Genomic DNA, 115343 nt, shown 5'->3' on the forward strand with positions numbered 1-115343 from the left:
CCCATTGCCGCCTCCGTCGTGACGGACGCCTATGAATCACACGACCACCGAAAAGGGAATCCCTCGCGATTCCGCCCATCGTGAAGATGCTCTAGCTTCCGCTGCTGCCGTACCAGCCAAGTTCGCCCGATCGGCTCCAGCCTTTGCGATTGATGCTCCCTTCCGCCAGGTGGAAAGCTTCGCGGTTCAATCCTCGCAGTTCAGCGGGCGCGAAACCAGGCCTTCTGCCGCTACACTTCAAGCTACGTCAGCGCGACTTTAGCTGGCAAAAGCTGTCGAGGCAGCGTGCTTCTAATTGCTCGAACGATGCCCGATCTTCCGATCAGCCCAGCTCAAGAAGGCTGAGATATTTGGCGCATCCGTGTGGCCGCCGCGATGTTGGCGCCAGGCAAGCTCTCCTTCCAGAAGATCGGTTTCCGGTGGCGGTAATATCGCATGCTGATAGTCGCTACCTCGTCCCAAGTCGTGAGCGCCCAATAGCGTCCAAGCGGGACCTGCGGCGATCGCCGCCATATAGCTGCCTTGTTGATCCAGCCACGATGCATCCCCCGCCTCCGGGGCCCCATAGCTGATAAAGGCCAGTCGCGGAGCAACGAGCGCCAAGAGCTGATGCGCATCGACCGGAAGGTCGGCTGCGGTCCGCCGACCGAGCCTGCCCTTCTCGGTACCGTATTTCAGGAAATTTCCAGCCATCCAGTGGTATTCGCCGGCACTTGTCAGGTTTTCGACCTGCTCGCCAAAGTTGCGGCGGTGCGGCTTGACACCGCCTTCTCCCGAAGAGCCGATCAAGACGAGCGCGAAGCGCTCGTCAAAGGCCGCAGCCACCAGGGCCGCCTTGCCCCAGCGCGACACACCCTCCACGCCTACATGGGCAGCATCGATCTCGGGCCGCGTTCCAAGATAATCAAGCAGGCGACTGGCGCCCCAGCCCCATGCGCGCAGCGCTCCCCATTGATCTGGGGTACGCGGTGCACCTTTGTTGACGAGCCCTATGATTCCTTCGCGTAGACCTGCACCATCGTCTGCCTGAATGGTGGAGGTATCGAGCAGCGCCACGCCCCAGCCGTCGGCGACGAGCTTCGTGATTCGATCGTCTTCCGGCGGCGGCGTGACGAAGCCGCCAGGCTTCACAAATTCAAACCCGGGATGCTTCGCGAACACTGCTTCGAACGAGGGATCTTGTGCGACGAGCATCGCCTTCATCGCCTGATCGAACCGTCCCGCTTCAACTGCGTTGGGCTGACTGGGGGAAGGATACCGCGCTGGCGCGAACATGATGAGTAGCGGCACCTGGTGCCTGGCTCCTGCCGGGAGCACGAGGGTCGCTCTTATATCGACGACGATGGAAGGCGCGTTGGAGTCATGAATGTGGCCGACAAGCTGCTGCGCAATGACAGGACGCCCCGCAATGAACTCCCGATCGGCCGCATCTATCCGCCAAATCACGGGCGGCACCTTGTCGGGCACGCGACCATAAATTTCACGTTCGAACAGAGCGAGGAGTTCTGGGCGTCGTTCGCGACGCCACATCTCAGCATCGATCACGGCGCGACCGTCCGCCATCTTCAACAGTTCAGGCCAGATGGGATATGGATTGGCCTTAGCGGGATCATAATTTGCGGCGTTCGGTGCGGCAGGGTCGCCATTCGCGCCGGGCCGCAGTTGCTCGATGCCCAGCTGCTTCATCATGTCCCCGTGGTCCTGCTCAGCAGACCATGGCTGCGCCGCGGCTGTCGAAAGCAGCAGGGCCGCGAGCGCCGTGCCGCCAATCTTCCAGGTCCTCACTCAGCCCTTCTCCCCGATCAACGTACGAACAGGCATGCATCGAGATAAGCGTAGCAGCCGCACAAGCTTCCAGCCCAAGTTCAGCGCTTGGTCGGAGCAAGGTTCTTCTGCATTTCGAACTGAGATCGATCCTTAGACTTCCTGCGTTTGGCGCCAAGTATATTCCACCGGGTTCGCCAGAATGCGTATACCGCCAAGCTCCCGAGCAGGGCCAGAGCGACGCCGGACACGCTCATGGCTAGCTTCCAGAACAGACCTCCGGTCTTGGCAGCGTGGACTGGATAGAGCTTCTCGCGGATCGATGCCGCCCTGCCTCCGCCAGCGGGATCAGCGCGGCCGATGATCGCCAGCGTAGCGGGATCCGCATAGACGAAGGTGCGGCCGTTCGGCGTCCACTCGAACGGCTGCCGCAGCCGGAGGACGATGGGCGACCCGGCCTTGCGCGGCCATTGCAGGCGGCGGAACTCGGCGCCGGGGAAGGTCGCCGCTGCTACCTGGAACAGCGGTGCCAGATCCCGGACAGGCGGCGCCGCTCGTTGCCCCTCCAGCTTCGGCGGGCGCGAACGGGCCTCGGCAATCAGGCTGCCGGCCAAGACCGGAAAGACCATCAGCACGCCCGTCACCAGCGAGACGAGCAGCAAGGGCGCGGCGACCACGCCCAGGTCGCGATGATGGTGGACGATCGCGCCGGACTTCATCGTTGCGGGCCATAGCCGCAGGCGGAAACGGCGCCGCGTCCGCCACCACAGCAAGACTCCCGTCACGACGAAGAACAGCCCGACGAGACCGGCGACGCCGGTGATCGTCTCCCCCGTATCGCCGATCAGCAGGCGATGGTGGAGATCGAACAGCCATAGCTCGGGCCGCTGCCATGATGCCGACCACCGCGCGACCGTCTCCCCGGCCTGGCTGAGATAGGCGCCGCCTCCGTCCCTGAAGATCACCTGATGGATGCCGAGACCGTCGCCCGCAAAGGTGATGCGGTCGATCGGGCGTGCCGCGTTCGACAGCTGGCCGACGACCCTGGCCAGCGCGGCCGGATCGGCACGCACCGGATCCCCCGCATGCGCCACGAAGGTGAGTTCGTCCCGCCACACGAGCAGCGTACCGGTCAGCCCCAGCACGGCGAGCAACAGGCCGCCGATCGCGCCGATCCAGCGATGCAGCAGGGCGAGGACGTGCATCAGAACCCGGCCTGCCAGCTCAGCGTGAAGTTGCGGCCGCGCCCCGTGTAGAAGCGGGCATTGTCGGTCGGCCCCTGCGTGTCGCTGTAATAAGTGACATAGTCGGTGTTGCCGAGGTTCTGGACGCTCAACATCATGCGGCCGATCGGCAAGTCGTAGGCGACATAGGCGTCGAACAGTCGGTAGCCGACGAAATCATTGGCGATCGGCTGCCCCTGGAATCGGCGTGACAGATAATAGCGGCCCTGCACGCGCGCGCTGAAGCGTCCGCGGGCATAGTCGATGCTGAGGTTGAGCCGGTCGGGCGAGATGTTGGCGCCGTCGAGATCGGCGTCCATCCTGCCGTCGCCATTTGTATCCGTGCGCCCGCTGACATGGGCAAAGCCGGTACCGAGCTTAAGCCCCGGCAATGGGGTGCGGACGTCCAGGTTCACTTCCAGCCCCTCGATGTCGATCGGCTGACGCATCACGTTGAACATGCCGTCGCTGGCGCGCACCAGCACCTGGCCCAGGTCGCTCGACGACCAGTAATAGGTGGCACTCGCCTCCAGCGGACCTTGGGTAACCTCTACGCCGATTTCGCGGTTGTTCGACACCACCGGCGTCAGGTCGAGGAAGTCGGCGATGCGGATGTTGGGCTGGGTGATGCCGCGCAGGACGCGCCCGATATCGGCGATCGTATAGCCTTCCGCATAGCTGCCATAGGCGCGGATGCCCTTGATCGGCTCCACCACCACGCCGCCGTTCCACAAGGCCCGTTCGAACGAGGGCTTGCCGCCGATCACCGCCCGCGCATTCGCACTGGCCAGCGTCGTGTAATCGGGAATGTCGAGCTGGACATTCTCGTAGCGCACGCCCCCGGCGAGGCGCACCACGCCGTCGAACAGCTTGAGATTGGCCTGCCCGAACGGCGCCAGGCTGCGGAAATCGGTCTGCGGCACCCAGGCGCGGCCGGTCTGGACGAGATCCTGCTTGGTGCGATCGATCAGCGCGTCGAACCCCGCGGTCAGCGTCAGCGCCTCGAAGCTCGGCACGGCGCGTTCGTAGCTGATCTTGCCGCCGATCTTGCGCGACACGTTGCGCGACTGGTCGAACAGCGTGCCCAACGGGGCGAGCCGCGCGTCCTGGAACGTCGCCAGGATGCCGCCGGCAAAGGTATCGCTGGTACGGTTGTAGAAGCCCTGCAGCGTGAACGCCCCGCCCGCCAGATCGTCGTCGGTGAGCGACGCGGACACCATTTCGGCCAGCCCGCTCGAGGGCTGCCCGGGCGTCTGCCCGCGCCGGCTGGTGGCGGGGATGCCCAGCGCCCGGTTGCCGTCGACGGGCAGATAATGGTTGTTGCCTTCCAGCCGGAACCGGTTGGCGATCACTTCGATGCGCGCGGTGTCGGACAGATCGAAGCCTGCCCGGCCGAAGAAGGAAAGGCTGTCGGTATCCTGGATCTCGCTCTGGTTGCCGTCGAGCCCGATGCGGCGGCCGCGCCCGTCGAGGAACACGCCGCGCCGCTCGAAGGCAGCGCCGGCGGTGGCATCGAACCGGCCGCTGCGGACGCTGACCAAGCCGGCGACCTTGCCGCCGAGCGAGTCACCGGAGAAGTCGTCACCGCTATTCCCCTGCAGCAGGGTCCGCCCGCTCCAGCCATCGTGCTTGGGCGCGCCGACGGTGACCTGGTTGACCACCCCGCCCGTCGCCCCGATGCCCTGCAGGGCGTTGGAGCCGTAGATCACTTCGACCCGATCGATGAAGAAGGGATCGATGGTATAGCCGTCGCGCGCGCCGTCGCGGATCGGCGTGGTCTGCGGAATGCCGTTGATCGCGTAGAGCGGCGATCGGCCGCGCAGCGTCTCGCCGAAGCCGGTGATCTTTTCGCGCGTCGGCGAGAAGGAAGGGAGTAGCGCCGACACCGCATCGACGGTGGAACCGGACACTGCAACCTGCCGCGACAGCGTATCGCGGTCGATCACGTCGACCGTCAGCGGCAGCGCGCTGGCCGGCAAGTTGGTCCGCGCCGCCGTCACAACGATGTTTTCCCGCGCGGTTTCGAGCGCATCCTCCCCGGCGCGAGTGTCTTGCGCCTTGGCACTTCCCGTCCAGATGGCAGCTACGGCGATCATGCCGATGGCAAACTTCATCGTCTTCCCCTTTCGGGAGGCGATAGAAGACAATTTTGCATCCTGCAACAGCCTCGCATTAGCAAATCCGGAAAGCGGAGGCTTGGGCTGTGCCCCCGCAGCTGTGTTCGGGCGTCGGCACGTTAGCGCAGAGGCGTTTGTCCGATCGTCATCTATCCGCTCGACGCACTGCCTTCGTCGTTCGGGCGCTGCCGTGTAGAACCTCGCCCATAGCTCCGCTCCGCGCTGCATGCTGGTCAATCGTACCACCACACTGCGGGATCAAACGCCGAGCCTGTGCATAGAAGCACCTACGTACAGAACAGCAGATCCTGGTCGGCCCGCCACCACATGTTAGCGGTCACAAGTTAACCGGTTACATTCTCGCCTTGATATCTTAATTTGTTTTTCTCATACGTTGAAAAACCAAAATAATCTCCGCCAGCGAGCGGCACGGTTTTCAATGGGAGAGGAACGCGTCATGTCCACGTCGCTCAAACTTTGCCTACTGCTGGGCAGCATCTTGGGGGGCGCCCCTGCGCTCGCGCAGACGGGATCAGCCCCTGATCTCGCGCCTTCAACACAAGACCAGACGCCCCCAGCGGCGGCGGTGGGGCAGGATACCGCCGTCTCTCCGAATGGCACCGCGGTGCAAGATGAGATTGTCGTCACCGGCATTCGCGCCAGCCTGAGCTCCTCGGCACAGGTGAAGCGCGAGGCAAATCAGATCGTCGACTCCATCAGTGCGGTGGATGTCGGCAAGTTTCCCGACGCGAATATCGCCGAATCGCTCCAGCGAATCACCGGTGTCGCCATCGACCGATCGGGCGGCGAAGGCCAGTTCATCACCGTCCGCGGCCTCGGTCCCGAGTTCAACACCGTGCTGGTCAATGGTCGCGTCATGGCGACCGACAATGCCGGTCGCGAGTTCTCGTTCGACGTACTCTCGTCGAACATGATCCAGCGCACCGATGTCTTCAAGTCGAGCGTACCTGAGCTGCAGGAAGGCGGAATCGGCGCCACGGTCAACATCGTGACGGCCCGCCCGCTCAAGGGCCCCGGCGGCTTCCAGGCGGCGGCGCAGATCGGCGGCATCTATGATCGTTCGCGCAAGAGCGTGTCGCCCGATCTCGCGGCCACCGTCTCCTATGCCAACCCGGACAAGACCTTCGGCGTGCTGCTTGCGGGGTCGTACACCAAGCGCAAGAGCCAGACGGACACGATCGCGATCGACGGCTGGATCAATGGCCGACCGAACATCGTGCAGTCGATCGGCGGCGTGCCGACGCTGATCACCGGCACCGACCCGCGCTATCCGGTCACCGGCAACGCCAACCTGCCGCAGAGCCTCTATTATCAGCGCGCGCAGGAGGAACGCGAGCGAATCAACGTGTCGGGCGCGATCCAGCTGAAGCCGAGCGACAATCTCGAGATCACCGTCGACGGCATCTATTCGCGCTTCAACATCTCCGGCGTAACGCGCCGCCTCGACAACTTCATGGCGGCCCCGTACTTTCAGCCGACGTTCGACGGTACCAATACCGCCACCAGCCTGACCATGCTCGGGCGCGACTTCATCGCCCAAAACCCGCAGTTCCTGGCGGCCAACCCTGATCTGACCAACAACGGCGTCAACGCCAAGGTCGATCACGTCTACAACACCACCAACCGCAAGTCGGACAGCTACCAGGTGGGCGCCAACCTCAAGTGGAACCCGGCGGAGAACATCGAACTGCGCTTCGACGCCTCCACCACCGGTGCCAACCGGCGTTCGCCCAACGCCTATCTCGTCTATGGCGCTCTGCTGCCGTACAATTACCAGTTCAAGCTGGACGGCGGCAACGGCATCCCGTCGATCTCCTACGACAACAATATCATCAACAACGCCGACCTGATGCGGCTGCATTACATGGGCATCGACGCCAACCGCTCGCGCGATCGTGGCTCCGAATATCATTTCGACACGAAGTGGGACGTCGACGGATCGATCCTGCGCAACGTCATGGTCGGCCTGTCCTACACCGAACGGCGCAAGATCAACCGGTCGTTCAACAACAGCGATACCAGCTGCACCTATTGCGGCTATCAGGTGCCGATCGCGCAGGGGCTGCTGAAACCCTATCAATGGGGCGACCTGCTCGGCGGCGGCCAGAACATCCCGCCCTCGATGTTTGAGGTCGATCCCCAGGCCTTCCTCGCCTATCTGAACAATCCGGCGACGCTCAACATTCCTTCGAACGGGCGCACGTCGCAGCAGCAGGCGGCGTTCGCGGCACAGGTGCAGGCGCTGGACGGCGGCCCCTTCGGCGTCCGCGAGCAGCTGCGCGGCACCGTCAACGTGCGCGAGCGGCTCACCGCGGGCTATATCAGCATGCAGTTCGGCAACGATCGGTGGACCGGCAATGCCGGTGTCCGCGTGATCCGCACCCGGGTGCTGTCCTCGGGCTTCGACACGCCGGTGACGAGCATCAACAACACGCCCGGCGACGACACGCTGCAATATACCTATGGTCCCGCAACGGCGATCGCGGTGCGCAGCAGCTACGTCAACGCCCTCCCCTCCGCCAACATCAAGTACAGCCTGACCGACAAGCTGATCGCCCGCGCCGCCTTCTCGCAGACGATCACGCGGCCGACGCTGACCGATCTGGGCGTCAACAACGACTATGGCGGCCGCATTGCAGTGCCGCTGTCGTCGGGCGGCAATCCCAGCCTGCTGCCGTTCCGCTCGACCAACTACGACGTCTCGCTCGAATGGTATCTGTCGCGCGTCAGCTACATCAGTGTGGGCGGCTTCTATAAGGACTTGTCCGACTTCCTCGAGCTGCAGACGCTGCCCGTCGAGCGCTTCGGCAGGATCTATCAGGACACCCGCACCCGCAACGGCCAGACCGGGACGATCAAGGGCATCGAGGTCGGCGCGCAATATTCGCTTGACGCGCTGGGCGGCTTCGTCGGCGGGTTCGGCGTGACGGGCAACTACACCTATGTCGCCAGCAGCGCCAAGCGCGACCAGACGCTGAGCGACTTCTCCTGCGGCTATAACGGCTTGTCGCCGCACTCCGCGAACGGCAGCGTGTTCTACGAGAAATACGGAATTTCGGCCCGCGTATCGTACAACTGGCGCTCGGACTATCTGCGCAACTGCCGCGACAGCCAATCCCGGCCGCGCAATCGCTCGGCGTACGGCCAGCTCGACTTCAACCTGTCGTACGATCTCACGCCCAACTTCCAGGTCTATCTCCAAGGCGTGAACGTGACGAACGAGTACATCGACGAATGGTCGGCCATCGAGGAGCGGTATCTGCTCCAGCAGGAGACCGGCGCACGCTACAATTTCGGCGTGCGGATAAAGCTCTGAGGCGGCGGCGGCGGCGCCCCACGGCGCCGCCGCCCAGCACCGCCTACCGGCAAGCAGCGTTGCCGGTCTTCAACGCTGCTTGACCTCTAGCGCGCACCATCCAATCAGCAAAGCATGACGACCAGCCTTTCCCTCGCCGATGCACGCCGGATTGCGCTGGCGGCGCAGGGCTTCGGCGCGCGGCACCCCGCACGGGTAGGCACGGCGCAGTTGCGACGGACGGTAGACCGCCTCGGCCTGTTCCAGATCGACAGCGTCAACGTGCTGACTCGCGCCCACTATCTGCCCGCCTTCTCTAGGCTCGGCATTTACGATCGCGCGGCGCTCGAGCGCGATGCCTGGGGTCCCAAGTCGGCCCGGCGCCTCTTTGAATATTGGGCCCATGAAGCCTCGCTGCTTCCGATGAGCCTGCACCCGCTGCTGCGCTGGCGAATGGCGAAAGCCGAGCGCGGCGAAACCGGGTATGGCGCACTCCGACGCTTCGCAACCGAGCGGCGCGCCGAAGCTGATGCGGTGCTCGCGCGGATCGTTGCGGACGGTCCGCTCGCCGCCGCGGACTTCGAGAACGGCTCGAGCCGGAGCGGCTGGTGGGAGTGGAGCCACACCAAGCACGCGCTGGAATATCTCTTCTGGGCGGGACGGATCACGACCGCGACGCGGCGCGGCAGCTTCGCACGGCTGTACGATCTGACCGAACGGGTCATCCCCGCAGATGTCCTCGCGCTGCCCACCCCCAGCGAAACGGACGCGCAGCGCATGCTCATCGAGCGAAGCGCGCGCGCACTCGGCGTCGCCACGGCCGCCGACCTCCGCGATTATTTCCGGTTGAAACCCGCCGAAAGCGATCCGGCGATAGCAAGCTTGGTCGAAGAGGGAGTCCTTGCACCGGTGAAGGTCGAGGGCTGGAGCCAAAAGGCCTGGCTGCACCGCGACACCGTGCACGCACGCAGAATCCGCGGTGCGGCGCTGCTCGCGCCTTTCGACCCGCTCGTTTGGGAGCGTGGTCGCACCGAGCGGCTGTTCGGCTTCCGATATCGTATCGAGATCTATGTACCGCAGCCGCTTCGCACCCATGGCTATTACGTGCTGCCATTCCTGCTCGACGAGGCGCTGGTCGCCCGCGTGGACCTCAAAGCCGATCGCCAGGCTGGCGTGCTGCGGGCACACAAGGTCACGCTCGAGCAGAACGCGCCGAGCGATACCCGCGAACGCCTGATCATCGAACTGGAGCGGATGGCGAAGTGGCTCGGCCTCGAAGGCGTCGATGTGGGGCAAATCGTCATGTCCGCCTAGGCCGCTGCGCATGCCACGGCTGAGGGACCGGAGCGGCACGAAGCTTTGCGTTGCACGCATGTGGCAAGAAACCGTGGCCTTGATCCGGCCGCCTCCTGATCAGGCGAAGCCTTTCGTCGCAACGCCTCTCGGCTTCACCACGCTCAGCCGCAACGCCTTGTTTGAAAAGGTTTTCGCAAGCCCGCGAAGGCCTGCTTTGCCACCCCCAAGCAAAAGCTCATTTTCCTAGCGCACAGCTGGGAATTACGACCCTCCGCGACACATAAGGAGGATCGGATGGGGCGCATGCACGGTTGGGTTGTCGCGGGTCTGATGGCGGGGGTGGCGCAGCCGGCGCTCGCCCAGGCACAGGACGCCGAGACTCCCGCAAAGGATGGCGCGGGGGACATCGTCGTCACCGCCCGCTTCCGCAACGAGAATCTGCAGGACGTGCCGATCGCCGTCTCGGTGGTGAACGGCGATGTTGCGGCCTCGCGCAACCTCAACACGCTACAGGACTTGTCGACCGTCATCCCGACGGTGGATTTCCGCACCGGCCAGTCGAACAAAGACCGTACCGTGTTCATCCGCGGCGTCGGCACGATCACCACGTCGCCGGGCGTGGAGAGTTCGGTCTCGACGGTGATCGACGGCGTAGTGCTGGTGCGCCCGGGCCAGGCGACGCTCGACCTGCTCGATCTCGATCATCTCGAGGTGCTGCGCGGGCCGCAGGGCACGCTGTTCGGCAAGAACGCCTCGGCCGGCGTGATCAACCTCGTCACCAAGGGCCCGACCAGGACGCAGACCGCATCGCTGGAAGGCGGCTATTACGAGGGCGGCGAGGGGCGCATCAAGGGCACCGTCTCGGGCCCGATCACCAGCAACATCGGCTATACGCTGAGCGGGCTCTACGCCGCCTATCGCGGCAACGTCTACAATGTCGGCACGCGCGACTGGGTGAACGGCTATGACCGCTGGGGCGTGCGCGGCAAGATCGTCGCCAAGCCCAATGACGACGTCACCATCACCTTCGCCGGCGACTATTTCTACAATCGCGACGATACCCCGCAGGGCGTCTATGTCAGCTCCAGCCGCGTCGCCTACCCGATAGGCGTGGTGATGCCGAACGCGACCCTGGCCGGCTTGCTGACGCAGGAAGGCATCACGCCATCGGCCAACAACACCCGGATCAACACCAATTTCGACGCCGACGTGCGCGACCGCAACTATGGCGGCTCGATCACGCTCGATTGGCGGCTGGGCGGCGGCTACACGCTGACCTCGATTACTGCCTATCGCGAGTGGAAGAACCACCAGACGCCGGATTGGGACGCGCGCGCGATCCTCGCCACCGGTTTCCCGCAGGGCCGCGACGACGGCACCGTCGACTTCGACCAGTTCTCGCAGGAGATCCGCCTCGCCTCGCCGCAGGGCGGGCTGGTCGACTATGTCGTCGGCGCCTATCTGCTCTCGGCCGATACCGACGAGCGCTACCAGCGCAGCGTCACCCAGCTGATCGCCGGGGCGCCGGTGACCAACAACGGCGTGGCGAACTACGGCATCCGCGCGCAGAACCACGCATTGTTCGGCGAGGCCAACCTCCATGCCACCGACAAACTGACTTTCATCGCGGGCGGGCGACTGATCCACGATTCGCTCAGCTATTTCCACCAGCGCGTGTCGGATACCGCGACCGGCGTGTCGGGCATCCGCCCCAGCTTCGCCAGCAGCGGCAAGACCGACCGGGTGGACTACAGCGCCCGCGCCGGCGTGCAGTACAAGCTGGCGCCCAACGCCAACACCTATTTCACCTTCTCGCGCGGCTACAAGGGCCCGGCCTACAACGTCTTTTTCAACATGCAGGCGTTCGACACCCAGCCGCTCGCGCCCGAGACCTCAACCAGCTACGAAGTCGGCCTCAAGGGCAGCCTGTTCGACGGGCGGGTGAGCGGCGGGATCGCTGCCTATCTCACCGATTATGACGGCTTCCAGGCCAATTACACCGACACCTATCTCGGCGCGATCGTCACCCGGCTGATCAACGCGGGTCGGGTACGGACCAAGGGCGTCGAGGCCGACCTCAACGCCCGGCCGACCGACCGGCTGACGCTAAACTTCGCGGCGGCGCGCACCGATGCGCGCATCCGCCACTTCAACTGCCCGGCGGCGACCAGTTGCACCTCGATCGACGGCGGCGCCCTCCCCTTTGCCCCCGACTGGAAGCTGAGCGGCGGCGCGGCGTGGAAGCTGCCGATCACCGACGGCCTCGCGGTCGAGCTTCAGACCGACGCGAGCTACAAGAGCAAGACGCAGTACGCGATCACCCAGAACCCGGACACGATCCAGCCCGCCTATGGCCTCTGGAACGCCAGCATCGCGCTGATCGGCGGCGATCGCTGGGAGCTGCGCGCGCTGGTGAAGAACATCCTCGACCAGCACTACTCCAACTATCTCGTCTATGGCACCACCGCGGGTGTCGTCCGTTACGTGCCCCGGGACAATGATCGCTATGTCGGCCTGAATGCGCGCATCCGCTACTGACACCACCGCCGGGGCGCAGGGTCGCTGGGCGATCCTCGCGCTCGTGTTCGGCGCGGTGATGCTCAACTATGTCGACCGGCAGATCCTCGCCCTGCTCAAGCCGATGCTGCAGGGCGAGTTCCACTGGTCCGACCGCGACTATGCGCACATGGCCTCGGCCTTCCAGTTCGCGGCGGCGCTGGCCTTTCTCGGCACCGGCTGGTTTCTCGACCGAGTGGGGCTGCGGCGCGGCTTCGCGTTGGGCGTGGCGGTGTGGAGCCTTGCCGGCATGGCGCATGCCTTCGCCACCACCGTCACCCAGTTCGTCGCCGCGCGCGCCGTGCTGGGCGCGGCGGAGTCAATCGGCACGCCAGCAGCGGTGAAGTCCGCCGCCACCTTCTTCCCGCCCGCCGAGCGTTCCCGCGCGCTCGGCATCGGCAACACCGCGCCCAATGTCGGCGCAATCCTCACCCCGCTGCTGATCCCGGCCTTGGCGCTGTGGGTCGGCTGGAAGGGCAGCTTCCTGCTCGCGGGCGGCCTGGGCCTCGCCTGGGTGGCCGTCTGGCTGCGCTATGTGCCCGCTGCGGCCAGCGTGCGGGGGCCGCGCTTGGAGGTGCCATGGCTCCACTTGCTGCGCGACCGGCGAACGCTTGCGATCGCCGTCGCCAAGGTACTGAGCGATCAGGTCTGGTGGTTCCTGCTGTTCTGGACGCCCGACCTGTTCCACCGCCAGTTCGGGCTGGAACAGGGCGCGCTCGGCCTGCCGGTGGCGCTGGCCTATTCGCTCGCCGCATTAGGCGCGATCAGCGGCGGCTGGGTGCCGGGCTGGCTGCTCGCCCGCGGCTGGGCACCGGAGCGGGTGCGGCACGCCACGCTGCTCGGCTATGCGCTGCTCGTGCTGCCGATCCCGCTGGTGCTGGTGGCGAGCAATCCCTGGGTCGCCGCCCTCCTCCTCGGCCTGGCGCTGTTCGCGCACCAGGGCTTCTCGACCAACGTGTTCGGGCTGGCGACCGACATCATCCCCGCCGACCGCGTCGGATCGGTGATCGGCATCGGCGCCTTTGCCGGCAACCTCGCCGGCATGGCCATTCTCGAGCTGGCCGGCTGGTCGCTCGACAATGGCCATGGCTATGCGCCGATGTTCTGGATCGCCGCCTTCTCCTATCTCGCCGGCGCGCTGCTGGTGCGCTGGATCCTGCCGCGCACCGCCTATGCGGACGCGGGCTGATCCAGCAGCTCGGCCATGTCGACCACCCGATACTCGCGAAGGCTGATCTCCGCCGCCATGCCGATGGCGACGGCCTTCAGTCCGTCCTCTGCGGTGACCTCCACCCGTCCTTCTCCCCGCACCGCACGGGCGAAGGCCTGATGCTGGTAGAAAGTCGATCCATGGTGCGATCCCGCCGCCAGCGCCGCCGCGTCGACGTCGATGTGGCGCTTCTCGGGTGCCTTGGGATTGCCGAAGCCGGTGCGCGGCGAGCGGGTGAGCACGCTGCCCGGGATGCTTACGTCGAGCCGGGCGACATCGCCGGTCGCGACGATCTCCTCCTGCTCCTCCGCCCCGTCGGCAAACATGCACAGGTCGAGCAGCGCGCGGGTGCCGTCGGCGAAATCGACGGTGGTGAAGCTGTTGTCGACGATATCCGGGGTGGCGCCGTCATAGCGCTCGCCCAGATGATTCACGTCCTGCGCGCCCGAGCAATAGACGCGCACCGGCTCGCTGCGAACGATGAAGCGCATCAGGTCAAAGAAATGGCAGCATTTCTCCACCATCGTGCCGCCGGTGTTGCGCGCGAAGCGGTTCCAGTCGCCCACCTTGACCAGGAAGGGGAAACGGTGCTCGCGCATCGCCAGCATGCGCAGCCGACCGATCTCGCCGCCATGGACGCCCGCGATCAGCGCGGCGACCGGGGGCATGTAGCGATATTCCATTGCCGTCCAGAACACCGCCGAGTGGCGCGCGGCGCGCTCGGCGATCCAGCGGGCATCCTCAATCGTCGTCGCCAGCGGCTTTTCGCACAGGATGTGCAGCCCGGCATCGAACAGCGGCTCGACGGTGCCGCGATGGGTGAAGTTCGGGCTCGCGACGACCACCGCGTCGAGCCCGTCATGCTGGGCCAGCGCCTCGGCATCGCGATAGGCGGTCACGCCCTGCGCCTTGCCGCCCAGCGCCTCGCGCGCCCAGCCGAGCGAGGTCTCGACCGGATCAGCGATCGCCACCAGCTCCGCGCCGTCCGTGATCGCAAGATTGCGGATATGCTCCACGCCCATCATCCCGCACCCGACCAGACCGTACCGAATTCGCGACGCCATTCTCTTCTCCAGAGGCTTTGAACGATGACCACCCATCCCCAGACCGACGCATCCGGCAAGCAAGAACAACTTCCCCCCTGCGAAGTGAGCTGGTTTTCCGCCCTGTGCGACGACGACTATGAGTTTCTTGGCCAGCCCGACCCGCGCCTGCTCTCCAGCTGGGAGCATTGCCGCGACATCGTGCTGGCGGCGGAAAGCGCCGGGTTCGACAATATCCTGCTGCCCTCGGGCTACGCGCTGGGCATCGACACCACCGCCTTCGCCGCCGCGATCGCGACATTGGTCCGCCGCATCCGGCTGCTGATGGCGGTACGCGTCGGCGAGAGCTGGCCGCCCCAGCTCGCCCGTCAGATCGCGACGATCGACCGGATCCTCGGCGGTCGTCTGGCGGTCAACATCATCTCCTCGGACCTGCCGGGCGAGACGCTCGCCTCGGCGCCGCGCTACCGCCGTACGATCGAGGCGATGCACATCCTGAAGACGCTGCTGAACGGGGAAGCGCTCGATCACCAGGGCGAGTTCTGGCAGCTCAAGGTCGAGCCGCCGCGGATCACCACCGTCTCTGGCCGCGCGCCGCAGCTCTATTTCGGCGGCCTCTCGGAGGATGCGCGCGAGGCGGCGGCGGAAGGCGCCGACGTCTATTTGATGTGGCCCGACCGGATGGATGCCGTCGCCGCCACGCTCGACGACCTCCGCGCCCGCGCCGCCAAACGTGGCCGCACCCTGCGCTTCGGCTACCGCGTCCATGTCGTGGTGCGCGAGACCGAGGCCGAGGCCCGCACCGCCGCCGACCGACTGCTGTCGCACCTGGACGCCGCCCAGGGAGAAGCGATCCGCGCCCGCTCGCTCGACGCCCAGTCGGCGGGCGTCCGCCGCCAGGCCGAACTGCGCGAGGCTTCGGCTGGCGACGGCTATGTGGAAGACAATTTGTGGACCGGCATCGGTCGCGCCCGCTCGGGCTGCGGCGCCGCGATCGTCGGCGATCCGGACCAGGTGCTCGCCAAGCTCAACGCCTATCGCGCCTTGGGGATCGAGGCCTTCATCCTCTCCGGCTACCCCCATGCCGCCGAGGCAGACCTGTTCGCGCGGCATGTGCTGCCGAGGCTGGAGCATGCGCAGCTTGCATGAGCGCGGCCAAGTTGCCGATCACACCCCCGGCAATCCGCCGCGTTGTCCAAATAGTCCGGGGACGCGCCTCGTTCACCCACCAGCTTTTGCTGAGCTTGCCGGCCATCAGGCGCGGCGAGGACCCGACGTTCGCAGACGGAACGTCGCTCGCCTGCGCATCATCGATCCTGGCTCGATGTCGAGGTGCTCAACCGTCGGCGGGATCGAACCCATATTCCCAGCGGTATGGAACGCCGGTTACCCCCAGCGCCGCACGCACCAATGCCGGAAATGCACGCTCGATCCGGACGTCGTTTCCCAGGATCAGCACGCATCGACGGCCGCGCTCGAGGCAACCAGGGCCCTGGAGTCCGGAGAAGGCTATAACGCCCAGCGCAGCCTTGGCGCGCGTCCGTTCGGCAGGTGGCGCATTCCCCTGGTTCGCAGCGCGTATCGGCCGATGGCGGAACATCAGGGCCGGTAACGCGATCAACGGTTTGTATCGGGAGTGTTGAAATGCGGGCGATCGCCATAGCTATGTTGGGGCTCGCCGGCGTCGGGCAAGCCGCCGGTCAAGTTGAAGCCGTCGACGATCCCGCCGGCGAAGTGAACCCGTTCATCGGCACCACCAACGGCGGCAACGTCTTCCCCGGCGTCTCGATGCCCTTCGGCATGGTCGCGTTCAGCCCCGAGGAACTGCCGCTGCCGGGCCGGCGCTCCGCCGTGGCCGCGCCCGGCGGCTATGAATGGCGTGCGAACAGCGTTCGCGGCTTCAGCCTGACGCACGTCTCGGGGACAGGCTGCGCAGGGGCGAGCGGCGACATCCCGATCATGCCAATCACGACGCCGGTGACCATGTCGCCCGCGTCGGCGGCGGCCGGGACTGGCTATGCGAGCAACCTGGACCATTCCAAGGAAAGCGCGAGTCCGGGCCGCTACGGCGTTGCCTTGGGCAATGGCGTGAAGGTCGAGCTTGGCGCTACCGACCGTACTGCAATAGGGCGGTTCGCCTTTCCCGCGGGACAGCAGGCGAACCTGTTGTTTCGCACGTCGGACAGCGAAGTCGGCAGCACCGCCTCGACCATCACCATTGATCCCGCGACGCGCACCGTTACCGGCTCGGTCACCAGCGGCAATTTTTGCGGCTACCTCGCCGCTGACCGGCGCGAGAGCTATTATACGCTGCACTTTGTCGCCGTATTCGATCAACCGTTCGAAATTGGCGGAACATGGCGCGACGAAACCGTGTCACCCGGCGCGGCGCAGGGTTCGGGCGGAACCAGCTATGGCAGCGATGGGCATCCGCCGATCGGCAAGGGCGCGGGCGGCTGGATCCGCTTCGACGCGAAGCGCACCCCGGTCGTGACGATGCGGGTGGGCGTCTCCTATGTCGACGCCGCCGGTGCCCGCGCCAATCTGAACCGCGAAAGTCCGGCAGGCACCACGCTTCAGCCCGTGCAGGCGGCGGCGCGCGCTGCCTGGAACCGACGCCTCGGCCAGATCGCGATCGAGGGCGGCGCGCGGGACGAGCGCGCCGTGTTCTACACCGCGCTCTACCACGCGCTGCTGACGCCCAATCTCTACAGCGACGTGGACGGCCGCTATAGCGGCTTCGACGGCCGGGTGCACCGGCTGTCGCAGGGCCAAGGCGCGCAATATGCGAATTACTCCGGCTGGGACGTGTATCGCTCCCAGCTGCAACTGGTGACGCTGCTCGATCCGAAGCGCGGCGCCGACATCGCCCAGTCGCTGCTCAACCAGGCCGACCAGAATGGCGGCGTTTGGGATCGCTGGACCCATCTCACCGGCGCGACGAGCGTGATGAACGGCGACCCGTCGCCCGCGTCGCTGGCTGCCATTCATGCGTTCGGCGGACGCAGCTTCGACGTGAAGCGCGCCTATGCCTCGCTGAAGCGGGCAGCGACGGTGCCGACGGCGCTGGATCTCAGCCGCAAGGGTTGCCCGGTGCTGTGCGTCGGTCAGCGGCCCGGTCTCGATCAATGGTTGCGGCTTCACTACATGCCCGTCGGCGCACCCGGCTGGGGCTCGGCAGCCGACACCCTCGAACTGGCGGCGGCTGATTTCGGCTTGGGCGAGCTGGCGCGCGCGGCGGGCGATAAAGACGGCGCGCGCCAGTTCCGCGCGCGATCCGGATGGTGGCGCAACCTGTTCAACCCGAAGGCGACGCCGAACGGCGGCTATATCCAGCCGCGCAATGCCGACGGGAGCTGGCCGACGTTCGATCCTGCCGCCGAAGACGAGTTCGTGGAGGGAAGCGGCGCGCAATATCTGTGGATGGTGCCGTTCGATGCAGGCGGGCTGATCTCCGCGCTCGGCGGCCCCGAGCGGGCGTCCCAACGGCTCGATGCCTTTTTCCGCAAGCCCGACGGCAGCTGGGCAGTCACCAAGTCGGGGCCGCTACATGCGGAAATGGACAACGAGCCGTCGATCGCATCGCCCTGGCTCTATCTGTTCACCGGCGAGCCATGGAAGACGCAGGAAACGGTACGCGAGGCAATGCGGCGCATCTGGACCAACACGCCCGCAGGCATTTCCGGCAATGACGATCTGGGGCAGATGTCCTCCTGGTATGTATGGGCTGCGATGGGGCTGTATCCGCTTTATCCCGGCCGCGCCGATCTGGTCATCGGCAGCCCATCGTTTCCGAGCATGACGATCGACCGCCCCGGCACGCGCATCGTCATTCGGGCGAAGGGTGCCGGGCCCGCTGCGCCCTACGTCGTGTCTCTCGGGGTAGATGGCCGGCAGAGCAACCAGACCTGGCTGCCGGCCCGTTTCATCCAGCGCGGCGGGACATTGGATTTCACGCTTGCGGCGACACCGAACCGGCATTGGGGAACGACGGCCCCGCCCTCCTTCGCACCGAATTGACCTGCGGTCGGGTGCTCGGCGCCGCACTCACCCGCAGCGGCGATCGGCGTAGAGCGGCTGCCACTTGCGCCCGCGCAATTCCTCGATGCGCGGGCCGTTGCGGCGCAGCGCGATCTGGTCGAACAGGCCGTTCTTCACCTGGCACTGGTTGAAGAACACCGTCAGCGCGCAGGCTGCCTTGCTGGTATAGCCGATCAGCTTCCAGTCGCCGGTAAAACGGTAGCAGGCGCCGACGCCGCTGGCCTGCCAGTGGTGGCTGCGCTCCAGCTTCTGCAGGTCGACGAGTTGGCCCTCCCCGTCTTCGTCGGGCTTGCGCGTGGGCGCCGCTGGCGAGGGCTTGGCCTCCGGGAGCACGGTGGGCGATGCCGCCGGGGTCGGCGTCGCCGTCGGCACGGGCAGCGCAGCGATCGTGGAAGCCGGCTCGGCTGTTTCCGCCCGGGGGCCTTGCGTTGCCGCCGGCGCCGGACGCGGTACGGCAGGCGCTTGGGGGGCGACGCGCGCTACCTCTCGTGGCGGCGGCGGGGCAGCGGGGGGATGCGATGCGGGTGTGGCGACGAGCCACCATGCGCCACCGGCGATCGGCAGCGCGGCGAGCGCCCCTGTCGCCTTGCCGCGCCGCCGCGTGTGCGGAGGGTTGGGCCTGGGAGCGGCGGCCTGTCGCTTCGGGGCGACCGCGACGGCAGGCGCGAACACGGTTTCCGGGGCAGGCGGCGCGGCCGGCGTCGGGACAGGCACAGGCGATGTTCCGGTCGCATCTTCCTCCGGCAGCACCAGCGCGTCGAGGAACGCCAGCACCTCCGCCATCGACCGGATCCGCTCGGCAGGATTGGGCGCGAGCATCTTGCGGAACAGCGGCACGAGCTCGGGGGTAACACCGTCGAAATCGGGCAACTGGCGACGGCGCTCGACGGCGTCGGCGAGGGTGTTGCCCATCGCCGGCGCCTTGCCGCGTGCAAAGGCGAGCAGCACCAGCGCCGTGCTGTACACGTCGGTCCACGGGCCGACATCGCGGCCGAAATCACCGAACTGCTCGGGCGCGACATAGCCGAGCTTGCCGGCAAAGCCCTCGCCCACCACCGTCTCGCCGCCGATGTCCAGGCTCTTGGCGATGCCGAAATCGATGATCTTCGCCCGCGCGATCACCCCCCCGGGCAACAGCACATTGTCCGGCGACATGTCGCGGTGGACGGCGCCATGTTCGTGCGCCGCCTGCAGCCCCGCAGCCAGCCGCCGCGCCAGCACCGCGATCTCGCCTGCCGTTGGATGAGAATCCCCGAGATGCGTCGACAGCGGCTCGCCGTCGATGAAGTCGGTGACAATGTAGTAGAGGTCGAGCATCGGATCGCGCGCGAGCACGCGGTACTGCACGATCGCCGGGTGAGCGATCTGGGTGAGCACGCGCGCTTCCTTGCGGAACATCGCGATGATCTTGTCTTCCTGCGCCAGGTGGCTGCGGATCGCCTTGATCGCGACGCGCTCGTCGCTTTCGACGTTGATGCCCTCGAACACCTCGCCCATGCCGCCGCGTGCGATGAAGCGATCGACCCGGTAGATGCCGTTGAGCACATCCCCGGGCACCAGGCTGCAGCCGCGCCGGCCGCTGCCGCCGGCACCCGGCAGCGATCCGCACGCGCGGGGCTCGATCGCAACGACCGTGCGGGCGTCGCCGGGCTGGTCCCGGTCGGGCATCGGTTCCATGCTCATTCGGCCGCCAGCGCGGGGGCTTCGATCGCCTCGCCCTCGAAGCGATAGGTGAAGCCGTCGCCGTCGACGCCGACATGGATCGCCGTCACCGCGGTGCCCGCGATCTGCCGCTCGATCAGCCCGAGCGAGAGATCGGGGAGCAGCGTGTTGGTGAGGATCGCATCGATCATCCGGCCGCCCGAGGCGACCTCCTCGCAGCGCGACACGATCAGGTCGATCGTCGCGGGTGCGACGACCAGCGCCGCGCCATGGTTGTCCGCCACCCGGCGCACGATGCGATCGAGCTGGAGACCGACGATCCGGCGCAGCATCGCCGGCGAGAGCGGCAGATAGGGCAGCACGCTCAACCGGCCGAGCAGGGCCGGCGGGAACACCTGGAGCAGCGCCGGGCGCAGCGCCCCGGCGAGCGCCTCGGGCGCGGGCGCGGTCTCCTCGTCCTCGCACAGGCTGGCGATCAGGTCGGTGCCGACGTTCGAGGTGAGCAGGATCAGCGTGTTGCGGAAATCGATGTACCGGCCCTCGGCGTCTTCCATGTATCCCTTGTCGAACACCTGGAAGAACATCTCATGGACGTCCGGATGCGCCTTCTCGATCTCGTCGAGCAGCACCACCGAATAGGGCCGCCGCCGCACCGCTTCGGTGAGCACCCCGCCCTGGCCATAGCCGACATAGCCCGCGGGCGCGCCCTTCAGCGTGGAGACGCTGTGCGCTTCCTGGAACTCGCTCATGTTGATCGTGATCAGGCTGTCGTCGCCCGAATAGAGGAGTTCGGCGAGCGCATGCGCGGTCTCGGTCTTGCCGACGCCCGAGGGGCCGCAAAGCAGGAACACGCCGACCGGCTTGTCCGGATTGTCCAGCCGGGCGCGGCTTGTGCGCAGGCGTCGGGCGATCGCCGCCATCGCATGGTCCTGCCCGATCACGCGGCGCTGGAGCCGTGCCTCCATCTCGAGGACGGCGGTGAGTTCGTCCTGCACCATCCGCCCGACCGGGATGCCGGTCCAGTCGGCGACCACCGCGGCGACCATCTCCTCGGTCACCTCGCCATGTACCATCGCCCGGTGCCCACGCGCGACATCGGCGGCTTCAAGCGCGGCTTCGAGCGCCGCGTCGTCCCCGTTCGCCAGCGCGGCGCGTGCCTCGGCAACCGCCGCGACCGCCGCGCGCTCGCCCGCCCATTGCTGCTCGAGCGTGGCGAAGTTCGCGCGGGCTTCGGCCAGCGCCAGGTGCAGCGGCGCGATCCGCCCGGCATCGGCATAGCGTCCCGCCGCCTCGCGCTCGGCAATGCCCAGCTCCACTTCGAGCAGTTCGATGCGGCGGCGGGCATCCTCCACCGGCGCCGGCGTGGCATGCTGCGACACCGCGACGCGCGCGCTGGCGGTGTCGAGCAGGCTTACCGCCTTGTCCGGCAGCTGCCGCGCCGGGATGTAGCGCTGCGACAGCCGCACCGCGGCGGCGACCGCCTCGTCGAGCACCACCACGCGGTGATGCCCCTCCATCAGCGGCTTGACCGAGCGCAGCATCGCGATCGCGGTCTCGGTATCGGGCTCGCCGACCGCGATCGGCTGGAAGCGCCGGGTGAGCGCCGGATCCTTTTCGAAATATTGCCGATACTCGGCCCAGGTGGTCGCCGCGATCGTGCGCAGCTGCCCACGCGCCAGCGCGGGCTTGAGCAGGTTGGCAGCGTCGCCGGTGCCGGCCTGGCCGCCCGCGCCAATCAGCGTGTGCGCCTCGTCAATGAACAGGATGATCGGCTTGGGCGAGGCCTCGACCTCGTCGATCACCGTGCGCAGCCTTTTCTCGAACTCGCCCTTCACCCCGGCGCCCGCCTGGAGCAGCCCGATGTCGAGCGCGTGGAGGGTGACCTCAGCGAGCGCGGGCGGCACGTCGCCATCGGCGATGCGGCGCGCCAGCCCCTCGACGATCGCGGTCTTGCCCACCCCCGCCTCGCCGGTGAGGATCGGGTTGTTCTGGCGGCGGCGCAGCAGGATGTCGATCGCCTGCCGGATCTCGGCATCGCGCCCGACGATCCGGTCGATTGCGCCGGTCCGGGCGCGCTCGGTGAGGTCGATGGCATAGCGCGCCAGTGCGCTTTCTCCGGTGGCCGGAGCGGGGGTGTCCGGTGTCGCTATCGGCTCGGCGCCCGCCGTCTCGGTCGAGTGGCGGACGATGTCGGCAAAGTCGGCGCCCAGCCGCTCGGCCGAAAGCTTGCGCCATTCGGCCGACGTGGCGTGGAGCAGCCCGCGCAAGGTTGGCGTCTTGAGCATCGCGAGCAGCAGGTGGCCGCTGCGCACCCGCGGCGCGGCGAACATCAGCGAGGCGAACAGCCAGCCCTTCTCGATCGCCTCCTCGATCTGCGGCGCGAAGTCCGAGATCGCGCTGGCGCCGCGCGGCAGCCTATCGAGCGCCTCGGCGAGGTCGGCCGCCAGTCGCGCATCGTCGATCGCGAAGGCGCTGCGGATCGCGGCGACGTCGTTGCCGGCATCCTGCACCAGCACGTGCAGCCAGTGGACGAGCTCGACATAGGGATTGCCGCGCATCCGACAGAAGCCGGTCGCGGTCTCGATCGCCTTGAGGGCGGTGGGGTTGAGGCGTCCGAACAGCGCCGACCGGCTGATCTCCGTCACGTGATGGTCTCCTTGGAAAGGGTGCGAGCGAGCCGCCGGGCACTGGGGCCGAGCCGGGCATCGGCGCGAATGCCGCCGGGCACCGCGCGCCCGGTCCAGCCGCTCCAGCCGAGCCGGGCGCCGCCGCCCAGCCGCGCCGGACGGATCGCCTCGGCCGCCACGGCGAGTTCGATGTCCCATTCGAGATGCGGCGGGGCGAAGGCATCGAGTGCGGCGACCAGCAGCGCATAACGCTGCCCGCCGGGCAGGAAGGCGGCATGGTCGCGGGGATCGCGGATGGTGAGTTCAACGCGGAAGGCATCCTGCCAGGTCCGCACGCGGCCGCCCGCCATCGCATCCTGCCCCAGCCCCGCGCAGCGCCCGCCGAGCCGCGTGCCGTCCTCCGGCTCCACCGCGCGCCAGCGCGGCACGAATTCGCGGATCCGCACCGGCACGCGGAGCAGGTCGGCGAGCGCGTCCTGCAGCCCCGCCGGGCTGCGCGGCGATACGAACAGCGCGGCATGGCGCAGCCGCGCGGCGGGCGGAAAGGCGCTGTCCACGCGCGCGCCGTCCTGCGCGCCGGTCAGCGCAGCGGTGCGATCGGCGAAGCGGTCGTCGGCCGGGCGATCGGCGCTCGCCGCCGGGCTGGTCGATGCCCAGGCGCGATAGAAGAGCTGGAGCATCCGCCCCGCGAGCACGTCGAGAAAACCGCCATAGGGCTGGGTCTTGGAATAACGCTGCTCATAGGCGGCGAACTCGCTGAGGTGGAGCGGCAGCGGACCCATCGGCCCGGTCAGCCCCAGCCATTGCCCGGCCACCGTCGCGCGGCCGTCTTCCACCCGGATCGCGTCGAGCGTGGCGGCGGGAAAGGCGAGCGACGGCGTGTGGGTGAGCGTCGCGATGTCCTGCGCGGGCAGCTTCGCCTCGCCGATCCGCGGCAGGCCCGGCGCGCGCGCCTCCGCCCCGCGCAGCAGCGCGAGCGGACCCAGCCGGCGCAGTTGCTGCGCGGCGCGGGCGAAATAGCTCAGATGGTCGGACGGCGGCCGATGCGCGCGGGCCATTGCGCCAACCTCCCTTGCTGGAGGGTCTCGAACACCGTCTCGGTGAAGCTGTTGACCGCGGCGAACTCGCTCAGGAACCGCTCGAGCACCGCGCCGAACACGAACATGCGGCCATTCTCGAACGCCGCCTCGTCGAGCGTGACGCGCAACTGCTGCCCGCGCACGAAGCCGGGCTGCGCCTCGCCGGGCACGCGCCTCGAAACGGGCCGCGCGGTGACCGCACGCACCCCGTCCACCTGGCGCCGCAGCGCCGGATCGTCGACCCGGCCGTAGAGCGCGAGATGGCTGCGCAGCACGTCGGGACTGCCGTCGGGACCGCTGGCGAAGCCGGTGTAATTGGGGGTGAGGTGGCTCACCACCCGCCACGCCGCATCGCCGATGCCGAGCGGTGGCCGCGGCGGCGTCGGCGCCCGCAGCATCGTGATCGCACGAACGGGTAGGCCGTCGGCGGAAAGCGCCGCGCCGGTGCCGCGCACCAGCTCGGGCAGCTCGCGATTGGTGACGAGCGCGCGGACCGACAGTTCGCCCATCTCCTCGATGCGATCGGGGCGGCCGGGCGCGGTCAGGCTGATCCAGGTCTCGGTGCCGGTATAGTCGCCGCGCCGCCGCGCGCGCTGCTCGCGGGTCGAGAGCCGGCGATAGCGCAGCCGCGGCACGTAGAAGATCGCGTCGCTCCAGTCATAGAGCAGCCCGGCGAAATCGTGCAGCGGCAGCACCGGCTGCACGTCGTCCGCCTCGCGGCCATGCGCCTTCACGTCGAGCAGCCGCCACACCTCGTAGGTGAGCGGGCGGGTGCGATCGGCGATCACCTGATGCTCGTGCTCGAAGCCGCGCAGCGGGACGCGATCGAGCTGCTTTTCGAACAGGTTGATCGCCGGCGTCGCGAACAGCCGGAAATTGGCCGAGGACAGCGCACCGGCGAGCACCGGCGCGGCGCGGCGCAGCAGGATCACCACGTCGCAGGTCTCGCCTTCACAGGCGGCGAAGGCGGCGCGGAGCCCTTCGAGGCGGGCGAACAGGAAGCGCTCGGGGCAGGCGAAATATTCGCCGAGCAGCCGATAGCCGCGGTGCGAGCGCCGGTCGTGCGGCAGCAGCGCATGGTCCTCGTCGAAGCCATGCTGCGCCGGCACCGGCAGGCGCACCGCGCCGGCCGCGCCGGACTCGGACGCGCGGGCGACGACGGCGACGGCATCGCCGATCAGCTGGCGGTACAATTCGCCCGGCACGCTGCCCGCACCGTCGAGATAGAGCGGTAGCGCGTCGACCGGCAGATCGGCCAGCCGCATGCCCTCGGTCGTGCCCAGCCGCAGCCGGATGCCGGCCTCGATCGTGTCGCCTGCGCCCGTGGCGGTGAGGAACGGCGCGACCGCCGCACGCGAGCCGAGATATTCCGCCTCTACGACGCGCAGCGGCCACAGCGTCACCGCATGGCCGGTGACGAACTGGACGGGGGAGTTGTCCCGATCGGCGGCGAGCGCGCGCAGCCGGGTGCCGCGCGGCACCGCCACGCCTTCGGCCAGCGCGCCGTCCCCGGCATGGGGCTCGAAGCCGGCGATGCAGATCGACGGGGTCGGCGCGAGATAGTGCGGCTGCACCACCTGCAGCAGATGCTGGGTGAAATCGGGAAACTGGTCCTGCAGCTTGAGCTGCACGCGCGCCGCTAGGAACGCCACGCCCTCCAGCAGCCGCTCGACATGCGGATCGACTTCGCCCGAGGCGTCGAGTCCCAGCCGGCCGGCGACGGTCGGGTGCTCCTCGCCGAATTCCCGCGCGGTTTCGCGGAGATAGACGAGTTCGTCGTTATACGCCTGGAGGAGTCGCGGATCCATCACTGCTCCCGGAAGGCGACGGCGCCGGTTTCGATCTCGACGTCCGAGCGAAACTCGACCGGCAGCGCGGCGACCGCGCTGATCAGGTCGCCGCGGATCACGAAGCCGACGCTGCTGGCGCGGGTGCGGTCGGGGTCCACCTCGACCTCGAGGCTGCCGCGCGCCACCCGCGGCTCGAACCGTGCCACCGCCTCGCGCATCTCGCGCGCACGCGATTGCACGCCCGGCCGGGTGAGCAGGCTGCCGGTCAGGTCGGCAAGGCCATAGTTGAGGACGGAACTCGCCACTTCGGGCGCCGCCGAAAGATCCTCGGCCGAGGCAAGCGAGATGGTGTTGAGCAGCCAGTTGAGCTCGCGCAGCACCGTCGTGCGCAGCGCCGCCTCGTTGAACCGCTCGATCCGCGGCACCGTGTAGAAGCGCAGCGAAGTGCGATCCATGCCGCGAACCTCGACCGACTCGTCGCGCAAGCCATCAAGTTCGAGATCGGCGACCAGCTTGTCGAACAGCGTCGGGTTGATCCGCTGCGTCATGGCTGCGGATCGAAGCGGATGCGGCGGAAGCCGAGGATGCCGATGTCGGTGCCGTCGCTGGTGGTCCAGAGATGCTGGCCCAGGCCATGCACGGCGTCGCCCGCCTCGCGCCATTCGGTGCGCCGTGCGAGCCGCATGGCGCCCTCTGCGTGGCTCTCGGTGCCGGGGTAGCGGACCGGCAGCAGCGCGGCGATCCCGGCGCCGTCACGCAGGCGGATCTCGGCGGGGAGCCATACCAGGTCGCGCAGGTCGACCGGCCCCTCGCTGGTGATCTCCGCGACCGCCGCGAACGGGATCAGGCCCCAGCGCCCGGCCACGACCGCCTCGAACATCGGCCCGAAGCGGCTGTCGGCGTCGAACAGATAGTCGAAGCGGTGGCCGTCGACCTCGCCCGGCGTATCGGGGCTGCCGTCGAGCGCGTGGCGGCGCAGCAGCCCGGCATCGGGGCCCACCGCGGCGAGCGCATCGACGAACACTTCCGCCCAGGTATCATCGCGGACGAGCAACGGTGCGCGTTCCTCGCCCGCCATTGCGGCGGCACGCAGCCGCTCTGCATCGATTGCCTGGCCATAGGCGACGGACAGCATCTGCGCCTCGGGCGAGAGCTGCGCCAGCGCGCGGAGCTGGCTGCGCGCACTGTCCCATGCGCCGTCGAGGCACAGCATCTGGCACAGGAACATCCGCGCGCGCTGGTCGCCGGGCGCGTTGCGCACCGCGGCGACCAACGCCTGCCGCGCAGCGGCGAGATCGCCCGAGGCGAGCTGCGCCGCGATAGCCCGTTCCTGCGCGACATCGGCTGGCATCATCTTGGCTCTCTTGCTGGGACCGAAAAAAGGGGGGCGCCGCGCCTTCATGCCGAGGCAGATGCGAGGCGCCCCGAGGGCCGATCAGGCGCTGGTGTTCTTCAGGATGTCCCACTTGAACTCGGGCGCGCCGCCGGAGGTGCCGGTCTTGGTCTGCTCCTTGTAGGTCATGTGCATCTTCTCAAAGTTGAGCGAGACCATCTCGGTGGTGCGCTCGTCGCCGCTGCTGCCGCCGTGCTGGATGTTGGAGACGAGCACTTCCTCCATCACGATGGTGAGATATTCGAGCGGGCTCTCGCCGCCCGCCTTGCGCATGGTGAGCGTCGCCTTTGTGATGTGCTTGCCCTGCGCGCAGCTGAGCATCAGCGGCATCGAGGCGAGGTCGACGAACTTGGTGATGGTGATGTCCTGGAAATTGGCTTTGCCGGTGCCGGCCCCCCCGCCCATATGCGCAGTGCCGACATTGCTCATGCCCCAGTTCCAGCCGATCACGTCGATCTCGTTCTCGTGCTTGGAGTCCTTCGACTCGCCGTTGATGTCTTGGAGCTTCAGGAAGATATCGACAGCCATGATTCACCCTTGATTGGTTTGAAGAGGGAGAGAGGAAGTTTGGAAGCGCCCGCGGTTCAGTTGCCGGACTTGGGCAGCCGCGAGACCATGCTCAGCGACACGTCCATGCCCTCGAGCTGATAGTGCGGGATCATGCGGAACAGCCCGCGATAATAGCCGGGGTTCTCGGGGTCCGGGATCACTTCCACCGACGCCTGCTTCAGCGGCTTGCGCGCCTTGGTATCCTCGGTCGAGAAGTCGGGCTGGACGTCGACATATTGCATGATCCAGCTCTGCAGGTCGCGCTCGAGCACCGGCGCCTCGCGGCTGCTGCCCACCCAGTCGCGCACCATGCACTTCAGGTAATGCGCGAAGCGGCAGCTGGCGAAGATATAGGGCAGCCGCGCCGAGAGGTTGGCGCTCGCCGTCGCGTCCGGATCCTCATAGGCCTTGGGCGCATGCAGCGTCTGGGCGCCGATGAAGGTCGCGTGATCGGTGTTCTTGCGGTGGACCAGCGCCATCAGCCCGGCCTTGGAGAGCTCCGCCTCGCGTCGGTCCGAGATCGCGATCTCGGTCGGGCACTTGACGTCGAGCCCGCCCTCGTCGGTGGGGAACAATGCGGTCGGCAGATCCTCGACCGTGCCGCCCGATTCCACGCCGCGGATGCGGGTGCACCAGCCATAGGTCTTGAACGCCTCGGTGATCCGCACGCCCAGCGCATAGGCGGCGTTGAGCCACAGATAGTTGTCGTGATCGCCCTCGACCTCTTCCTCGAAGGCGAATTCCTCGACGGGATCGGTGTTCGCGCCGTAGAGCGGGCGCCCGAGGAAGCGCGGCAGCGTCAGCGCCATGTAGCGGCTGTCGTTCGACGCGCGGAAGGAGCGCCAGGCCATATAGTCGGTGGCGTCGAACTGCTTGGCGATATCGCGCGGATTGGCGAGCTCGCGCCAGCTGTCCATGCCGATCAGCGCCGGCCCCGCTGCGGCGAGGAACGGCGCGTGCGCCGCCGCGCCGATCTTGGCGAGGCCCTTCATCACTTCGATGTCGGGGCCGCTATGATCGAACTGATAGTCGCAGACGATCGCGCCATAGGGCTGGCCGCCCAGCTGCCCGAACTCCGCCTCGTAGATGCGCTTGAACAGCGGGCTCTGGTCCCAGGCCGCGTCGCGATACTGGCGCAACTGGCGGCGGGTCTCCTCCTTGGAGACGTTGAGCACGCGGATCTTGAGATCCTTGCCGGTCGAGGTGTTGCCGACCAGGTACCACAGCCCGCGCCACGCCGATTCCAGCTGCTGGAATTCGGGATGGTGCAGGATCGCGTTGACCTGCTCGCTGAGCTTGCGATCGATCGCCGCCTTGAGCGCGTCGACCGTCATGTAGACGTCCTCGCCGATCACCGCCGCGTCGGCGAGCGCCTGTTCGGCGAGCGTCTTCACCGCTTCCTCGATGCGCGCGCGCTTGGTGTCCGAGCCGGGCTTGAACTCGCGCTGGAGCAGCATCGCGAACTCGTCCGCGGCGCCGTCTTCCGTCAGCTGGACGCGATCGTCCTGCTGCGTTGCTTGCTGGGCCATATCTGCCTCCTGAATACGGGGTCTGCGCTTATGCGGCCGCGTCGCCGTCGGCCGCCGTCTCGGCCGGCTCGGCATGCACGGCGCGGCTCGCGGCGAGCGAGCGCATCAGCTCGGGGTCCTTCAGGACCTTGTCGAGCAGCTCCTGTGCGCCGGCTTTGCCGTCCATGTAGAGCATCAGGTCGTTGAGCTGCTCGCGCGCCTCGAGCAGCTTGGCGAGCGCGGGGACGCCGCGGGCGATCTGGCCGGGGCTGAAATCCTCGAGCGTCTTGAAGGTCAGGTCGACGCCCAGCCGCCCCTCGCCGGTCAGCGTGTTCTCGACCGTGAAGGCAGCGCGCGGCGCGATCCGCTCCATGCGCTCCTCGAAATTGTCCATGTCGAAATCGACGAAGTCGCGCTGGTCGTGCGGCTTCTTCTCGACCAGCGACTTGCCGGACAGATCCGACATCACGCCCATCACGAACGGGATCTCGATCTTCTGGCGCGAGCCATAGGTCTCGACCTCATATTCGATATGGACGCGCGGCGCCCTGTTCTCCTTGATGAAGCGCTGACCGCCTCGTGCCGAAACCATAGCCACCTCGTGCGTTTGCGATTGTACGGGGAGACCGGTTGGGGCTCCCGCCGTGCGATGCTTGTCGAGTAGCGGGTGGACGGCTTCAGCCCGATTTCAGAAGCCTGCGGCGAAGCTACGATCGAAATAAGCGGCTCTGGACGCACGAGAAAAGCGGCGCCCTCGGCGCCCGCAATATTTCAGGCGCAACGCAATCCTCCTACCGCCCGGCGCCCGGCCACGCCTATTCCAGGGCCACCGCTTCACACCACCACGGGAACCGCAGCACATGGCAGCGTCGCTCGCCGCCCGACATCGCCATGCCGAACGCGCCTGCCCTGCCTTACTGGCCGCGCATGCGCAGGATCGCCTGCGCATCGACGAGCGCACTGGGTGCGATGTCCTCGAGCACGGCCATGAAATCGAGCCCGATCCAGCCGCGCGCCCGCTCCACCAGCATGGGCACCGGGCTCGACGGCTCGTGCCGGCGATAATAATCGAGCACCAGATCGAGCACGCGGGCGACATCCTCCCGGTTCCGCACCGTGCCGCCCACCGGCTGCACGCCGCCCGGCGCCCCATCGGCGCCGGCGACGGCATCTTCGCTCAACATGTCGATCTCCGCGTCGAGCGGCGCCGGGACGAAGCTGCGCAGCGCGATCTTCTGGGTCGCAAGCGCATCGTACAGCGCGGAAAAGTCGGTGGCATTGCGGGCGCCTGCATTGGCCATCAACCGCTCGTCGATGGCGTGGATCGTCGCCTCGATCCGCTCGATCGCCGCCGCCCCCTCGGTCAGCGCCGCGCGAATCTCGGCCTCGGCGAGCATCGCGCGAAACATGCCATAGCCTTCCTCACCGTCGCCGCCGCGGTGGAAGCGCGCAATGTCTTCCCCGGTGATCCGGCCGAGCCGGGCGTGATCGGCATAGACGATGCGCCGCAGCGGGCCCGTAAAGGCCGGTGCGGACGCGAGCGCATCGAACGCGCTCTTGCGGGCCTCCACGCCATATTCGTCGAGCCGCGGGTGCACCGCCTCCCAATAGCGGTCGAGCAGCCCGGCGACGAACGCCACGCCCAGCTCCACCTGGTCGAGCCTGCCCGACTCCGCCGCGGCACGGCAGAAATAGACCCCCAGCCACAGGTCCTTGGTCCGCGTGGCGAGCGTCGCGATCGTGTCCATCACCTGCCGCCAGTCGGTGTCTCCCCGCTGCTCAACGATGCCCGAGGCGTCGATCGATACCGAGGTGTCGAACGCCTGCTCGATCCGGTGGCGCTGCGGATCATAGGCGAGGTCGGGCCCGGCGGGATCCTCGTCGGAGACGGGCGCCAGCAGCGTTTCGAGGTCGATGGCCATGTCGGGAGCATCCTTGATCGGGGGACCGCCGGAGCCCGGCGGGCGGCGCCGGGCCTAAGCGCGGCCCGGAAGCCGATCAATCGACGACATGGTGACAACAGTAACAGAATGGAAAGCGTGATCGCATGAAGCGCCAGGCGGAAATAACGCTCGATGTCGGCTCGCCGATCAAGCTGGTGAACTTCGCTTCGCACGAGCGACTGAGCGGCTTGTTCACGATCACCGCCGAGATTGTCGTGCGCGACAAGGTGGACTTCATGCCGAGGCTCGGCAATGCCGCCAAGATCGAAGTGTTCGAGCTGGATGCGCATGTCCGCTACTTCCACGCGCAGCTCGCCGAAGCGCATTTCCTGCGCGAGGAGGACCAGGGCTATCACTACAGGCTGGAGTTGCGGCCCTGGCTGCACCTGCTCGATCACAACTTGGCCTATCGCGTGTTCGAGGAGCGCAGCGTGGTCGACATCCTCAAGGCGGTGCTGGAGCCGTATAGCCGCCGCGTCGATTTCGGCGGGCTGACCGGCAGCTATCGTCCCTGGAAATACTGCACCCAATATCGCGAGAGCGACTTCGCCTTCGTCTCGCGGCTGATGGAGCGCGAGGGGATCTACTATTATTTCCGCCACGAGGCGGGCGAGCATGTGCTGGTGCTGTGCGACTCTCCCTCGGCACACAAGCCGGCACCCGGCTATGCCACGGTCAAGCTCCGTCCGGACTGGTCGGGGCGCAGCGGCGGCCTCGCCGAGGCGCTGTGGGACTGGCACGAGCATGTCCGCAGCGGCGGCGAGCAACGCTATCTGCTACAGAGCTTCGACTATCAGGCGAGCACCGTGCGCGAGGGCGAGAAGCAGGGCCCCGCGCGCAACAAGGCCGACAGCCAGGAGGTGCATCGCTACACCGGCGACTTCGTCGAGCCCGCGCTGGCGCAGCATTGGGCCGAGGTGGCGCTGCAGGCGGCGCGCGCCAACCAGCGTGTCTATACCGGCACCGGCGACGCGATCGGGCTTGCCTGCGGCGGGCGGTTCACGCTCGATTCGCAGGACGCCTTCGATCGCGGGGCCGAGTTCGTCGTCACCGCGCTCGACATGGCGATGGAGGCCGAACCCTATCGCACCGGCGCGGACGCGACGCCGCGCCGCGTGTCGATCGAGGCCGTGCCTGCCGACACGCCGTGGCGCGCGCCCGCGGTCACGCCCGCGCCGGTCGCCGGACCGGAAACCGCGATCGTCGTTGACGGCGGCGCGGACGACAGCAATGTCGATTCGCAGGGCCGGGTGCGCGTCCGCTTTCTTTGGAAACGGTCATCGGAGGGGGAGGAGAAGGCGCGCTCCTGCTGGCTGCGCGTCTCCTATCCTTCGGCAGGTGCGGGGTTCGGGCACGTCACGCTGCCGCGCACCGGCGAAGAGGTGATCGTCGACTTTCTCGACGGCAACCCCGATCGGCCGATCCTCACCGGCCGCGTGTACAATTCGGAGCACGTGCCTGCCTATGCGCTGCCCGAGCATCGCACGCGCTCGCTCTACCGCTCTCAGACGATCGGGGCGAGCGGCAGCTATGCCGGCGCCGAGGGCGGCGCGCCGGGCGGGCGCGGCTATAACGAGCTGTATTTCGAGGACAAGGGCGGCGCCGAGCAGGTCTATCTCCGCGCCCAGCGCGATCGCCTCGCCGAGGTGATGCTCGACGACGAGCTGCGCGTCCGGCGCGATCGCAAGACGCGGGTGGGCCGGGATCGCACGACCGAGGTCCACGGCGACGACAGCCTGTCGGTCGAGACCGGCAACCACAGCCTCGACGTCGCGCGCGGCAGCGCCGACATCACCGCGGCTGGGGAGATCAAGCTCGCGGTGGGGCTCAACACCATCACGATGAACGAAGCCGCCATCACCCTGCGCGTGGGCATGAACAGCGTCATGATCACCCAGGCCGGGATCGTGCTCAACGGCCTGACGATCACCGGAAACACAACGGGGGCGTTGACGCTCAACAGCCTCGGCACCGCCACCGTCACGGCGGCAGGCCTGCTGACCCTGGTCGGCGGATCGCTGGTGATCCTGTGAGCTGGCCGCGCACCATCTGGGCGCAGGCCCGCCAGATCAACGCGCTGCTGCGCTGGCCGGCGCTGCCCGGCGACGACGCGCCGCCCGAACTTTTCTTCGAGCGTCTGCGCGCCGAGGGGAAGGCTTCCGAGGCGGCGCTGTTCCTCGGCCAGGCGCTGCCGCGGTTCGAGGCGGTGCTTTGGGCGGCGCAGGTCGCCGCGCCCGTTGCAACCCCTGCCGATGCCGCGGCAATGGCGGCAGTGCAGGCCTGGCTGGCCAATCCCGCCGAGCCCCAGCGCCGCGCCGCCGGCACCGCGGCGCTGCAAGGCCTCCCGGCCAGCGCCGCGACCCTCGCCGCCAGCGCGGTGTTCCATTCGGGCGGCTCGATCGCGCCGCCGGACCAGCCGCCCGCGGCACCGCCCCGCGAAGTCGCCGGCACGCTGGCCGCAGTCGCAGTGCTCGCTGCCGTCGCCACCGCCGGCGGGGACCACCGCGCGGCCCTCGACCATGCCCTCGACCTCGGAACGGCCCTCGCCCGGCGCGAGGCGGAGACCACCCCATGACGCTGACCCTCACCCTCCAGCCCGGCACGGCGCACGCGCCCGACAAGCCCGCCCCGCTGCGCCTCGACGGGCATGGCGCGCTGATCGGCCGCTCGCCGCACGCCGACTGGCACCTGCCCGATCCGCGCCACCACATCTCATCGCGCCACTGCGAGATCGGCTATCGCGACGGCACCTATCTGCTCACCGACCTCAGCACCAACGGCACCTTCGTCAACGATTCCCCCGAGCGGCTGACGGCACCCCACGCGCTGCGCGACGGTGACCGGATCGCGATCGGCGACTATCGGATCACGGTATGGCTTCCCGCAGACGCAGGCGCGGGTACGCAGGTCGCGGCTGCAGCGGCGGCACCGGCAGAATCGCCCTGGGGCAGCTGGGCCCCGGCCGCGCCGCCCGCCGCCCCCTCGGGCTGGGACGACCTGCCGGCCGCACCGCCGCCGGATGCCGGCCTCTGGGCAGCGCCCGAACCGCAGCGCGCGCCCTCCGACTGGGCCAGCGCCCCGCGCGAAAGCACCCAGCCCTCCGCGACCGATGTCTGGGGGCAGCTTGCCGCCGAAAGCGCGATCGACTGGTCGCGCGGCGATTTCGCCGCCGCCGAGGCGTGGAGCGCCGCGCAGCAACCTGCGCCCCTCGCGCTGCCGCTGCAGCCGGCGGACGCTGCGCCCGCCGCGCAAGCCTATGCCGTCGAGGCGACCCCCGCCCCTGCCGCCATCGGCGACGACGGCTGGGCGGCGTTCCTCCGCGCCTCGGGCGTCCCCGTCGATCGGCTGCGCAGCCGCCCGGCCGAAGCGCTTGCCGCCGCCGGCGCGATGCTGCGCCAGATGGTCAGCGGCCTGATCCTGATGGTCGATGCCCGCGCCCGCGCCAAGGCGCAACTCGGCACCCCGGCGACGAGCCTCGAGCTCGAAGGCAACAACCCGATCAAGTTCGTGCGCTCGCCCGAACGCGCGCTGCTCCAGCTGCTCGACGCGCCCGAGCCGGGCTTCATGGACGCCGCGCGCGCGGTGGAGGACGCCTATCAGGACCTGCAGGCGCACCAGATGGCGACGCTGTCGGCGATGCGCGGCGCGCTCACCCAGACGCTGGCGCAATTCGCCCCCGACGCGATCCAGGCCCGGCAGCCCGAGACGAAGGGCCTCTCCCGCTGGTCGCGCCAGGCCCGCGAGGCGGCGCTGTGGCGCGCCTATGTCCGCGACTTCGAAGGCGTGGTGCGCGGCGCCGACGAGGCGTTCATGGACCGCTTCGCCAAGGAATTCCGCACTGCCTATGAGGAGCAGATCGCGACGATGCGCGGGCGCCGCTAGCCGATCAGCGTGGTCGAGTCGCAGCCGACCACGACCACGGTGACATTGTCCGGCGCCCCTCGCGCCAGCGCCAGCGCGACGAGCGCGTCGGCGGCGCGGCGGGGATGCTCGGTGGCGAGCGTCTGCGCAATCTCGGCATCGGCGACGATCCGCGTCAGCCCGTCGCTGCACAGCAGGAACACGTCCCCCGCCAGAACCATTTCGTCGCGCATGTCGACGTTCAGCCGCGGCTCGACCCCGACGGCACGCGCCAGCACATGCGCCATCGGATGCTGCTCCGCCTCCGCGCGGGTGAGGAGGCCGCGCGCGACCAGTTGCTCGACCTGCGAATGATCGGTGGTGAGCTGGTCGAGCGCGCCCTCGCGCAGGCGATAGACGCGGCTGTCGCCCACCCACATCACCCGTGCCCGGCCCTCGCGGGCGAGCAACATCGCGACGGTGGAGCCGATCTTCGCCCCGTCTGCGCCGGTGGCGGCATAGATCCGGGCGTTGACGGCGAGCAGCGCGGCGCGGGCGGCGGCGGCGGCTTCCTCGAAGGTCTCGGGCAGCGGCGCGGCTTCAAGCGCGGCGGCAATGGTCGAGGACGCCCATTGGCCATGCGCATGCCCGCCCATGCCGTCGGCGACCAGCCACAGCCCGTCGCGCAGCCGCGCCGCCCAGCTATCCTCGTTCACCCGCCGCACGCAGCCGACATCGCTGCGCGCGCCCTGTTCGAAGCGAAGGCGCGTCGCGGTCGTCATCGGCCGATCCAATCGTGCCGCCAGTCGGTCATCTCCGGTGCAGGCGCCGCAGGATCGGCGACACGCGCCGCGCAGACCGGGAGGAATGCGTCGAGGTCGAGCGCCGGCGCGAAGGCAGCCTGAATCGCCTCCGCCATCGCCGCAGCGATGCCCGCCAGGAACAGCGGCGCAGGGACATCGGTGCCCTTGCGTCCCAGCACCAGCGGAAAGCGGCGCCCATGACGGTCGCACGCCGGCGCGATGCAGCCCGCCTGCCAGCCGCCATCGGCCAGCGACAGGCCGAAGCGCCATGATGCGGTGGCGTCGAACGCCGACTCGAAGCTTTCGCCGAGCCGTTCGGCGCCGTCGCCCATCACCGCGCAGCACCAAGCGTCCCAGCGCAGGCGCTCGGCCGGCGCGAGGCCGCGGCTGGTGAACTCGCCGCGCGACGGCAGCTTGCCGAACAGGAAGGCTGTGCCGCTCATAGCCGCTCGGGACACCGGAAGGAAAAGGGACCGCCGCGGCCGAACGGGCTTTCGCTGGCCGGCAGGACCATGGTCAGGCTCGCGGATTGCGCGCCCTCGCCGAAGCCGAGCCGCAGCGTCGACGGTCCCGCATTGGCGACCCGCGTGCGATCGACGAGGCGGAACAGCGCCCAGCTGCCGCGCGTCTCGATGGTCGAGAGGATGCTCTGCTCGGCCGAGAGCTGCAGGCTCGCGCTCGGCAAGGCGCTTGCCGACCACAGCACCGGCTTGGGATCGCGCGTGGCGGCATCGAAGCGATAGCTAGCGCCCCCGGCAGCGAACTGCACCGCGCGCACCTCCGGCCCGAGCTGCGCCACCCCGACATTGATCGCGATCCCGCCAGCGAGCAGCGCGCGGATCGCCGCCGCCTTCTGGAACTGCGCGGCGCTGCTCGCGGCGAAGCTGGCGGCGACCGGATCGCCCGACTTCCAACGCCAGACCGGCCCGGACAGATCGAGCAAGGCCAGCAACCGCTGCTGCACGAACCGGTCGAGCGTGCCGCCCATGGCGAAGACCTGCTGCACCTCGGCCAGCGCCGCATCCTGGGACGCACCGGGCGCGAAAGGATAGCGGCCCTGCGTCGCCGCCAGGCAGGCGGGCAGCACGTCGTGGGCATATTCGGTGCCGAGCGCGGTCTGTGCCGACTTCGCCGCGGCACTTGCGCCGCTGCGGGTCGCCTGCCGCGCGAAGTCCTGGAGCTGCGGGGGTGCCGAGGCGCCGCTGGTCGTCAGGTCGCCGAGCGCCACCGCCAGCTGCCCCTGCGCCGCGTCGCTGCCGAGTGAGGCCCCCGCCACGCTCGCCGCGGATCGGGCGGACGCGGCCTTGCGCACGCCGTCGACCAGCGCATCGACCGGCGCCGGAGCAGCACCGTCGCCGGCATAGCGGGCGAGATCGGCGAAGTGCGCGGTGATCGTGCCGCCGGCATCGCCCGCCTGTCCGCCCTCGCTGCCTAGCCGAGTGTTGCGGGCAACATCCTGGAGCAGCACCTTGAGCGGCGACGGCGTGCGGGTGAACGCGCCCAGCGCCGCCGGGCTGCCGAAATAGTCGGCCGGCTGCACCTGCGCGAGCAGCCCGTCCCAGGCGGCGATATAGTCGCGCGCATAGGCCGCGGCCACCGCCGCCCGCAGCGCCGGGAGTTGTTCGCGGATCGACTGGCGCGCGGCATCCGGCCCCAGCACCCAGAGGCTGTTGCCGAGCTCCGCCTGCACGTCGGCCAGCCCCGGCCGATAGGCCTTGGCATAGCCCTCGCGCGTGAAGAACCACGGCACCTGCGCGGCGAGCAGCGCCCCGCCATTCCGGAAGGCCTGCGCGTCGCCGCTTGCGAGCACGCCGCTCGGCTGCCAGTCCGGCCAGCCGCTCGCCGCCGCGCGCGTTCGCAATTCGGCATAGGCGCGATCGGCGAGCGACAGCGTCTGCACCGCGGCGCGGGTAGAGGCGATCAGCGCGCCATCGAGGGGCGCACGCCGGTTCGGCCAGACGCGGCCGAGATCGGGATCGGCGAGCATCGCGTCGAGATGCCGGGCCAGATCGACGCGGAGATCGGCGCGGTCGTCGCCGGCGAGCGGGCCAGTGCGCCAATCGGCGACCGCCCAGGCGCGCACCGCCCGCGGGTCGAGCGGCCCCTGCCCGCCGAGCATCAGATAGACCTTGAGCGGCTCGTAGAGCGCCGCCGGCGTCGCCGCATCGGCGCGCAGCACCTGCTCGATCCGCAGCAGCAGCCGGGGCAGCAGGATGCGCTGCAATGCTTCGAGATAGGCGCCGCGCGCGGTCGCCGCATGCCCCGACTGAAACAGCCCGAGCCGCATCCGCCAGGACGGATCGCCCTGCGCCTGATCGGCAAAGCCGCGCGGCAGCGCGCGCAGGCGATCGAGCAGCGGCAGCACCTGTTCGAGATCGGGATCGCTGGCGCGGACCTCGACGAGGTCCACCCCCGAGGCGCCGACCTGCCCGGAAATCGACTGTGCCTGCGCGGCGAGATCGGCCTGCAGCGCCTTGTTGCGCGCGAAGCTTCCCGCCCACAGCCCGCTCATCGCCACGACCAGCAGCGCCATGCCGCCGATCGCACTCGCCAGCAGCACGCGCCGCCGCCGCTGCACGGCCGGGGCGGCGCGCACCATGCCGGCTTCGGCGATCACCACCTCGGTGAGCAGACGGTTGAGGAAATAGGCGCGGCCCTGCCCCTCGCGCGCGGGCGGTTGCGGCGCGTCGTACACCGCCGCCATCGCGCTCAGCACGCGATCGAGTGTCGCGCCTTCCTGCACGCCGCTGGCGAAATAGAAGCCGCGGAAATCGCGCGCACCGTCGCCATCGGCGAGGAACGCGCCCTCGACCAGATAGACGAGCCGCTGGCGCAGCGACGCCACCTGTGCCGGGAAGGCAAGGATGCGGGCGCGGCGCGCGGCATCGGGCTCTTCATGCAGCCGCCGCGGTAGCCGCTGCCACAGCGCCTGCACCACCGCGTCGAACTCGGCGGCGACGTTGACGCCGTCGGCCACGCTGCCGGGCGCCAGCGTGGCGCCGAGCACGGCGCGCCGCCCCTCGGCGCTGAGATCGCCGAAAAAGTCGGTGAAGCCGGCCAGCAGATCGGCCTTGGGCAGCAGCAGATAGACCGGCACGTCCACCTGCAGCGTGCGGCGCAACTCCGCCAGCCGCTGGCGGATCGCCGCCGCGTGCGCGTCCAGAGTCGCGCGGTCGGCGCCGGCCAGCATGTCGGTGGCGAGCGTGACGAGGATGCCGTTGATCGGCTGGAGCGGCCGATGGCGGCGCAACAGGTCGAGGAACCCGCGCCAGCCCGCCGCATCGGTGCCGGCATCGGCATCCTGCGTGGTGTAGCGCCCGGCGGTATCGACCAGCACCGCCTCGTCCGCGAACCAGAAATCGAGGTTGCGCGTGCCGCCCACGCCCTTCAGCGCGCGCTTGGCCCAGGGGAAGCGCAAGCCTGACTGGACCAGCGCCGTCGTCTTGCCGGCCCCCGGCGGGCCGATGATGACGTACCAGGGCCGGTCGTAGAGATAGGCGCGTCGCGACCCGGACAGTGATTTCAGCTCGGCCAGCGCCTCGCGCATCCGCGCGGCGAGCGTGCGAGTTTCCTCGGCGCCTTCCTCCGCGGCGGTCGCCGCGAGCCCTTCCGCCAGGCCGTCGGCCGCGCGCTTGCCGCGCCACCACCGCCACAGCACCGCCAGCCCGAAGCCGAGCACGACCAGGCCGACCAGCGCGAGCCGGATCCAGGTCGCGCGGAACAGCGGGAACAGCGTCGGCAGCCCGAACAGCACCATCATCGCGAGGATCGCCGCAGCGGAGGCGGTCACCGCCATCCAGTTGCGCATCAGCTTCTGCATTTCGTTATCCGTTCCGCGCGATCACGATTTCGACGCGCCGGTTCTGCGCCTTGCCGTCGGGGGTGGCGTTGGGCGCGATCGGCTGGGTCGCGCCGAAGCCCTGCGCCTCGACCCGCGCCGGATCGTCTAGCCGCGCGCGCAGGATCGCCGCGACGGTCTCGGCCCGCGCCTTGGACAGGGCGACATTGTCGGGGAAGGTCAGGCTCGCGACGGGATCGCTGTCGGCATGGCCCTCGACCCGCACTTGGCCCTTCTCACCGGCCACGGCCTCGGCGATCTTCTCGAACAGCGCCTGCCGGCCCGGCGCTAGCTGGTCCGAGCCCGAGCGGAACAGCGTGCCGACGGTGGTGCGCACCCGCACGCTGTTGGGGTCCTGCTCGACCACGACCAGCTTCCGCGCGATTGCGTCGGCGAGGAAGCCCTGGAGCCGCTGCTGCTGCGCACCGATCGGCACCACCGCGGGCGCCGCCGCACGCGAAAGGCGCAAGGGCTGCTCGGGGTTGAGCGCGAGCAGCGCGGTCATCGCCGGCTGGCCGGTCTGGATCAGCACCAGCCGGAAGGCCAGCACGACCAGCAGCAGCACGCCGAGCGCGACGCTCGCCGCCAGCCCGATCGGCGCCCAGAAGCCGATCCGCCCCCGCGCCGTCGGTTCGCCGCGCCAGTGCGGCACCAGCTCGGTTTCCGAAAGCCCGCGCTCGGCGGGGATCGCGGCATAGGCGCTCGCGAGGATCGCGGCGCGCTGGCCGCGCTCGTCGTGCGCCACGCGGTAGCGCCCCTCGAACCCTGCGGCGAGGCAGGCATGGTAGAGCTCGATCAGCTCGGCATGCGCCGCCGGCTGCGCGAGCATTTCGCGCAGCAAGGCCCAGAAGCGGTCGCCGCCGATATTCTCGCCGAAGCCGCGCACCACCATGCTGCGCCGCGCCCATTCGGCGCCGTCGGCCGACTGGCCGGGCAGGTTCTGGGCGATGTCGTCGATCGTCGCATAGACGGCGTAGCGCGCGCGGCGCTGGGTCTCGGCGTCATAGCCGCCCCCCGCGATCGCCGCGTCGAAACGCTGTGCGGCGGCCGACGCGCGGCGATGCAGCGAGGGCAGGTCGAGCGCGATCCGCTCCGACCGCGCCGACGCGATCAGCGCGAGCAGCGGCGCCGCCGCCGCGACGATCGGATTGTGCGCCCGCGCCGCGACCGGCGGCTCGGGGAAATCCTCGTCGGCGAGGGGCGGTGCGGCCCGCGTCTCGGCGAGCCGGGCGCGCGCCTGCTGGAGCGGCGTCGGCTGGAAGACGGTGTGGCCGTCGCTGCCCAGGGCGTCGTCGTCGTTCACCGCGGCGCCTTCTTCACGCACCAGAGCTCGAGCCGCAGCTCGGGCCAGTCGCCGGCGACATGTAGCCCCAGTGCGGGCGCGGCGGCGAGCGCGGGCCAGTCGGGTGCCGAGCGATCGAGCTCGAAATAGACGTGGCCGGGCAGCGCGCGGATCTGCGGCGGCGGGGTCGGCGTGTGGCGCAGCGGGATGCCGGCCAGCGCCGAATCGACGATCTGCCGCATCTTCTGCACCGGCCCGATCTTGGCGACCGAGGGAAAGCGTGCGCGCAGATCCTCCAGCGACATGCGCGCCGAGGCGACCAAGTAGAAATAGCCGGTCTGGAACAGCGCCGAATCGTTGATCCGCGCGGTATAGGCCCCCGGCCCCGCCTGGACGAGCGGCAGCTGGACCGCGGCGCGATCATAGACCGCCGACAGCGCCGCCTGGATCGCCTCGACCACTGGCTCGAACGTCTCGCGCAGGCGGAGATGGTCATAGGCCGGGAAAGGCGGCGGCTGGCGTTCGGAGCGGGTGAGCGTCGCCAGTTCGCCGGCCATGCCGAGCAGCGCCTCGTACAGCCGCTCGGGATGCACCATCGGCAGGCTCGCCAGATGCGCGAGCTGCGGGCGCCAGCGATTGAGCGCCTGGAGCAGCAGGAAATTGGCGATGCTCTCCGCCCCCGCCTCCGCCGCCTCGACCGCGCGCAGGGCGAGTTCGTCGACGCGCTGTCCGGCGCGCCCCAAGATGTCGGCGAGGAAGCCGGCGAGTCGCGGGCTCGCGCGCAGGTCGAGCGCGGGCGGGATGTGCCGCTCGTCGAACTGGATGGCGCCGTTCCGCACCTCGCGGACGCGTGCGAGCTCGAGCGTGACGCGGCCATAGGTCTGGTCGCGGGTGATGCCGAAGCGCAGATTGGGCCGCGCCATCTCGATCGGCTCGCTCGCCCGCTCTTCGGAAAACACGTCGGCGACGTCACGCGTCTCGACCAGGAAGCGCGCGCCCTCGGCACCGGCGGCGTCGACATCGCGAAAGGCCACCGCGCCGGGCTGGTGCGCCGGCAGCGTCAGCTGGATGCCGCCGTCGCGCGCATCGGCTGGGATGTCGATCGGCGGCGGCGGGGGCAGCGTGCCCGGGATGGCGAAGTGCAGCCCGTCGGGCAGCACGCCGGATAGCTTCTCGACCGCGAACTTACCCAGCGCGGCAAGATCCTGGTTGATCACCAGCTCGGTCACGCCCCAGCGATAGGGCCCGGCATGGCGAGCGGCGGCCGCGAGCTCCGCATCGAGATGGCGCTCGAGCTGCTGGAAATGCTGCTGGCGCAGGAACAGCCCCTCGCGCCAGGCGACGCGCCCGTCAGCGGACACGATGCGCGCTTCCGCAGCGGCGGCAGAAACTCCCGGTTCGAAACACATCCACTCCCAACAACAGGCGGCGACCGTCCGGCCGGCTGTGCCAGCAGGACGGTTTCACGCGCATGTCGGATGGCGTGGGCTGCGGTTACGGCTGTAGTGTTGGCGCGCCAGTTAGCGGGTGGAGCGCGGCCGCGAGCGCGACCGGATCGAGCGGTGCTGCGAGCGGCACCGGCGCGAACGCCTGCCCGCTTGCCGGTCGCATCAGGAGCAGCACGCCCTGTTCCGAGCCCGATCGGCCGTCCGGCAGGAAATGGTGCGCGGCGCCCGGCGCGTCGACCAGCAGCACCGCATCGGCACCTGCGTGATCTGCCTGCTCGGCCAGGTCCGCACGCGCGGGATCGACGCTCACCGGTTCGTAGCCGAGCTGCGCCACCAGATCCTCGACTGCCTCGCGTATCGCCGCAGGCGCCACCACTAGCACGCCTTCGCCATTGCCCGACAGTGGCGCCGCGGCCTGCTGCACCGGTGCGGGCAGCTGCGCGCGCATCGCAGGCAGCCAGATGTCGAAGCGGCTGCCTTGGCCGGGCGCGCTGCGGACGTCGATCGTGCCGCCATGCGCCTGGACGATCTCCCAGGCGGTCGACAGGCCCAGCCCGGTACCGCCCTGCCGCCCGGTGAAGAAAGGCTCGAACAGGCGCGGCTGGGCGGCGGCGGCGATGCCGCACCCGCGATCCACGATCGTGACCATGGCATAGTCCCCCGCCTCCAGACTGCCATGGCTGAACGCGCGCGGCCTGCACTCGACGCGGAAGCCTAGCGTCACGTCGACATGCGGATCGCCAGGCATTGCGAGGAAGGCGTTGTTGCAGATGTTCATGAACACCTGCTGGAGCTGCGTCGCATTGCCCTGCACTTCGCGCCCTACAGGCCAATCCTGGGCGGAAAAGCGGACCGTGCCGCGCCCCGTCGCCTGCACGAGCCGCACGGTTTCCTCCACCAGCGCCTGCAGCGCCAGCGGCCTGTATTCGGCATCATGGCCGCGCCCGAAAGCGAGGATCTCGTCGACAAGTTCGCGCGCGCGATCGACTGCCTGGCGGATTTCGGAAAGGTCTTCCCGCACCACCCGGTTGTGCCCCGCATGGATCTCGGCGATCTCGCTGAAGCCGCCGATCGCGCCGATGATGTTGTTGAAATTGTGCGCCACACCGCTAGCCACCGCACCGATCGCCTCCATCCGCCGGGCGCGGGCGAGACGCAATTCCAGCTGGAGCCGCGCCCGCTCCAGCCCGTCGCGGCGGAGCGCCTGCAGGATCGCCGCCTGTGCCATGTGTAACCCGGCAATCACGTCGGACCGGCCACGGTCGGTATCGTGACGTTCGAAGCCGAGCAGTGCCGGCACCGGCGTCGATGCCCGTAGCAGAAGGAGCGACGTCGTCCCGCGTGACAGCAGCATCGCGCCGAGCGGTGTGTCGGCACCGTGCGGCAGCGCGAGGTGGAGCACGTCCTCTTCCCAGAGCGGCGAGTCCTGCGCCGCCGCCGCCACCCGCACCGGCCAGTTTTCGCTCAGTCGTCCGTCGCTGCTCCACACATAGGTGCGGCCGGCCTGCTCCCCTTGGAGCACGAGATAAGCATCGGTGGCGCCAGCATGGGCGGCAAGTCGCTGCAGCGCATCCCCGATCCGCTGCTCGAGCTGTTCCGACGAGACTTCGAGCAACAGGCTGGCGACGGTGGCGCTCAGCCGCTCATTCTCGCGGCGGCGTCGACGCTCTCGCGACTGCGCGCGAAGCGCGGCAAGAAGGGCGAGCCACAGGATCCCCGCCGCAGCGCCGGCGGCGAGCAGCCCCAGAAAAGCGCGCTGGTGCCCCGCCTCGATGCGCTGCTGGTGCTCGACAATCAGCCGGCGTACGATTTCGATCTCGCCGTCGCGGCTGCCCTCGCGCACCGCATCGAGGATCGCATCGACGCGGGGCAACAGCGCGATCAACAGGCGGCCATGCGCGACCAGCTGGGCTTCGAGATCGCTCCGCGCGCCCGTCACTCCGGCCAGCGCGGCCTGCGCCGCCGCCACCGCCGCGGGGCTGGTGTCCAGCGTCAGCCGCAGGAAGCGCGCCGAGACCGTGCCCGCCCGCGGCGAGTCCTGCAGCAGGTTGCACAGCGCCGTGACCCGCGCGAGCGAGTTCTGCAGCAGTGCGTTCTCGCTTTTGAACTCCTCGGCCATCGCCTCGGCCGCCCGGGTGTGATCACCGAGCCGCGAGACGGCGTCGCGGAGCGGCAGGTCGTCGCCTGCGAGCTGCACCAGCCCCTCGATGCTTTCGTCCGCGCTCGCCAGATCCTGGTTGATCATGTCGTAGTTGCGCAACAACCCGATTCGCGCGCTCAACATGTCGCGTGTGAGCGAGCGATCGGCAAAGGCGTAGCGTTCGATCGCCCGGTTCGCGTCCACTGCCCAGCCATCGCCCATCGTCCGCATCCGCGCCGCCGCGCCGAACAGCAGCACCGCCGCTAGCGCGGTGATAGCTGCCGAGGCGCGCAGCATGGCGACGGACTTCACGGGCGGCGGCTCGGCACGGGTGGGCGGACCGGCTTGCCCTGATAGGTGCCGGTAAGCGTGCCTAGGAACGCGACGATGTCGTCGACCTCGTTCGGCGACAGCTTCAGGTCGAGCTGCGCCCGGCCCATCGCGCGCACCGCGTCCGGCAGCGTGGCCGCGCTGCCGTCGTGGAAATAGGGCGCGGTCGCCGCCACGTTGCGCAGGCTGGGCACCCGCACCAGCACCGGATCTGCCGCGCCGATCGGATGAAAGACGCCGTGGCGCTGCATGAGGTTGCCGCCGATGTTCACACCCTGGTGGCAAGAGATGCAGCCCAGCGCCTTGAAGCGGGCATAGCCGCGCCGCTCCTGTGCGGAGAGCGCGCGGTCGTCGCCGGCAAGCCAGCGATCGAAGCGTGCGCCAGGCGTGACCAGGCTACGCTGGTACGCCGCAAGTGCATCGACCAGCGCAGCCTCGTCGATCGGGCGGCCATATACCCGTCGGAAGCGCGCGACCATCGCCGGATCCCGCCGCAGCCGCGCTACCGCGCCCCCGTTTGCGGCGCCCATCAGTCCCGGATCGTCGAGCACCTGCGCGGTGAAGCGTTCGAACGTCTCCCGCCGCCCGCGCCAGTTGAAGCGATAGTTGAGCGCCGCATTGAACACGGTGAGCGTGTTCATCCGCAGGGTACCGCCGTTCTGGGCGATGTCGAAATTGCGATCGCTGGCCCCGCTGGTGGCAACGTCGTGGCAGGAGTTGCAGCTCACCGTCTGGCGCTGCGACAGTCGCGGATCGCGGAACAGCAGCGCTCCCAGCGCGCGCTTGGCCGGCGCGACCGCCGGCGCCGGCGGCAGCGGCGTGATCGGCTCGTCGCGCGCGCCCCACTGGCCGGCCAGCGCCGCGCCCGCGCACAGCATCGCGCCGCCTACAAGCATGGGCAACGTTCGTATCCGCAGACGAAAGCTCACACTGTCCGGACCTCGGCATCGAAGACATAGCCGACACCGCGCTCGGTGCGGATCAGCCTAGGGGCACTCGCGTCACGTTCGAGCTTGCGCCGCAGTCGGAGGATCTGCACGTCGATGCTGCGATCGTACACGTCCTCGTGCACGCGCGTCGCCTGCAGCAGCCGTTCGCGGGTGAGCGGCCGCCGCGGCGCGGCGACGAAGGCACTGAGCAGCGCGAACTCGCCCTTGGTAAGCGGCACGGTCTCACCGTCCGGGCTGACGAGCCGCCGCGATCGCTGGCTGAACACCCAGCCGGCGAATTCGAAACTCTGTTCGGGCTGACGCGCAGGATGCAGGCGATCCATCGACCGTCTGCGCAGCACCGAGCGTACGCGGGCCAGCATCTCACGCATGCCGAATGGCTTGGTCAGGTAATCGTCCGCACCCAGTTCGAGGCCGATCACACGGTCCACCTCGTCCCGACGGTGGCCGGTAATCAGGATGACCGGCACGACGCTCTTGGCGCGCACCTCGCGGAGAAGATCCAGCCCGTCCTGATCGCCGAGGTTGAGGTCCAGCAGGATGACGTCGGGCTCGCGGCCGGCGAGTGCACGCACCACGCCTTCCCGCCCCGACACGGCAGCCGTCTGCATGTTGTTTTCACTGAGATAGGAAACAATCATGCGCTGCATCGCTGCGTCGTCATCCACGACTAGAACTCGCGGCGTGGCCGGCACAACGGCATCACCGAAAACTTCTGCGTTCATTTACTTACCTCAAAATCAACATTTACTCGGCGATATGGCTCGCCTGACCGAACAAACAGGTCAACTAGTATCCGGTACAGCCTTGCTCCGTGTGAAACTCGATAGCTGGTGCTCGCAATTACCCCATTTCACCTGAATTTATCTCTGCATCCGCAGTCGTGCGGCCGTCGGTTCAGGGGCAGGTGGCAGCCCGCCGCATATATGGCTGCACGAACCGCTCTAACAGGACCGACAACACCAAACAGCGATGATGTAGAACAGATGCCGCGCGGAGCGTTGCAATTGTAACACGATTTGCCAAGCCGATTGGCCGCCACACCAAATCCGCTTCACGCAAAGCTCCGCAACAGCCCACCCCCTCCGACACCGCGAAAGCGTACCAGTCTTGGGGCCTTACTTGCCCATCTAGAATTTTTTGTGGTCCTTGGAGCGCAGTTGCCTTTTTATACTCCGCCGACAACATGCTTATGACAGGCGAAGGTCGAAACGTGTCAACCTATGCCCACGTATATACCTGTTGAAGCCCTTGCCTACGCCACGGCGGCGCGATCAAGGCTGTGAGGAAGGCGCTGGCGCGGCACCGGCCGCCCGGCTAGTTTCTCCGAAACGGGGGATCATCGCAATGCGACGTGTGCGACCTGGGATTTCGACGGTTGTCTTGGCCGCGTTGCTGGCCGGGTGCGGAGGTGGCGATGGGGCAGGCAATGTCGTCCAGCCCGGAAACGGCGCTGCTACGCCCGCCCCGACCTCCAGCGCCTGCACGCTGCGCGCCCGGCAGGACTGGATCCTGGCGACGATGCGCGAATGGTATCTCTTCCCCGAGACGCTGCCGTCGAACCTCAACCCGTCGGGCTACGGCACCGCCGACGACTATCTCGACGCGCTCACCGCCACGGCGCGGGCGCAGGGGCGCGACCGCTATTTCACCTACCTCACCTCGATCGCGCAGGAGACCGCCTATTATACCAGCGGCTCCAGCGCCGGCTTCGGCTTCCGCCTGACCAGCGACGGCAGCAGCACGCTGACCGTCGCGGAGAGCTTCGAGGGCGGCAACGCGCTGCAGGCCGGCATCGACCGGGGCGCCCAGATCCTCGCCATCGGCACCAGCAGCAGCGACCTGCGCGACGTGAGCACGATCTTCAGCACGCAGGGTTCGGCCGGCGTGCAGTCGGCGCTCGGGCCGGACACCAACGGCACCACCCGCGTGCTGCGCGTGCGCGATCCGAACGGCAATGTCCGCACCGTCACGCTCGCGAAGTCGGACTTCACCCTCACCCCGGTATCCAGCCGCTACGGCGCGCAGATCCTTACCGATCCGAACGGCGGCGGCCGCGTCGGCTATGTCAATCTGCGCACCTTCATCGACACCGCCGATCCAGCGCTGCGCAGCGCCTTTTCGAACTTCAAGGCCCAGGGCATCGACAAGGTGATCGTCGACCTGCGCTACAATGGCGGCGGGCTGGTCTCCATCGCGCAGCTGTTCGGCGACCTGCTCGGCGGCGCACGGCCGACGACCGACGTGTTCAGCTACACCAGCTTCCGTCCGGAAAAGTCCGCGAACGACAGCACCCGCTATTTCGGCCCGCAGCCCGAATCAATCGCCCCCACCCGCATCGCTTTCATTGGCACGCGGAGCACCGCCTCGGCGAGCGAGCTGGTGATCAACGGCATGATCCCCTATTTCCACGCCAATCTGGGGCTGATCGGCACCAACACCTATGGCAAGCCGGTCGGCCAGGTCGCGATCGACAAGAGCGAGTGCGACGATCGGCTGCGCGTGATCGCCTTCGCCACGCAGAACGCCAACCGCCAAGGCAGCTATTTCAACGGCCTTGCCAGCAATGTCGAGGTGAGCTGCGCCGCCAGCGACGATCTCTCGCAGCCGCTGGGCAACGTGCGCGAGGCCTCGGTCAAGGCGGCCCTGGACTTCGTCGCGGGTCGCAGCTGCAGCGCGATCGGCGGTTTCGCACTGGCGCGGGCCGCTTCCGCGCCCAACGAGTTGCTGACGCCCGAACGACCGAATACCGCCCAGCGCGAGGTGCCGGGATTATTTTAGGGCGACCGTCACAATGAAGTAACAGCAAGTAAACACACGTTAAATTGCAACCATCCTGTGTCTGGCCGGTTGATCGGCCACGACCAGGAGGGAAAAGATGAAGACGATATTCTTGTGCGGCGCGTTCGCGTCGCTGGCGATGACGGCTGCCACCGCGGCCGAGGCACCCCGTTCAAGCGCGCCGCAGACCGAGCCAATGGTCCCGGCGCAGATGCAGATGCCGCGCGACGCCATGGGCTATGCCCGCATGGCCGGCGCCGGCGACCTGTACGAGATCGAATCCTCGCGGCTCGCGCAGCAAAAGGCCGCTACCGGCGCCGTGCGTCAGTTCGGCCAGATGATGATCGACCACCACACCCAGACGACGCAGGCGCTGACCAGCGCCGCCCGCGCCGCCGGTATGACTCCGCCGCCGCCCGCACTCGCGCCGCGCCAGCAGAAGATGATCGACGAGCTCCGCGGGCTTTCCGGCGCGCAGTTCGACGCGGCCTATCTCCGCCAGCAGCGGATGGCGCATCAGGAAGCGCTGGCGCTCCATTCGGGCTATGCCGAAAACGGCGACAACGCCGCGCTGCGCAAGGTCGCCGCTACCGCCGTGCCGATCGTCCAGCGCCATATCGACCTGCTCGCCCAGCTGCCCAAGGGCTGAGGCGTCCACGCTCGCGGCGGGTCGACCTGCATGGACTGTAAGGTTAGGAACAGGCGTCCGCCCTAAGGATGCCGATCATGCAGTCCCCGTCCGACCCGTCGCCCGCCCTTCGCATCCTCGTCGTCGAGGATGACGCCCAGCTCAGCGCCCTGCTCGCCCGGCAATTGGGCGGCCTCGGCTACACGGTGGAAGCGGTTGCAGACGGCCGCGCTGCGATCGCCACGCTGGGCCAGGCGCAATTCGATGCGATCCTGCTCGATCGGCTGCTGCCAGCGATCAATGGGGTGGAGGTGCTCCGCCGCATCCGCGCCGAGGGCGTCGAGACGCCGGTGATCCTGCTGACCGCGCTGGGGCTCACCCAGGAGCGGGTGGAGGGGCTGGAGGCCGGCGCCGACGACTATATCGTCAAGCCGTTCGAGATCGACGAGCTCAACGCCCGCATCCGTGCGGTGCTCCGCCGCCGCAGCGCCCCCGCCGCCGACACAGCGACGCTGACCGCGGGCGACGTGACGGTCAGCGTGCTCCGCCACCGCGTCACCCGCGCCGGCAAGCCGATCGAGCTGCAGAAGACCGAGCTCAAGCTGCTCGCCGAGCTGGTCCGCGAAGCCGGCAGCGTGCTCTCGCGCAAGATGCTGATCGAGCGCGTCTGGGGCTATGACTTCGTGCCGACCACCAACATCGTCGACGTCCATATCCTCAAGCTGCGCCAGCGGCTGGAGATGCCCGGCCTGCCCGATCCGATCGCGACGGTGCGCGGGGTCGGCTACATGTTCCGCGCCTGAGCGGTGCCGCGCCGGCGCCTCCGCTCGCTCGGCCGGATCGCGATTGCCTTCGCGCTGGCGCTCTCCGCGACGACGGCGCTCGCCGGGGTGGGCGTCTATCTCGCCCTGCTCGACGCGATCGACCATCAGGTGGACCTGCGGCTGCAAGGCGAGGCGCGCGAGCTGCTGGAAGGCGGCGCCGGCGTGCCCGAAATCGCCCGCCGCATCGCCCGCGAGAGCAGCGAGCGCGAGAGCGCCGATATCGGTTTCCTGCTACGCGATTCCCTCGGGGAACGAATCGCCGGCAACATCGCCCCCGCGCATCCGCTGCCGATCGGCGTCTCGACGGTGAAGACGGACGCGGCGATCCCCGGCCTCAGCCGCGGGCGCGCCTGGGTGAAGCAACTGCCCGGCGGCGAGACGCTGGCGCTGGTGGCGGAGAGCGAGCCGATCGACCAGCATGATCACAAGCGCGGACGCATCCTCGTGATCGGCTTCGGCGCGGTGATGGCGCTGCTGCTGATCGGCACCTTCGCGCTGATCCGCGCGATCCGCATCAACATCGCCGCGATCGCCGGCACTGCGGAAGCGATCATCGACGGCGATCTGCGCGCGCGGGTGCCGGTGGAGCGGCCGGGGAGCGTGTTCGGCGCACTGGCGGTGACCTTCAACCGCATGCTCGATCGCATCGGCGAGCTGATGACCGGCATGCGCAGCATCTCCAACGACATCGCCCACGACCTGCGCACGCCGCTGGCGCGGCTGCACGGCCGGCTGGCGGCGCTCGCCGACACGCCAGAAGCGGCGCCGGTGCGGGAGGAACTGGCCGACGCCGTTGCCGAGAGCGAGGAGATCCTCGCAGTCTTCGCCGCAATCCTGCGCATCACCGAGATCGAGGGCGGCGAACGGCGCGCGGGTTTCGAGCGGCTGGACCTTGCCGCCCTCACGGCGGACGTAGGCGAGGGATTGGAGCTGCTGGTGACCGAGAATGGCCGGTACTTCGTGGCCCCTGCTGCCGCGAAGGGAGTGATCGTCGAGGGCGACCCGCGCCTCCTTACCCAGCTGATCGTCAACCTGATCGAGAATGCCGTGACGCACACCCCACCCGGAACGACGATCCGGCTGGAGGTGCGCCGCGAAGGCGACATCGCGCTGCTCTACGTTGCGGACAACGGCCAGGGCATCCCGCCGAAAGAACGCGATCGCGCCCTGCGCCGCTTCGGCCGGCTAGACGCCAGCCGCCACACGCACGGTCACGGGCTGGGCCTGCCCCTCGCGCTGGCGATCGCGCGGTTGCATCGCGGCACGCTGGCGTTGGAAGATGCCGAGCCTGGCCTGCGCGTGGCGCTGCGGCTGGCGCTCGCGGGCTGAATGCAGCTGATCGGGAGAAGGATCAGGCGACTGGTGGAGCTGAGGGCAAAGCCTGCTGCGAGACCGCGGGCGCGCGCACTGTCTTCGAAACAGGGTCAGGCAACTATCACACGGCCTGATTCCAGGCTGCGCGTAGAAGATCCTCCACGCGGGTAGCCTGCTCGGTCATGTCGCCGTGCCGGGCGACGAGCGCCTGTGCGAAATTGCCATGTTCCCGGCGCTGGTCGGGATCGGCCAACCGCTGCGACAATGCGACGAACTGGGCACCATCGCGCGCCTTCAGGCGCTCGTCGCGCAGCGTGAACACGAGCTGCATTTCGCTGTCCGGCTCCGGCGCCATCCACACCACCGGCACGCCATGCGCCTGTGTCTCCAGGCACGCATTGCCGCCCGGGAAGGGGAAGGTGTCGAGGAAAATGTCGATGCATTCGCTTACGAGGTGCCCGTCGATGAACTCGTCATAGAGAATGATGCGGTCGCCCGCGGGCGTTGCCGCCCGGCGTTCCACAATCATCGTGGTCGAGCCGGTACCGCCGGCGAAGAAGATCGCCTGCGGATCGCGTTCCAGTATCTCCTCGACGAGCACCATATATTCAGGGGTGATCTTGGCCATGCGACCATAGAAACCGTAGATGGCGCTTGGCTGGGCAACCCCCGTCCCGGCGCACAGCACGTTTCGCAAGGCATCGATCTGGGCTTGCGGCCTCGTGACGCAGTGAAAGACGGAGGCGGTGTTCCGCGGCGTCTCGTGCATTGCGACGCGGTCGTCGAACAAGCCGGGCGCGGGCTTGGTGATACCCATGAAAGCAAGGTTGAGCTCCGGGATGGCCCAGGGCGCGAACCCATTCTCGTGAAACGCCTGCACCCGGCAGGGGCGCTGCTGCAGCACCATCGTCGCGACGGCGCAATTGCTGTCGGCGATCAAGATGTCGATCCCGTCCGCCTCGAGCTGCAACAGGATCGCCTGCGTCATCTGCGAAGGCGTCGGGCGGGACATGTCGCGCACCCGAAGGCCGGTTTCGGCGGCGAAGTCCCACATATTCTGTACGGGCTGCTTGATGCAGTACAGAAATGGCCAGTCTTCCGGTGCGCGGAGCGCGTGCTGGCCCAGCATCAGCGAAACGGTGGTCTTGGCTACCGCATTGCTGCTGAACAGATCGCTCGTCTCGGAAAGATAGGCGATGCGGGGCACTGCGCGTGTAGCGGGACGCAGCGGTCGCTTCGGAAAGTGCCGTGCTAGATAGCTGGCGAACGGCAGCACCACATCCGTGTTGAACCGTTTCAACTCGGCCAGGTTCTGAGTGCTGCGCCATAACAGGATGTGGATGAGCGTGTAGAGGTCGGCCGCCCGGTCGATATCGCTGGCGGCGACGAGAAAGCGGGGGAACAGGGAGGTGAAGTCGCGGTACAGCGCTTCGAGGCGGGCGCGTTCACCTTGCTGCACCGCCGGCCAGCCGATCTGGTTCATCACGGCGCTTACCTCGGCGCGGAGGGGTTCGGGCCATGCGCCGCGGGGAAGCTCTTGCTGCAACCAGCTGAACCGAAGCGGCCCAGACCCGCTCGGCCGTACCGACATATCCATAGCTTCGCTCGCGATCATGGCCGAGACGGTAAAGAAAACTGTTTAATGCCGGGTTACGGCCGGTGCCGGCAGGGCGGCCCCCTCCTATGCGCGCTGTATGAACAGGCAGTCGCCGGCCACAAAGGCGCGCGCAGCCTTGTCGCCCCACAGCCGGAGCAGCGCGTCTCCCGCTTCCTTGGGGCCGTCGCCATAGCGCCAGTTATAGTCGTCGATCACCACCCAGCCACCGGGCGCGACGTGCGGGGACCAGAGCATGACATCCTCCGCGGCCGCCGATCGGTCGTGATTGCCGTCGATATGGAGTAGCGCGATCCGACCCGTCGGCCGGGAGGCTTTCGCTGGCTTCAACAGGCGAAAGGCCTCGCCGTCGATCTCGCCGCGATAGACGGCGTGGCCCGAAACCGAGGGCGTTCGGTACACCGTCATTGCCCCCGCCGGTGCCAGTGCGGCGAAGGTCGCTTCGAACGCATGGGCGACCCGCTCCAGCCCGGCCGAACGCGTGTATTTCTGAAGCGCGACCGGCAGATCCTGCTGCGCGCCCGCATCCGAACACCAGGGATCGAACACGAAGATGTTGCGCTCCGCCACCCCGAGCGCGCGTCCTGCGAGCAGCACGCTCGCGGAGCGGCCGAACAGCGAACCGATCTCGACAATGTCACCCTCCGGCGCATCGAGCAGGCAGGCGAGCAGCGCTGCCAGCTTGTCGTCGTAGGATTCGCCGAACAGATTGAACGCAAGCCGCACGACGCCGGCGATGAACGCAAGGCTGGGCTGCGACTGGGCCGGCACCAATGTCGCGATGAACTCCGCCCACCGCTCCGCCCGCGCGAAAATGTCGTCCCACCGCTCGAATTCCAGTTCGAGCGCCGAGCGGTTGATGATCCGCAGCGGACCCAGATCCTGCTCCTGCAGCAGATTGCGCAACGCCGCGTGGACGATGTGCGCCGAGGCGTGGATCCGCGTGACGTCATGCCGGCGCACCACTTCGGTGAATGCGTCCAGAAACGCCGGTTCGCTGACCAGTGGCAGCCTTATCCAGGGGGCCGCCCCATTGGTGGGGTCGCTGACGTCGCACGATGCCGCCACCACCGGCTCTCCCCGCTCCAGCGCTTGCTTGAGATAGGTCCGGCCATCGGGGGTGGAGACGGGAAAGACCAAGGTCACAGACATTTCATTCATCCTGTAGCGCAGCCGGTGCGACAAACCCATTATAGCGGCCGTTCCGCCCTGGAGACGTGCAGTTGCGGGAACGAGAAGCACATCGCCGCCGCTCGTAGCGGCCTGCCGCAAGCGGCGCGGCCGACGTTCGGACGCTGAACATCCACATTGCCCTGCGCCAATTTGTGTCCCGTTCTGACGCACGTCCTATAATGGATCGGCGGGGCGATGCTCGACCCCGGCAGGTGAACGGCCGGGTGAGACAACCGGCGCGCCCTTGCGTGGTTCAACAGCTTCTATGCACGAAGCAAGATGGTGCGGGATGAGTCAGATGATCGGGGCCGTACGATGACGACGCCATCCATCATTGTGGTGGGCCCGGGCCTTATGGGCCTGAAGCATATCGAGATGATCCAGGCACATCCGCATTGTGAACTGGCCGGCATCGTCACGCCTGGGCGCAACGGCAGCAGGAACATTGGCGAACGCTTGCCGAACACGCCGATCTTCGACACGCTCGAGGCCTGTCTTGCAGCGGGAACCCCGTCGGGCGTGATCATTTCGTCGCCCAACGAATTCCACTACGCGCAGGCGAAGCTGTGCATCGAGCGTGGCATCCCCGTGCTGATCGAGAAGCCGATCACCGCGGATCATGACGAGGCCCTCGATCTGGTGGATCTCGCGGCGCGGCGCGGCGCAAAGGTCCTGGTCGGCCATCACCGGGTCCACTCGCCCTTGCTGACCGCCGCCAAGGCGATCATCGACAGCGGGCGGCTCGGGCGACTGGTCGCCTTCCAGGGAAGCGCGATCTTCTACAAGCCGGCCGCGTATTTCGAGGCGGGCCCCTGGCGTAGCCAGCCTGGTGGCGGCCCGATCCTGATCAATCTCATCCACGAGATCGGCATCATGCGCACCTTTTGCGGCGAGATCGCCGCGGTGCAGGCGATCGCGTCCAACGCGATCCGGCAGTTTCCGGTCGAGGATACCGTGGCGATCAACCTGCAATTCCGGAACGGCGTGCTCGGCACCTTCCTCCTGTCCGACGCCGGCGCCTCGCCGCATAGCTGGGAGCAGACCTCGCGAGAGAACCCGGTCTATCCGACCTACCCCACCGAGGACTGCTACAGCATCACCGGAACGCTGGGGACGTTCGACTTCCCCAGCATGCGCCTGCTGTCCCACCCGGCACCGCAATCCCCTTCCTGGCACACCCCGCTCGTGGAGGAGGTCATTCCGGTCGTGCGGGAAGATCCGCTCGCCCGGCAGCTCGAGAATTTTCTGGCGGTAATCCTCGGCACCGCCGACCCGATCGTGCCGGCCTTCGACGGGGCCCAGAATGTGCGGGTCGCCGAGGCGATCCGAAGGTCCGCCGAAACCAGGTCGCTGGTGGAACTCGACGCCTAATCGTGCCGCGAAACTCCGTGAAAGGCTGAATCCAGAATGGCCGTCGCCATCCTTCTCGACACCAATGCCGCGTCCGTGCCGATCTACCGGTATCTCGTCGATTCAGGTCATGACGTGACCGTCGTCGGGAACAAGCCGGACAACGCGCTCGCCATGTCCGCCGACAAGTACGTCAAGCTCGACTATTCGGACGTCGAGGCGGTGACGGCGCTGGTGGAGCGGCTGGGCGCGGACTTCCTCATCCCCGGTTGCAACGATCTCTCCTACGAGACCTGTGCCGCGATCAGCGCCAAGCGCCCCTTCCCCGGGATCGACCCGGTCGAGACCGTCCGCGTCCTCGGCAACAAGCAGGATTTCCGGCGATATGCGGAAGCCGCCGCCATTCCCGCCCCCCGCCGCATCGCCGAAGCCGATGCGCTGGCGGCGGGTCCGGTGATCGTCAAGCCCGCGGAGGCTTTCAGCGGCCGCGGCGTGACGGCCCTGCCGGCGCCGTCTGCCGCGGATCTTGCTGAAGCGATCGAGCGCGCCAAGGAATTCTCCCGAAACGGAGCCTGCCTGATCGAAGAGTTCGTCCAGGGGCAGCTGTACAGCCATTCCGCCTTTCTCGGCCCCGATGGCATCCGCACCGATTTCTTCGTCGAGGAGCATGGCTCCGTCAATCCGTTCGCCGTCGACACCAGCTATGTCGTTCCGGCCTTCGACCCGACGCTGGCGAGCAAGGTGCGGGCAGCGATCGAGAAGATTGCGCAGGACCTGCAACTGACCTCGGGTCTGATCCACACTCAGTTCATCGCCGATGGCGAGCGCTTCTGGATCATCGAGATCACCCGGCGGTGCCCCGGCGATCTGTATAGCCAGCTGATCGCAAGCTCGACCGGCTTCAACTATGCCGAAAACTATGCCCGCCCCTTTCTTGGCGAAGGCTTCGACGGGCATGCCCAATCCTACCGACCGATCCTGCGCCACACGATTTCGCTGCGCGAGCCGCAGGTCTTCGAGGGCCTCCGGTTCCACCGGCCTATCGATATCGAGATGTTCGTATCGCTCGCCCTCGCCGGCGAACGCATCGCGGCCAGCCCGTTCGGCCGGATCGGTATCCTGTTTGCGCGGGCAGAGGATGCGGGCGCGCTGGACAGGATGATGCGCGCCACGCTGGATGGCGAACTATATTCGGTACTTGGGGCAGATCGAAAGGCGAGAGCATGACCAAACAGGATTTCAGCGCGATGCTGGACTCGGCGATCGCAGCGCCTGCCGCCAACCAGCAGCTAGCCAGCGACCTGCTGTCCGCCCAGGACCGCCCCTGCTACGTCATCGGGCGCAATGCCGAGTCGCTCGGGCTGATCGGCCGGTTGCGCCTGGATGGCATCGTCGACGATTTCGCGCCGGCCGGTTCGGTATGGCACGGGCTCACGGCGGTCGGAATGTCGCAATTGCCGCCCGATGCCGCGGTCATCAACTGCTCGACCTCGATCAGTCCGGTGGCGGTCGAGCAGCGGCTCGCGGATGCCGGGGTCCGCTCGGTCGTCTCCATCCAGGAGCTCGCCCACGCATCGGGCGGCGCGATCGCCGACGCCGAGGTCGTTCGCGAACAGCGCGCGGACTGGGATCGCTTCGCCACGGAATGGGCCGACCTCTTCGATACGCTCGCGGACGAAGCGTCGCGCCGGACGCTCGCCGATGTGCTGCGCTACCGGCTGACGGCGAACGCAGCCTTCATGCGCGGCTATGCCGTGCGCACCCAGGAGCAATATTTCGAACCCTTCCTGGATCTGCGATCGGAAGTGTTCGTCGACGCTGGCGGCTTCGACGGCGATACAACCGAGGAATTCTGCCGGCGCTGCCCCGACTATCGGCAGGTGCACCTGTTCGAGCCTTCGGAACGGAACCTACGCGCCGCCAAAGCCCGGCTGGCCGGACATCGCGACATCGCTTTCCACGCCAAGGCGCTTTCCGACGCACCGGGGCAGATCGCCTTCGACAGCGAGGCGGGGTCCGCATCCGCAGTCACCAGCGGCGGGCGTGAACTGGTGGAGATGACGACCGTGGACCTGGCCATCCCCGATCCGGTCAGCTTCATCAAGATGGATCTCGAAGGGTGGGAGATAAAGGCGCTTGCCGGGTGCGAGCGGCACATCCGCCAGGACCGGCCCAAGCTGGCCATTGCCGTGTACCACCGCGCAAGCGACTTCCGCGATATTTGGCGATATGTTCGCTCGCTACACGCCGACTACCAGGTTTATCTTCGGCATTACACCCAGGGCTGGTCGGAGACGGTGATGTTCTTCATCTGACGGCGTGACCGGCGCAACACCCTGCCCAGGCACCTTCACTTCCTTGTCGACAATCGGAATTTTCACATGCCCGTTCTGCAATCCGCACTCGCCCCCGCACCGATCGACGACCCTGCCGGCTTGCTCGATCACTGCGAGACGCACCGCGCCGGCGTCGTGGCGATCAAGCCGAAGGTCCTCTTCCTGAAGATCGAGGCCGAAAACCCGAGCCCCGTGCCGATGAAGATCAACGTGCCCTCCAGCGGGCTCGGCAGCGTGACCTTGCTGGAGGCCGCCGCGCTGATCTCGATCGTCAAGCTGATCCAGCCGCGCAAGATCTTCGAGTTCGGCACCTTTCTCGGCTATTCCACCGCCCTGCTGGTCGAGAATTCGGGCGCGGAATGCGCGGTATACTCGCTCGATCTCGGTGAGAGCCATGCCGCCGGGGACACTGTCGACTCTTACACCGATGCGGACTTGCGGCGCGACGGCAACATCAACGACGCGTATTTGCGCGCCGTCCAGAGTGCGTCTGCTCCTCGCTACCTCGGTGGGCTGACCGATGCGGACAAATCCCGGACAACCCTGCTCCAGCAGGACAGCCGCGTGTTCGATCCCGCGGCGCACGGGCTGGTCGGCGGGGTCGATCTCGTCTTCGTCGATGGCGGCCATGATCTGGAAACCGTAGCGATCGACACCGCCAATGCGAGAAAGATGATCGGCGACAGCGGCGTGATCCTCTGGCACGATTTCAGATCGTCCATCCATGGCGACGTGACCACCTTCGTCGAGGCGCTCGCGAAGGACGAGTTGGTGATCCACGTCCAGCATACGATGATGGCAATGCTGCTCGTGGGCGACATCCGGGAACGGTTTCTCGGCATGGGCGTCGACGGCGCCCTTCGGGATAGGGCCTGATGGCAGCAACCGACGGCGAAGCGCGCGGGCTAAGGCTTCTCGATCGAGACGCCTATCGGCGCTGGTCCCAAAAGCGCGATCTTCTCGCCGCGCTGCTGATCGCGATCCGCGTGGCGTTCCATGCTGCGTTGCTGACGGCGGGGACGCACCTCTTCGCGCATGGCCATGTCTGGGCGGCGCTGCTCGTCCTGATCCCACATTTCCTCACCTGGTCCTTCCTGGGTTGGGCGGGCATCGGCCATGAGCTTTTCCATCGTTCGGTCTTCACCGCACGATGGCCCAATGTGGTGCTGTTCCGGCTATGCTCCATCCTGACGTGGAGCAACTACGGCTATTTCGCAGTGACGCATCCGCAACATCATCGGACCCCGCTGGGTGCCAACGACCTCGAAGCGTCGCCGCAGGAGCGGCTGTCCTGGCTGGGTACGCTGGCGCTGCTGACAGTGGATGTGCCCGCGATCTGGCGGCGAGTCCGCGTGCTGGCGCTGAACGCGGCGGGCACGATTCCCAAGGGGCGCTTCGCCACGCTGTTCGCGCCGGGATCGCGCGAGGCGGTTCAGCTCAAGAACGGTGCGCGCGCCGTATTTGCGGGACAGGCGCTGATCCTCGTCGTCAGCCTCGTGCTTGGCGGCCCCTATCTCGCCGCCGCGATCTGCCTTGCGCCGTTCTGCCTCACCTTCCCCAACCGTACGCTGGCGGCGCTACAGCATTTCAACCTGTCCGCCGACGAGGTTCGTGGGCAGTATGAAGCCTCGACCCGCACGGTGGTTCTGGATCCGATTACCGCGTTCTTCTACGCGGACATGCACTACCACTTGGAACACCATCAATTTCCGTCGATCCCGCATTATAATCTGCGCGCGGTGCACAAGGCCTTCAGGCGCCAGGGCGCGCACCGCCACATCGAATACGGATATCGGAGCGGCCTGAAGTTGCTGGCGCGGGGGGGGTTCTTCACCGCCGGCCAAATGCCGAGGCCCTCGCACCGCCGCGAGCGCTAGTCCGCCACCGCCTCAGAGGCTCGACCGATTCGAGATCTTCCGGGAATACCAGCGCTTATCTCGGCAAGCGTTTCTCGGGAAACGGCTACCGACCTATAAAGAAAGATACCATCCATCCGAAAGCGGCCCGATGCGGACTCAGACAAGTGCAGCAGTAGAACGGAACGCGACCGGCAGCAGAGCCATGCTCTCCGTCGTCGCTACCGACGACCTTCCCGTCCTGCGTCCCCGCATGCCTCGGGCCGAAGCACTGCTGCCCTATCTGCAACGGATCGACGACCGGCGGAGCTATTCGAACTTCGGCCCGCTCGTGACGGAACTCGAATCCAGGCTGGCGCAGCGACTGGGCGTCCACCCGGAGTGCATCGTCACGGTATCAAATGGCACCGCGGGCCTTGCGCTCGCCCTGCAGTCGGTCGTCGGGAACGCCAATGGCTACTGCCTCATTCCGTCCTGGACATTTGTCGCAACGGCACATGCCGTCAGCAGTGCCGGCCTGACGCCGTTTCTCGTCGATGTCGACGAAGGATCCTGGGCGCTGACGCCCGATATCGCGCGCGACGCCCTGGCGCGGATCGACGGCCCGGTTGCCGCGGTGATGCCCGTGGCGCCCTTCGGTGCGCCGATGGACACCCAAGCCTGGGATCGCTTCACCGAGGAAACCGGCGTCCCGGTGGTTATCGACGCTGCCGCCGGACACGACGCGGTGCGCGTCGGCACCTCCCCCGCCGTCGTCAGTCTTCACGCCACGAAGATCCTCGGCGCAGGTGAAGGCGGCTATGTCGTCTGTCGGCGGCGCGACACGATTGCCGACATCAAGCAACGTAGTAATTTCGGTTTCTCCGGCTCGCGCGACGCCCGTGCGATCGGCACCAACGCGAAGATGAGCGAGTATCACGCGGCCGTCGGTCTGGCGGCGATGGACGCCTATGCAAGCGACCTGCAGGGATTCCGAGCGGTCGCAGAGGCGTATCGCGAGCGCTTGGGACGGCGGCAGCAGATCGCGTTTCAGGCTGGTTTTGGAAGCGAATGGTGCGGCAGCGTCTGCGTCGCGCGATTTTTCGGCGCGGACCAGCAGCGGCTCGTGTCGCGGCTCGACGCCGTCGGCATCAGCAGTCGCGCCTGGTGGGGTGCCGGCGTTCATCTTCAGTCCGCTTTCGCCGAACTACCGCGTCTGCCGCTTCCGGTGACGGAGATGCTTGCGCGGGAAACCTTGGGTCTCCCCTATTTCGTCGACATGACCGACACGGATGTCGAACGCGTCTGCCGTGTCATCGAACACGCCTTCTGACCATCCTCGATCGCTCCCCACGCCCCAAGGCACCTCAGGCCGAGATCGCACTGTTCGCGTGCCTGAGCACCCCCACGCGTTTCGGGTGAAGGGTGGCCGGCACGGCGCGGCAGGACAATAGATAGATCGGCCGGCGGCACAGGCGCACATGGCCACGTCCGAACCACAACGTAACAGGCGCTTGTAAGAAGCCTTAGTTTTCCGGGGTTTCAGCCGCTTTTCAGTGGCTTGAGGCGGCTGGTGGAGCTGAGGGGAATCGAACCCCTGACCTCTGCAGTGCGATTGCAGCGCTCTCCCATCTGAGCTACAGCCCCGCCGCCTTGGTCCCGGGCTGACCCGGGAGGCGCTCCCCTTAGCGAGCCGAAACGGGCGATGCAACTGGCTTGTCGCATCTTTCGCTCGGATTCATATCGCTGGCGACGAAGTGCCTGTGACGCAGGTTAAAATCCGGGGAACCCATCCGCCCCTCTGCTCGCTTGGACGGTGCGTGACGGCAAGCATGCCGCAGCCGCCGAAATCTCAGCAGGAGAGATACGATGGACGACCGCAACAATCGCTACGGCCCGTACGGCCCCACCGGTTACAACGACAGCAGCAGCCAGGGCGACTATGGCCGGGATTACGGCTCGGGCCGGGATTACACCTATAGCAGCGCGCGCGACTATGCCGCCGCCGGCGAATATGGCCGCGGACGCGATCGCAACCAGCGCGACGACTGGAATCGCGGGCGCAACCAGGATCGCTCGAGCTATGGCGCGCAGGGCTACGGCCAGCGTAGCCAGGAGCGCAGCGGCTGGGATGGCAGCAACAACGACTGGAGCGACACCGGCTCGCGCAGCTACAGCAACTATGGTGGCTATTCGTCCCAGGATCGCGACCGCGACTATGGCCAGCGCAATTACGGCAACAGCGACTGGGGCAGCCGCGATTCGTTCGCGCGCAGCTACGGCCAGCCGGACCAGGATCGCTCGCGCTACGGCCGGCAGGACCAGGGCCGCAGCGCCTATGGCTATGACCGCAACCGTGGCGAAGACCTGCGTGGTTATGACCGTGACCGCGGCTTCCTCGACCGCGCCGGCGACGAGGTCCGCTCGTGGTTCGGCGACGAGGAAGCCGAGCGCCGCCGCCGCCAGGACCAGCGCTATGACGAGCAGCAGGCCCGCAACGAGGGCGCGTCGGACAGCCATTATGGCGAATGGCGCCGCAGCCGGCTCCAGGAGTTCGACCGCGACTATGACGAATATCGCCGCGAAAACGCCCAGCGTTTCCACAGCGAGTTCGAGAATTTCCGCACCGAGCGCACCGGCCAGCGCGATTCGCTCCGCCGTGTGACCGAGCATATGGAAGTGCTGGGTTCGGACGGCAGCCATGTCGGCACGGTGGACAAGGTGCGCGGCGATCGCATCATCCTGACCAAGAACGACACGGATGCCGAGGGTCGCCACCACTCGATCCCGTCGCGCTGGATCCAGACCGTCGACGACAAGGTAACGCTGCGCAAGACCGCGGACGAAGCCAAGAACCATTGGCGCGACGAAGAGCAGTCGGGCGCGATGTTCGGCGAGGACAAGTCCAAGTCGACCGCGACGACCACCGGCCAGACCGGCACGGGCGAGCGCTCGCAGGACTGGAACACCACCGGCAACCTCAACGCGAGCTTCAAGGGCACCTACTAAGGTCCCCTGAAGCGACGAAAGGGGCCGTCCGGCAGCGCCGGGCGGCCCCTTCTCGATGACTTACAGGTCGACGCGGTCGGCGTGCATCACCTTGGTCCACGCCTTGCCGAACGCCTCGACAAATGCGCCTTCGGCATCGTCCGTCGCATAAGCCTCGGCCAGCGCGCGCAGCTGCGCGTTCGAGCCGAAGATCAGGTCGACGCGGGTGCCCGTCCACTTGGCCTCGCCCGTCTTGCGATCGGTCGCGACGAAGCTGCCGTCGCCCTGCGCTGCCCACTTGGCGGTGAAGCTGGTTGACAGCAGGTTGCGGAAGAAGTCGTTGGTCAGCGTTTCCGGACGATCGGTGAACACGCCGTGCTTCGAGTCACCATGGTTGGCGCCGAGCACGCGCAGGCCGCCGACCAGCACAGTCATCTCCGGCGCGGTGAGCGTCAGCAGCGCGGCGCGATCGACCAGCAATTCCTCTTCCGAATAGCCGGTCGACTGGCCGACAAAGTTACGGAAGCCGTCGGTCTTGGGCTCGAGCGGTTCGAAGCTGTGCGCGTCGGTCTGTTCCTGGCTGGCGTCGGTGCGGCCAGGCACGAAGGGCAGTGCCAGGACGTGCCCGGCCTTCTTCGCCGCCGCTTCCACCGCCGAGGTACCGCCGAGCACGATGAGGTCGGCGAGCGACACCTTCTTGCCCCCGGTCTGGCTCGCATTGAACTTGGCCTGGATGTCCTCCAGCACGCCGAGCGCCTTGGCGAGTTCGGCCGGCTCGTTCACCGCCCAGTCCTTTTGCGGCGCAAGCCGGATGCGCGCGCCATTGGCGCCGCCGCGCTTGTCGGTACCGCGATAGGTCGCGGCCGAGGCCCAGGCGGTCTTCACCAGCCGCGAAATCGACAGGCCCGAGTCGAGGATTTCGGCCTTGAGGGCGGCGATATCGGCGGCATCGATCAGCGGGTGGTCCACCGCCGGCACCGGATCCTGCCACAAGCGCGGCTCGGCGGGGACTTCCGGCCCGAGCAGACGGCCATGCGGCCCGCTGTCGCGGTGGGTCAGCTTGTACCACGCCTCCGCAAAGGCGTGGGCGAACTGGTCCGGATTCGCGTAGAAGCGCCGCGAGATCGCCTCATAGGCGGGGTCCGCCCGCAGCGCGAGATCGGTGGTGAGCATCGTCGGGCGGTGCTTCTTCGACGGATCATGCGCGTCGGGGATCACCTCGCCGGCATCCTTCGCCACCCATTGGTGCGCGCCGGCCGGGCTCTTGGTGAGTTCATACTCATAGTCGAGCAGGTTCTTGAAGAAGCCCATGCCCCACTGCGTGGGCGTCTCGGTCCAGGTGACTTCGAGGCCGCTGGTGATCGTGTCCCCGGCATTGCCCTTGCCATAGCTGTTGGCCCAGCCGAGCCCCTGCATCTCGACGCCCGCACCGGCCGGCTCGGGACCGACATATTGGCTGGGATCGGCGGCGCCGTGGGTCTTGCCGAAGGTATGGCCGCCGGCAATCAGCGCTACGGTTTCCTCGTCGTTCATCGCCATGCGCGCGAAGGTCTCGCGGATGTCGCGCGCGGCGAGCAGCGGGTCGGGGTTACCGTCCGGGCCTTCGGGATTGACGTAGATGAGGCCCATCTGCACCGCGGCCAGCGGATTGGCGAGGTCACGCTCGCCCGAATAGCGGCCGCCCGGCTTGTCGCTGGTCTGCAGCCATTCGCGCTCGGGGCCCCAGTTGATGTCGCGCTCCGGCTCCCAGATATCGGCGCGGCCGCCGCCGAAGCCGGCGGTCTTGAAGCCCATCGATTCGAGTGCGCAGTTGCCGGTGAGGATCAGCAGGTCGGCCCAGGACAACGCCCGGCCGTATTTCTGCTTGATCGGCCACAGCAGCATGCGCGCCTTGTCGAGATTGGCGTTGTCCGGCCAGCTATTGAGCGGCGCGAAGCGCTGCGAGCCCGAGCCCGCGCCGCCGCGGCCGTCGCCGATCCGATACGTGCCCGAGCTGTGCCAGGCCATGCGGACGAACAGCGGGCCGTAATGGCCGAAATCCGCCGGCCACCAGTCCTGCGAGTCGGTCATCAGCGCGAAGATGTCGGCCTTCACCGCCGCCAGATCCAGCTTCTGGAACTCCGCGGCATAATCGAAATCGGCCCCCATCGGGTCGCCGGCGGGCGGGTTCTGATGGAGCACGGTCAGGTCGAGCTGGTTGGGCCACCAGGTCCGGTTCGTCATGTCGAACAGGACGGCGTTACCCTCCATCTTGCCGCCATGCATCGGGCATTGGGATTCGGCGTTCATTCGGGCATCTCCTTGCGGTTCGAGCTGTGGTCTGCGCAAAGCCTCGCACGGCCAGAGCGATCGATGAAATGGATAAGTCCGGGCACACTGATCGATCCCGCCGCTCGTGTCAGTATATCCGAACGGATAGGGGTCTTCCACGTCGCGCAGACGAAACGATGTTGCGCGAAGGCGGTTACGGACTTGGCTGGTTTGCCGGCCGCAAGCGGTTACACTCGCAACCAACCGTAGAATAGAGAACCGGAGAGCCTGCACATGACCGACGCCACCGAAGCCGATCTGACCGGCGGCACCCCCCGCCCCCGCCCCGAAGGCGAGGTCGAGAAGATCGGGGATCGCAAGCTGAAGCCGGCGACGATGATGATGGGGCACGGCTATGATCCGATGCTCTCGGAAGGCGCGCTCAAGCCCCCGATCTTCCTCACCTCCACCTTCGTCTTCCCCAACGCAGCTGCGGGGAAGCGCCATTTCGAGGGCGTGACAGGCAAGCGCCCGGGTGGCGCCGAGGGCCTCGTCTATTCGCGTTTCAACGGGCCCAACCAGGAGATCCTCGAAGATCGTCTCGCCGTCTGGGAAGAAGCCGAGGATGCGCTCGCCTTCTCCTCGGGCATGTCGGCGATCGCCACGCTGTTCCTGTCGATGGTAAAGCCGGGCGACACGATCGTCCATTCGGGCCCGCTCTATGCAGCGACCGAGACGCTGATCTCTCGGATCCTCGGCCGCTTCGGCGTGAACTGGCTGGACTTCCCCGCCGGCGCCACCCGCGAGGAGATCGACGCGGTGCTGAGCAAGGCGGCGACCGGCAATGTCGCGCTGATCTATCTGGAAAGCCCGGCCAACCCGACCAACGCGCTGGTCGACGTGGAAGCCGTCGCCGCCAGCCGCGACGCGATCTTCACGGGCGACACCAAGCCGCCGATCGCGATCGACAATACCTTCCTGGGCCCGCTCTGGGCGCAACCGCTCAAGCAGGGTGCGGACATCGTCGTCTATTCGCTGACCAAATATGCCGGCGGCCATTCGGACCTGGTGGCGGGCGGCGTGCTGGGATCGAAGGCGCACATCAACACGATCCGGCTGATGCGCAACACGATCGGCACGATCTGCGACCCCAACACCGCCTGGATGCTGCTCCGCTCGCTCGAGACGCTGGAACTGCGCATGAGCCGCGCGGGCGAGAATGCCGCCAAGGTCTGCGAATTCCTCGCGAGCCACCCCAAGGTGGAGAAGGTCGGCTATCTCGGCTTCCTCGACCGCGGCGAGGACAAGCGCCAGGCCGACATTTACCGCCGCCATTGCACCGGCGCGGGGTCGACCTTCTCGCTCTACCTCAAGGGCGGCGAGAAGGAGGCGTTCGCCTTCCTCGACGCGCTCAAGATCGCCAAGCTAGCGGTGAGCCTGGGCGGCACCGAGACGCTCGCCTCGCATCCTGCGGGGATGACCCACCTGTCCGTCGCCGAGGAGCGCAAGCAGGCGCTGGGGATCACCGACAATCTGGTGCGCATCTCGATCGGCGTGGAAGACGCCGACGACCTGATCGCCGACTTCGAGAATGCGCTGAAGGCGGTTTGACCTATCGCTCCCCTCCCGCTTGCGGGAGGGGACGCTTACTTCAGCGTGCCCGCCGCTTGCTCGACCAAATCTGCCATCAGCTGCTGATCCTTCAGCGAAGGATGGAAGTTGCAGGCGGTGAATTCCAGCTGCGGCACTGCCACCGCGGTGGTGCCCGTCGCCGCTGCCACCTTGCGGACGTCCGCAATAAAGGCGGGCGCCCCCATCAGCAGGAAGCGCGCGCCCGGGTTGGCCGCCTGCAGTTGCCGCACGAACGCGACATATTTGGCGTGATAGTCCGCATGCAGCGCCGCATCATCCTTCCACGCTTCGCCGGCATGAATCGGCGTCGAGAAGTCGTTGGTACCGAGGTTGATGACGATCAGCTGCGGCTTCCAGCCATCCGGCGCCGCCGGGGCCGCTTCGCCGGGAATGGCGCGCGGATAGAGCACCGGCAGCGTATCGCCCGGATTGCCGCCCGAATAGTTGCGGACAACGCCCCGTCCGGAAAAGGCGATGACCCGATAGTCGGCATCCCATTTCTTGGCGAGGCGCGGGCCGAAGGCCAGCTGGGTATTGGTGGTATCGTGCACCACCGCCTGCGTGCATTCGCGCACCGTCGCGGTGTCGCCATAGCCGACGCTGTGCGAATCGCCGATGAACTCCACGCGGCGCGCATGCACCGGCGGCGCTAGCGGGGTGCCGTCGGTGGTGATGCCGATCATCCGGCTATAGCCGCTCTGCGTCTCGGTCAGCTTCTCGACGCGGATGACATGCTCGCCGGCCGAAAGCCCGTCGAACCGGCGCTGCACCTTGCCGGGCTTCTCCAGCACCGCGCGCTCGACGCCGTCGATCAGCACCGCGAGATGATCCTCGCCGGCCTCCACCGATGCGGTGACCGAGGTGCCGTTGAACCGCCCCTCGAAATAGACGCCGGGCCAGCCGAACCGGCCATCGGTAGTCACCCGCCCGCCGGCATGCAGCGGAACGGAAGTTTCGACGGGCGCGAACATCAGCGCGGCGACAAGAGCTAGGCGAAGCATGGCGCCTGCCTAGCAACCGCGCGCAGTCCCGTCAGCCCCAGAGGTGATCGCGATAGGCCTCGAAACAGCGCGCACCGCAGCGCAGCCGGATCAGCGCGCCTTCGGCCATCGCCGTCGCGCGGCGCGGATCTTCCTCCACTGCCGGACGGATCGCCTCGCGGTTCCAGTCCTCGCTATGCTTGATGTCGAGCACCGCGTGCAGCGTGAAGTAGCGCGCTTCCTTGGGGCTGAGCCCGACGCGCTTCAGCCCTTCTGCTGTCGCGGCCGAGCGGCCCGGCGCGGTAAGCTCGATCACGCCCAGCGCGCCGACGGAATGCCAGGCATAGCGGCGGCTGCTCGCCATCGCGGTCATCGCATTGGCGAGGCACAGGCTTTCCCACACGGTGTTCTCGATCACCGGCGTCACCGCCAGCGTCTCGACCAGCGCGTCGAGCATCGGGCCGTGCATGCCCTTCTCGGTGCCATGGCCCATCTCGTCCCAGTAATTGCGGGCGAGTTCGAGCTTGGGGCGGGTGGGTAGCTTGACCTGCGTCATCGCGACCAGGTCGTCGAACCCCGCCTCGCCAGCGGCTTCCTGCTCGAAGAACCATCGAAGCTGATCTCGATCAGCCTGCTCGGCGAGCCACGGGAAGAGCGGGTCGCCCTGCCCCGGCCCCGTCGCCTTCAGCCCCTCGAACCACTCGATGAAGCCCTCGACATCGGTCGGCGCTTCGGCGGCCTCGTCGATCACCTCGGCGCGCAGTTCCTCGAGGAACGCGCCCTGCAGCCGCTCCATGCGCACGTCGCGCTCGAACAGGCGCTGCCAGTCGTCGGAGGGGAAGCCGGGTTCCAGCCGCTCGCGATTCCAGTGGGCGAGCCCGCGCTGGAAGCTGTCGGTCAAAAACTGCGAACGAATGCGTGGCGCGAAGTCGCGCGCGAGGGTAGCCATGGGGAATTCTCTCTCCTGCTTGGCAGCCTAAACCCCCGGCCGAAGGGGGGAGTTCCCGTCGATTCAACCAGATCAATCACTTGGCAGTCGTTGATCTGTCATGTTCGGCCATCACTCGAGGACAGGGAGCCCTGCCCCATGGTCGCGCATGCGCCGGGTGCATCCACCCATACCAAGTAGGTAATTGCAACAATTGCACCTGGCTCGATAGGGCTGCATCGCCGCCAATGATGCAGCCCTTGAGAGGATCCATGAGCCGAATTGCGCACCCGGGACTGGCCGCCAAGGTCACCACCGCCGAACACGCCGCCTCGTTCATCGCCGATGGGATGACGGTGGGGATGAGCGGCTTCACCGGTTCCGGCTATCCCAAGGCGGTGCCGATCGCGCTCGCCGCGCAGATCGAGGCGGAACATGCCGCCGGCAAGCCGATGCGGCTCAAGGTGTGGACCGGCGCCTCGACCGGTCCGGAGCTCGACGGTGCACTCGCTCGCGTCGACGGCATTTCCGCGCGGCTGCCCTATAATTCGGACCCGATCGCCCGCGAGAAGATCAACGCGGGCGAGATGGACTATGTCGACCTCCACCTCAGCCAGGTCGCCCCGCTCGCCTGGGAAGGCTTTCTCGGCCCCCTCGACGTCGCAGTGATCGAAGTCGCCGGCATCCGCGAGGAGGGATCGCTGATCCCCTCCTCCTCGGTCGGCAACAACAAGACCTGGCTCGACGTTGCCAAGCGGGTGATCCTCGAGGTCAACAGCTGGCAGAACCCGGCGCTGGAGGGGATGCACGACATCTATTACGGCACCGCACTGCCGCCCAACCGCGTGCCAATCCCGCTCACCGCGCCCGACCAGCGCATCGGCCAGCCGACGCTGCGCTGCGATCCGCACAAGGTGATCGCGGTAGTCGAGACCAACGCGCCCGATCGCAACCTGCCCTTCGCCGCGCCCGATGCCAGCGCGCTCGCCATCGCCCAGCATCTGATCGAGTTCTTTCGCCACGAGGTCGGCAAGGGCCGCCTGCCGCCGTCGCTGCTGCCGCTGCAATCGGGGGTGGGGAACATCGCCAATGCGGTGCTCGCCGGGCTGCTGACCGCGCCGTTCGAGAACCTCACCGCCTATACCGAGGTGCTGCAGGACGGGATGCTGGACCTGCTCGCCGCCGGCAAGCTGCGCATGGCGAGCTGCACCGCCTTCTCGCTGAGCCCGAGCGCGGCCGAGCGGCTGAACGCCGATCTCGACACGTTCCGCGATCGCATCCTGCTGCGCTCGCAGGAGATCAGCAATCACCCCGAAGTGGTGCGGCGCCTCGGCTGCCTGGCGATGAACGGGATGATCGAGGCGGACCTGTACGGCAACGTCAATTCCACCCACATCATGGGCTCGCGCATCCAGAACGGCATCGGCGGATCAGGCGACTTCGCGCGCAACGCCTATATCTCGATCTTCATGTCGCCCTCCACCGCAAAGGGCGGGGCGATCTCGTCGATCGTGCCGCACGTCAGCCATGTCGACCACATCGCGCAGGACGTGCAGATCGTGGTGACCGAGCAGGGCCTGGCCGATCTGCGCGGCCTCGCCCCCCGCAAGCGCGCCGAGCAGGTAATCGAGCGCTGTGCCCACCCGACCTACAAGCCGATGCTGCGCGACTATTACGAGCGCGCGCTGGCCGGCAGCTACGGCAAGCAGACGCCGATGCTGCCGGGCGAGGCGCTCGCATGGCACCAGCGCTTCATCGAGACGGGATCGATGCTGTAATACTACCTAGCGACGGTTCCCCGAGACAATCCATCGATCGCCCACCCCTATAATGTTCCTGGAGCCGCGGCGCGAATGCCGCGGCCGGGAACCGGAAACGTGGACGCCAGCCAGCCCGACTCCAAGAGCTACGATCCGCTCGAACGCTCGATGCAGCGCCGGGTGGTCGCGGCGTCGGCGGCCGTAATGGTGATGGTCGTCGCCCACCTGCTGCACCCGCTTGCCCATGGTCACGACACCAAGCTGGTCGATGCGGCGCTCGAATTCGGCAGCGCTGCGCTCGCGCTGCTCCTGCTGCTCGTGGGCGGGCCGCAGACGTTGCGGGTGCTGCGCGAGCGCCGCCAGGATGCCGAACGCGCCCATGCCGAGCGCAAGCAGGTCAACCACCTGTTCCGCATGACCGAGATGCTGCAGAGCGCCAACGGCTATGCCGACGCGAATGCGGTGCTGGGCGCGACGATCGATTCGCTGCTCTCCGGGTTCGGGGGTGCGCTCTACGTGTTCAACAATTCGCGCGACCGGCTGGAACTGTCCGCCAGCTGGCGCTGGCCCGAGGCCGATACGCTGCGGCCGATGCTCACCCCATCGCAATGCTGGGCGCTCAAGCGTGGCAAGCCGCACCTCAACACCGATGCGCGCGGCGCGCTGCGCTGCGAGCATCATCTCGGCTGTGCGACGGTACTAGAGATCCCGATGACCGCGCATGGCGAAATCCAGGGCATGCTCAAGGTGGCGACCACCCTGCCCGATGCCGCCGCGCAGCTCGATCGGATCCAGCCGCTCGCCACCGCGATCGCCGACGCAATGTCGCTCGCCGTCTCCAACATCGCCCTGCGCGAGAAGCTGCGCACCCAGGCGCTGCGCGATCCGCTGACCGGGCTCTACAACCGCCGCTACATGGAAGATGCGCTGGCCCGCCACGCCAGCCTGGCGGAGCGCACCGGCGCGCACCTCTCGGCGATCATGATCGACCTCGATCATTTCAAGAAGCTCAACGACGAGTTCGGCCATGCGGTAGGCGATTCGGTGCTGCGCGAGACCGCGGCGCAGATCATGGGCGCGCTGCGCACCTCGGATGTAGCCTGCCGGTACGGCGGCGAGGAACTGCTGGTGATCCTGCCCGAATGCGGGCTGAGCGAAGCGGTCGCCAAGGCCGAGATCCTGCGCGAGCGGATCGAGGCACTGTCCGCAACGCACGACGCCAAGGTCTCCGCCTCGTTCGGCGTCGCGTCGATCCCCGAAAGCACCCGTTCGGTCGCCGATCTGCTCGGCATGGCCGATGCCGCGCTGTACCAGGCCAAGGAAGGCGGGCGGAACCGCGTCGTCGCCGCGCCCAGCCGCGAAACCCCGATGTTGCCGCTCGCGGCGGAGTGATCCGGGACGGCCTTCCGTCCTCAGCTTTGCTCGGTTAAGCCTTGGCAATGCAGGGGACCTTTCAGCGCGCCGCGCTCGCACTCGCCGCCACGTCGCTACTTGCGACGCCGCTCGCCGCCCAGACCGGCTATGAGCATGCCGATCCGCTGGTCGGCACCGGCGGCGAGGGCCACACCTTTCCCGGCGCCGTAGCGCCCTTCGGCATGGTGCAGCTGAGCCCCGACACCGATACCGGCTGCGCGATCCGCGAATGCTATGGCCATGCCGCGGGCTATCGATACGGCGATCCGACGATCCAGGGCTTCTCGCTGACCCATTTCTCCGGCGCCGGCCACTCCGATCTGGGAGACTTCCTGATCGCGCCGGTGGCGGGCGACACCGTGCCGCTGGAGCCGGGCGATCCGAAGAAACCCGGCTCGGGCTATCGCTCGCGCTTCGCCCATGCCGACGAGGTCGCGCGGCCGGGCTATTACGCGGTGACGCTGCAGGACCAGGGCGTTCGCGCCGAGATGACCGCCGGGACCCGCGTGGCGGTCGAGCGCTATGCCTTCCCGGCGGGCAAGGCCGCGCACCTCGTGCTCGATCTGCGCAGTTCGCTGTACAATTATCCCGGCAAGATCCTCTGGTCCTCGGTGCGGGTCCGCCCCGACGGGACGATTACCGGCGCGCGGGAGACGCGCGGCTGGGCGCCGGCGCGCAAGCTGTTCTTCGCGATCCGCCCCTCGGCGCCGCTGAAGGGACATGCCTTCGTCGATACCGAAGGCAAGGTTCCCTATCGCGGATTCCAGGGGCCCGGCCGCGGCGACGATAGCGTCGCCCAGCTGCAGGGCCGCTCGATCGTAGCGCGGCTGGACTTCGGCGTACTCGATCGGCCGCTCGAACTGAGGGTGGCGCTGTCGAGCGTCGACGAGGATGCCGCGCTCGCCAATCTCGCCACCGAGACCGGCGACTTCGATGCCGTCCATGCCCGCACCACCAGTGCGTGGAAGCAGGCACTGGGCGCGATCGAGGCGCAGGGCAGCGACACCGCGCTGCGCAACTTCTACTCGGCCTTCTACCACACGCTGATGGCACCCAGCGTCTTCTCCGACGCGGACGGCCGCTATCGCGGGCCCGACGACCAGGTCCACCAGGCCGAAGACTTCACCTTCCACTCGACCTTCTCGCTCTGGGATACCTTCCGCGCCGAGCACCCGCTGCTGCTGCTCGTCCAGCCCGAGGGGCGCAACCGCGACATTATCAAGTCGCTGATCGCCAGCCAGCAGGCGAGCCCGTTCGGCATCCTGCCGGTCTGGCAGTTCCAGGGCCGCGAGACCTGGACGATGATCGGCTATCACGCCGTCCCGGTGATCGCCGACGCGTACCTCAAGGGCCTGCGCGGCTTCGACGGCAAGGCGGCGCTCGACGCGATGGTGGCGAGCGCCACCTACGGCCCCTATGGCGGGCTCGATTGGTACCAGAAGCTTGGCTATGTACCGATCGACAAGGAGCCTGAAGCCGCCTCCAAGACCGTCGAATATGCCTATGACGACTGGACCATCGCCCGCATGGCGCGCGCGCTGGGCCGCGACGATCTTGCCGCGACCTTCGAGAAGCGCGCGGACAACTGGCGCAACAGCTTCGACGTGAAGACCGGCTTCCTGCGCGCCCGCAAGAGCGACGGCGCGTACCGCACGCCCTTCGATCCCACCGCGATCAACTATGGCTCGGACTATACCGAGGGCAATGCCTGGCAATATTCGTGGTTCGTGCCGCAGGACCAGGCGGGGCTGTTCCGTCTGATGGGCGGCGATGCGGCGGTGGTGCGCAAGCTCGACGCGATGTTCGATTTCGACAATTCGAAGATCGACTATAGCCATGCCGAGGATATTGCCGGGCTGATCGGCCAGTATATTCATGGCAACGAACCCAGCCACCATGTCGCCTATCTGTACAGCTATGCCGGCCAGCCCTGGCGGACGCAGGAACGGCTGAAGCAGATCGTCGACAGCCAGTACAAGCCGACGCCGGATGGGCTCGCGGGCAATGACGATCTCGGCCAGATGTCGGCCTGGCTGGTGTTCACGATGCTGGGATTCTACCCCGTCGCGCCGGGCTCCAACCAATATGTGCTGGGCCGGCCGTTCCTGGAGCGCGCGACGCTGACGCTGCCGAACGGCAAGCGCTTCACGGTCAGCGCGCCGGGGCTTTCGGAGGCGAACCGCTATGTCGGCAGCGTGACGCTCAACGGCCGCAAGCTCGACCGGCAATTTGTGACGCACGAGGAGCTGATGCGCGGCGGCGAGCTGCGCTTCGCGATGCAGGCGACGCCCAACCGGGCGGTGGTGCCGGTGGCGGGCCGACCGTATTCGATGTCGGCCCCTGCCATACGCTGATACTGCGGTTTTAAAGCGAGCTCTTCCCAACAGCTGTCATCCCGGCGAAAGCCGGGATGACGGGTGCAGTCCTGCAATTTCCGCTCGTACGGGGCGGCTCAGCCGTCGCCGACGCGCTCGATGTCCGCGCCGACCGCCTGCAGCTTCTCTTCCAGCCGCTCATAGCCGCGGTCGAGATGGTAAACGCGGTTGACCTGGGTCTCGCCTTCAGCCGCCAAGCCTGCGAGGATCAGGCTCATCGAGGCGCGCAGGTCGGTCGCCATCACCGGCGCGCCGGTGAGCTTCTTCACGCCACGCACGATCGCGGTGCGACCGTGCACTTCGATATCTGCGCCCATACGGGCCAGCTCGGGCACGTGCATGTAGCGATTTTCGAAGATGGTCTCGGTGAGCGTGCTCGCCCCGTCCGCCTTACACAGCATCGCCATGAACTGCGCCTGCATGTCGGTCGCGAAGCCCGGGAAGGGCGCGGTGTTGAGCGTCAGCGGGCGGATGCCGTTCTCGGCGGCGATGCGCACGCCGTTGGCCGTTTCCTCCACGGTGATGCCGGCCTCGACCAGCGCATCCAGCGTCGCGCGCATGTCCTCGGCCGAGGCGCCGACCAGTTCGACATCGCCGCCGGTGATCGCCGCCGCGCAGGCATAGCTGCCCGCTTCGATACGATCGGGCATCACCGCATAGGTGGCGCCGTGCAGCCGATCGCGGCCGTCGATCTCCAGCGTCTCGGTGCCGATGCCACGGATCACCGCGCCCATCGCGACGAGCAGGTTGCACAGGTCGACGATCTCGGGCTCGCGCGCCGCATTCTCCAGCACTGTGGTGCCGCGCGCGGTGGACGCGGCCATCAGCGCATTCTCGGTCGCGCCGACCGAAACCACCGGGAAGCGGAAGCGCCCGCCCGAAATGCGGCCGCCTGGCGCGGTCGCCTTCACATAGCCGGCGCTGATTTCGATCTCGGCGCCCATTGCTTCCAGCGCCTTGAGGTGGAGGTCGATCGGGCGGTTGCCGATCGCGCAGCCGCCGGGCAGCGACACCGTCGCCTCGCCTTCGCGGGCGAGCAGCGGGCCGAGCACCAGGATCGAGGCGCGCATCTTGCGGACGATGTCATAGGGCGCGACCGTCGAGGTCAACCGGCTGGCACGCACCGAGAGCACCCGGCCGAATTCGTTCGGGCGCGTGCCCTCTACCGAGGTGGAAGCGCCGAGTTCATTCAGTAGATGTCCGAAGCTGTCGACATCTGCCAGGCGTGGCAGGTTGCGCAGCGTGAGCGGCTCGTCGGTGAGCAGTGCACACGGCATCAGAGTAAGGGCGGCGTTCTTCGCCCCGGAAATCGCGATCTTGCCGGCAAGTCGATTGCCGCCACGGATGAGGATACGGTCCATGGCGAGCTTCTAGCCGCTCTGCGCGCCCGCGCAAGCGGTGGGCTGCCGGGTCGGCTTGATCGATTTTAATGCGCTGATTCCGTTGCGCTGCTTTGCAGGGCGAACCGGGGGAAAGTGCAGAGCGTGTCATCCAGTTGTTTTGCCGATGTTTTGAGCGAGTTCATCCACCTCACGCCCAAGGAGCGCGAGGCGCTGGATGCGCTCGAACTGCGCCAGCGCCATGTGCGCCGCGGGGCAATTTTACAGCGTGAGAACGAACCTTGCGGGGAGTTGTTCATACTCCGCAAGGGGCTGATGATGAGCTATGTGCTGCTCGACGACGGCAGCCGGCAAATCCTCCGATTCCTGTTCCCGGGCGACATGCTCGGCATTTCCTCGGCAATTTATCACGAGGCGCCGGAGACGCTCTGCGCCCTTTCGGACACGGTGGTCTGCCCCTTCGACCGGGCAACGCTGTCGGGAATCATGCAGGAGCACCCCCGGCTCTCGGCGATGATTCTCGTCTACAGCCAGATCGAGCGCGTGGCGCTGACCGATCGGCTCGCCGCGCTCGGGCGGACCAGCGCCAAGGCGCGCGTCGCCGCGCTGCTGCTCGACCTGCGCAACCGGCTGCGCGCGACCGACAAGTCGATCGACCGATCCTTTCCGCTGGGGCTGACCCAGGAGGAGATCGGCGACGCGACGGGGCTCACCGCGGTGCATGTTAACCGCATGCTCCGCCAGCTCGAGGAAGAAGGCATGATCGCGCGCGAAGGCGGCCGGGTGACGCTGCTCGATCGCGGCGCGCTGGCGGGGGCGGCGAATTACGTCAATCGCTATGAAGGGCTCGACCTGCGCTGGCTGCCGCCGGCGCGGTGAGCTGCGGGAGTTCCGCCCTTCCCGCACCCCAACCGTCATTCCCGCGAAAGCGGGAATCCATTTGCCAGGACGCTTGGGGAAAGAACCGGAGCTTCAGCGCCAATGGATCCCTGCCTTCGCGGGGATGACGCCTGAGGATGTGGGCGAAAGCGCCTACGCCTTCTCTAGCGTGCACTGCAGCGGGTGCTGGTTCTGCCGGGCGAAGTCGATCACCTGCGAGACCTTGGTCTCGGCGACTTCATAGCTGAACACCCCGCACACGCCCACGCCGCGCTGGTGGACGTGGAGCATCACCTGGGTCGCTTCCTCGATGTTCATCCGGAAGAAGCGCTGGAGCACCAGCACGACGAACTCCATCGGGGTATAATCGTCGTTGAGCATCAACACCCGGTATGGGGTCGGCTTCTTGGTGCGGGTGCGGGTGCGCGTGGCGATGCCGACGGCATTGTCGTTGCCGCGATCATCCTGGTCGCCGTCCTCGGCCATCCGAATCTGTGTTGTACGAAGCTCGACCATAGGCGTGGCAAAATATGTCGCACTGCCCCCAAGGGCAAGGCGTGCCGAGGCTCCATCTCGATTTTGTCACCACGAAAAAGGGGCGATCGCCGTAGCGACCGCCCCCAATTCGTTCCGATCCGGATCGGCGAGGCCGATCAGGCGGTGGTCTTCACCTTCTCGACCGCAACCGCGAAGCGGTTCGAGATCGGCTGCGCGGCGTCGCCGGCGAGCTTGATTACGGCTTCGGTGTGCTTCGAGGCTTCGGCGACATAGGAGTCGAACGCGCCGCGCAGATAGTCGCTCTGCAGCTTGAAGAAGTCGGTCGGGGTCTTGACCGACGACAGGTTCTTCAGCGCCGCAGTCGCGCTCTCGAACGAGCGGCGGCTATAGTCGGCAGCTTCCTGGCCCAGGGTCTCGAAGCCCTTGGCGGCGATCCGGCCCGACTCGACCAGCGCCTCGATGTTGCCCTTGGCGAACTCGTTGGCTTCCTCGACCAGCTTGGTCGACTTCTCGACGGCGGCCTTGGTGCGCTCGTTGAAATCGGCGAAAGCGGTGTGGGCCTGGGTGGTCGCGTTCTCGTAGGTGGTAGCCATGATCGAAATTTCCTTCGCGGTGCTGGTGGTGACCGCCGGCGCGACGGTCTCTGCGGCTTCGATCACCGGTTCGGCGACGGCCTCGGCCGTTTCCGCGGGGGCGGCGATCGTCTCTTCAACGTGGGTCTTCACTTCCTGCGGTGCAGCGGTTTCGACCGGCGCCGGTACCAGGGCCGCGGCCGGGACGATCGTCTCGGCCAACGGGGGTACGGGCGGCGGCGTCACCGCGGCAGCTTCGGCCAGAATCGCGGGCTTGGGTACGCCGCGTGCGGCCGTCTTGGCGGCGGGTTTGGCCGTCGTCTTAGGTCCCTTGCTGGTCATGTGACTAGCTTCCCTGCCTATTGCTGCACCGCAGCATATAACGGCATGGCGTCAGATTTGCAAGGCGCCATTGTGCAGTGCACAAAAAGTTACAAATGCCTCAATCTAACAGCATTTTATCAGCGCATTTTAACATAATCGCCGGGGGCTTCCGCAATCGCACAAAGGTTTCCACCTCCGGGCACCCGCGCGCCGTCTGCCGCAACTTTGGCACCGTTCACCGCGCGCAGCCAGTCGAGCCAGTCCGGCCACCAGCTTCCGGCATGTTCCGTCGCATCTTCAAGGAAGGATTCGAGCGACTCGGCGGGATCTTGATTGGTCCAGTATTGGTATTTCTTTGCGGATGGTGGATTTATTACACCTGCGATATGGCCCGATCCGGCCAACACGAACTTGTGCGGCCCGCGAAAATGCTCGGTCAACTTCCACACACTTTTGGCAGGGGCGATATGATCTTCGCGACCGGCCTGGATATAGCTGGGCGTCGTCACCCTGGAGAGATCGACCGGGGTGCCGCCGATGCTCAGCGCGCCGGGCGCGATCAGCTTGTTGTCGCGGTACAGGTCGGTCAGGTAGCTGAGATGCCAGGTCGCCGGCAGGTTGGTGACGTCCGAGTTCCAGTGGAGCAGGTCGAAGGGGGCATATTCCTGCCCCATCAGATAGTTGTTGGTGACGTAGTTCCAGATCAGGTCGCGCCCGCGCAGCAGGTTGAACGTCGCCGCCATGTAGCGCCCGTCGAGAAAGCCGTCGGCGCTGAGGCTGCGGATCATCGCCAGTTGGTCGTCGTCGACGAAGACGCGCAGGTCGCCTGCTTCGGTGAAGTCGACCTGGGCGGTGAAGAAGGTTGCGCTCGCCACCTTCGCGGCCTGGTCGCGCGCCGCGAGCACCGCCAGCGTCGCCGCCAGCGTGGTGCCCGCGACGCAATAGCCGATGGTGTGGACGCTCTCGACGCCGAGCAGGTCGCGCACCGTGTCGATCGCGTCGATCTGGCCGCGCTCGACATAATCGTCCCACACCACGTCCTTCATGCTCGCATCGGCCGAGCGCCACGAGACGACGAACACGGTGATCCCCTGCTCCACCGCCCAGCGGATGAAGCTCTTCTCGGGCGTCAGGTCGAGGATGTAGAAGCGGTTGATCCAGGGCGGGAAGATGATCAGCGGGGTTTCCAGCACCTCGTCGGTGGTCGGCGCATATTGGATCAGCTCGTAGAGCGGCGTGCGCTTCACCACCTTGCCCGGCGTCATCGCCAGGTTGCGGCCGAGCTCGAACGCGCCCGCGTCGGTCTGCGTCATCTGGCCCTTGGCCATGTCCTGCAGCATGTGCTGCAGGCCCTTGAGCAGGCTCTCGCCCTTGGTTTCGACGATCTTCTCGATGACCTGCGGGTTGGTCGCAGGAAAATTGGTGGGACTGATCGCGTCGATAAAGCCCTGGGTGGCGAAGCGAATCTGGTCCTTCTGCCGGCCATCGACATGCTCCAGCGCCTCGACATTCTTGAGCAGATGATCGGCGATGACGAAATAGCTCTGGCGGAGGAAGTCGAAGATCGGCTCCTCGCGCCATTGCGGCGCCTTGAAGCGCTTGTCGCGCGCCTGTTCGGGCGTCTCGACAAAGGGTTCGGCATGGGCGGGGTCGAGGAAGCGCTGCCACAACTGCATCGTGTCCGCCCAGAAATCGGCGCTGGCGCGCATCGCCGGGGTAGGATCGAACAGCATGCCGAAGGGCGGGGCCGCCGGCACATGCTCCATCAGGTCCAGCCCGTGCTCCAGCATCATCTGCTGCGCCCGGCCGAGCACCCAGGTCCAGTGCTGCAGGTCTTCGAGGCGCGGCAGGGTCGGCGTGAGCGTGTCGGGCATTCGGTCCTCTCCTTTGCCCCGCCTTAGCGCAGGCAATGCAATGCGTCATTCCCGACTTGGTTATTATGGCGTAGAACGAACGCACGACACAATTTTGTGTCGCATGCCAGAACCCTTGAAAGTCGAGGAAATGTCCGAAGAATTCTACCGCATCAAGCGCTTGCCCCCCTATGTCATCGCCGAAGTGAACGCGATGCGGGCGGCCGCGCGGGCGGGCGGAGAGGACATCATCGACCTCGGCATGGGCAATCCGGACCTGCCGCCGCCCGACCATGTGATCGAGAAGCTCTGCGAAGTGGCGCGCAAGCCCGATGCGCATGGCTATTCCCAGTCCAAGGGCATCCCCGGCCTCCGCCGCGCCCAGGCGAACTATTATGGCCGCCGCTTCGGCGTGGAGCTCGATCCCGAAACCGAAGTGGTGGTGACGATGGGCTCCAAGGAGGGCCTGGCCAGCCTTGCCACCGCGATCACCGCGCCGGGCGATGTGGTGCTGGCGCCGAACCCCAGCTACCCGATCCACACCTTCGGCTTCATCATCGCAGGTGCGACGATCCGCGCGGTGCCGACCACGCCTGACGACGCCTATTTCGAGAGCCTCGAGCGCGCGATGAATTTCACCGTGCCGCGCCCGTCGATCCTCGTCGTCAACTATCCGTCGAACCCGACCGCGGAGACGGTGGACCTCGCCTTCTACGAGCGGCTCGTCGCCTGGGCGCGCGAGAACAAGGTGTGGATACTCTCCGACCTCGCCTATTCGGAGCTGTATTTCGACGGCAAGCCGACGCCGTCGATCCTGCAGGTGAAGGGCGCCAAGGACGTCGCGATCGAGTTCACCTCCCTCAGCAAGACCTATTCCATGGCCGGCTGGCGGATGGGCTTCGCGGTGGGCAACAAGCAGCTGATCGCGGCGATGACGCGGGTGAAGTCGTATCTCGACTACGGCGCCTTCACGCCGATCCAGGCTGCGGCCTGCGCAGCACTCAACGGCCCGCAGGACATCGTCGAGAAGAACCGCCAGCTTTATCACAAGCGCCGCGACGTAATGGTGGAGAGCTTCGCGCGTGCGGGCTGGGAGATCCCCTCCCCCCGCGCCTCGATGTTCGCCTGGGCGCCGCTGCCGCCGGCACTGGCGCATCTCGGCAGCCTGGAGTTCTCCAAGCAGCTGCTCACCCATGCCAAGGTCGCGGTGGCGCCGGGCGTGGGGTACGGCGAGAATGGCGAAGGCTTTGTGCGCATCGCGATGGTGGAGAACGAACAGCGCCTCCGCCAGGCCGCACGCAACGTGAAGAAGTATCTCCAGTCGATGGGGGTGAATACGCCGGCGGCGAACGCGGGGTAAGGATATGCGCGCAGCCGCTACGGTGGCTGCGCCATTTTACCCGCCGCTCCTCCTCCCAAAAGTCATCCCGGCTTCCGCCGGGATGACGGTCGTGTTCGAACACGGCACGTCTGCATGCGCACCCCGCACTTGCGAACCGCGCCCGGCTCGGGGCAAAGCCCGCCGCCATGTCCCGCCCCGGTCTCCCCTTTTCCACCCGCTTCCGCGTCCGCTATTCCGAGATCGACGGACAGAAGATCGTCTTCAACTCGCGCTATCTCGAATATGCCGATGTCGGGCTCACCGAATTCTGGCGCTGGGCCGATCTCGCCAAGCTGGGGCCGGAGTGGATGGAGGCGGAGTTCAACGTCGTCCGCGCGCAAGTGGAGTATAAGCGCCCGTTCCGCTTCGATGACCTGGTCGAGGTGTTCGTCCGCGTTGAGCGGCTCGGCAATACCAGCATGACGATGCGCGCCGACCTCTGCCATGCGGAGACAGGCGAGCTCCACGCCGAAGTGGAGCTGGTCAGCGTCCATCTCGATTTGGAGACGCGCCGTCCTAAGCCGATCCCGGACGCGGTGCGCGCCGCACTGGAAGCGATCGGCGGCTAGACGACCACGTCGGCAAAGGCGCCGCCCTGGGCGCGGCCCAGCTTGCGCTTCATCTCGTCCTCGATTTCCTTGCGGATCGCGGCCTGCTTTTCGGGGGCGAGCTGGTCGAACTGCTCCTGCGTCAGGTTGTAGCGCTTGAGCACGGCTTCCTTGGTGCGCTCGGCCGGGCTCTTGCGGGCCTCCCGGAGAAAGGCTTCGGCGGTCTCGTCGACGGGGCCGCTCGTGCTGCCATGGGCTGCAGCGGTTCCCGCCACGCCCCGCACGCCATTGATACCCACCGTCGAAATGCCGAACGTCATGCGCAAATTTCCCTGATGCACGGGCGCATTATAGAAGCATTTACGCTTTGGCGGAGCATGCGGGCAGACTTACTCGGCCGCGCGGGCTTCCTCGGCATCCTCGGGGAGCGCCCAGAGCAGGTCGCCCTTGCCCAGCACCCGGCCGTCCTGCGCCTGCACCGTCACCGGCGCGATCGGCTTGCCGTCGCGCGCATCGACCAGGATCGGCGAGGCGGGCACGCCGGTCTCCCAGCGCTCGCCCCATTGGCGCAGCGCCACCATCGTCGGCAGCAGCGCGTGCCCCTTGTCGGTGAGGCGATACTCCACCTTGCGGCGATCGTCGGCGCAAGGGACCCGGGCGAGGATGCCATGCTCCACCAGCCGCGCCAGCCGGTTGGCGAGGATGTTGCGGGCGATGCCCAGCTCGCTCTGGAATTCCTCGAAATGGCGGATGCCGTTGAACGCGCCGCGCAGGATCAGGAACGACCAGCGTTCGCCCATCGCCTCCAGCGCGGCCGGCAGGCTGCATTCCCGCGCCATGGCCCGCAGCGTTTCTCGAACGGCTCCACCCATGCGGGCACCCTATCGCAAAAAAGGGGGGTGGGAAACCGGCCCGGCGCAGCACTTCGGCCACAGCTGCGCCGTTAAGCCGCGATTGCACCTTCAAATCGGTTGCAAAAACCGGGCCAGTGACGCCATCTAGAAGGCGTGCTGCGTCAGTATGAACTTGTAGACCGGGTCCTCTCCTACGACCCCGAAGCCGATGAGGCATTGCTCAACCGGGCCTATGTCTTCTCGGTCAATGCCCATGGCACCCAGAAGCGGGCTTCGGGCGACCCCTATTTCAGCCATCCGATCGAGGTGGCGGGCATCCTCACCGACCTCCATCTCGACGACGAGACGATCGCGACGGCGATCCTCCACGACACGATCGAGGACACGGTGGCGACGCCGGAGGAGATCCAGCGGCTGTTCGGGCCCAACGTCGCCCGCATGGTCGACGGCGTCACCAAGCTGTCCAAGATCGAGGCGCAGACCGAGAGCGAGCGCGCGGCGGAAAATCTGCGCAAGTTCCTGCTCGCCATGTCCGACGACATCCGCGTGCTGCTGGTGAAGCTGGCCGATCGGCTCCACAACATGCGCACGCTCCACTTCATCAAGAAGGAGGAGAAGCGCCGCCGCATCGCCCGCGAGACGATGGACATCTATGCCCCGCTCGCCGAGCGGATCGGCATGTACGAGTTCATGAAGGAGATGCAGACGCTCGCCTTCCGCCAGCTCGAACCCGAAGCTTATGAATCGATCACCAAGCGGCTGGAGAGCTTCCGCGTCGAGGGCGAGGACCGGGTGCTCAAAATCGCCTCGGGCCTCAAGCTGCTGCTCGGCCGCGGCGGCATCGACGCCGAGGTGACGGGGCGCGAAAAGCATCCCTATTCGATCTGGAAGAAGATGTCCGAGCGCCATGTCAGCCTCGAACAGCTGTCCGACATCATGGCCTTCCGCGCGATCGTCGATACCGAGGAGGAGTGCTACCGCGCGCTCGGCGTGATCCACCGCCGCTGGCCGATGGTGCCGGGCCGGTTCAAGGATTATATCTCGACGCCGAAGCGCAACGGCTATCGCTCGCTCCACACCACGATCATGCATGCCGGTGATACCCGCGTCGAAGTGCAGATCCGCACCCGCGACATGCACGCCCAGGCCGAATTCGGCCTCGCCGCCCACTGGGCGTACAAGCAAAGCGCGGTCCGCCCCGACACCCAGGTCAGCTGGATCCGCGACCTGATCGAGATCCTGGAACATGCCGAGAGCCCCGAAGAGCTGCTCGAGCATACCCGCATGGCGATGTACCAGGATCGCATCTTCGCCTTCACCCCCAAGGGCGAGCTGATCCAGCTGCCCAAGGGCGCGACGCCGATCGACTTCGCCTATGCGGTACACACCGATCTCGGCGACCAGTCGGTCGGTGCCAAGGTCAACGGCAAGGTGGTGCCGCTGCGTACCGAGATCGAGCAGGGCGACCAGGTGCAGATCCTGCGTTCGAAGGCACAGGAGCCGCAGCCCAACTGGCTGAACTTCGCGATCACCGGCAAGGCGCGCGCGGCGATCCGCCGGCACCTGCGCCACAAGGAACGCGACGAGACGATCCGGCTGGGCCGCAAGCTCTATGAGGACATCGTCGCCCGCCTCCCCGCCCCTCCGGGCGAAGGTGCGCTGGGCGAGGCCCTCAAGCGGCTGAAACTGGCCGATGCGGAGTCGCTGATGGAGGCGATCGCCCGTCGCAGCCTTACCGACCGGCAGGTGATGGAAGCGGTGATGCCCGGCTCCGCCAGCGGCGAGGACGACCAGCTGCCGCCGCAACATCACGCGATCGACATCAAGGGCCTCACCCCGGGCGTGGCGTTCACCTATGCCGAGGATTGCTGCCCGGTGCCGGGTGACCGCATCCTGGGCGTGCGCAAGCCGGACCAGCCGATCGTCGTCCACCGCATCGATTGCCCCAGCCTCGCCGATGTCGAGGAAGCCGACTGGGTCGACCTGACCTGGGGCGACAAGGCCGATGGCGGCGTGGCCGAGATCGCGGTGACGCTGAAGAACGAACCCGGCGCGCTGGGCACGGTGGCGACGCTGATCGGCCAGCACAAGGCCAACATCCTCGGGCTGCGGCTGGATAATCGCGACACGACCTTCCACACCAACACGATCGACCTGGAAGTGCGCAACGCCGCGCATTTGATGAAGCTGCTCGCGGCGCTGCGCGCGGCGGATGCGGTGAGTTCGGCCGAGCGGGTGTGACGGAATGCCGTATCCCCCCCGCCAGGGGGAGGATACGCTGTGGACCTTGCCCAAATTCGCGGTAGGCTGCCCCCAACCAAACACAGCAATTGGGGGAAAAGCCTTGAATCGTCGTACCTTCCTCGCCTCGTCTAGCACCGCAGCCTTGGCCGCGCTGCTTCCCGCCGCCGCCCGCGCCGCGGTGGCCGGCACCCGCGATGCCGAGATCAACGCCGTCTACAACCAGATCGTCGCTGAGCGCATCCAGCGCTCGCCCGAATTCGCCACCTCGCTCGGCTTCGACAAGGGCACCAACGCCGCGCTCAAGCACAAGCTGAGCGACGGCAGCGCCGCCGCCAAGGCGCGCAACCTCGCCGACACGAAGGCGGCGATCGCCAAGATCGAGGCGTTCGACCCCGCCACCCTGTCCGAGGGCGCACGGCTCGACCGCGAAGTGGTGCTCTATTCGCTCCGGAGCGCCACCGTGTCGCAGGACAAGTTCCAGATCGATTCAGTCGGCCGCCCCTTCCCGATCACCCAACAGGGCGGCGCCTATTTCTCGACCCCGGACTTCCTCAACTCCAGCCACACCATCGTCACCCAGGATGATGCCGGGGCCTATCTCGATCGCCTCGACGCCTTTGCCGGAGCGCTCGACCAGGATACGGCCGACCAGAAGGAAGCCGCAGGCCGCGGGCTGGTGGCGCCGGTCTTCTGCCTGGAACTCACGCTCGCCCAGATGGCCAAGCTGCGCCAGCCCGACCCAGCCGCAAACACCCTCACCCAGTCGCTCGTCCGCCGCGCGGCCGCCAAGCAGTTGCAGGGCGATTGGCAGGGCCGCGCCGCGAAGATCGTCGGCGACAAGGTCTATCCCGCACTCGATCGGCAATATGCGCTGATCCAGCAGCTCCACGCCAAGGGCCGCCCCTCGGCGGGCCTGTGGGACGTGCCGCGCGGCCAGGAAATCTACGCCGCAGCACTGGAGCAATGGACCACCACCAGCTTCACCCCCGATCAGGTCCACAAGATGGGTCTGGAGCAGGTGGCGGAGATCAGCGCCAAGCTCGATGCGCTGCTCAAGGCACAGGGGCTCACCAAGGGCAGCGTCGGCGAACGGCTGACGGCGCTCAATGAGCGGCCCGACCAGCTCTATCCGGACACCGTCGAGGGGCGGACGGCGCTGATCGCGGGCCTCAACGCCAGCGTGCAGGACGTCGCGGCGCTGCTGCCCAAGGCGTTCCTCAACCCCAACAAGGCGCCGCTGGAGATTCGCGCAGTGCCGGTGGAGATCCAGGACGGCGCCTCCAACGGCTATTACACCCGCGCCGCGCTGGATGGCTCGCGCCCGGCAATCTACTGGATCAACCTCAAGAGCGTGGGCGACTGGCCGAAATATTCGCTGCCGTCGCTCACCTTCCACGAAGGCTTGCCCGGCCACCATCTCCAGATCAGCACGGCACAGGCGGCAGAAGGCCCGCTGATCCGCAAGTTCGGCTTCTTCAGCGCCTATACCGAGGGCTGGGCGCTCTATGCCGAGCAGCTGGCGGACGAGATCGGCGCCTATCACGGGCCGCTCGAACGCGCCGGCTATCTCCAGTCCTTCCTGTTCCGCGCGGCGCGGCTGGTGGTGGATACCGGCATCCACACCAAGAAGTGGAGCCGCGAGCAGGCGACCGACTATCTGGTGGCGACCACCGGCTTCCCCCGCGCCCGCTCGCAGCGCGAGGTGGAGCGCTATTGCACGATGCCGGGCCAGGCCTGCGCCTACAAGCTCGGCCACATCGCCTGGACGCGGGCGCGCGCCAATACCCAGAAGATCGCCGGCAACAAGTTCGATCTAAAGCAGTTCCACGAGGTGATCCGGCTGGGCGCGATGCCGCTCACCATGTTCGAACGGCTGGTGGAGGAACGCGCCAAGGCGATGGCCTGAGGTTTTGAGATCCTCCCCCGGAGGGGGCGGGGGGCCGCCGCCGCAGGCGGTGGTGGAGGGGTGTCCGCGCTAGGGCGGCGTACGTCGCTACGGCCGCTGACACCCCTCCGTCGCGCTGCGCGCGCCACCTCCCCTTCCAGGAGAGGATTTCTCAGCCCCAGTATGGTTGCGGCAATCGGAACCCGCCGCCACAAGGGCGGTTGCCTTTCCCGTGTCCGCGAGCCCGCCATGTTCCGCCTTCCCCGCACCGCCACCGCGCCCTTCTGCCCCTCCGAGGTCCGGGGCAGCGTGAGCGTGCCCGCGGGCCTGTCGCCGCTGGCCAAGCTTCTGCGCTATATGGGGCCGGGGCTGCTGGTCTCGGTCGGCTATATCGATCCCGGCAATTGGGCGACCGATATCGAGGCGGGCTCGCGCTACGGCTATGGCCTGCTGTTCGTCATCCTCGCCTCCAGCGCGGCGGCGATGGTGCTGCAATCGCTCTGCGCGCGGCTGGGCATCGCGACGGGGCGCGACCTCGCCCGGCTGGTGCGCGACCGCTATTCGCCGGGCGTCGCCAAATTCCTCTGGGTGTTCGCCGAGCTGGCGATCATCGCCACCGACGTTGCCGAAGTGCTGGGCAGCGCGCTCGCCTTCCAGCTGCTGCTCGGAATCCCGCTGTGGATCGGGGTGCTGATCACCGCGCTCGACGTGGTGATCGTGCTCAGCCTCAAGGGCCAGGGCTTCCGCCAGATGGAGGCGATCATGCTCGGACTGGTCGGCACCGTCGCCGCCTGCTTCGTGGTGCAGCTGTTCCTCTCGCCGCCGGACGGCGCGGCGGTGCTGGCGGGCATGATCCCCGATCCGGCGCGGCTGGCGGACCCGCACGCGCTCTATCTCGCGATCGGCATCCTCGGCGCGACGGTGATGCCGCACAATCTCTATCTGCACAGCTCGGTGGTGCAGACGCGCGTCTCGGGCACCGACGAGGCCAGCCGCAGCGAAGCGGTGCGCTATGCCCAATTCGACATCATCGCCGCACTGCTCGCCGCCACCTTCGTCAACGCCGCAATCCTGATCGTCGCCGCCTCCGCCTTCCACGCCAACGGCAACACCGGCGTGCGCGAGATCGAGGATGCGTATCGCCTGCTCACGCCAGCTACCGGTGCCGCGATCGCCGCGCCCTTGTTCGGCATCGCGCTGCTCGCCTCGGGGCAGAGCGCGACCTTTACCGGCACGATCGCGGGCCAGGTGATTCTCGAGGGCTTTCTCGACCTCAAGATCCCCTGCTGGGTCCGCCGGCTGATCACGCGCGGGCTGGCACTGATTCCGGCCCTGCTCGGCGTGCTGCTGATGGGCGACGGCGCGGTGGGACGGCTGCTGGTGCTGACCCAGGTGGTGCTCTCCGCGGGCCTGCCGTTCGCGATGGCGCCCCTCCTGCTGCTCACGGCAGACCGGAAGCTGATGGGCCGCTTCGCCAGCCCCGTCTGGCTGCAGGCGATTGGCTGGCTGCTGTTCGTCGCGATCAGCGGCGCTAATATCTGGCTCGTCATGAGCCTGTTCGCCTGATGCGCGCCCGCTCGACGGGCCGTTCCGGCAGCGCTACAGAGCGCCGGTCATGAAACGTCCCCAGCTTTCCGTCGTCGTCCCCTGCTACAACGAAGAAGCATGCCTCGACATGCTCCACGGCCGCGTCAGCGCCGCCGCGCGTGCGGCGGTGGGCGAGTCGTATGAAATCGTCTTCGTCAACGATGGGTCACGCGACCGCAGCTGGGAGGTGATGCAGCGGCTGTCCGCCGCCGATCCGCACCTCGTCGCCATCAACCTGTCGCGCAACCACGGCCACCAGCTCGCGCTGACCGCCGGGCTCGACCTGTGCGCGGGCGAGCAGATCCTGATCATCGATGCCGATCTGCAGGACCCGCCCGAGCTGCTGACCGAGATGCGCGCGACGATGGCCGCGCAGGGCGCCGACGTGGTCTATGCCGTCCGCCGCAAGCGCGAGGGCGAGAGCCTGTTCAAGAAGGCGACGGCGGCGGTCTTCTACCGCATGCTCGATCGCATCACCGACACGCCGATCCCGCTCGACACCGGCGACTTCCGCCTGATGAGCCGGCGCGCGCTCGATGCGCTGCTGTCGCTGCCCGAGCAGGCACGCTTCATCCGCGGCATGGTCGCGTGGATCGGCTTCCGCCAGGTGCCCTTCGTCTATGACCGGCACGAGCGCCATGCCGGCGAGACCAAGTACCCGCTCGGCAAGATGATCCGCTTCGCGCTCGACGCGATCACCGGCTTCTCGACCGCCCCCTTGCGCTTCGCCAGCCATGTCGGTCTGCTGCTCACCGGCGCCTCGGTGCTGCTGATCCTCTACATCCTGATCGCCTGGGCGATGGGCCATGCGATCCAGGGCTGGACCTCGACCATGCTGGTCGTCGTCGTGATCGGCGCGGTGCAGATGTTCGTGCTGGGGATGATCGGCGAATATCTCGGCCGGTTGTACGTCGAATCGAAGCGGCGGCCTTTGTACCTGATCGCCGATGTGGCGGGGCCGGTGCAGGGCCATGCCTCGCTCGGCTATCGCCACCAGGATTCGGGCGCGATCAGCGTGTCCCCCCAGGCCCGCCACAACGACGCGGCGGAGTGATCCGCCTTTAGATCCTCCCCTTCCAGGGGAGGATCGATTATTGCTTCGGCTCGGCGATCACGATGATCGACAGCCCCGGCGGCATCGGCAGTCGGCCGAGCAGATGCCGCTCCAGCCCGAAGATCGTCTCGAATGCCTTGTTGAGCACGGCCGGCGGCGGCGAGTCGTCGCTGTCGTCCTTGCCCATCAGCTTGCCGGCAAAGCGCGCCGCCACCGCCACCGGGAACAGCAGCGAGTTGAACCAGCGCAGCTTGCGCCACTTGAGCCCCGCCTTGTCCAGCGCGGCGAGCAGCGTCGCCTTGGAATAGCGCCGCTTGTGGTGGTTCACCACGTCGTGCGCGCTCCACATCCACTGGTGCGCAGGGACCGTGATCAGGATCTTGCCGCCGGGCTTGAGCACCCGCGCCATCGCCTTGAGCGCGCCGACGTCGTCCTCGATATGCTCGACCACGTCGAGCACCGCGATCAGATCGTAGCTGCCGGGCGCGACGCCGGTCAGGTCGGGCAGCGGCGACGAACCCACCGGCTTGCCCAGGCGTTCGCTGGCGATCTCGCGCGCGGCGGGATCGATCTCAATCGCGTCGACATCGCCGAATGCGCCGAGCATCGGCAGGTTGTGCCCGGTGCCGCAACCGATCTCGAGGATCCTGGCGTCCTTCGGCACCGCGCCGTAGCGGGCGAGATAGTCGGCGAGGATGTCGCGGCGGGCGCGGTACCACCAATGGGTGGAATCATGCGCCGCCATGCGGTCGTAAACGATACGGTCCATTCAGCCGAAAACCCACAGACGATTGAGTGCGAAGGTCGCGAAGGGGGTGACGAGCACCGCCGGCACCAGCGGCCACCAGGTCGGCCCATGGACCCAGGGGCCGGTCAGCAGCCAGGTGAAGCCTGCGTTGAGCAGCATGCCCGTCGCCTGCACGACGAAGAATTTCAGTTTCAGCGCCGCGTTTTCCTCGGCGCCGTGCCCCTGGAAGCTCCAGCGGCTGTGCATGAAATAGCCGAAGATCACCGCCACGAAGAAGCCCGCCACCGAGGCGACCACCGGGTTGATGACATAGGTGGCCAGCGGCCAGTAGACGGCGGCATAGACCACCGTCGAAAGCCCGCCGACGATCACGAAGCGGATCAACTGGCCCAGCACCCCGCTGGCCCGCAATGCCTCAACGCGTTGCAATACTGCCGTCATCTCGCTTGCCCTCCGACCGGCGCTCGCCCTAATGCGCTGCAGCATCCGAGGAAAGCGATTTTGACGCCCAACATCCAGCGGCTTTTCCGCCTTCGAGACGAATTCGACCGCCACTGGCTGCTCTGGACGCTGGTTGCCTGGGCCTGCGTGACGGTGTGGTTCGTCGCCCAGCGCCAGGGCAATATCTACTGGCTGACCCTCGGCGACACCGACGACAATATGCGGCTGATGCAGGTCCGCGCGCTGCTGGCGGGTCAGGACTGGTACGATCTGCGCCAGTACCGGATGGACCCGGCGCTGGGCGGATTCGACATCCACTGGTCGCGGATCGTCGACCTGCCGATCGCCGGACTGATTCTGCTGCTCAAGCCATTTCTCGGCATGGCCACGGCGGAGAAATGGGCGTGCGGGCTCGCGCCCCTGCTGCCGCTGTCGATCACGATGACGGGGCTGGCACTCACCGCCCGCCGGCTGGTCTCGCCTTTCGCCTGGCCGGTCGCGCTGGTGCTGCTGGTGACCGTCTGCACCACGACCCTGCCGATGTACGCACCGCTGCGCATCGACCATCATGGCTGGCAGCTCGCGGCGCTGGCGATGACCGTTGCCGGTATCGCCGACTCGAAGGGCGCGCGCGGCGGTGCGGTGGTCGGGCTGGCCAGCGCCTTTTCGCTGTCGATCGGACTGGAGCTGCTGCCCTTCTGCGCGATGGCCGGGGCAATCCTTGCGCTGCGCTGGGTATGGGATGCGGCCGAGCGGTCCCGGCTGATGGTCTATGGCCTTACGCTGGGCGGCGGCTCGGCGATCGGCTTCGCGGCCTTTGCGTCGTACGCCAACCAGGCGATGCGCTGCGATGCGCTGACGCCGGTGTGGCTGAGCGTGCTGGTCGCCGCGGGCGCGCTGCTGGTCGCGCTGACACTGCTCAACCCGGCCTCGCGCTGGGTGCGGCTGGCGCTGGCGCTGGTCGCCGGGGGCCTGATCGCCGCGGGCTTCGTGCATTTCTTCCCGCAATGCCTGGGCCGCCCCGAGCAGGTCTCGGACGAACTCTACAAGACCTGGCTCTCCAACGTCCGCGAAGCACGGCCGATCTATCGCCACCCCGCCGACACGGCGGTGCCGGTTGCCATCGTCGCGGGGCTTGGCCTGCTCGGTGCGTTGCTGGCGGTGTGGAACGCGCGGCGCAGCGTCAAGCTGGTCGGCTGGGTCGCGGTTGCGCTGTTCACCGCCTTCGCCGCCGCCATGCTGCTCTGGCAGATGCGCGCGGCGCCGGGCGCCCAGCTGCTCGCGGTGCCGGGCATCACCGCGCTGATCTGGATCCTGGTGCCGCTGCTCGTCCGGCGCGGCCCGCTCTGGGTGCGGATCGGCGTGGCGGTACTCGCCTTTGCCATCGTCGGCGTGGTCGCCAGCGGCGTGAAGATGCCCTGGGCGAACAAGACCGCGTCGAAGCCCGGCAGCGACAAGGTACGCCAGGCGAACATCGCCTGCACCCGCACCTCGCAGTTGCGCACGCTCGATGCGATTCCCGCCGCGACGATGTTCACCCAGGTCGATCTCGGGCCGCGGCTGATCGTGGTGACCCACCACAATGCGGTCGCCGGCCCCTATCACCGCAACGGCCAGGCGATCCTCGACGTCCACCACGCCTTTACCGGCACCGCCGACGGCTTCCGGCCCATCGCCGCGCGCCACAAAGCCGCCTACCTGCTGCTCTGCCCGAACATGGCGGAGACGACCGTGTATCGGTCGCACAACCCGGTCGGCTTCTACGCGCAGCTCGCCAAGGGGCAGGTGCCGGACTGGCTGGAGCCGGTGCAGTTGCCCGACGGCTCGCCCTACAAGCTGTGGAAGATCCGCTACCAGGGGCAGTGACCCCGCGCCCGGATGGACGAACGGGGCATGGCCCGGCTACAGCAGCCGCCATGCCCGCAACCCCCGCCTGGCCGCCGCAATCCGCCCCTCGCCTGTTCGTCGAGGGCCCGCTCGAACCCGGCATGCGCCGGATCGACGGACCGCAGGCGCATTATCTGGGATCGGTGATGCGGCTGAAGCCGGGCGAAGCGGTGAAGCTGTTCGACGGCACCAGCGGCGAATGGCTCGGCATCGCCCGCGACGTCGGCAAACGCGACCTGACGCTGGAGATCACCGAGCAACTCCGCCCGCACGAAGCGGTGCCGGACCTGTGGCTCTGCGCCGCGCCGATCAAGAAGGGCCGGATCGACTGGGTGGCCGAAAAGGCCTGCGAGCTGGGCGTGGCGCGACTCGTGCCCGTCCTCACCCGCCGCACGGTGATCGACCGGCTCAACCTCGATCGCCTGCGCAGCCACATGATCGAGGCCGCCGAGCAATGCGGCCGTACCGCCCTGCCCGAGCTGGTCGAGCCGGTGAAGCTGCCTGCCCTGCTCCGCGACTGGCCGGCGGAGCGCGCCCTGTTCTTCGCCGACGAGACCGGCGGCGTGCCGGCGCTGGAGGCAATGCGCGCCCATCCCGGCCCCGCCGCGATCCTCGTGGGGCCGGAGGGCGGATTCGACGCGGAGGAACGCGAATCGATCCGCGCCGTTCCGCAAGCCATCGGCATCGCGCTCGGCCCCCGCATCCTGCGGGCGGAAACCGCGGCGGCGGCGGCGGTGAGCCTGTGGATGGGAGCCGCAGGCGACTGGTAACCGACCGGTACAAAAATCCGCTGGCGTGGTTTCGCCGGCACCGCTAGAGGCGCGAAAATGAGCACCAAGACCGTTTCGACCAAGACCGCGGCGGTCATCGAGGATCGCGCCCAGCTGGTGGAATATTTCGCCAAGGGCGAGAAGCCGGCGGAACGCTGGCGCATCGGCACCGAGCACGAGAAGTTCGTCTACTGGATGGACGGCAGCCACCGAGCGCCCAGCTATGAGGAGCGCGGCGGCATCCATGCGCTGCTGATCGGCCTCACCGAATTCGGCTGGAAGCCGATCTACGAGGGCGAGCATGTCATCGCCCTGTCCGGTCCCGACGGCGCGATCAGCCTGGAGCCCGCCGGCCAGTTCGAGCTGTCCGGCGCGCCGCTGGAGAATCTGCACGACACCTGCGCCGAAACCGGCCGCCACCTCAAGCAGGTCAAGGCGGTGGGCGACCGGCTGGGCATCGGCTTCCTCGGCATGGGCATGTGGCCGGACAAGACCCGCGCCGAGCTGCCGATCATGCCCAAGGGCCGCTACGAGATCATGCTGCGCCACATGCCGCGCGTGGGCTCGATGGGGCTCGACATGATGCTGCGCACCTGCACGATCCAGGTGAACCTGGACTATGCCAGCGAAGCCGACATGGCGAAGAAGTTCCGCGTCGGCCTGGCGCTGCAGCCGCTGGCGACCGCGCTGTTCGCCAACTCGCCCTTCACCGAGGGCAAGCCCAACGGCTATCTCTCCTACCGCAGCCATATCTGGTCGGACACCGATCCGGCGCGCACCGGCATGCTGCCCTTCGTGTTCGAGGACGGCTTCGGCTATGAGCGCTATGCCGACTACGCCCTCGATGTGCCGATGTACTTCGTCTACCGCGACGGCAAATATATCGACGCGGCGGGCCTCAGCTTCCGCGACTTCTTGAAGGGCGAGCTGTCGGTCCTGCCCGGCGAGCTGCCGACGATGGACGACTGGGCCGACCATCTCTCCACTGCCTTCCCCGAAGTGCGGATGAAGCAGTTCCTCGAGATGCGCGGCGCCGATGGCGGCCGCTGGGGCCGCATCTGCGCGCTGCCGGCGCTATGGGTGGGCCTGCTCTACGATTCGGGCGCGCTCGATGCCGCCTGGGATCTGGTGAAGGGCTGGTCGATGGAAGGCCGCGAGGCGCTGCGCAGCGCGGTGCCCAAGCTGGCGCTCGACGCGCCCCTGCCGGGCGGCGGCAAGCTGGCCGACATCGCCGGCGAAGTGCTGGAGATCGCCGGCGCGGGGCTCAAGGCGCGCGCCCGGCTCAACGGCTCGGGCGACAATGAATCCGGTTTCCTCGACCCGCTGCGCGAGATCGTGCGGACCGGCAAGGTGCCGGCGCAGGTACTGCTCGATCGCTACCATGGCGACTGGCAGGGGGACATCACCCGGGTGTACGGCGAGGCGAAGTTCTGAACGTCAGTGATCCTCCCCCGCGGGGGAGGATCATATCGGTAGCGACCGGCCGCAGCTTGCGGACGCTTTTGCGACGTCAGCCGCTAAACGGCACCAGGTTCTTGATGTCCTTCCGCAGGACCAGCTTGCCGCCATAGGCTTCGATGAACGATGCTGCGCGCCCGGCCGGGCCTTCAATGTCCGGATCGGGCAGTTGGTACTTCGACTCGAAGGCAACGGTGCCGCCTTCGTAGACCTGCGCCACGACCTTGCCGTTGATCTCGATGTTGCCCCAGATCTTCGACACGTCGTTGTCGGCAACGCCCGTGAAAGCGCGCGCCTGTTCAGCCAATTTTCCATATCCCGCCATTGCGTCGAGGACCGACTGCGGCGGCTGGCTAGCCTTCAGGCTCGAAACCGGGGTCACCTTTGCGTCTTCCGGCAGCCGGAAATTCTGCGTCGCCGCCGGCTTCTCCCGAGCGGCTCCAGCCGAAGCGATGGACGAACCGACATCGCTGCGTACAGCACCAACCATCAAATCCCCCTTCGATCGCGGCACAGCTGCCCCGCCGATCTGGCAAGATCACCGACTATGCGCATGAGGATTATAGAGGAATTGACGGCGGCGAGCGGCTTTCGCGGAGCGTTCAACACAGAAATGCTGCAATATGAAGCCGCGGCTTCGCAAATCGCCTCACCAGGGGCAATCTTCCAATCCCCCTCCCGCTTGCGGGAGGGGGATTTAAAGAGACAGCCTCAGACGGTCGGCTTGCCGTCCACCCGCGCCGGCACACCCGTACCGTCGCGCACATCCGCCGGGAGCAGCGCTTCCGGCAGGTCCTGGTACGAGACCGGGCGCAGATAGCGGTCGATCGCCAGCGTGCCCACCGAGGTGCTGCGGCCGTCCGAGGTCGAGGGGAACGGACCGCCATGGACCATCGCGTCGGTCACTTCGACGCCGGTCGGCCAGCCATTGGCGAGAATGCGACCGGCCAGGCGCTCCAGCGACGGCAGCAGTTCCTGCGCGACGGCGACGTCGCCCGCGTCCATATGCAGCGTCGTGGTCAGCTGGCCTTCGAGCAGCGAGACGACCTTCTTGAGCTCGTCGACGCTGGCGCAGCGCACCAGCAGCGAGGTCGCGCCGAAGATTTCCTCGGCATGGCTCGGATCGGCGATGAAGTCCGAACCCTTCATGGTGAACAGCGCCGCGCGACCGCAGGTCGGGCCCTGTGCTTCTACGCCCTGGGCGATCTGCTCGACGGTCGAGACGCCGGCGAGCTTCGCCACGCCGCTCTCATAGGCCTTGTGGATGTTCGGGGTGAGCATCACCTGCGCGGGCGCACCGAGCATGGCTTCGCTGGCGGCCGCCAGGAAGCGCTCGAGCGCCGGGCCTTCCAGCGCAAGCACCAGGCCAGGATTGGTGCAGAACTGGCCGGCACCCATCGTCACCGAAGCGACATAGCCCTTGCCCAGCGCCTCGGCGCGAGCTTCCAGCGCTGCCGGCAGCAGGAACACGGGGTTGATGCTGCTCATCTCGGCATAGACGGGGATCGGCACCGGGCGGCTCTGCGCGATGCGGACCAGCGCCAGGCCACCGCCGCGCGAGCCGGTAAAGCCCACCGCGGTGATGCGCGGATCGCGGACCAGCGCCTCGCCCAGCTCGTTCGCTGTGCCGGCAACCATCGAGAACACGCCTGCCGGCATGCCGGTCTTCTCCGCCGCGCGGGTGATCGCGCTGGCGACCAGCTCCGCGGTGCCCGGATGCGCCGGGTGGCCCTTCACCACCACCGGGCAGCCGGCGGCGAGTGCCGAGGCGGTGTCGCCGCCCGCGGTCGAGAAGGCGAGCGGGAAGTTCGACGCGCCGAACACCGCGACCGGGCCCAGCGGCACCATGCGCAGGCGCAGGTCGGGCTTGGGCAGCGGCGCGCGATCGGGGATCGCATGATCGATGCGGACGCGGAGGTAGTCGCCCAGGCGCAGTTCCTTGGCGAACAGGCGCAGCTGGCCGGCGGTGCGGCCGCGCTCGCCCTGCAGGCGGGCCTGCGGCAGGCCGCTTTCCTGCATCGCGCGCTCGATCAGCTCGTCGCCCAGCGCCTCGATTTCCTCGGCGATGGCTTCGAGGAACTTGGCGCGCTCCTCGCGCGACAGGCTCGAATAGGGCAGGAACGCAGCCTCGGCGGCGGCGCAGGCGGCGTCGACATCTTCCAGCGTCGCGGTGCTGAAGCTGGGCTCGATCTCGCTGCCGGTAGCGGCGGCAACGGCGCGGAAGCCGCTGTCGCGGGCAACACGCTTCGATGCGATGAACAATTCTCCGGTCAGCGCCATGGCGAGATCTCTCCGATAGTCGAGGATGATTCTGAAATTGCAGGTTAGCGGTAACAAGCCGCACGCGCGACTTAGGGGCCGCGCGGGCGCGGTTCAACCACGGAGTGCGGATCGCGTCAATTGTCGGAGTAAGCGCGCAACCGCCCGAGGCGGTCGTAGTGGCGGAGACGGAGGGATTCGAACCCTCGGTACGAGTAATCCCCGTACGGCGGTTTAGCAAACCGCTGGTTTCAGCCACTCACCCACGTCTCCGGATGCGCCGAGGTCGAGCCCTATAACGAGCCCTTCGCCCGCAATCAACGGGGATAACCACATGAACGTGAAATCGAGTCGATCGGGCGCCCATTCATTGCCGCGACAGCCCTGCGGCCCTAGGGTGACACCCGCAAAAGCAGCAGGGTTCGGGAAATTTTGATGATGCGATCGGGTTGGTTCACGCTTCTGGCAGTTGCCGTCACCGGGCTGGGCAGCGTGCCCGCATCCGCCCAGATGACGACGATCGACCCCAATACCGCGATCGATTCGGACCTGAAGTCGCCGCAACAGCAGCAACAGCCGCAGCAGAGCGCGCCCCCGCCCGCGACGACGCAGATGCAGGAATCCTATCCCCCAGCGGATACCGCGCCGCCGCCGGTCGACAGCGCTCCGCCGCCGGTACAGACCGCGCCAGCCAGCCCGGCCGCTGCCGATCCCTCGGCGACCACGGCGCGCCAGGCGGCGACCGACACGTTCGAGAAGGACGATCTGCTCGCCGCGGCCGAAGGCACGTTCGGCAAGGGCGCCTCGGGCCTTGCCAAGCTGCTCGAGGACATTCTGAAGGATCAGGGCAAGCCCAACGCCTATATCGCCGGCAGCGAAGCCTCGGGTGCGATCGGCGTCGGGCTGCGCTACGGCAAGGGGCAGATGTTCCACAAGGTGGAGGGGCAGCGCCCGATCTACTGGACCGGGCCCTCGATCGGCTTCGATCTGGGCGGCGACGCCAACAAGGTGTTCGTGCTGGTCTATAATCTCTACGACAGCCAGGAGATCTACAAGCGCTTCCCGCAGGGCGAGGGCCATGCCTATCTGGTCGGCGGCTTCTCGGCCTCGTATCTCCGCCGCGGCGACGTGGTGCTGATCCCGGTGCGGCTGGGTGTCGGCTGGCGACTGGGCGTCAATGCCGGCTATATGAAGTTCAGCGAAAAACAGCGCTGGCTGCCTTTCTGAGCGGGCGCAGGGCGGGGCCGCATCGGCAGCCCCGCCCCTGCCCTTAGCCGAATTCGACCGCCTCGAATTTCACCGGCTCGCCGATCGCCTGGTTCGCGAGCTGGCCTTCCCACATCACCCGATTGCCGCGGATGATCGTGCCGACCGGCCGGCCGGTCAGCTCCATGCCGGTGAACGGCGACCAGCCGCAGCGCGAGGCGAGCCAGGCTTCGTCCACCGTCCAGCGCGACTTGAGGTCGACCACGGTGAAGTCGGCGTCATAGCCCGGCACGATCCGGCCCTTGCCGACCAGCCCGAAGATCCGCTGCGGGCCGGCGCTGGTCAGGTCGATCAGCCGCTGCAGCGTCAGCCGGCCTTCCGCGACATGGTTGAGCATCAGCGGCAGCAGCGTCTGCACGCCGGGCATGCCGCTGGGGCTGTCGGGATAGGGCTTGGCCTTCTCCTCGAGCGTGTGCGGCGCATGGTCCGAGCCGAGGACGTCGGGCACGCCCTGGCGCAGCCAATGCCACAGCCCGTCGCGATGCGCGCCGGAGCGGATCGGCGGGTTCATCTGCGCATAGGCGCCGATCGCGGGATAGGCCTCCTCGCCCGCCAGCGTCAGGTGCTGGGGGGTGACTTCGCAGGTCGCGATGTCCTTGTTCTGGCCGAGCAGCTCCAGCTCGGCGGGCGTGGTGACGTGGAGGACGTGGATCCGCCGCCGGGCTTCGCGGGCCAGCCGCAGGATGCGGCGGGTGGCGAGGATCGCGCTCTCGTCGTCGCGCCACACCGGGTGCGAGGACGGATCGCCGGGCACGCGCTCGACGAGCCGTTCCTGCATGCGGAACTCGTCCTCGGCATGGATCGCCACGCGGCGATGGCCCGAGGCGAGCACCCGCGCCAGGTTCGCATCGTCGGACACCAGGAGGTCGCCGGTGGAGGCGCCCATGAAGATCTTCACGCCCGCCGTGCCGGGCAGCCGCTCGAGTTCCGCCAGATGCTCGGCATTGTGGTTGGTCGCGCCGACATAGAAGGCGTGGTCGCACCACATGCGGTGGTGCGCGCGGCGGAGCTTGTCGGCCACCGCGGCGGCGCTGTCGGTGTTTGGCTTGGTGTTCGGCATCTCGAACACCGCGGTCACCCCGCCCAGCACCGCCGAGCGGCTGCCGCTTTCCAGGTCTTCCTTATATTCGAGCCCCGGCTCGCGGAAATGGACCTGGCTGTCGATCACGCCGGGCAGCACGTCGAGGCCGGTGCAGTCGATCGTCTCGCCCGCATCGCCGACATTCCCGATCGCGACGATCTTGCCGCCGGAGACGCCGACATCGACCTCCGCCGGTCCGCTCGGGAGATGCACGCGGCCGCCGCGCAGCTTGAGTTCGACATTCGCCATGGCTTGCCTCTTTCGTCAGCGTTTGCCGCGTCCTACCTGTTCGGCATGGACGATACCAGCACTTGGCTCGACGATCGCGCGCTGCTGCGCCTCACCGGCGACGATGTTCGCGGCTTCCTGCAAGGGCTGCTGCCGCAGGACATGGCCAGCGTCACGCCCCAGACGCCGCAATGGGCCGGGCTGCTTACCCCGCAGGGCAAGGCACTGTTCGATTTCCTACTTTGGGCGGACGGCGACGCGATCCTGATCGACTGCGAGGCGAGCGCGCGCGACGCCATAGCCCGGCGGCTGACCATGTACCGTCTTCGCCGCGCGATCACGATCAAGCCGATCGAGGCAGGCGTGCACTGGTCGCCGGCGGCACGTCCCGGCGCGGTTCCCGATCCGCGGCTGGCGGCGCTCGGCTATCGCTGGCTGGGCGATGCCACGGGCGAAAGCGCCGCACGCGCGTGGCGAGCGCATCGCCTGGCGCTGGGAGTTACCGAAGGCTTGGACGAGCTCGGCAGCGACAAGACGCTGTGGCTCGAATGCAATGCCCAGGAACTGCACGGCGTCAGCTACACCAAGGGCTGCTATGTCGGTCAGGAGAACACTGCGCGGATGCACTATCGCGCCAAGGTCAACCGCCGGCTGGTCGTCGCCCCGCTCGCTGAACCGGGCGATCGCACCCGCGTCACCTATCCCGAATTCAGCAAGATGATCGAACTGCGCCGCGTCGAAGCGCTCGGCGATGCGCTGGTGCCCGATTGGCTTGCAACGGCGCTTGCCGCCGAAGCCTGACGGCTGCTCTGCGCCCGGCGGCCCACTACCACGCCGTCATCCCGGCGGTGGCCGGGATCCATTGGGGGCTCCGTCGCCGCACTTGCCGATACCGAGAGGCAAATGGATCCCGGCTTTCGCCGGGATGACGCAAGGTGAAATGACCCTCTCGCTCTGATCCACGACGTCGCCAAGCAACGGGCCGTTCTCGCTCCCGGCGTGGCCGCAGCACACAAAAAGAAAGGGAGACCGGTTGCCCGGTCTCCCCTCTTTTGCATCCATCCCTTGCGGGAAGGCGGCAATTACATGCCCGAACCCGGACCGTAGGTGATTTCCACGCGACGGTTCTGGAGTTCGCGAACGCCGTCGGCGGTCGGAACGCGCGGGTTGCTCTCGCCGAAGCCCTGAGCCGACATCGCGGCGTCGGGGATACCCTTGCCACCCATGTAGCTGCGGACGGTGTCGGCGCGACGCTGCGACAGGCCAACGTTGTAGCTCGCCGAACCCGAACGGTCGGTGTAGCCGGCGATGACAACCTTGGTGTTGCTGCAATCGGCATAGTTGCTGATCGCATTGTCCAGGATGCTCGCTGCTTCCGGCGTGATGTCCGACTTGTTCCAGTCGAAGAACACGATGTACGGCCCAGGCGTGCAGACCTTGGCTTCCGGAGCCGGGGGCGGCGGAGGCGGCGGAGCCGGCTCAGCAACCGGCGGCGGCGGCGGCGGCGGCGGCGGAGCGACGGGCTCTTCCGGCGCACCGAAGTTGTAGGTCAGGCCGACGAGCAGGCTGTGCGAGCGATAGCGACCCTTCCACTGGTTGCCACCGATGTCGACCAGCTTGACGTCCGGCGCGTTGAAGAAGCGGTACTTCAGCGACACGTCGACGTTCTTGTTGATCGGCGCGCGAACGCCGGCCAGCGCCTGCCAGGCGAACACGGTGTCCGAGTCGTTGACGGTGTCGTTCGCGCCGACGCGCAGACGATCCTTGATGCGGGCAACACCCGCACCACCGCCGACGAAGCCCTGCAGGCCGTTGTCGTCACCGAAGTCAAGCAGGCCGTTGACCATGAACGACAGTGCCGACGTCTTGCCGCTGGCATCTTCATAGCTGCCAGCCGGAGCAACGAGCCCCGTGCCCGAGGGCAGCAGGATCGCCGTACGTGCGCTGTCGACACGCGAGCGGCGATAGCTGACTTCGGCTTCCGCACGGAACGGACCGAAATCGTAGCCGATTTCGCCGCCGACGTCGTACCCAACGTGGTTGTTCTGCGTCACAGCATCCTGGCTGGCGCCGACGTCGAAGTGAATGTCCTCGACGAGCATCGCGCCACCTTCAACACCCACATACCACGCGTCGTCGCGGGCAAAGGCGGGCGTGCTGAGCGCGGTCGTGGCGAGCGCCAAAGTGACGGCAAGCTTCCGCATCATAATCCCCTTTCATGGTCGTCCTAACGGACAGGCCAAACTCACTACTCAAACCAAAGTTTCGGCGCAAGCGCACAAACCCGCGGACTGTTGCACAAACGTCACATGTTAATCGACTCCGATCAACCCGTGTTGGCGCAACATTTGCACGACCGCAGAGATCGCCCTTCTCGCCTCTGCGTCAACCGTCGTGCCCCCTGTCGGTTCCGCCACATTCGGCTGTCTGGGCCCAACTACTTGTCGTCCTTCGATAAAAAGTCTTCCATAGGTACGCCCTTGGTACCATTCTCCGCCGCTGTACAACGCGAGCGCCTGATCCGCCTCGACCCACACCCGCATCCCGTCGCGCGGCGAAACAAACCGCCAGCCGCCCTCGGTCCAACCTGTTAGTTTGCGTGTCTGCCCGGCCCACGCACCTTGCGGTGCAGCACCGATGATCCAGCACTGGCCGAGACTCGGCGCCGTCGGCGGCACGTTGACCATCGCTGCGACCACGGCCGCCTGCGTCGCAATGTCGAGCAGCGCCAGGGCTTCGTTGTGGTACATCTCCTTCTGCGCCTGTGCGGATTCGAGCAGCGGCAACGCAAGGCGCGGCGTCGGCGAAACGGTCATTGGTCGTCTCCAAGGCTGGGAAGCGAAAGCTGGGCGGCGGCCGACAGGCCGTGCGTGCCGATCTGCCGGACCGTGAGGGTGAGCGGCAGCGCGCGGTCGGCGGCGGAGAGCGTGAGCCCGGGCGCATTCAGCGTCCGCACGCTGCGCTCGCCCCCGCGCACGATCTCCACCTGGTAGCGCTCGCTCTCCTCGCCGAGCGGCACGTCGACGCCGTCGCGCCACGCCCAGCCGACCCGGCTGCGCCGGACCCAGCCGATTTGTGTGACATCCCCCTGCCGAATCGCGCGAAGCTGAACTGGGGACGGCGGCAGCAGCGATATCCCCGTCGCAGCGGCGCTGACGGCCGGCGCATCGATGGGGTCGTCGGCGCCTTGCGCAAGCAGCTGCACGGTTCCGCCGATCGGCACGCGAAGATCGAGCGGTTTCACTGTGTCGCGCGATACCAGTACGAAGCGATCTCCCGCCCGCTGGGTGCCGATCGCCGCCTCCGTACCGCGGCGCCCACGCCATAGTTGAGAAAGGCGCCAACGCGTTCCACCCAGGCTCTCCGCTTGACCGAACTGGAGCAGTTCATCGCCAAGCATGGCAAGGTTCGCGCCGGCATCGAGCGCCGCGATATCCGCATTGGCCAGCACCATGTCGGCCCGGGCGAGTTCCACCTCGGCAAAGTTTGCGCTGTCGATCAGCGCCGAGCGGGCAGTACCTGGCGACACCCGGACCCAACCGAGGATCGCGGGATAGGCGGCATCCCCAGCCGGCGCCCAGCTCGTGCCGCTGTCGATGCTCGCCAGCAGCGCGGCGCGGCGCCAGCCACTAGCAGTGCCCGCAGCCGCCACCACGAGATTCGGGGTCGTCGCCGCAGCCTCGTCGAGCGGCGGAAGCTCGAAGGGCATCAGAATCGTGCGGCCCCGTTGTTCGTCGGGAGTGCTGACCGAGCGGCCCGGGCTCGCCGCGCCCGAGAGCGGCGCCTCGGCGATCGGCACGCATTCGAGTTTCACCACCATGTTCTCGAGCGACCAGCGATCCACCCGCCACTGGCCGGGCGCGCGGTCGATGGTGATGCGCGCGCCGGGGGCGAGCGTCAGCGCCTCCCAGCCGAGCGTCAGCGTGCGGCGCTCGCGGGCCAGATCGGTCCGGGCCAGCGCGCCGGCCGCCATCGCCTTGGCCGATCCGGCGTCGAGCACGGCGGGCAGGTCGATCCGCGTCTCGCGCGTGCCGGTGCCCTGGCGGGAGGCCTGCTGCACGCCGGCCTGATAGTCGCGCGCGGGATCATAATAGCCGATGCTCAGCCGCCGTGGGGCTGCATCCGCCGCCGCGATCGCGCGCACCCCGCGGCCGGTCGGCTCGGCATCGGCTCCGACCCCGCCATCCGACATCGCCCGTGTCGCCCCCGTGCCGGTCTGCAGAGACAGGGTATTGCCGTCGCTCTGCACCCAGGCACCGGTCGCCGCGCACAGCGCGTCCAGCGTGTTTCGCAGCGAGTCCTGCGCGGAGAAGCCGGAAAGCGGCGTGGTGAGCCCGTCCGCCGCCACCCCCAGCGCCTGCGCGACGCTGCCCGCCGGCACCGGCTCGGCGTCCGCGATCACCTCGAAGCTCAGCTGGGGGATGCGGTTGCCGAAGGTGGCGAGTTCGAGGTCCTCGAACACCGCATAGGCGGTGCCGCGATGCGCGGGCGCCTTGCCCGTGCCTTCGATCGACGCGATCAGCGGGTCGACCGGCTGGTCCTCCACGCCGGTATAGAGCCGGAAGCCGGTGCGCACCTTGAAGTCGCCCGCCGCGCCGCGGAGCAGCTGCCCGTCCGCCCAGATCCGCCCCACATCCAGGATCGGCCGCGTCGACAGCGCCACCGCGAAGGAGGCGGTGTAGCTGTAGGAGGTGGTCGAGGGCCGCCCTTTGCCGCCGCCCTCGGTGGCGCGATGCTCGATCAGGTCGGTCGCCCAGATCACGCTGCCCGCCACCCGGATCGTCCCGAACAGCTGCGGGACCGTGGTGCCGTAGCTCGACGTCTGGACGCGCAGGTCGGCGAGCCGCGGCCCCTCGCGCGGGCCCTGCTTGAACAGCAGCTGGCGGTCGATCGCACCGCCGATCAGCCCGCCCAGGCTCGCGCCGAAGGGCCCGCCGATCAGCCCGCCCGCCACCGTCAGCACCACCGTCGCCATCAGCCTTCCTCCTCCAGACGCCAGCAGCTCAGCACCGGCCAGGGTACGGGGCCGGGGCGTTCGACCACGCGGCGCGCGATCGCGTCGGCATGGATGATTCCGTCCTCGCAGCGTATCGCGAGGTGCAGCTGGCCGGGCCCGCTCCGGCAGAGCAGCAGGTCGCCGGGCCGTGCTTCCGCCACCTCGACCAACCCGGCTACGCGCAGCTGCGCCGCGGTGCCGGCCACATCGCCGGTGCGCAGCCGATATGTTGCCGGCGCACCGCGCCCGAGCGCGACGACCGCAAGCCCGACACAGTCGAGCCCCGTCGCCACGTCGCGCCCGTGCAGCCGGAAGGGCGCGCCCAGCGCCGCGCGCGCCGCTGCGACCACCGCAGCGCCGCTCATGCGCCGGGATACCGGGTGAGCAGGTCGGTGCCCGGCAGGAAGGGCTCGCCGCGGAAATTGGCGGCGTTGGCAAAGCGGCCCGCGCAGGTCTCGAACCGGCCGTCGCAGCCTTCGATCAGCTCGACCAGCGCCCCCACCCCGTCGAAGCGCGGCGGGCGGCGGAGCGTCACCCGGCTGCCCTCGGAGGCGGCAATCGCATCCTCCAGCCCGCTGTTTGCCCCGCCGAACCAGCGCAGCCGGCCATTGCCATAGGCATTGGCGGTGGGTTCGGCGGCATCGAGCGTCACCACCGCGTCGGCCACCGCCGTAACCCGAGCGAAACGCCGCCGACCCGCCATCGCCACGCGGCACCGCGCGTCGCCCAGCTCGGCGCGGCAATCGGGCGAGGTCGCCTCGGCCACCGGCGCATCGAAGGCGGCGGTGAGCCCGCGCAGCTCGGCGGTGATCGCGCCGTCGCGGGTTTCGATCGCACCGATCGTCCCCTCGCCCAGCGCCACCGTCTCGCCCGGCGCGGTCCAGTCGGTGGCGAACAGGGACACGCGGGCAAAGTCCCAGCGGCCGGCCAGCAGGTCCGTCTCCGAGATGGCGTCGCCCGAGAGCATGCCGTGCACGTCCATGCTGTCCGCCTCCAGCGTCGCGCTGCGCTCGACCGCGCTGGGGGTCATCCCCGGCGCGGCGCTGTAGAGCACGCCGTCGATCAGCAAGTCGCGGTCGTGCGCGGTGAGGCCGATCGTCACCCCGTCGCGCCGCTCGATCCGCCAGCACAGGGTGACGGTGGTCAGCGTGCCGTCGAGCCAGCTCATTCGCGGATCTCCACCAAGGGCACCGAGGCGGCAGCACCGGCGAGGAAGGTCGCGCGGCTGACCCGCAGCTGGTCCTCGGCGAAGCGCACCGGCACGTCGAACAGGAAGGAGGCGGTGAGCTTCACCCCCGCGGCGGGGGCGACGTCGAGCGTCACCACCCCGCCCGCGCCCAGGGTGAAGGCCGAGGTCGCCACGTTGTTCAGCTTGAGCGCGACCGTGCCCGCCACCGGCCGGGTGATCGGCCGCACCGTGTCGCCATAGGTCTTGATCAGCTGGAAGCGCGCGGTCTGGCCGTCGCCGGTGCCGAGCGGCTCGTCCTTGGCCTGGTAATCGAACGGATCGCGCAGCCGGAACCCGCGCGCCGGCCCCATCCGCGCGCGGTAGAAGGCCAGCAACGCCGCGATGTCCGCCTCGGAGCGGACGCCGGGGCCGACATCATAGCGCGTCCGCGCCTGCGCCCAGGCGGCGTTGCGCCGCTCGGCACCGCCCGCGCTGGTGACGATCGCGGTCGAGAGCTCGGGCACCACCTCCGCCTCGCGGCCGAGCGCGATCGGAAAGGACACGTCGTCGAAGGGCGTCAATTCCGCCTCCTGGTCGAAATGGGTGAAACCGTCGCGCGCCACCTGCGGCAGCGCCCAGACGAAGGTCGCCGCGACCCCGCGCGCGCGGCCCCGCTCGGCCGCGTCGGCGATCGCGCGCCACTGGAGCCGGTCCTCGGCGCGCAGCACGAAGCCGGCGAGATAATGCTGCCGCGCCGCCGGATAGCCGAGCCGCGCCTGCGCCGCCGCCACCGCGCGCTCAGAGGCGGCGGCATTGCCCGCCGCCGCCCAGTCATAATCCTCAAGCTGCAGCACATCGAAGGCAGGTGAGGCCCAGCCGACGGGCATGTTGGCGCGCTTCGCCTCGGGCATCGTGGGGTCGAGGACGGTGGGCAGATAGGTGAGCAGCAGCACCTGCGCGCCCGGCGCGGCGGCCTTCACTGCATCGCGCAGCGCCAGCGTGGAGGCGGCGAGCAGCGCCCCCGCCGCATCGAGCACCCCCGTGTTCACCACTCCCTTCAGATTCTGCGGCGCCGGATTGCCGAGCGCCGCCTTCGCCGCCGCATCGTGGATGCACAGCCGACCATCGGCCATCACCCACCACCAGGGTTCGCCGACCTGGAACTTCACCGCCAGCCCCGCGGCTTGCGCAATGCCGACGAACGCCAGCGCCACCGCGCGCAGATAGGCCATCGCCCCGCCATGCGCGGGCGAGAGCAATGTCGAGGGCGGGCTCCATCCGGTCAGCGCCGGGCTGCCATCGGCGGCGCGCTGCTTCCAGTCACCCCAGCAATGCTGGTCGAGCAGCTCGTAGCTCAGCGACCAGATCACGCCATAGCCGAGCGCCTTGGCCCGCGCCGCGAAGTCCGCATGCCAGGCCGCGCAGGCCCGGTTGAGCACCCCGCCGGCGAGGCTCGCATAAAAGCCGCCCGAGGCGGGTTCGAGCCGGAAATAATGGCTGATGCCCACATAATGGAGAATGTCGCCGCGATAGCCGAGCTGCAGGATATTCCGCAGCAGCCGCGCCGGCGTCTGGTTGTAGCCGTCGTCATAGCCGGTCGCGATCGACAGGCCGTGCTCGGGCAGCACCACGTCGCCGATCGCCAGCACGGATCCCGGTCCGTCGCAGGCGATGCCGGTCAGCTCGACCCAGCCTTCCTGCGCCACCGCCAGCGGCGTGGTGTCGCCCGCGACATAGCCCGGCGGCACCAGCGAGACGAACATGCGGTCGACGTCCCCGGCCCAGACCGGATCGGCCTCGCCCGGCAGTAGGAAGCCGCCCGCGACATCGGCGAAGTCGATCGTCACCTCGGCATCGCTCGGCGACCCGCTGGCATAGTTCCACAGCCGCACATACCAGGATCGCGGCGCCCCGCCCGCGTCGCGCCCCTCGATCGTCAGCACGGGACCGTTGACCGCGTCGAGCGCGATCACCCCCGACGAGCGCCAACGGAACCGCAGCCGGCAGCCGCGAAAGTCGCGCGCGGTCGCATAGGCGAGCAGCGGGTGGTCCCAACGGTCCTCGGCCTCCCAGATCAGCCCGGCGAGATCGCCGCGCCGCTGGAACACCAGGTCGACGCGCAGCCCATCGGGCGCGGTGGTCACCACGCTCGCCATCATCGGGCGGGGAAAATTCACCGTCCAATAGACCGGATCGAACCGGCTGATCACGTCGGTCGCCTGGTCGCGCCGCCGCGCGGCGAGCCACCAGCCCATCAGTCGAGCCCCGCCAGCGCCGAGCGCACCGCGCGTGCCACCTGCCGGCTCGACTGCGCCAGCGCCTTGGGCGCGGCATCGGCGGCGGCATTGACGGTGATCGACACGCGCACGTCGCGCCCGCTGGCCTGCCCGCCGGCGGGCGCCACCTGCCCCGCGCTGGTCGGCACGAACAGCTCGGGCCCGCGCTCGCCGACCCAATAGGGGCGGCCGGGGCTCACCGGCCCGCCGGTGGCACGGCCGGGCAGCCCGAGCAGCCCGCCGAGCAGCGACAGCACGCCGCCGCCGCCGCCTTCACTCCCACGGCTCGACGGAAAGCTGACGCCCATCGCCGACTTTGCAATCTCTTCCAGCGCGCGGATCGCGATCTTGGCGAGATCGTCGAAGCCGAGCTTGCCGGTCTGCACCGCGCGCAGCAGCGTGGTCTCGATCGTCTTGCCCGCGCGGTCGACGCCGGTCGCCAGCGGCCCTTCCAGCGTGCCGCGCATCGCATCCACGTCGCGCGCGAAGCCGGCGGTATCGGCACGCACCGACACGACCAGCCGTTCGATTTCCTCATCCATCGGGAAATTGCTCCTGCAATTTTGCGATCAGGTCCGCGCTGGGCGGTTCTCCTGCGTCGGGCGCGCCCGCCATCAGCAGCGCGGCGAGCTCCGCCGGAGTCGCCCGCCAGAACTGATCGGGACTCCAGCCGAAGGCGAGCCCTGCCAGTCCTGCCAGCCGCCCGGCCGCCTCGGCGAAGCTCGTCACCGCCCCGCCAGGATCTGACCGATCAGCGCCTTGAGCGCCGGCGTCGCCGCCACCAGCCCCGCCTCGGCGACGCCCTCTGAAAAGACCTCGCGCGTCAGCCCCTCGGGGACCGCCTTGAGGCAATGCCAGAACAGCGCGACCATCTCGCCCAGCGCCAGCCGCCCGGCCGCGGCGCGCTCGACCAGCGCGAACAGCGGGCCCAGCTCGGCCTCGGCCGCCACCAGCGCCTCGAAGCTCGGGCGCAGGACGAGCGGCACGCCGCCCAACCGCAGGGTCGCCTCGCCGCGCACCGGATTGGCCGCGCCGGTCATGCGCTCACCACCGGCCCGGAGCTTTCCAGGCTCAGCGTGTAGCTGCGCTCCCCGTTGAAATCGCCGGCATAGTCGAGCCGGGTGACGAGGAACTTGCCCGTCATCGTCTCGCCGCTCTCGAAGCTGAGCCGATAGTCGTCGAGCGTGCCGGCGAGCGCATTGGCCTTGACCCGCACCTCCGCGGTCGATCCGGTGAATACGCCCGCGGCGGACACGCTCACGGATCGCACCCCGGCGCCGGACAGCAGCTCGCGCCAGCCGTCCGAATCCTTGCTGGTGATCGCCACCGCCTCGCCGTTCACCGAAAGCTGCGTCGTCCGCAGCCCCGCCACGGTGGCGTACACCACCGGCGTCGCGCCATTGCCCACCTTGAGCAGGAAGGCGCTGCCTTTTTCCGCTGCCATGTCTGTCTCCTGTTGGTTGTTCTGGGGGGTGGGCCCCTCCACCACCGCCTTCGGCGGCGGTCCCCCTCCCCCGCTTCGCGGGAGAGGAAACCCTTGCGCGGATAGCGTTTCCTCCACCGCGATAGCGGGGGAGGGGGACCGCGCCGCGCCAGCGGCGTGGTGGAGGGGGCCCTCACGCGCTCAGCAGCATCCGCACCCGGTGCTCGACCACCGCCGTCACCCCGCTCGCGCCCTCGTCCACCACCCGCGTGCGGACCAGCACCCGGCTGACGATCCGCCAGCCGCCGCCCAGCGCCGCGGGCATCGCCTCGACCGCCGCCTCGACGTCCGCCGCGAGCGCCCGCACCCGCTGCCGCGTCGCGCCGGAATCGCGCACCAGCACCGAGGTGCGGACCTCGCGGCCGTCCTGGTCCTTGGTGCTCCAGTCGGTCAGCATCGCCTCGTCGACCAGCAGATAGGGCCGCACCGCGCGCTGCGGCGGCGCGTCGAACACGCCGTTCACCGGTGTCGACAAGGCACCCGCGCCGCTCAGCGCCGTGCGGATCGCCGCGGCGATCGCTTCCTGCGGGCTCATCGCAACAATCCTCCCAGCCAGCGCAGCGCCGGATCGGCGAGCCAGCGCCGCCACAGCCCCCGCCCCGACAGCGTGACCGCACTGCCCTTGACCGCCACCGATACGCCCGGCACCGCCTCGCGCACCCTTTCGGCCAACCGTCCGGCTGCATCCGTGGCCGCCGCTCGACCCGCGCTTTCGGCCTGCGCCTTCAGCTGCTCCAGCATTGCCGCCGCGCCCCCGCCATCAGCTGCAGCCGCCGCCACGGCCGCCAGAATGCCACCACCGCCGCGGGCGGCACCGATGCGTCGCCCCGCGCCTCGAGCAGATGCGCGGCGAGCAGCACCACGCCTTGCGCAAGCGGCGGCGGCAGGTTCTCCCAGCCCGGTGCGGTGCCCGCGGCGAAGGTCACCCGCACCCGGGCTGGCGCGATCGCCGGAGCAAGGCGCACCCAGCCCTCGCCGCGCGCATCCAGATCGATCGTGTACGCCGCCACCGACAGCGCGGTCGCGACACCCGCGGCATCGACCGTCTCGACCGCGCCGATCGCAGTGACCGGCGCCACCGGCAGCCGCTGCCAATCGGGCGAGCGGCCGAGCCAGGCCTGCCATTGCCGTGCGATCCAGGCGGTGCCGGTGAAGGCCTCGCCCAGCGCCAGCGCGGTCTGGACGGCGGCGATGACGGCGGCATCGTCGGTGCCGTTCGCCATGCGCAGATAGTCCTTCACCGCCGCGCACGCGCTCGCGATCGCCGCCGCCGGAAAGGGCGGTGCGTCCATGGTTCTTCTCCCTCTGTTGGTTGGCGCCCGGCTTAAGCGGAGGCTTCCGCCTCGGCCTCCAGCGTACGGTTCTCGCCGGGATCGTAGGGGGACGTGCCGTCCCACTCGATCCGGTTGACCACCGCGCCCGCCTCGATCACCCGATAGACTGCCATCGCCCGCGCCTCAGCCGAAGGTCCAGGTGACGCGCACTTCGCCGCGTCCGCCATTGCCGCCTGCGCCGGGGGCAAAGCCGGCATCGCAGGCGCCTCCCCCGCCGCCCCCGCCGCCGGGCGCACCGCCGGTGCCGCCCGCGCCGCCGTTGCCGGTCAGGTTGCCGGAATAGCCGCCGCCGCCGCCCGCGCCGCCGGAATGCAGCGCAGGATCGGCGGCAGCCCCGGCCCCGCCCGCGGCGCTGCTCGCCGTGCCCGCCACACCACCCGCCAGCGGCACCCCGGCGTGATATGATCCTGACCCGCCGGCCGCGGCGAGTCGTGCGACATTGCCCGCATCGATGCTGGCGCCGCCGGCACCGCCCCCGGTCGCGCCATTGCCGCCGACCCCCGCGGTGGTGCTCGAGGCGCTTGCCCCGCCGCCGCCGAGCGTGCCGAAGGTGCCGATCGCCAGCGCAGCGCCGCCACCGGCGTTCGCCGCCTGGCCGGCAGCGCCGCCATTGCCGCCATCGGCGCGGACCAGCGCGCCCAGCAGGCTCGCACCGCCCGTGCCGCCGGCGACACCGTTGGCGGCAGCGGTGCCCGGCGAGGGACCGCCGCTACCGCCCGCCCCCACCGTCACCGATTCGGTCGCGCCGTGCGCGGCGGCGGCAAAGCGGAGTTGCTGCACCATGCCGCCGCCGCCGCCCCCGCCGCCGGTGCGGATCGAGGCGCTGGCGCCGCAGCGGCCCGAGCCCCCACCCCCGCCGCCGCCGATCGCCATCACCTCCAGGCTGGTCGCCAGCGGCGGCTTCGTGCTGGTGCCCGAGCTGGCATAGACGATCCGCAGCGGTGCGATCCGCCAGTCGAACGCCTCCCACACGCCCTTCCACCAGACGAACCACACCGCATCGCCCGGCGCCGAGAGCCAGGCGAGATCGCTTGCCGAAGCATTGCGCACCGTCACCCGGTTGCTGCTGGCATCGCCCTTGTGGACGCGCAGGAAATCGCCCTCCCGCACCGCGCTCGCCGGCAGGGTGATGGCGAAGGCGCCGCCGCTCGCATCGGCGCGGATCGAGCTGCCGCAATCGTCGCTCGACGCCGTATAGGCGGCGGTCTTCTCGATCTTGGGCAGCCGCGCGGCGCCGTCATAGAGTTCGTCGAAATTGGCGTTCGCCTTGATCCAGGCGGCACGCTCGGTATCGCCGGTGCCGTCATTGGCGACGGACCCGACATTGATGCTCTGCTTGGCCATGCTCAGCTCCTGTCGGTGCTGCGCAGCGTGGAATCCACGGTGCTGGTGGTACGGTCGACCCGCGTCGAGAGCCCGGCCCCTGCCGGCGGCGGCACGCGTCTGCGCGCCACCGCCGGGATGGACAGCGACAGCCCGTCCATCAGTAGAGCGCCAGCAGGTCGGCAGCGCTGGTGCCGGTCGCCCGCACATAGCGCGCGCGGAACGGCAGGATCGTGCCGTTCGCCACGTTCTTCCACACCGTGTCGACGCTGCCGTTGACCCCGCGCATCGTCACCGTGCCGCCGGTGCCGACATAAAGCGCCTTGGGAATGTCGGTCAGCGCGACCGTGTCGCTCGGCACCACCGCAATCGCCGAGGTCGCCGGGGCCGCGACATGGTCGGCCCGGTTCGCGAAACTGTCTGCCATGTTGCGTTCCTCCCGGCTCAGTTCGCGGCGAACTTGAGGAGCTTGATCGCCTCCGAATTGCTCACCATGCCGCCCAGCCGCTTGGTCGCGTAGAAATGGACGAAGGGCTTGTTCGAATAGGGGTCGCGCAGCAGCTGGGTGTCGCCGCGCTCGGCGATCAGATAGCCCGCCCGGAAGTTGCCGAAGGCGACCGAAAAGGCGTTGGCGGCGATGTCCGGCATGTCCTCGGCCTCGACCACCGGATAGCCGAGCAAGGTCGCCGGCTGGCCCGCGGCGATGCCGGGCTGCCACAGCATCTGGCCGTCGCTGGTCTTGAACTTGCGGATCCGCGCGAGCGTCGCCGAATTCATCACCCAGCTCGCCCCCTGGCGATAGGGCGCGCGCAGCGCCTGGACCAGGTCGATCAGCTTCTCCTCCGGGTTCGCCGCGAAGGCGCCCGCCGCGCCGGTGGCAAGATATTGCAGCGTGCCGAAGGCGCGGGTCGCATCCGCCGCGGTCGAGGTCGGCACCGCGAGGAAGCCCTTGGGCTGGTTCACGCCGCTGCCGTTGACGAAGGCCGTGCCCTCGGCCTGGGCGAATTCGCGGGCGATCTCGCCGGCCAGCCAGCTTTCCACGTCGAACATCGCGTCGTCGAGCATCGCCTGGCTCGCCGCCGGGTTGGCGTAGAGTTCGCCGAAGGGCGGGGCGACTTCGTTGAAGGTCGGCGTCGCGGTGATCGGGCGGGCCGCGGTCTCCGAGGCCCAGCCGCTGTCGAAGCCGCCGCTCGCGACCAGCTTGCGATAGCCGCTCGACCCGACCTTCACGACGTTCGCGATTGCCCGGACCGGCGAGATCGCCTGCAGCGTCACGTCGATCTGCGCGTCAATCTCGCGCGGCACCGCATAGCCGCCCTCGGCGCCGCTATTGCCCGACAGCGCCTTGGTCTCCACGCCGCCGCGCAGATAGCCGTCGAACGCCGCGCTCGACACCGGCCGGCCACCGGCAAGCATCGGCCGCACCGGCGGCAGCGTCACCTGTTCGAAGCTCGATTCCATCGCGTCCATGCTCATCTCCCGCTTAAGAAAATTCGGAAAAACTCAGCCGACCGCGTGCACCCGCGCGAGCGGCTGCATCGGTTCGGCCACCAGACTCACTTCGATCAGCTTGAGCGCGGTCAACTCGCGCACCCGGCCGCGCCGGGCCGCCGCCACGCGGTAGCCGAAGGACAGCCCCGCCACGGCGCCCTTAGCGACCAGCGCCGCGAGCCGCGGATCCTCGACCCGGCCGATCACCCGCAGCCCGCGCGAATCCTCGCCGATCGCCTCGATCGTGCCGACCGGCGCGCCGCGATGCTGCCAGAGCAAGGGCACCGGCCCCACCGCGCCGAACGCCCCCGGCCGCACCACGTCGCCGCCGCGATCCTCGCGATCGAACACCGCCGCATAGCCGGCGAAGCGCACGCTCATTTCAGCCAGCCCGGAAAGCCCATCCGCAGCGCCAGCAGCACCAGTACCAGCGCCGCCAGCGTGCGGCCCAGCCACTGCATAACCGCCTTGATCATCGACTTCTTGGCATCGCGCCACGCGCTCAGCAGCTCGCGCAGCTCGGCCATGTCCTTGGCGGCACCGCTATCCTCCAGCCCCAGCCGGGCCAGCGCGCGGTTCGCACCCACGGTGCCCGCCTCTTCGGCAATGGCGCGGAGCGTGGTCAGCTCGGCGCCTTCGTCCTCGGCCTGCGCGATCAGCTGGCCGAGCATCGTTCCATCGGTCATGGCAACCCCACCATCTTGCGTTTCTCTTCGCTCGTCAGGAAGTCGGCGCCCGCGACCTGCCGCCAGAGCAGCTCGCGCTCCTCGGCCAGCGCCGTCACCCGATCGAGATCGACCGCGAGGGCGGCGCCCGGAAACCAGGCGCCAAGCCCCTGCACCAGCCCGCCGAGCAGATGCTCGGCCATCGGCAGGATCGCGAGCCGCCACAGCGCACGGTTGGCCTCGCGGTAATTGGCGTAGGCGGCGTCGCCGGGCAGCCCGAGCAGCATCGGCGGCACCCCGAAGGCCAGCGCGATCTCGCGCGCCGCCGCGGCCTTGAGGCCTACGAAATCCATGTCGGCAGGGGTCAGACTCATCGCCTGCCATTTGAGCCCGCCTTCGAGCAGCATCGGTCGCCCGGCATTGGCCGCACCGGCGAACCCAGCCTCCATCTCGTCCTTCAGGCGGGCGAACTGGTCGGGCGCCAGCGCCGAACCGTCGCCCGGATCATAGACCAGCGCCCCGCTCGGCCGCGCCGCATTGTCGAGCAGCGCCTTGTTCCACCGCGTCGCCGCATTGTGGATCGCGATCGCGCCCGCCGCCGCATCCAGGCAGCCCAGGCCATAATGGTCGTCGGCGGGATGGAAGGCGCGCAGATGGAGGATCTGCGGCCGCCCGCCATCGTCCGCCGCCAGCCGCGCGACATGCTCGCCGACCCTATACCGATAGGCGACCGGCCAGCCGGCGGCATCGGGCTCCACCGTCACCCGCTCGGGGCGCAGCGCATAGAGCGTGTGGAGCGTGCCCGCTTCGTCGGTGAGCAGCTGGACATAGGCATTGCCGTGGAGCAGCAGCTGCGCCGCCAGCGTCTCGAGCAGCCGCTGCCCGCCCGAGGGGGCGACGACCAGCGCCAGCAGCGCCGGGTCGGTGCCGGTCAGCGGCGCGCCGCCGACGCCCTCCGCCACCATCCGCACCGCGCGCTGGGCGACCGGGTTCTGGCAATAGCCCTCGCGCAGCTGCACCTCGTAGCTGCGCGGCCAGTCGCCGAAGCTGCCCCAGCCGCCGCGCGCCAATGCCGGCCGCTGCCCCTCGCGCGCGGCCTTGCGCCCGAACCACTTCATCGCGCCAGCTCCGCGACGCTGAGCCTGCCGTCATGATCCAGGTCCCGCGCCCAATAGGCGGCGGTGAGGCTGGCGCGCATCCCGTCCCAGAAGCCGCCGGGCAGCTTGTCGGGCGGGAAAACCTTGGCGACCAGCGCCTGCACCTCGGCGGCATCGAGCATGCCGTCACCGTCGCGGTCGTTCACCGCGACCGTGACACCCGCGCCCACCGCAAGTCCCGTCTGCGCATTGAGCGCGCACGCGCCCGTCAGCAGGGCGAGCAGCCCTGCAGCCATGCAGTTTCGCATTGCGTTTCTCCTATCGGGTAAGAAGCCCCTCCCCTTCAGGGGAGGGGTTGGGGTGGGGCTGTGTCTCGCAGAGACCAACAGTCGTTCTGGAATCCCTCCACCCCCAACCCCTCCT

Annotated in this window: 96 protein-coding genes and 2 tRNA genes; 36 read left to right on the plus strand and 62 right to left on the minus strand. The window is 68.1% G+C overall.

Annotated elements, in window-relative coordinates; translation table 11 throughout:
• Positions 1-291: 291 nt before the first annotated feature.
• From ABIC35_RS20030 to ABIC35_RS20040, 3 genes are all read right to left on the minus strand, one after another.
• Complete coding sequence (locus tag ABIC35_RS20030) at positions 292-1785, minus strand: glucuronyl esterase domain-containing protein (RefSeq protein WP_220667313.1); 1494 nt, start codon at positions 1783-1785, stop codon at positions 292-294.
• An 80-nt stretch (positions 1786-1865) separates the two neighbouring features.
• Positions 1866-2969 carry a PepSY-associated TM helix domain-containing protein gene (locus tag ABIC35_RS20035; RefSeq protein WP_121071802.1) on the minus strand — a complete coding sequence of 368 codons (1104 nt, stop codon included), beginning with the start codon at positions 2967-2969 and terminating at the stop codon, positions 1866-1868.
• The gene (locus ABIC35_RS20040) at positions 2969-5101 is read right to left on the minus strand and encodes a TonB-dependent receptor (protein WP_121071803.1); all 2133 of its coding nucleotides are present in this window, start codon (positions 5099-5101) and stop codon (positions 2969-2971) included. Before ABIC35_RS20040 ends, ABIC35_RS20035 begins: the two co-directional genes overlap by 1 nt.
• 628 nt (positions 5102-5729) lie before the next feature.
• On the opposite strand from ABIC35_RS20040, the gene ABIC35_RS20045 reads away from it, so the two are divergent.
• The 4 genes from ABIC35_RS20045 (at position 5730) to ABIC35_RS20060 (ending at position 13461) form a co-directional block, all read left to right on the plus strand.
• The gene (locus ABIC35_RS20045) at positions 5730-8441 is read left to right on the plus strand and encodes a TonB-dependent receptor (RefSeq protein ID WP_183049234.1); all 2712 of its coding nucleotides are present in this window, start codon (positions 5730-5732) and stop codon (positions 8439-8441) included.
• Between the two features lie 114 nt (positions 8442-8555).
• Positions 8556-9734 carry a winged helix-turn-helix domain-containing protein gene (locus ABIC35_RS20050; RefSeq protein WP_121071805.1) on the plus strand — a complete coding sequence of 393 codons (1179 nt, stop codon included), beginning with the start codon at positions 8556-8558 and terminating at the stop codon, positions 9732-9734.
• A 285-nt stretch (positions 9735-10019) separates the two neighbouring features.
• Positions 10020-12254: a TonB-dependent receptor gene (locus ABIC35_RS20055; RefSeq protein ID WP_354278575.1), complete on the plus strand. Its 2235-nt coding sequence runs from the start codon at positions 10020-10022 to the stop codon at positions 12252-12254.
• Positions 12235-13461, plus strand: a complete 1227-nt coding sequence (locus ABIC35_RS20060) for an MFS transporter (RefSeq protein ID WP_121071807.1) — start codon at positions 12235-12237, stop codon at positions 13459-13461. The genes ABIC35_RS20055 and ABIC35_RS20060 overlap by 20 nt, the downstream gene beginning before the upstream one ends.
• Here the strand turns inward: ABIC35_RS20060 and ABIC35_RS20065 are convergent.
• Positions 13443-14546 carry a Gfo/Idh/MocA family protein gene (locus ABIC35_RS20065; protein ID WP_183049235.1) on the minus strand — a complete coding sequence of 368 codons (1104 nt, stop codon included), beginning with the start codon at positions 14544-14546 and terminating at the stop codon, positions 13443-13445. The genes ABIC35_RS20060 and ABIC35_RS20065 overlap by 19 nt on opposite strands.
• A 24-nt stretch (positions 14547-14570) precedes the next feature.
• Here ABIC35_RS20065 and ABIC35_RS20070 point away from each other — a divergent pair, with 24 nt between their 5' ends.
• On the plus strand, positions 14571-15674 hold the full coding sequence (locus ABIC35_RS20070; RefSeq protein WP_121071808.1) for an LLM class flavin-dependent oxidoreductase: 1104 nt from the start codon (positions 14571-14573) through the stop codon (positions 15672-15674).
• Between the two features lie 495 nt (positions 15675-16169).
• Entirely contained in the window at positions 16170-18545 is a 2376-nt protein-coding gene (locus ABIC35_RS20075) for a GH92 family glycosyl hydrolase (RefSeq protein WP_354278576.1), read from the plus strand.
• Positions 18546-18572: 27 nt separating this feature from the next.
• On the opposite strand, the gene ABIC35_RS20080 is transcribed toward ABIC35_RS20075, so the two are convergent.
• The 10 genes from ABIC35_RS20080 to tssA all read right to left on the minus strand — a co-directional run bounded on the left by ABIC35_RS20080 (position 18573) and on the right by tssA (position 31096).
• On the minus strand, positions 18573-20249 hold the full coding sequence (locus tag ABIC35_RS20080; RefSeq protein ID WP_121071809.1) for a protein kinase domain-containing protein: 1677 nt from the start codon (positions 20247-20249) through the stop codon (positions 18573-18575).
• On the minus strand, positions 20246-22873 hold the full coding sequence (gene tssH, locus ABIC35_RS20085) for a type VI secretion system ATPase TssH (RefSeq protein ID WP_121071810.1): 2628 nt from the start codon (positions 22871-22873) through the stop codon (positions 20246-20248). Before tssH ends, ABIC35_RS20080 begins: the two co-directional genes overlap by 4 nt.
• Entirely contained in the window at positions 22870-23913 is a 1044-nt protein-coding gene (tssG, locus tag ABIC35_RS20090; RefSeq protein WP_121071811.1) for a type VI secretion system baseplate subunit TssG, read from the minus strand. Before tssG ends, tssH begins: the two co-directional genes overlap by 4 nt.
• Positions 23877-25742 (minus strand): type VI secretion system baseplate subunit TssF, encoded by a 1866-nt coding sequence (gene tssF / locus ABIC35_RS20095; RefSeq protein WP_121071812.1) that lies wholly within the window; start codon positions 25740-25742, stop codon positions 23877-23879. The genes tssG and tssF overlap by 37 nt, the downstream gene beginning before the upstream one ends.
• Entirely contained in the window at positions 25742-26272 is a 531-nt protein-coding gene (gene tssE / locus ABIC35_RS20100) for a type VI secretion system baseplate subunit TssE (RefSeq protein WP_121071813.1), read from the minus strand. The genes tssF and tssE overlap by 1 nt, the downstream gene beginning before the upstream one ends.
• Positions 26269-27078, minus strand: coding sequence for a type VI secretion system accessory protein TagJ (locus tag ABIC35_RS20105; protein WP_354278577.1), 810 nt, complete (start codon positions 27076-27078; stop codon positions 26269-26271). The genes tssE and ABIC35_RS20105 overlap by 4 nt, the downstream gene beginning before the upstream one ends.
• An 81-nt stretch (positions 27079-27159) precedes the next feature.
• Complete coding sequence (locus ABIC35_RS20110; RefSeq protein ID WP_121071814.1) at positions 27160-27645, minus strand: Hcp family type VI secretion system effector; 486 nt, start codon at positions 27643-27645, stop codon at positions 27160-27162.
• Between the two features lie 56 nt (positions 27646-27701).
• On the minus strand, positions 27702-29195 hold the full coding sequence (gene tssC, locus ABIC35_RS20115) for a type VI secretion system contractile sheath large subunit (protein ID WP_121071815.1): 1494 nt from the start codon (positions 29193-29195) through the stop codon (positions 27702-27704).
• A gap of 28 nt (positions 29196-29223) precedes the next feature.
• Complete coding sequence (gene tssB, locus ABIC35_RS20120; protein WP_121071816.1) at positions 29224-29766, minus strand: type VI secretion system contractile sheath small subunit; 543 nt, start codon at positions 29764-29766, stop codon at positions 29224-29226.
• A gap of 322 nt (positions 29767-30088) precedes the next feature.
• Positions 30089-31096 carry a type VI secretion system protein TssA gene (gene tssA, locus ABIC35_RS20125; RefSeq protein ID WP_121071817.1) on the minus strand — a complete coding sequence of 336 codons (1008 nt, stop codon included), beginning with the start codon at positions 31094-31096 and terminating at the stop codon, positions 30089-30091.
• 125 nt (positions 31097-31221) lie between these two features.
• On the opposite strand from tssA, the gene ABIC35_RS20130 reads away from it, so the two are divergent.
• From ABIC35_RS20130 to tagH, 3 genes are read left to right on the plus strand one after another with little or no spacing between them, the layout of a single operon-like run.
• Positions 31222-33150 carry a type VI secretion system Vgr family protein gene (locus ABIC35_RS20130; RefSeq protein WP_121071818.1) on the plus strand — a complete coding sequence of 643 codons (1929 nt, stop codon included), beginning with the start codon at positions 31222-31224 and terminating at the stop codon, positions 33148-33150.
• The gene (locus ABIC35_RS20135; RefSeq protein WP_121071819.1) at positions 33147-33692 is read left to right on the plus strand and encodes a DUF6931 family protein; all 546 of its coding nucleotides are present in this window, start codon (positions 33147-33149) and stop codon (positions 33690-33692) included. Before ABIC35_RS20130 ends, ABIC35_RS20135 begins: the two co-directional genes overlap by 4 nt.
• Positions 33689-34999, plus strand: a complete 1311-nt coding sequence (gene tagH / locus ABIC35_RS20140) for a type VI secretion system-associated FHA domain protein TagH (protein WP_121071820.1) — start codon at positions 33689-33691, stop codon at positions 34997-34999. The genes ABIC35_RS20135 and tagH overlap by 4 nt, the downstream gene beginning before the upstream one ends.
• On the opposite strand, the gene ABIC35_RS20145 is transcribed toward tagH, so the two are convergent.
• The 8 genes from ABIC35_RS20145 to ABIC35_RS20180 all read right to left on the minus strand — a co-directional run bounded on the left by ABIC35_RS20145 (position 34996) and on the right by ABIC35_RS20180 (position 46473).
• Positions 34996-35739 carry a PP2C family protein-serine/threonine phosphatase gene (locus tag ABIC35_RS20145; protein ID WP_121071821.1) on the minus strand — a complete coding sequence of 248 codons (744 nt, stop codon included), beginning with the start codon at positions 35737-35739 and terminating at the stop codon, positions 34996-34998. The genes tagH and ABIC35_RS20145 overlap by 4 nt on opposite strands.
• The gene (gene tagF, locus ABIC35_RS20150) at positions 35736-36203 is read right to left on the minus strand and encodes a type VI secretion system-associated protein TagF (RefSeq protein WP_121071822.1); all 468 of its coding nucleotides are present in this window, start codon (positions 36201-36203) and stop codon (positions 35736-35738) included. Before tagF ends, ABIC35_RS20145 begins: the two co-directional genes overlap by 4 nt.
• A complete protein-coding gene (gene tssM / locus ABIC35_RS20155; protein WP_121071823.1) occupies positions 36200-39580 on the minus strand; it encodes a type VI secretion system membrane subunit TssM in 3381 nt (1126 codons plus the stop codon). Before tssM ends, tagF begins: the two co-directional genes overlap by 4 nt.
• Positions 39581-39584: 4 nt before the next feature.
• Positions 39585-40901, minus strand: coding sequence for a type IVB secretion system protein IcmH/DotU (gene icmH / locus ABIC35_RS20160; protein WP_354278578.1), 1317 nt, complete (start codon positions 40899-40901; stop codon positions 39585-39587).
• Positions 40898-42241 carry a type VI secretion system baseplate subunit TssK gene (gene tssK / locus ABIC35_RS20165; RefSeq protein ID WP_183049237.1) on the minus strand — a complete coding sequence of 448 codons (1344 nt, stop codon included), beginning with the start codon at positions 42239-42241 and terminating at the stop codon, positions 40898-40900. The genes icmH and tssK overlap by 4 nt, the downstream gene beginning before the upstream one ends.
• A 133-nt stretch (positions 42242-42374) precedes the next feature.
• A complete protein-coding gene (locus tag ABIC35_RS20170; protein ID WP_121071825.1) occupies positions 42375-44780 on the minus strand; it encodes a DAHL domain-containing protein in 2406 nt (801 codons plus the stop codon).
• A complete protein-coding gene (locus ABIC35_RS20175) occupies positions 44777-45694 on the minus strand; it encodes a cytochrome-c peroxidase (RefSeq protein WP_354278583.1) in 918 nt (305 codons plus the stop codon). The genes ABIC35_RS20170 and ABIC35_RS20175 overlap by 4 nt, the downstream gene beginning before the upstream one ends.
• Before the next feature lie 29 nt (positions 45695-45723).
• A complete protein-coding gene (locus tag ABIC35_RS20180; protein WP_121071826.1) occupies positions 45724-46473 on the minus strand; it encodes a response regulator in 750 nt (249 codons plus the stop codon).
• Positions 46474-47095: 622 nt separating this feature from the next.
• On the opposite strand from ABIC35_RS20180, the gene ABIC35_RS20185 reads away from it, so the two are divergent.
• From ABIC35_RS20185 to ABIC35_RS20200, 4 genes are all read left to right on the plus strand, one after another.
• Positions 47096-48529: a S41 family peptidase gene (locus ABIC35_RS20185; RefSeq protein WP_121071827.1), complete on the plus strand. Its 1434-nt coding sequence runs from the start codon at positions 47096-47098 to the stop codon at positions 48527-48529.
• Positions 48530-48626: 97 nt separating this feature from the next.
• Entirely contained in the window at positions 48627-49178 is a 552-nt protein-coding gene (locus tag ABIC35_RS20190; RefSeq protein WP_121071828.1) for a DUF4142 domain-containing protein, read from the plus strand.
• Positions 49179-49255: 77 nt separating this feature from the next.
• Entirely contained in the window at positions 49256-49960 is a 705-nt protein-coding gene (locus tag ABIC35_RS20195) for a response regulator transcription factor (RefSeq protein ID WP_121078901.1), read from the plus strand.
• Between the two features lie 3 nt (positions 49961-49963).
• Positions 49964-51310 (plus strand): sensor histidine kinase, encoded by a 1347-nt coding sequence (locus tag ABIC35_RS20200; RefSeq protein WP_121071829.1) that lies wholly within the window; start codon positions 49964-49966, stop codon positions 51308-51310.
• A 106-nt stretch (positions 51311-51416) separates the two neighbouring features.
• Here ABIC35_RS20200 and ABIC35_RS20205 read toward each other — a convergent pair whose 3' ends face one another.
• Positions 51417-52778, minus strand: a complete 1362-nt coding sequence (locus ABIC35_RS20205) for a hypothetical protein (protein ID WP_354278579.1) — start codon at positions 52776-52778, stop codon at positions 51417-51419.
• A 198-nt stretch (positions 52779-52976) separates the two neighbouring features.
• On the minus strand, positions 52977-54062 hold the full coding sequence (locus ABIC35_RS20210; RefSeq protein ID WP_183049238.1) for a class I SAM-dependent methyltransferase: 1086 nt from the start codon (positions 54060-54062) through the stop codon (positions 52977-52979).
• A 336-nt stretch (positions 54063-54398) separates the two neighbouring features.
• On the opposite strand from ABIC35_RS20210, the gene ABIC35_RS20215 reads away from it, so the two are divergent.
• From ABIC35_RS20215 to ABIC35_RS20240, 6 genes are all read left to right on the plus strand, one after another.
• Entirely contained in the window at positions 54399-55454 is a 1056-nt protein-coding gene (locus tag ABIC35_RS20215; RefSeq protein ID WP_121071832.1) for a Gfo/Idh/MocA family protein, read from the plus strand.
• Positions 55455-55490: 36 nt separating this feature from the next.
• Positions 55491-56660 carry an ATP-grasp domain-containing protein gene (locus ABIC35_RS20220; RefSeq protein WP_121071833.1) on the plus strand — a complete coding sequence of 390 codons (1170 nt, stop codon included), beginning with the start codon at positions 55491-55493 and terminating at the stop codon, positions 56658-56660.
• Positions 56657-57748 (plus strand): FkbM family methyltransferase, encoded by a 1092-nt coding sequence (locus tag ABIC35_RS20225; RefSeq protein ID WP_220667314.1) that lies wholly within the window; start codon positions 56657-56659, stop codon positions 57746-57748. The genes ABIC35_RS20220 and ABIC35_RS20225 overlap by 4 nt, the downstream gene beginning before the upstream one ends.
• A gap of 66 nt (positions 57749-57814) precedes the next feature.
• The gene (locus ABIC35_RS20230) at positions 57815-58645 is read left to right on the plus strand and encodes a class I SAM-dependent methyltransferase (RefSeq protein ID WP_121071834.1); all 831 of its coding nucleotides are present in this window, start codon (positions 57815-57817) and stop codon (positions 58643-58645) included.
• Entirely contained in the window at positions 58645-59646 is a 1002-nt protein-coding gene (locus ABIC35_RS20235; RefSeq protein WP_121071835.1) for a fatty acid desaturase family protein, read from the plus strand. Before ABIC35_RS20230 ends, ABIC35_RS20235 begins: the two co-directional genes overlap by 1 nt.
• Positions 59647-59830: 184 nt before the next feature.
• Entirely contained in the window at positions 59831-60937 is a 1107-nt protein-coding gene (locus ABIC35_RS20240; RefSeq protein ID WP_354278580.1) for a DegT/DnrJ/EryC1/StrS family aminotransferase, read from the plus strand.
• A 238-nt stretch (positions 60938-61175) separates the two neighbouring features.
• On the opposite strand, the gene ABIC35_RS20245 is transcribed toward ABIC35_RS20240, so the two are convergent.
• A tRNA-Ala gene (locus tag ABIC35_RS20245) sits at positions 61176-61251 on the minus strand.
• Positions 61252-61473: 222 nt separating this feature from the next.
• On the opposite strand from ABIC35_RS20245, the gene ABIC35_RS20250 reads away from it, so the two are divergent.
• Entirely contained in the window at positions 61474-62613 is a 1140-nt protein-coding gene (locus ABIC35_RS20250; protein WP_183049239.1) for a DUF2171 domain-containing protein, read from the plus strand.
• A 60-nt stretch (positions 62614-62673) separates the two neighbouring features.
• On the opposite strand, the gene katG is transcribed toward ABIC35_RS20250, so the two are convergent.
• Positions 62674-64881, minus strand: coding sequence for a catalase/peroxidase HPI (gene katG, locus ABIC35_RS20255; protein WP_121071837.1), 2208 nt, complete (start codon positions 64879-64881; stop codon positions 62674-62676).
• A 255-nt stretch (positions 64882-65136) separates the two neighbouring features.
• Here katG and ABIC35_RS20260 point away from each other — a divergent pair, with 255 nt between their 5' ends.
• Positions 65137-66453 carry a cystathionine gamma-synthase family protein gene (locus ABIC35_RS20260; RefSeq protein WP_121071838.1) on the plus strand — a complete coding sequence of 439 codons (1317 nt, stop codon included), beginning with the start codon at positions 65137-65139 and terminating at the stop codon, positions 66451-66453.
• 35 nt (positions 66454-66488) lie between these two features.
• Here the strand turns inward: ABIC35_RS20260 and ABIC35_RS20265 are convergent, their stop codons facing one another.
• Both ABIC35_RS20265 and ABIC35_RS20270 read right to left on the minus strand, forming a co-directional pair.
• A complete protein-coding gene (locus ABIC35_RS20265) occupies positions 66489-67475 on the minus strand; it encodes an SGNH/GDSL hydrolase family protein (RefSeq protein ID WP_121071839.1) in 987 nt (328 codons plus the stop codon).
• Between the two features lie 31 nt (positions 67476-67506).
• On the minus strand, positions 67507-68403 hold the full coding sequence (locus tag ABIC35_RS20270) for an iron-containing redox enzyme family protein (protein WP_121071840.1): 897 nt from the start codon (positions 68401-68403) through the stop codon (positions 67507-67509).
• A 251-nt stretch (positions 68404-68654) separates the two neighbouring features.
• On the opposite strand from ABIC35_RS20270, the gene ABIC35_RS20275 reads away from it, so the two are divergent.
• The 3 genes from ABIC35_RS20275 to ABIC35_RS20285 all read left to right on the plus strand — a co-directional run bounded on the left by ABIC35_RS20275 (position 68655) and on the right by ABIC35_RS20285 (position 73909).
• Positions 68655-70160, plus strand: coding sequence for an acetyl-CoA hydrolase/transferase family protein (locus ABIC35_RS20275; RefSeq protein ID WP_121071841.1), 1506 nt, complete (start codon positions 68655-68657; stop codon positions 70158-70160).
• Positions 70161-70259: 99 nt separating this feature from the next.
• Positions 70260-71534: a GGDEF domain-containing protein gene (locus tag ABIC35_RS20280; protein ID WP_220667315.1), complete on the plus strand. Its 1275-nt coding sequence runs from the start codon at positions 70260-70262 to the stop codon at positions 71532-71534.
• Between the two features lie 47 nt (positions 71535-71581).
• Positions 71582-73909 (plus strand): GH92 family glycosyl hydrolase, encoded by a 2328-nt coding sequence (locus ABIC35_RS20285; RefSeq protein ID WP_121071843.1) that lies wholly within the window; start codon positions 71582-71584, stop codon positions 73907-73909.
• 98 nt (positions 73910-74007) lie between these two features.
• On the opposite strand, the gene murA is transcribed toward ABIC35_RS20285, so the two are convergent.
• On the minus strand, positions 74008-75291 hold the full coding sequence (murA, locus tag ABIC35_RS20290) for a UDP-N-acetylglucosamine 1-carboxyvinyltransferase (protein WP_121071844.1): 1284 nt from the start codon (positions 75289-75291) through the stop codon (positions 74008-74010).
• 150 nt (positions 75292-75441) lie between these two features.
• Here murA and ABIC35_RS20295 point away from each other — a divergent pair, with 150 nt between their 5' ends.
• Positions 75442-76149, plus strand: a complete 708-nt coding sequence (locus ABIC35_RS20295; RefSeq protein WP_121071845.1) for a Crp/Fnr family transcriptional regulator — start codon at positions 75442-75444, stop codon at positions 76147-76149.
• 153 nt (positions 76150-76302) lie between these two features.
• Here ABIC35_RS20295 and clpS read toward each other — a convergent pair whose 3' ends face one another.
• From clpS to ABIC35_RS20310, 3 genes are all read right to left on the minus strand, one after another.
• A complete protein-coding gene (clpS, locus tag ABIC35_RS20300; RefSeq protein WP_064310916.1) occupies positions 76303-76635 on the minus strand; it encodes an ATP-dependent Clp protease adapter ClpS in 333 nt (110 codons plus the stop codon).
• A 167-nt stretch (positions 76636-76802) separates the two neighbouring features.
• A complete protein-coding gene (phaP, locus tag ABIC35_RS20305; protein WP_121071846.1) occupies positions 76803-77561 on the minus strand; it encodes a phasin family protein in 759 nt (252 codons plus the stop codon).
• Positions 77562-77680: 119 nt separating this feature from the next.
• Positions 77681-79417, minus strand: coding sequence for a PHA/PHB synthase family protein (locus tag ABIC35_RS20310; RefSeq protein WP_121071847.1), 1737 nt, complete (start codon positions 79415-79417; stop codon positions 77681-77683).
• A 130-nt stretch (positions 79418-79547) separates the two neighbouring features.
• Here ABIC35_RS20310 and ABIC35_RS20315 point away from each other — a divergent pair, with 130 nt between their 5' ends.
• Both ABIC35_RS20315 and ABIC35_RS20320 read left to right on the plus strand, forming a co-directional pair.
• Positions 79548-80756, plus strand: coding sequence for an LL-diaminopimelate aminotransferase (locus ABIC35_RS20315; protein WP_121071848.1), 1209 nt, complete (start codon positions 79548-79550; stop codon positions 80754-80756).
• Positions 80757-80923: 167 nt separating this feature from the next.
• Entirely contained in the window at positions 80924-81346 is a 423-nt protein-coding gene (locus ABIC35_RS20320) for an acyl-CoA thioesterase (protein WP_121071849.1), read from the plus strand.
• Here ABIC35_RS20320 and ABIC35_RS20325 read toward each other — a convergent pair.
• Together ABIC35_RS20325 and ABIC35_RS20330 are read right to left on the minus strand one after the other, a co-directional pair.
• Positions 81343-81645 carry a hypothetical protein gene (locus tag ABIC35_RS20325; RefSeq protein ID WP_121071850.1) on the minus strand — a complete coding sequence of 101 codons (303 nt, stop codon included), beginning with the start codon at positions 81643-81645 and terminating at the stop codon, positions 81343-81345. The two genes, ABIC35_RS20320 and ABIC35_RS20325, sit on opposite strands and share 4 nt — an antisense overlap.
• Positions 81646-81714: 69 nt before the next feature.
• Positions 81715-82197 (minus strand): winged helix-turn-helix transcriptional regulator, encoded by a 483-nt coding sequence (locus ABIC35_RS20330; RefSeq protein ID WP_066725321.1) that lies wholly within the window; start codon positions 82195-82197, stop codon positions 81715-81717.
• A 135-nt stretch (positions 82198-82332) separates the two neighbouring features.
• On the opposite strand from ABIC35_RS20330, the gene ABIC35_RS20335 reads away from it, so the two are divergent.
• From ABIC35_RS20335 to ABIC35_RS20350, 4 genes are all read left to right on the plus strand, one after another.
• Positions 82333-84420 (plus strand): RelA/SpoT family protein, encoded by a 2088-nt coding sequence (locus ABIC35_RS20335; protein ID WP_121071851.1) that lies wholly within the window; start codon positions 82333-82335, stop codon positions 84418-84420.
• A 103-nt stretch (positions 84421-84523) separates the two neighbouring features.
• Positions 84524-86329 carry a DUF885 domain-containing protein gene (locus ABIC35_RS20340; RefSeq protein WP_121071852.1) on the plus strand — a complete coding sequence of 602 codons (1806 nt, stop codon included), beginning with the start codon at positions 84524-84526 and terminating at the stop codon, positions 86327-86329.
• Positions 86330-86557: 228 nt separating this feature from the next.
• Positions 86558-87874, plus strand: coding sequence for an Nramp family divalent metal transporter (locus ABIC35_RS20345; protein WP_121071853.1), 1317 nt, complete (start codon positions 86558-86560; stop codon positions 87872-87874).
• A 49-nt stretch (positions 87875-87923) separates the two neighbouring features.
• Positions 87924-88949, plus strand: coding sequence for a glycosyltransferase family 2 protein (locus ABIC35_RS20350; RefSeq protein WP_121071854.1), 1026 nt, complete (start codon positions 87924-87926; stop codon positions 88947-88949).
• A 37-nt stretch (positions 88950-88986) separates the two neighbouring features.
• Here the strand turns inward: ABIC35_RS20350 and ABIC35_RS20355 are convergent, their stop codons facing one another.
• Positions 88987-89718, minus strand: a complete 732-nt coding sequence (locus ABIC35_RS20355) for a class I SAM-dependent methyltransferase (RefSeq protein WP_121071855.1) — start codon at positions 89716-89718, stop codon at positions 88987-88989.
• Positions 89719-90138, minus strand: a complete 420-nt coding sequence (locus ABIC35_RS20360) for a GtrA family protein (protein WP_183049240.1) — start codon at positions 90136-90138, stop codon at positions 89719-89721.
• A 60-nt stretch (positions 90139-90198) separates the two neighbouring features.
• Between ABIC35_RS20360 and ABIC35_RS20365 the strand changes: the two genes are divergently transcribed.
• The 3 genes from ABIC35_RS20365 to ABIC35_RS20375 are packed head-to-tail and all read left to right on the plus strand — an operon-like array spanning position 90199 to position 94229.
• On the plus strand, positions 90199-92004 hold the full coding sequence (locus ABIC35_RS20365; RefSeq protein ID WP_121071857.1) for an AcrB/AcrD/AcrF family protein: 1806 nt from the start codon (positions 90199-90201) through the stop codon (positions 92002-92004).
• Positions 92005-92054: 50 nt separating this feature from the next.
• Positions 92055-92795 carry a 16S rRNA (uracil(1498)-N(3))-methyltransferase gene (locus ABIC35_RS20370; protein ID WP_121071858.1) on the plus strand — a complete coding sequence of 247 codons (741 nt, stop codon included), beginning with the start codon at positions 92055-92057 and terminating at the stop codon, positions 92793-92795.
• 57 nt (positions 92796-92852) lie between these two features.
• A complete protein-coding gene (locus ABIC35_RS20375) occupies positions 92853-94229 on the plus strand; it encodes a glutamate--cysteine ligase (protein WP_121071859.1) in 1377 nt (458 codons plus the stop codon).
• A 76-nt stretch (positions 94230-94305) separates the two neighbouring features.
• Here ABIC35_RS20375 and ABIC35_RS20380 read toward each other — a convergent pair whose 3' ends face one another.
• The 3 genes from ABIC35_RS20380 to ABIC35_RS20390 all read right to left on the minus strand — a co-directional run bounded on the left by ABIC35_RS20380 (position 94306) and on the right by ABIC35_RS20390 (position 96785).
• Positions 94306-94746: a hypothetical protein gene (locus ABIC35_RS20380; RefSeq protein WP_220667316.1), complete on the minus strand. Its 441-nt coding sequence runs from the start codon at positions 94744-94746 to the stop codon at positions 94306-94308.
• Between the two features lie 218 nt (positions 94747-94964).
• Positions 94965-96533, minus strand: a complete 1569-nt coding sequence (locus ABIC35_RS20385) for an aldehyde dehydrogenase (NADP(+)) (protein ID WP_121071861.1) — start codon at positions 96531-96533, stop codon at positions 94965-94967.
• A 159-nt stretch (positions 96534-96692) separates the two neighbouring features.
• Positions 96693-96785 (minus strand) — tRNA-Ser (locus ABIC35_RS20390).
• A 162-nt stretch (positions 96786-96947) separates the two neighbouring features.
• On the opposite strand from ABIC35_RS20390, the gene ABIC35_RS20395 reads away from it, so the two are divergent.
• Complete coding sequence (locus ABIC35_RS20395; protein ID WP_121071862.1) at positions 96948-97739, plus strand: DUF1134 domain-containing protein; 792 nt, start codon at positions 96948-96950, stop codon at positions 97737-97739.
• A gap of 43 nt (positions 97740-97782) precedes the next feature.
• On the opposite strand, the gene ABIC35_RS20400 is transcribed toward ABIC35_RS20395, so the two are convergent.
• A complete protein-coding gene (locus ABIC35_RS20400; protein WP_121071863.1) occupies positions 97783-99108 on the minus strand; it encodes a dihydroorotase in 1326 nt (441 codons plus the stop codon).
• 45 nt (positions 99109-99153) lie between these two features.
• Here ABIC35_RS20400 and ygfZ point away from each other — a divergent pair, with 45 nt between their 5' ends.
• Positions 99154-99888 (plus strand): CAF17-like 4Fe-4S cluster assembly/insertion protein YgfZ, encoded by a 735-nt coding sequence (ygfZ, locus tag ABIC35_RS20405; protein ID WP_121071864.1) that lies wholly within the window; start codon positions 99154-99156, stop codon positions 99886-99888.
• A 281-nt stretch (positions 99889-100169) separates the two neighbouring features.
• Here the strand turns inward: ygfZ and ABIC35_RS20410 are convergent, their stop codons facing one another.
• The 22 genes from ABIC35_RS20410 to ABIC35_RS20515 form a co-directional block, all read right to left on the minus strand.
• Positions 100170-101291, minus strand: coding sequence for an OmpA family protein (locus tag ABIC35_RS20410; RefSeq protein ID WP_121078907.1), 1122 nt, complete (start codon positions 101289-101291; stop codon positions 100170-100172).
• A gap of 108 nt (positions 101292-101399) precedes the next feature.
• Positions 101400-101903 (minus strand): DUF2793 domain-containing protein, encoded by a 504-nt coding sequence (locus tag ABIC35_RS20415; RefSeq protein WP_121071865.1) that lies wholly within the window; start codon positions 101901-101903, stop codon positions 101400-101402.
• A complete protein-coding gene (locus ABIC35_RS20420) occupies positions 101900-104062 on the minus strand; it encodes a phage tail protein (RefSeq protein ID WP_121071866.1) in 2163 nt (720 codons plus the stop codon). The genes ABIC35_RS20415 and ABIC35_RS20420 overlap by 4 nt, the downstream gene beginning before the upstream one ends.
• Positions 104062-104448, minus strand: coding sequence for a C40 family peptidase (locus tag ABIC35_RS20425; RefSeq protein WP_121071867.1), 387 nt, complete (start codon positions 104446-104448; stop codon positions 104062-104064). Before ABIC35_RS20425 ends, ABIC35_RS20420 begins: the two co-directional genes overlap by 1 nt.
• Positions 104445-105251 carry a DUF2163 domain-containing protein gene (locus ABIC35_RS20430; protein ID WP_121071868.1) on the minus strand — a complete coding sequence of 269 codons (807 nt, stop codon included), beginning with the start codon at positions 105249-105251 and terminating at the stop codon, positions 104445-104447. The genes ABIC35_RS20425 and ABIC35_RS20430 overlap by 4 nt, the downstream gene beginning before the upstream one ends.
• Positions 105248-107506 carry a DUF2460 domain-containing protein gene (locus ABIC35_RS20435; RefSeq protein WP_121071869.1) on the minus strand — a complete coding sequence of 753 codons (2259 nt, stop codon included), beginning with the start codon at positions 107504-107506 and terminating at the stop codon, positions 105248-105250. The genes ABIC35_RS20430 and ABIC35_RS20435 overlap by 4 nt, the downstream gene beginning before the upstream one ends.
• On the minus strand, positions 107506-108069 hold the full coding sequence (locus ABIC35_RS20440) for a tail tape measure protein (RefSeq protein WP_121071870.1): 564 nt from the start codon (positions 108067-108069) through the stop codon (positions 107506-107508). The genes ABIC35_RS20435 and ABIC35_RS20440 overlap by 1 nt, the downstream gene beginning before the upstream one ends.
• A complete protein-coding gene (locus ABIC35_RS20445) occupies positions 108062-108256 on the minus strand; it encodes a phage tail assembly chaperone (RefSeq protein WP_121071871.1) in 195 nt (64 codons plus the stop codon). The genes ABIC35_RS20440 and ABIC35_RS20445 overlap by 8 nt, the downstream gene beginning before the upstream one ends.
• Positions 108253-108567 (minus strand): gene transfer agent family protein, encoded by a 315-nt coding sequence (locus ABIC35_RS20450; protein WP_121071872.1) that lies wholly within the window; start codon positions 108565-108567, stop codon positions 108253-108255. The genes ABIC35_RS20445 and ABIC35_RS20450 overlap by 4 nt, the downstream gene beginning before the upstream one ends.
• Positions 108564-108971: a phage tail tube protein gene (locus tag ABIC35_RS20455; RefSeq protein ID WP_121071873.1), complete on the minus strand. Its 408-nt coding sequence runs from the start codon at positions 108969-108971 to the stop codon at positions 108564-108566. The genes ABIC35_RS20450 and ABIC35_RS20455 overlap by 4 nt, the downstream gene beginning before the upstream one ends.
• A 172-nt stretch (positions 108972-109143) precedes the next feature.
• A complete protein-coding gene (gene gp17, locus ABIC35_RS20460) occupies positions 109144-109545 on the minus strand; it encodes a tail completion protein gp17 (RefSeq protein ID WP_121071874.1) in 402 nt (133 codons plus the stop codon).
• Entirely contained in the window at positions 109542-109751 is a 210-nt protein-coding gene (locus tag ABIC35_RS20465; protein WP_121071875.1) for a hypothetical protein, read from the minus strand. Before ABIC35_RS20465 ends, gp17 begins: the two co-directional genes overlap by 4 nt.
• Positions 109736-110302 (minus strand): head-tail connector protein, encoded by a 567-nt coding sequence (locus ABIC35_RS20470; RefSeq protein ID WP_121071876.1) that lies wholly within the window; start codon positions 110300-110302, stop codon positions 109736-109738. Before ABIC35_RS20470 ends, ABIC35_RS20465 begins: the two co-directional genes overlap by 16 nt.
• 32 nt (positions 110303-110334) lie before the next feature.
• Entirely contained in the window at positions 110335-110457 is a 123-nt protein-coding gene (locus tag ABIC35_RS20475) for a hypothetical protein (RefSeq protein ID WP_302847370.1), read from the minus strand.
• 10 nt (positions 110458-110467) lie between these two features.
• Positions 110468-111688 (minus strand): hypothetical protein, encoded by a 1221-nt coding sequence (locus ABIC35_RS20480; RefSeq protein WP_121071877.1) that lies wholly within the window; start codon positions 111686-111688, stop codon positions 110468-110470.
• Between the two features lie 2 nt (positions 111689-111690).
• Positions 111691-111828 carry a hypothetical protein gene (locus ABIC35_RS20485; protein ID WP_183049241.1) on the minus strand — a complete coding sequence of 46 codons (138 nt, stop codon included), beginning with the start codon at positions 111826-111828 and terminating at the stop codon, positions 111691-111693.
• Positions 111828-112094 (minus strand): spike base protein, RCAP_Rcc01079 family, encoded by a 267-nt coding sequence (locus ABIC35_RS20490; protein WP_121071878.1) that lies wholly within the window; start codon positions 112092-112094, stop codon positions 111828-111830. Before ABIC35_RS20490 ends, ABIC35_RS20485 begins: the two co-directional genes overlap by 1 nt.
• Positions 112095-112111: 17 nt before the next feature.
• Positions 112112-113137 (minus strand): phage major capsid protein, encoded by a 1026-nt coding sequence (locus ABIC35_RS20495; protein ID WP_121078909.1) that lies wholly within the window; start codon positions 113135-113137, stop codon positions 112112-112114.
• A gap of 33 nt (positions 113138-113170) precedes the next feature.
• A complete protein-coding gene (locus ABIC35_RS20500; protein WP_121071879.1) occupies positions 113171-113539 on the minus strand; it encodes an HK97 family phage prohead protease in 369 nt (122 codons plus the stop codon).
• A complete protein-coding gene (locus ABIC35_RS20505; RefSeq protein WP_121071880.1) occupies positions 113536-113844 on the minus strand; it encodes a DUF6127 family protein in 309 nt (102 codons plus the stop codon). Before ABIC35_RS20505 ends, ABIC35_RS20500 begins: the two co-directional genes overlap by 4 nt.
• Positions 113841-114941, minus strand: coding sequence for a phage portal protein (locus tag ABIC35_RS20510; protein WP_121071881.1), 1101 nt, complete (start codon positions 114939-114941; stop codon positions 113841-113843). The genes ABIC35_RS20505 and ABIC35_RS20510 overlap by 4 nt, the downstream gene beginning before the upstream one ends.
• Positions 114938-115216 (minus strand): EF-hand domain-containing protein, encoded by a 279-nt coding sequence (locus tag ABIC35_RS20515; RefSeq protein WP_121071882.1) that lies wholly within the window; start codon positions 115214-115216, stop codon positions 114938-114940. Before ABIC35_RS20515 ends, ABIC35_RS20510 begins: the two co-directional genes overlap by 4 nt.
• Positions 115217-115343 lie beyond the last annotated feature (127 nt).

It is taken from the genome of Sphingomonas trueperi, assembly GCF_040545965.1.
In the GTDB taxonomy this organism is placed as follows: domain Bacteria; phylum Pseudomonadota; class Alphaproteobacteria; order Sphingomonadales; family Sphingomonadaceae; genus Sphingomonas; species Sphingomonas trueperi_C.

Excerpts from the sequence above, each read along its gene's own strand:
- ABIC35_RS20035 (WP_121071802.1), bottom strand. The coding sequence starts at position 2,969 with ATGCACGTCCTCGCCCTGCTGCATCGCTGGATCGGCGCGATCGGCGGC.
- ABIC35_RS20040 (WP_121071803.1), bottom strand. The coding sequence starts at position 5,101 with ATGAAGTTTGCCATCGGCATGATCGCCGTAGCTGCCATCTGGACGGGA.
- ABIC35_RS20050 (WP_121071805.1), top strand. The coding sequence starts at position 8,556 with ATGACGACCAGCCTTTCCCTCGCCGATGCACGCCGGATTGCGCTGGCG.
- ABIC35_RS20055 (WP_354278575.1), top strand. The coding sequence starts at position 10,020 with ATGCACGGTTGGGTTGTCGCGGGTCTGATGGCGGGGGTGGCGCAGCCG.
- ABIC35_RS20060 (WP_121071807.1), top strand. The coding sequence starts at position 12,235 with ATGCGCGCATCCGCTACTGACACCACCGCCGGGGCGCAGGGTCGCTGG.
- ABIC35_RS20065 (WP_183049235.1), bottom strand. The coding sequence starts at position 14,546 with ATGGCGTCGCGAATTCGGTACGGTCTGGTCGGGTGCGGGATGATGGGC.
- ABIC35_RS20070 (WP_121071808.1), top strand. The coding sequence starts at position 14,571 with ATGACCACCCATCCCCAGACCGACGCATCCGGCAAGCAAGAACAACTT.
- ABIC35_RS20075 (WP_354278576.1), top strand. The coding sequence starts at position 16,170 with ATGCGGGCGATCGCCATAGCTATGTTGGGGCTCGCCGGCGTCGGGCAA.
- ABIC35_RS20080 (WP_121071809.1), bottom strand. The coding sequence starts at position 20,249 with ATGAGCATGGAACCGATGCCCGACCGGGACCAGCCCGGCGACGCCCGC.
- tssG (WP_121071811.1), bottom strand. The coding sequence starts at position 23,913 with ATGGCCCGCGCGCATCGGCCGCCGTCCGACCATCTGAGCTATTTCGCC.
- tssF (WP_121071812.1), bottom strand. The coding sequence starts at position 25,742 with ATGGATCCGCGACTCCTCCAGGCGTATAACGACGAACTCGTCTATCTC.
- tssE (WP_121071813.1), bottom strand. The coding sequence starts at position 26,272 with ATGACGCAGCGGATCAACCCGACGCTGTTCGACAAGCTGGTCGCCGAT.
- ABIC35_RS20105 (WP_354278577.1), bottom strand. The coding sequence starts at position 27,078 with ATGATGCCAGCCGATGTCGCGCAGGAACGGGCTATCGCGGCGCAGCTC.
- ABIC35_RS20110 (WP_121071814.1), bottom strand. The coding sequence starts at position 27,645 with ATGGCTGTCGATATCTTCCTGAAGCTCCAAGACATCAACGGCGAGTCG.
- tssC (WP_121071815.1), bottom strand. The coding sequence starts at position 29,195 with ATGGCCCAGCAAGCAACGCAGCAGGACGATCGCGTCCAGCTGACGGAA.
- tssB (WP_121071816.1), bottom strand. The coding sequence starts at position 29,766 with ATGGTTTCGGCACGAGGCGGTCAGCGCTTCATCAAGGAGAACAGGGCG.
- tssA (WP_121071817.1), bottom strand. The coding sequence starts at position 31,096 with ATGGCCATCGACCTCGAAACGCTGCTGGCGCCCGTCTCCGACGAGGAT.
- ABIC35_RS20130 (WP_121071818.1), top strand. The coding sequence starts at position 31,222 with ATGAAGCGCCAGGCGGAAATAACGCTCGATGTCGGCTCGCCGATCAAG.
- tagH (WP_121071820.1), top strand. The coding sequence starts at position 33,689 with ATGACGCTGACCCTCACCCTCCAGCCCGGCACGGCGCACGCGCCCGAC.
- ABIC35_RS20145 (WP_121071821.1), bottom strand. The coding sequence starts at position 35,739 with ATGACGACCGCGACGCGCCTTCGCTTCGAACAGGGCGCGCGCAGCGAT.
- tagF (WP_121071822.1), bottom strand. The coding sequence starts at position 36,203 with ATGAGCGGCACAGCCTTCCTGTTCGGCAAGCTGCCGTCGCGCGGCGAG.
- tssM (WP_121071823.1), bottom strand. The coding sequence starts at position 39,580 with ATGCAGAAGCTGATGCGCAACTGGATGGCGGTGACCGCCTCCGCTGCG.
- ABIC35_RS20175 (WP_354278583.1), bottom strand. The coding sequence starts at position 45,694 with ATGCTTGTAGGCGGCGCGATGCTGTGCGCGGGCGCGGCGCTGGCCGGC.
- ABIC35_RS20180 (WP_121071826.1), bottom strand. The coding sequence starts at position 46,473 with ATGAACGCAGAAGTTTTCGGTGATGCCGTTGTGCCGGCCACGCCGCGA.
- ABIC35_RS20185 (WP_121071827.1), top strand. The coding sequence starts at position 47,096 with ATGCGACGTGTGCGACCTGGGATTTCGACGGTTGTCTTGGCCGCGTTG.
- ABIC35_RS20190 (WP_121071828.1), top strand. The coding sequence starts at position 48,627 with ATGAAGACGATATTCTTGTGCGGCGCGTTCGCGTCGCTGGCGATGACG.
- ABIC35_RS20195 (WP_121078901.1), top strand. The coding sequence starts at position 49,256 with ATGCAGTCCCCGTCCGACCCGTCGCCCGCCCTTCGCATCCTCGTCGTC.
- ABIC35_RS20205 (WP_354278579.1), bottom strand. The coding sequence starts at position 52,778 with ATGAACCAGATCGGCTGGCCGGCGGTGCAGCAAGGTGAACGCGCCCGC.
- ABIC35_RS20210 (WP_183049238.1), bottom strand. The coding sequence starts at position 54,062 with ATGTCTGTGACCTTGGTCTTTCCCGTCTCCACCCCCGATGGCCGGACC.
- ABIC35_RS20215 (WP_121071832.1), top strand. The coding sequence starts at position 54,399 with ATGACGACGCCATCCATCATTGTGGTGGGCCCGGGCCTTATGGGCCTG.
- ABIC35_RS20220 (WP_121071833.1), top strand. The coding sequence starts at position 55,491 with ATGGCCGTCGCCATCCTTCTCGACACCAATGCCGCGTCCGTGCCGATC.
- ABIC35_RS20225 (WP_220667314.1), top strand. The coding sequence starts at position 56,657 with ATGACCAAACAGGATTTCAGCGCGATGCTGGACTCGGCGATCGCAGCG.
- ABIC35_RS20230 (WP_121071834.1), top strand. The coding sequence starts at position 57,815 with ATGCCCGTTCTGCAATCCGCACTCGCCCCCGCACCGATCGACGACCCT.
- ABIC35_RS20235 (WP_121071835.1), top strand. The coding sequence starts at position 58,645 with ATGGCAGCAACCGACGGCGAAGCGCGCGGGCTAAGGCTTCTCGATCGA.
- ABIC35_RS20240 (WP_354278580.1), top strand. The coding sequence starts at position 59,831 with ATGCTCTCCGTCGTCGCTACCGACGACCTTCCCGTCCTGCGTCCCCGC.
- ABIC35_RS20250 (WP_183049239.1), top strand. The coding sequence starts at position 61,474 with ATGGACGACCGCAACAATCGCTACGGCCCGTACGGCCCCACCGGTTAC.
- katG (WP_121071837.1), bottom strand. The coding sequence starts at position 64,881 with ATGAACGCCGAATCCCAATGCCCGATGCATGGCGGCAAGATGGAGGGT.
- ABIC35_RS20260 (WP_121071838.1), top strand. The coding sequence starts at position 65,137 with ATGACCGACGCCACCGAAGCCGATCTGACCGGCGGCACCCCCCGCCCC.
- ABIC35_RS20265 (WP_121071839.1), bottom strand. The coding sequence starts at position 67,475 with ATGCTTCGCCTAGCTCTTGTCGCCGCGCTGATGTTCGCGCCCGTCGAA.
- ABIC35_RS20270 (WP_121071840.1), bottom strand. The coding sequence starts at position 68,403 with ATGGCTACCCTCGCGCGCGACTTCGCGCCACGCATTCGTTCGCAGTTT.
- ABIC35_RS20275 (WP_121071841.1), top strand. The coding sequence starts at position 68,655 with ATGAGCCGAATTGCGCACCCGGGACTGGCCGCCAAGGTCACCACCGCC.
- ABIC35_RS20285 (WP_121071843.1), top strand. The coding sequence starts at position 71,582 with ATGCAGGGGACCTTTCAGCGCGCCGCGCTCGCACTCGCCGCCACGTCG.
- murA (WP_121071844.1), bottom strand. The coding sequence starts at position 75,291 with ATGGACCGTATCCTCATCCGTGGCGGCAATCGACTTGCCGGCAAGATC.
- clpS (WP_064310916.1), bottom strand. The coding sequence starts at position 76,635 with ATGGCCGAGGACGGCGACCAGGATGATCGCGGCAACGACAATGCCGTC.
- phaP (WP_121071846.1), bottom strand. The coding sequence starts at position 77,561 with ATGACCAGCAAGGGACCTAAGACGACGGCCAAACCCGCCGCCAAGACG.
- ABIC35_RS20310 (WP_121071847.1), bottom strand. The coding sequence starts at position 79,417 with ATGCCCGACACGCTCACGCCGACCCTGCCGCGCCTCGAAGACCTGCAG.
- ABIC35_RS20315 (WP_121071848.1), top strand. The coding sequence starts at position 79,548 with ATGTCCGAAGAATTCTACCGCATCAAGCGCTTGCCCCCCTATGTCATC.
- ABIC35_RS20320 (WP_121071849.1), top strand. The coding sequence starts at position 80,924 with ATGTCCCGCCCCGGTCTCCCCTTTTCCACCCGCTTCCGCGTCCGCTAT.
- ABIC35_RS20325 (WP_121071850.1), bottom strand. The coding sequence starts at position 81,645 with ATGACGTTCGGCATTTCGACGGTGGGTATCAATGGCGTGCGGGGCGTG.
- ABIC35_RS20330 (WP_066725321.1), bottom strand. The coding sequence starts at position 82,197 with ATGGGTGGAGCCGTTCGAGAAACGCTGCGGGCCATGGCGCGGGAATGC.
- ABIC35_RS20345 (WP_121071853.1), top strand. The coding sequence starts at position 86,558 with ATGTTCCGCCTTCCCCGCACCGCCACCGCGCCCTTCTGCCCCTCCGAG.
- ABIC35_RS20350 (WP_121071854.1), top strand. The coding sequence starts at position 87,924 with ATGAAACGTCCCCAGCTTTCCGTCGTCGTCCCCTGCTACAACGAAGAA.
- ABIC35_RS20355 (WP_121071855.1), bottom strand. The coding sequence starts at position 89,718 with ATGGACCGTATCGTTTACGACCGCATGGCGGCGCATGATTCCACCCAT.
- ABIC35_RS20360 (WP_183049240.1), bottom strand. The coding sequence starts at position 90,138 with ATGACGGCAGTATTGCAACGCGTTGAGGCATTGCGGGCCAGCGGGGTG.
- ABIC35_RS20370 (WP_121071858.1), top strand. The coding sequence starts at position 92,055 with ATGCCCGCAACCCCCGCCTGGCCGCCGCAATCCGCCCCTCGCCTGTTC.
- ABIC35_RS20375 (WP_121071859.1), top strand. The coding sequence starts at position 92,853 with ATGAGCACCAAGACCGTTTCGACCAAGACCGCGGCGGTCATCGAGGAT.
- ABIC35_RS20385 (WP_121071861.1), bottom strand. The coding sequence starts at position 96,533 with ATGGCGCTGACCGGAGAATTGTTCATCGCATCGAAGCGTGTTGCCCGC.
- ABIC35_RS20395 (WP_121071862.1), top strand. The coding sequence starts at position 96,948 with ATGATGCGATCGGGTTGGTTCACGCTTCTGGCAGTTGCCGTCACCGGG.
- ABIC35_RS20400 (WP_121071863.1), bottom strand. The coding sequence starts at position 99,108 with ATGGCGAATGTCGAACTCAAGCTGCGCGGCGGCCGCGTGCATCTCCCG.
- ygfZ (WP_121071864.1), top strand. The coding sequence starts at position 99,154 with ATGGACGATACCAGCACTTGGCTCGACGATCGCGCGCTGCTGCGCCTC.
- ABIC35_RS20410 (WP_121078907.1), bottom strand. The coding sequence starts at position 101,291 with ATGCGGAAGCTTGCCGTCACTTTGGCGCTCGCCACGACCGCGCTCAGC.
- ABIC35_RS20415 (WP_121071865.1), bottom strand. The coding sequence starts at position 101,903 with ATGACCGTTTCGCCGACGCCGCGCCTTGCGTTGCCGCTGCTCGAATCC.
- ABIC35_RS20420 (WP_121071866.1), bottom strand. The coding sequence starts at position 104,062 with ATGGCGACGGTGGTGCTGACGGTGGCGGGCGGGCTGATCGGCGGGCCC.
- ABIC35_RS20425 (WP_121071867.1), bottom strand. The coding sequence starts at position 104,448 with ATGAGCGGCGCTGCGGTGGTCGCAGCGGCGCGCGCGGCGCTGGGCGCG.
- ABIC35_RS20430 (WP_121071868.1), bottom strand. The coding sequence starts at position 105,251 with ATGAGCTGGCTCGACGGCACGCTGACCACCGTCACCCTGTGCTGGCGG.
- ABIC35_RS20435 (WP_121071869.1), bottom strand. The coding sequence starts at position 107,506 with ATGGGCTGGTGGCTCGCCGCGCGGCGGCGCGACCAGGCGACCGACGTG.
- ABIC35_RS20440 (WP_121071870.1), bottom strand. The coding sequence starts at position 108,069 with ATGGATGAGGAAATCGAACGGCTGGTCGTGTCGGTGCGTGCCGATACC.
- ABIC35_RS20450 (WP_121071872.1), bottom strand. The coding sequence starts at position 108,567 with ATGACCGGCGCGGCCAATCCGGTGCGCGGCGAGGCGACCCTGCGGTTG.
- ABIC35_RS20455 (WP_121071873.1), bottom strand. The coding sequence starts at position 108,971 with ATGGCAGCGGAAAAAGGCAGCGCCTTCCTGCTCAAGGTGGGCAATGGC.
- gp17 (WP_121071874.1), bottom strand. The coding sequence starts at position 109,545 with ATGAGCCCGCAGGAAGCGATCGCCGCGGCGATCCGCACGGCGCTGAGC.
- ABIC35_RS20465 (WP_121071875.1), bottom strand. The coding sequence starts at position 109,751 with ATGCTGGAGCAGCTGAAGGCGCAGGCCGAAAGCGCGGGTCGAGCGGCG.
- ABIC35_RS20470 (WP_121071876.1), bottom strand. The coding sequence starts at position 110,302 with ATGGACGCACCGCCCTTTCCGGCGGCGGCGATCGCGAGCGCGTGCGCG.
- ABIC35_RS20475 (WP_302847370.1), bottom strand. The coding sequence starts at position 110,457 with ATGGCAGTCTATCGGGTGATCGAGGCGGGCGCGGTGGTCAACCGGATC.
- ABIC35_RS20480 (WP_121071877.1), bottom strand. The coding sequence starts at position 111,688 with ATGGCCAAGCAGAGCATCAATGTCGGGTCCGTCGCCAATGACGGCACC.
- ABIC35_RS20485 (WP_183049241.1), bottom strand. The coding sequence starts at position 111,828 with ATGGACGGGCTGTCGCTGTCCATCCCGGCGGTGGCGCGCAGACGCGTG.
- ABIC35_RS20490 (WP_121071878.1), bottom strand. The coding sequence starts at position 112,094 with ATGGCAGACAGTTTCGCGAACCGGGCCGACCATGTCGCGGCCCCGGCG.
- ABIC35_RS20495 (WP_121078909.1), bottom strand. The coding sequence starts at position 113,137 with ATGGACGCGATGGAATCGAGCTTCGAACAGGTGACGCTGCCGCCGGTG.
- ABIC35_RS20500 (WP_121071879.1), bottom strand. The coding sequence starts at position 113,539 with ATGAGCGTGCGCTTCGCCGGCTATGCGGCGGTGTTCGATCGCGAGGAT.
- ABIC35_RS20505 (WP_121071880.1), bottom strand. The coding sequence starts at position 113,844 with ATGACCGATGGAACGATGCTCGGCCAGCTGATCGCGCAGGCCGAGGAC.
- ABIC35_RS20510 (WP_121071881.1), bottom strand. The coding sequence starts at position 114,941 with ATGAAGTGGTTCGGGCGCAAGGCCGCGCGCGAGGGGCAGCGGCCGGCA.
- ABIC35_RS20515 (WP_121071882.1), bottom strand. The coding sequence starts at position 115,216 with ATGGCTGCAGGGCTGCTCGCCCTGCTGACGGGCGCGTGCGCGCTCAAT.